Origin of the sequence: Cellulomonas edaphi (genome assembly GCF_030362815.1) — a bacterium.
Lineage (GTDB): Bacteria > Actinomycetota > Actinomycetes > Actinomycetales > Cellulomonadaceae > Cellulomonas > Cellulomonas edaphi.
Window position 1 is genome coordinate 739225 of the sequence record NZ_JAUCGR010000002.1, and the last position, 115343, is coordinate 854567.

Annotated in this window: 95 protein-coding genes, 1 tRNA gene and 4 riboswitches (1 of these 100 running past the window's edge); of the genes, 32 read left to right on the plus strand and 64 right to left on the minus strand. The window is 72.7% G+C overall.

The features are described 5' to 3' along the window. The first annotated feature begins 5 nt into the window (after positions 1–5). Together QRT05_RS09690 and QRT05_RS09695 are read left to right on the plus strand one after the other, a co-directional pair. A complete protein-coding gene (locus tag QRT05_RS09690; protein ID WP_289446975.1) occupies positions 6–1874 on the plus strand; it encodes a SpoIIE family protein phosphatase in 1869 nt (622 codons plus the stop codon). 119 nt (positions 1875–1993) lie between these two features. Continuing rightward, positions 1994–3220, plus strand: a complete 1227-nt coding sequence (locus QRT05_RS09695; protein WP_289446977.1) for a carbamoyltransferase N-terminal domain-containing protein — start codon at positions 1994–1996, stop codon at positions 3218–3220. On the opposite strand, the gene QRT05_RS09700 is transcribed toward QRT05_RS09695, so the two are convergent. After that, positions 3204–4190 (minus strand): UDP-glucuronic acid decarboxylase family protein, encoded by a 987-nt coding sequence (locus QRT05_RS09700; RefSeq protein ID WP_289446979.1) that lies wholly within the window; start codon positions 4188–4190, stop codon positions 3204–3206. The genes QRT05_RS09695 and QRT05_RS09700 overlap by 17 nt on opposite strands. A gap of 352 nt (positions 4191–4542) precedes the next feature. On the opposite strand from QRT05_RS09700, the gene QRT05_RS09705 reads away from it, so the two are divergent. The 3 genes from QRT05_RS09705 to QRT05_RS09715 are packed head-to-tail and all read left to right on the plus strand — an operon-like array spanning position 4543 to position 6397. Continuing rightward, positions 4543–5403 carry a hypothetical protein gene (locus QRT05_RS09705; RefSeq protein ID WP_289446981.1) on the plus strand — a complete coding sequence of 287 codons (861 nt, stop codon included), beginning with the start codon at positions 4543–4545 and terminating at the stop codon, positions 5401–5403. Beyond that, entirely contained in the window at positions 5400–5816 is a 417-nt protein-coding gene (locus tag QRT05_RS09710) for a phage holin family protein (protein ID WP_289446982.1), read from the plus strand. The genes QRT05_RS09705 and QRT05_RS09710 overlap by 4 nt, the downstream gene beginning before the upstream one ends. Beyond that, positions 5813–6397: a DUF3618 domain-containing protein gene (locus tag QRT05_RS09715; RefSeq protein WP_289446984.1), complete on the plus strand. Its 585-nt coding sequence runs from the start codon at positions 5813–5815 to the stop codon at positions 6395–6397. The genes QRT05_RS09710 and QRT05_RS09715 overlap by 4 nt, the downstream gene beginning before the upstream one ends. 133 nt (positions 6398–6530) lie before the next feature. On the opposite strand, the gene QRT05_RS09720 is transcribed toward QRT05_RS09715, so the two are convergent. Then, positions 6531–6896: a molybdopterin dinucleotide binding domain-containing protein gene (locus QRT05_RS09720; protein WP_326522648.1), complete on the minus strand. Its 366-nt coding sequence runs from the start codon at positions 6894–6896 to the stop codon at positions 6531–6533. Positions 6897–7047: 151 nt separating this feature from the next. Between QRT05_RS09720 and QRT05_RS09725 the strand changes: the two genes are divergently transcribed. After that, entirely contained in the window at positions 7048–8139 is a 1092-nt protein-coding gene (locus tag QRT05_RS09725; RefSeq protein ID WP_289446985.1) for a hypothetical protein, read from the plus strand. 65 nt (positions 8140–8204) lie between these two features. On the opposite strand, the gene QRT05_RS09730 is transcribed toward QRT05_RS09725, so the two are convergent. Beyond that, positions 8205–14141 (minus strand): GH92 family glycosyl hydrolase, encoded by a 5937-nt coding sequence (locus QRT05_RS09730; protein ID WP_289446987.1) that lies wholly within the window; start codon positions 14139–14141, stop codon positions 8205–8207. Between the two features lie 207 nt (positions 14142–14348). Next, positions 14349–15839, minus strand: coding sequence for a helix-turn-helix transcriptional regulator (locus QRT05_RS09735; RefSeq protein WP_289446990.1), 1491 nt, complete (start codon positions 15837–15839; stop codon positions 14349–14351). A gap of 123 nt (positions 15840–15962) precedes the next feature. Between QRT05_RS09735 and QRT05_RS09740 the strand changes: the two genes are divergently transcribed. Further along, complete coding sequence (locus QRT05_RS09740; RefSeq protein WP_289446991.1) at positions 15963–17852, plus strand: phosphoenolpyruvate carboxykinase (GTP); 1890 nt, start codon at positions 15963–15965, stop codon at positions 17850–17852. Between the two features lie 15 nt (positions 17853–17867). Here the strand turns inward: QRT05_RS09740 and QRT05_RS09745 are convergent, their stop codons facing one another. The 10 genes from QRT05_RS09745 to QRT05_RS09790 all read right to left on the minus strand — a co-directional run bounded on the left by QRT05_RS09745 (position 17868) and on the right by QRT05_RS09790 (position 28664). After that, the gene (locus QRT05_RS09745; protein WP_289446992.1) at positions 17868–18665 is read right to left on the minus strand and encodes an HpcH/HpaI aldolase family protein; all 798 of its coding nucleotides are present in this window, start codon (positions 18663–18665) and stop codon (positions 17868–17870) included. Continuing rightward, on the minus strand, positions 18650–19435 hold the full coding sequence (gene hpaH / locus QRT05_RS09750; RefSeq protein ID WP_289446993.1) for a 2-oxo-hept-4-ene-1,7-dioate hydratase: 786 nt from the start codon (positions 19433–19435) through the stop codon (positions 18650–18652). The genes QRT05_RS09745 and hpaH overlap by 16 nt, the downstream gene beginning before the upstream one ends. A 25-nt stretch (positions 19436–19460) precedes the next feature. Continuing rightward, the gene (locus tag QRT05_RS09755; protein WP_289446994.1) at positions 19461–20144 is read right to left on the minus strand and encodes a GntR family transcriptional regulator; all 684 of its coding nucleotides are present in this window, start codon (positions 20142–20144) and stop codon (positions 19461–19463) included. After that, positions 20141–21574 carry a fumarylacetoacetate hydrolase family protein gene (locus QRT05_RS09760; protein ID WP_289447395.1) on the minus strand — a complete coding sequence of 478 codons (1434 nt, stop codon included), beginning with the start codon at positions 21572–21574 and terminating at the stop codon, positions 20141–20143. Before QRT05_RS09760 ends, QRT05_RS09755 begins: the two co-directional genes overlap by 4 nt. A gap of 86 nt (positions 21575–21660) precedes the next feature. Further along, positions 21661–22797, minus strand: a complete 1137-nt coding sequence (gene hpaD, locus QRT05_RS09765) for a 3,4-dihydroxyphenylacetate 2,3-dioxygenase (RefSeq protein WP_289446995.1) — start codon at positions 22795–22797, stop codon at positions 21661–21663. Between the two features lie 49 nt (positions 22798–22846). Further along, on the minus strand, positions 22847–24388 hold the full coding sequence (gene hpaE, locus QRT05_RS09770) for a 5-carboxymethyl-2-hydroxymuconate semialdehyde dehydrogenase (RefSeq protein WP_407650327.1): 1542 nt from the start codon (positions 24386–24388) through the stop codon (positions 22847–22849). A gap of 113 nt (positions 24389–24501) precedes the next feature. Then, positions 24502–25491, minus strand: a complete 990-nt coding sequence (locus QRT05_RS09775; RefSeq protein ID WP_289446997.1) for a glycoside hydrolase family 43 protein — start codon at positions 25489–25491, stop codon at positions 24502–24504. Next, positions 25488–26378: a carbohydrate ABC transporter permease gene (locus QRT05_RS09780; protein WP_289446999.1), complete on the minus strand. Its 891-nt coding sequence runs from the start codon at positions 26376–26378 to the stop codon at positions 25488–25490. Before QRT05_RS09780 ends, QRT05_RS09775 begins: the two co-directional genes overlap by 4 nt. After that, positions 26375–27358, minus strand: a complete 984-nt coding sequence (locus QRT05_RS09785) for a carbohydrate ABC transporter permease (protein WP_289447000.1) — start codon at positions 27356–27358, stop codon at positions 26375–26377. The genes QRT05_RS09780 and QRT05_RS09785 overlap by 4 nt, the downstream gene beginning before the upstream one ends. Next, on the minus strand, positions 27351–28664 hold the full coding sequence (locus QRT05_RS09790) for an ABC transporter substrate-binding protein (RefSeq protein ID WP_289447001.1): 1314 nt from the start codon (positions 28662–28664) through the stop codon (positions 27351–27353). Before QRT05_RS09790 ends, QRT05_RS09785 begins: the two co-directional genes overlap by 8 nt. 207 nt (positions 28665–28871) lie before the next feature. Here QRT05_RS09790 and QRT05_RS09795 point away from each other — a divergent pair, with 207 nt between their 5' ends. Both QRT05_RS09795 and QRT05_RS09800 read left to right on the plus strand, forming a co-directional pair. Next, positions 28872–29894, plus strand: coding sequence for a LacI family DNA-binding transcriptional regulator (locus QRT05_RS09795; protein ID WP_289447003.1), 1023 nt, complete (start codon positions 28872–28874; stop codon positions 29892–29894). A 61-nt stretch (positions 29895–29955) separates the two neighbouring features. Continuing rightward, entirely contained in the window at positions 29956–31755 is a 1800-nt protein-coding gene (locus QRT05_RS09800) for a glycoside hydrolase family 2 protein (RefSeq protein WP_289447004.1), read from the plus strand. Between the two features lie 15 nt (positions 31756–31770). Here the strand turns inward: QRT05_RS09800 and QRT05_RS09805 are convergent, their stop codons facing one another. After that, entirely contained in the window at positions 31771–33351 is a 1581-nt protein-coding gene (locus tag QRT05_RS09805) for a phospholipase D family protein (protein ID WP_289447005.1), read from the minus strand. A gap of 121 nt (positions 33352–33472) precedes the next feature. Here QRT05_RS09805 and QRT05_RS09810 point away from each other — a divergent pair, with 121 nt between their 5' ends. Beyond that, complete coding sequence (locus QRT05_RS09810; RefSeq protein ID WP_289447006.1) at positions 33473–34648, plus strand: hypothetical protein; 1176 nt, start codon at positions 33473–33475, stop codon at positions 34646–34648. 6 nt (positions 34649–34654) lie between these two features. Here QRT05_RS09810 and QRT05_RS09815 read toward each other — a convergent pair whose 3' ends face one another. Genes QRT05_RS09815 through QRT05_RS09825 form a run of 3 tightly spaced genes read right to left on the minus strand, consistent with a single transcriptional unit; the run spans position 34655 to position 38258 of the window. Then, positions 34655–35836, minus strand: coding sequence for a bifunctional 2-methylcitrate synthase/citrate synthase (locus tag QRT05_RS09815; protein WP_289447007.1), 1182 nt, complete (start codon positions 35834–35836; stop codon positions 34655–34657). After that, positions 35833–36747 (minus strand): methylisocitrate lyase, encoded by a 915-nt coding sequence (gene prpB / locus QRT05_RS09820; RefSeq protein WP_289447009.1) that lies wholly within the window; start codon positions 36745–36747, stop codon positions 35833–35835. Before prpB ends, QRT05_RS09815 begins: the two co-directional genes overlap by 4 nt. Further along, positions 36747–38258: an MmgE/PrpD family protein gene (locus tag QRT05_RS09825; RefSeq protein ID WP_407650328.1), complete on the minus strand. Its 1512-nt coding sequence runs from the start codon at positions 38256–38258 to the stop codon at positions 36747–36749. The genes prpB and QRT05_RS09825 overlap by 1 nt, the downstream gene beginning before the upstream one ends. Before the next feature lie 250 nt (positions 38259–38508). Here QRT05_RS09825 and QRT05_RS09830 point away from each other — a divergent pair, with 250 nt between their 5' ends. Beyond that, positions 38509–38946, plus strand: coding sequence for a VOC family protein (locus tag QRT05_RS09830; protein ID WP_289447010.1), 438 nt, complete (start codon positions 38509–38511; stop codon positions 38944–38946). 15 nt (positions 38947–38961) lie between these two features. On the opposite strand, the gene QRT05_RS09835 is transcribed toward QRT05_RS09830, so the two are convergent. Together QRT05_RS09835 and QRT05_RS09840 are read right to left on the minus strand one after the other, a co-directional pair. Next, the gene (locus tag QRT05_RS09835; RefSeq protein ID WP_289447011.1) at positions 38962–39546 is read right to left on the minus strand and encodes a GNAT family N-acetyltransferase; all 585 of its coding nucleotides are present in this window, start codon (positions 39544–39546) and stop codon (positions 38962–38964) included. A 61-nt stretch (positions 39547–39607) separates the two neighbouring features. Further along, positions 39608–40360 (minus strand): MBL fold metallo-hydrolase, encoded by a 753-nt coding sequence (locus tag QRT05_RS09840; RefSeq protein ID WP_289447013.1) that lies wholly within the window; start codon positions 40358–40360, stop codon positions 39608–39610. A gap of 140 nt (positions 40361–40500) precedes the next feature. Here QRT05_RS09840 and QRT05_RS09845 point away from each other — a divergent pair, with 140 nt between their 5' ends. Then, positions 40501–41829 carry an APC family permease gene (locus QRT05_RS09845; RefSeq protein WP_289447015.1) on the plus strand — a complete coding sequence of 443 codons (1329 nt, stop codon included), beginning with the start codon at positions 40501–40503 and terminating at the stop codon, positions 41827–41829. Positions 41830–41844: 15 nt separating this feature from the next. On the opposite strand, the gene QRT05_RS09850 is transcribed toward QRT05_RS09845, so the two are convergent. Further along, a complete protein-coding gene (locus tag QRT05_RS09850) occupies positions 41845–43236 on the minus strand; it encodes a TrkH family potassium uptake protein (protein ID WP_289447017.1) in 1392 nt (463 codons plus the stop codon). A gap of 276 nt (positions 43237–43512) precedes the next feature. On the opposite strand from QRT05_RS09850, the gene QRT05_RS09855 reads away from it, so the two are divergent. The 6 genes from QRT05_RS09855 (at position 43513) to QRT05_RS09880 (ending at position 49207) form a co-directional block, all read left to right on the plus strand. After that, positions 43513–44508 carry an ANTAR domain-containing protein gene (locus QRT05_RS09855; protein WP_289447018.1) on the plus strand — a complete coding sequence of 332 codons (996 nt, stop codon included), beginning with the start codon at positions 43513–43515 and terminating at the stop codon, positions 44506–44508. Between the two features lie 5 nt (positions 44509–44513). After that, positions 44514–45077: a hypothetical protein gene (locus tag QRT05_RS09860; protein WP_289447020.1), complete on the plus strand. Its 564-nt coding sequence runs from the start codon at positions 44514–44516 to the stop codon at positions 45075–45077. A 775-nt stretch (positions 45078–45852) separates the two neighbouring features. Next, positions 45853–46140: a hypothetical protein gene (locus tag QRT05_RS09865; RefSeq protein ID WP_289447022.1), complete on the plus strand. Its 288-nt coding sequence runs from the start codon at positions 45853–45855 to the stop codon at positions 46138–46140. 346 nt (positions 46141–46486) lie between these two features. After that, on the plus strand, positions 46487–47401 hold the full coding sequence (locus QRT05_RS09870; protein WP_289447023.1) for a MetQ/NlpA family ABC transporter substrate-binding protein: 915 nt from the start codon (positions 46487–46489) through the stop codon (positions 47399–47401). Positions 47402–47432: 31 nt separating this feature from the next. Then, positions 47433–48533, plus strand: a complete 1101-nt coding sequence (locus QRT05_RS09875; RefSeq protein ID WP_289447025.1) for a methionine ABC transporter ATP-binding protein — start codon at positions 47433–47435, stop codon at positions 48531–48533. 5 nt (positions 48534–48538) lie between these two features. Then, positions 48539–49207, plus strand: coding sequence for a methionine ABC transporter permease (locus QRT05_RS09880; RefSeq protein WP_407650334.1), 669 nt, complete (start codon positions 48539–48541; stop codon positions 49205–49207). 29 nt (positions 49208–49236) lie between these two features. Here the strand turns inward: QRT05_RS09880 and QRT05_RS09885 are convergent, their stop codons facing one another. Further along, positions 49237–50154 carry an alpha/beta hydrolase gene (locus QRT05_RS09885; protein ID WP_289447027.1) on the minus strand — a complete coding sequence of 306 codons (918 nt, stop codon included), beginning with the start codon at positions 50152–50154 and terminating at the stop codon, positions 49237–49239. Positions 50155–50236: 82 nt separating this feature from the next. Between QRT05_RS09885 and QRT05_RS09890 the strand changes: the two genes are divergently transcribed. After that, positions 50237–50692 (plus strand): MarR family winged helix-turn-helix transcriptional regulator, encoded by a 456-nt coding sequence (locus QRT05_RS09890; protein WP_289447029.1) that lies wholly within the window; start codon positions 50237–50239, stop codon positions 50690–50692. Positions 50693–50740: 48 nt separating this feature from the next. Here the strand turns inward: QRT05_RS09890 and QRT05_RS09895 are convergent, their stop codons facing one another. The 13 genes from QRT05_RS09895 to QRT05_RS09950 form a co-directional block, all read right to left on the minus strand. Next, on the minus strand, positions 50741–52108 hold the full coding sequence (locus tag QRT05_RS09895) for an NtaA/DmoA family FMN-dependent monooxygenase (protein ID WP_289447030.1): 1368 nt from the start codon (positions 52106–52108) through the stop codon (positions 50741–50743). Between the two features lie 16 nt (positions 52109–52124). Continuing rightward, positions 52125–53336, minus strand: coding sequence for an LLM class flavin-dependent oxidoreductase (locus QRT05_RS09900; protein ID WP_289447032.1), 1212 nt, complete (start codon positions 53334–53336; stop codon positions 52125–52127). A 32-nt stretch (positions 53337–53368) separates the two neighbouring features. Beyond that, positions 53369–53479: riboswitch (SAM riboswitch) on the minus strand. 864 nt (positions 53480–54343) lie between these two features. Continuing rightward, positions 54344–54649 (minus strand): hypothetical protein, encoded by a 306-nt coding sequence (locus QRT05_RS09905; protein ID WP_289447035.1) that lies wholly within the window; start codon positions 54647–54649, stop codon positions 54344–54346. Positions 54650–55105: 456 nt separating this feature from the next. Then, positions 55106–57169, minus strand: coding sequence for an ATP-binding protein (locus tag QRT05_RS09910; protein WP_289447036.1), 2064 nt, complete (start codon positions 57167–57169; stop codon positions 55106–55108). After that, a complete protein-coding gene (locus QRT05_RS09915; protein ID WP_289447038.1) occupies positions 57166–58554 on the minus strand; it encodes an SIR2 family protein in 1389 nt (462 codons plus the stop codon). Before QRT05_RS09915 ends, QRT05_RS09910 begins: the two co-directional genes overlap by 4 nt. A gap of 2342 nt (positions 58555–60896) precedes the next feature. Continuing rightward, complete coding sequence (locus QRT05_RS09920) at positions 60897–62498, minus strand: TerD family protein (RefSeq protein WP_289447040.1); 1602 nt, start codon at positions 62496–62498, stop codon at positions 60897–60899. 155 nt (positions 62499–62653) lie between these two features. Beyond that, positions 62654–64513 carry a DUF4041 domain-containing protein gene (locus QRT05_RS09925; protein WP_289447042.1) on the minus strand — a complete coding sequence of 620 codons (1860 nt, stop codon included), beginning with the start codon at positions 64511–64513 and terminating at the stop codon, positions 62654–62656. Next, positions 64510–65781, minus strand: a complete 1272-nt coding sequence (locus QRT05_RS09930) for a tyrosine-type recombinase/integrase (protein ID WP_289447044.1) — start codon at positions 65779–65781, stop codon at positions 64510–64512. Before QRT05_RS09930 ends, QRT05_RS09925 begins: the two co-directional genes overlap by 4 nt. Next, positions 65778–66008 (minus strand): helix-turn-helix transcriptional regulator, encoded by a 231-nt coding sequence (locus QRT05_RS15550; protein WP_407650329.1) that lies wholly within the window; start codon positions 66006–66008, stop codon positions 65778–65780. Before QRT05_RS15550 ends, QRT05_RS09930 begins: the two co-directional genes overlap by 4 nt. 157 nt (positions 66009–66165) lie before the next feature. Then, a tRNA-Ala gene (locus tag QRT05_RS09935) sits at positions 66166–66241 on the minus strand. Between the two features lie 97 nt (positions 66242–66338). Then, positions 66339–67037, minus strand: a complete 699-nt coding sequence (locus QRT05_RS09940; RefSeq protein ID WP_289447045.1) for a histidine phosphatase family protein — start codon at positions 67035–67037, stop codon at positions 66339–66341. Beyond that, entirely contained in the window at positions 67034–67423 is a 390-nt protein-coding gene (gene rsfS / locus QRT05_RS09945) for a ribosome silencing factor (RefSeq protein WP_289447047.1), read from the minus strand. The genes QRT05_RS09940 and rsfS overlap by 4 nt, the downstream gene beginning before the upstream one ends. Positions 67424–67444: 21 nt before the next feature. Further along, positions 67445–67753, minus strand: a complete 309-nt coding sequence (locus QRT05_RS09950) for a hypothetical protein (RefSeq protein WP_289447049.1) — start codon at positions 67751–67753, stop codon at positions 67445–67447. 130 nt (positions 67754–67883) lie between these two features. Between QRT05_RS09950 and QRT05_RS09955 the strand changes: the two genes are divergently transcribed. After that, a complete protein-coding gene (locus QRT05_RS09955) occupies positions 67884–68267 on the plus strand; it encodes a hypothetical protein (protein WP_289447051.1) in 384 nt (127 codons plus the stop codon). A gap of 658 nt (positions 68268–68925) precedes the next feature. Here QRT05_RS09955 and nadD read toward each other — a convergent pair. The 9 genes from nadD to QRT05_RS10000 form a co-directional block, all read right to left on the minus strand. Beyond that, entirely contained in the window at positions 68926–69495 is a 570-nt protein-coding gene (nadD, locus tag QRT05_RS09960; protein ID WP_289447399.1) for a nicotinate-nucleotide adenylyltransferase, read from the minus strand. A 62-nt stretch (positions 69496–69557) separates the two neighbouring features. Next, complete coding sequence (locus QRT05_RS09965) at positions 69558–69710, minus strand: hypothetical protein (RefSeq protein ID WP_289447053.1); 153 nt, start codon at positions 69708–69710, stop codon at positions 69558–69560. Positions 69711–69768: 58 nt separating this feature from the next. Continuing rightward, positions 69769–71091 (minus strand): glutamate-5-semialdehyde dehydrogenase, encoded by a 1323-nt coding sequence (locus QRT05_RS09970; protein ID WP_289447055.1) that lies wholly within the window; start codon positions 71089–71091, stop codon positions 69769–69771. Continuing rightward, positions 71088–72242 carry an LLM class flavin-dependent oxidoreductase gene (locus QRT05_RS09975; protein WP_289447057.1) on the minus strand — a complete coding sequence of 385 codons (1155 nt, stop codon included), beginning with the start codon at positions 72240–72242 and terminating at the stop codon, positions 71088–71090. Before QRT05_RS09975 ends, QRT05_RS09970 begins: the two co-directional genes overlap by 4 nt. Beyond that, complete coding sequence (locus tag QRT05_RS09980) at positions 72242–73396, minus strand: LLM class flavin-dependent oxidoreductase (protein WP_289447058.1); 1155 nt, start codon at positions 73394–73396, stop codon at positions 72242–72244. The genes QRT05_RS09975 and QRT05_RS09980 overlap by 1 nt, the downstream gene beginning before the upstream one ends. Further along, complete coding sequence (locus QRT05_RS09985) at positions 73393–74445, minus strand: GNAT family N-acetyltransferase (protein ID WP_289447060.1); 1053 nt, start codon at positions 74443–74445, stop codon at positions 73393–73395. Before QRT05_RS09985 ends, QRT05_RS09980 begins: the two co-directional genes overlap by 4 nt. 10 nt (positions 74446–74455) lie before the next feature. Beyond that, positions 74456–75799 (minus strand): amidohydrolase, encoded by a 1344-nt coding sequence (locus tag QRT05_RS09990; RefSeq protein WP_289447062.1) that lies wholly within the window; start codon positions 75797–75799, stop codon positions 74456–74458. Next, positions 75796–76215: a rhodanese-like domain-containing protein gene (locus tag QRT05_RS09995; protein WP_289447063.1), complete on the minus strand. Its 420-nt coding sequence runs from the start codon at positions 76213–76215 to the stop codon at positions 75796–75798. Before QRT05_RS09995 ends, QRT05_RS09990 begins: the two co-directional genes overlap by 4 nt. After that, a complete protein-coding gene (locus QRT05_RS10000) occupies positions 76212–77717 on the minus strand; it encodes an MFS transporter (RefSeq protein ID WP_289447064.1) in 1506 nt (501 codons plus the stop codon). The genes QRT05_RS09995 and QRT05_RS10000 overlap by 4 nt, the downstream gene beginning before the upstream one ends. A gap of 63 nt (positions 77718–77780) precedes the next feature. Further along, a riboswitch (SAM riboswitch) is annotated at positions 77781–77889 on the minus strand. 156 nt (positions 77890–78045) lie between these two features. After that, a riboswitch (SAM riboswitch) is annotated at positions 78046–78156 on the plus strand. A 14-nt stretch (positions 78157–78170) separates the two neighbouring features. Between QRT05_RS10000 and QRT05_RS10005 the strand changes: the two genes are divergently transcribed. Further along, a complete protein-coding gene (locus QRT05_RS10005) occupies positions 78171–79310 on the plus strand; it encodes an LLM class flavin-dependent oxidoreductase (protein WP_289447065.1) in 1140 nt (379 codons plus the stop codon). A gap of 13 nt (positions 79311–79323) precedes the next feature. Beyond that, a complete protein-coding gene (locus QRT05_RS10010; protein WP_289447066.1) occupies positions 79324–80637 on the plus strand; it encodes an LLM class flavin-dependent oxidoreductase in 1314 nt (437 codons plus the stop codon). A 75-nt stretch (positions 80638–80712) separates the two neighbouring features. On the opposite strand, the gene QRT05_RS10015 is transcribed toward QRT05_RS10010, so the two are convergent. The 6 genes from QRT05_RS10015 to QRT05_RS10040 all read right to left on the minus strand — a co-directional run bounded on the left by QRT05_RS10015 (position 80713) and on the right by QRT05_RS10040 (position 86915). Further along, a complete protein-coding gene (locus QRT05_RS10015; protein ID WP_289447067.1) occupies positions 80713–81930 on the minus strand; it encodes an LLM class flavin-dependent oxidoreductase in 1218 nt (405 codons plus the stop codon). Beyond that, positions 81927–83075, minus strand: a complete 1149-nt coding sequence (gene solA / locus QRT05_RS10020) for an N-methyl-L-tryptophan oxidase (protein WP_289447070.1) — start codon at positions 83073–83075, stop codon at positions 81927–81929. Before solA ends, QRT05_RS10015 begins: the two co-directional genes overlap by 4 nt. Positions 83076–83180: 105 nt before the next feature. Further along, the gene (locus QRT05_RS10025) at positions 83181–84185 is read right to left on the minus strand and encodes an ABC transporter substrate-binding protein (protein ID WP_289447072.1); all 1005 of its coding nucleotides are present in this window, start codon (positions 84183–84185) and stop codon (positions 83181–83183) included. Positions 84186–84253: 68 nt separating this feature from the next. Beyond that, positions 84254–85036, minus strand: a complete 783-nt coding sequence (locus QRT05_RS10030) for an amino acid ABC transporter ATP-binding protein (RefSeq protein ID WP_289447074.1) — start codon at positions 85034–85036, stop codon at positions 84254–84256. After that, positions 85033–86100: an amino acid ABC transporter permease gene (locus tag QRT05_RS10035; protein ID WP_289447075.1), complete on the minus strand. Its 1068-nt coding sequence runs from the start codon at positions 86098–86100 to the stop codon at positions 85033–85035. Before QRT05_RS10035 ends, QRT05_RS10030 begins: the two co-directional genes overlap by 4 nt. Next, the gene (locus QRT05_RS10040) at positions 86097–86915 is read right to left on the minus strand and encodes a DUF1684 domain-containing protein (protein ID WP_289447076.1); all 819 of its coding nucleotides are present in this window, start codon (positions 86913–86915) and stop codon (positions 86097–86099) included. Before QRT05_RS10040 ends, QRT05_RS10035 begins: the two co-directional genes overlap by 4 nt. A 462-nt stretch (positions 86916–87377) precedes the next feature. Continuing rightward, positions 87378–87487: riboswitch (SAM riboswitch) on the plus strand. Between the two features lie 55 nt (positions 87488–87542). On the opposite strand from QRT05_RS10040, the gene QRT05_RS10045 reads away from it, so the two are divergent. The 4 genes from QRT05_RS10045 (at position 87543) to QRT05_RS10060 (ending at position 92969) form a co-directional block, all read left to right on the plus strand. After that, positions 87543–88586, plus strand: coding sequence for an ABC transporter permease (locus QRT05_RS10045; RefSeq protein ID WP_289447079.1), 1044 nt, complete (start codon positions 87543–87545; stop codon positions 88584–88586). Beyond that, positions 88583–89584, plus strand: a complete 1002-nt coding sequence (locus QRT05_RS10050; RefSeq protein WP_289447080.1) for an ABC transporter permease — start codon at positions 88583–88585, stop codon at positions 89582–89584. The genes QRT05_RS10045 and QRT05_RS10050 overlap by 4 nt, the downstream gene beginning before the upstream one ends. Then, complete coding sequence (locus QRT05_RS10055) at positions 89581–91248, plus strand: dipeptide ABC transporter ATP-binding protein (protein WP_289447081.1); 1668 nt, start codon at positions 89581–89583, stop codon at positions 91246–91248. Before QRT05_RS10050 ends, QRT05_RS10055 begins: the two co-directional genes overlap by 4 nt. Before the next feature lie 77 nt (positions 91249–91325). Then, positions 91326–92969, plus strand: coding sequence for an ABC transporter substrate-binding protein (locus QRT05_RS10060; RefSeq protein ID WP_289447083.1), 1644 nt, complete (start codon positions 91326–91328; stop codon positions 92967–92969). Positions 92970–93054: 85 nt separating this feature from the next. Here QRT05_RS10060 and proB read toward each other — a convergent pair whose 3' ends face one another. The 5 genes from proB to QRT05_RS10085 all read right to left on the minus strand — a co-directional run bounded on the left by proB (position 93055) and on the right by QRT05_RS10085 (position 100577). Next, entirely contained in the window at positions 93055–94194 is a 1140-nt protein-coding gene (proB, locus tag QRT05_RS10065) for a glutamate 5-kinase (protein ID WP_289447085.1), read from the minus strand. A 138-nt stretch (positions 94195–94332) separates the two neighbouring features. After that, positions 94333–95856 carry a GTPase ObgE gene (gene obgE, locus QRT05_RS10070; RefSeq protein ID WP_289447087.1) on the minus strand — a complete coding sequence of 508 codons (1524 nt, stop codon included), beginning with the start codon at positions 95854–95856 and terminating at the stop codon, positions 94333–94335. A gap of 105 nt (positions 95857–95961) precedes the next feature. Next, positions 95962–96219 carry a 50S ribosomal protein L27 gene (rpmA, locus tag QRT05_RS10075; protein WP_123370011.1) on the minus strand — a complete coding sequence of 86 codons (258 nt, stop codon included), beginning with the start codon at positions 96217–96219 and terminating at the stop codon, positions 95962–95964. A 60-nt stretch (positions 96220–96279) separates the two neighbouring features. Beyond that, entirely contained in the window at positions 96280–96588 is a 309-nt protein-coding gene (gene rplU, locus QRT05_RS10080; protein WP_289447400.1) for a 50S ribosomal protein L21, read from the minus strand. A 269-nt stretch (positions 96589–96857) separates the two neighbouring features. Further along, positions 96858–100577, minus strand: coding sequence for a ribonuclease E/G (locus QRT05_RS10085; protein WP_289447088.1), 3720 nt, complete (start codon positions 100575–100577; stop codon positions 96858–96860). Between the two features lie 483 nt (positions 100578–101060). On the opposite strand from QRT05_RS10085, the gene QRT05_RS10090 reads away from it, so the two are divergent. From QRT05_RS10090 to QRT05_RS10110, 5 genes are read left to right on the plus strand one after another with little or no spacing between them, the layout of a single operon-like run. Next, entirely contained in the window at positions 101061–102548 is a 1488-nt protein-coding gene (locus tag QRT05_RS10090) for a cytochrome ubiquinol oxidase subunit I (RefSeq protein WP_289447090.1), read from the plus strand. 12 nt (positions 102549–102560) lie between these two features. After that, positions 102561–103625, plus strand: coding sequence for a cytochrome d ubiquinol oxidase subunit II (gene cydB / locus QRT05_RS10095; protein WP_289447091.1), 1065 nt, complete (start codon positions 102561–102563; stop codon positions 103623–103625). A gap of 13 nt (positions 103626–103638) precedes the next feature. Next, on the plus strand, positions 103639–105288 hold the full coding sequence (cydD, locus tag QRT05_RS10100) for a thiol reductant ABC exporter subunit CydD (protein WP_289447092.1): 1650 nt from the start codon (positions 103639–103641) through the stop codon (positions 105286–105288). Beyond that, positions 105285–107060, plus strand: a complete 1776-nt coding sequence (cydC, locus tag QRT05_RS10105; RefSeq protein ID WP_289447093.1) for a thiol reductant ABC exporter subunit CydC — start codon at positions 105285–105287, stop codon at positions 107058–107060. The genes cydD and cydC overlap by 4 nt, the downstream gene beginning before the upstream one ends. Further along, positions 107057–108790, plus strand: coding sequence for a sensor histidine kinase (locus QRT05_RS10110; RefSeq protein WP_289447095.1), 1734 nt, complete (start codon positions 107057–107059; stop codon positions 108788–108790). Before cydC ends, QRT05_RS10110 begins: the two co-directional genes overlap by 4 nt. 29 nt (positions 108791–108819) lie before the next feature. Here QRT05_RS10110 and QRT05_RS10115 read toward each other — a convergent pair whose 3' ends face one another. Next, on the minus strand, positions 108820–109446 hold the full coding sequence (locus QRT05_RS10115; RefSeq protein WP_289447401.1) for a response regulator: 627 nt from the start codon (positions 109444–109446) through the stop codon (positions 108820–108822). A 73-nt stretch (positions 109447–109519) separates the two neighbouring features. Here QRT05_RS10115 and QRT05_RS10120 point away from each other — a divergent pair, with 73 nt between their 5' ends. After that, positions 109520–110446 carry an NAD(P)-dependent oxidoreductase gene (locus QRT05_RS10120; protein ID WP_289447096.1) on the plus strand — a complete coding sequence of 309 codons (927 nt, stop codon included), beginning with the start codon at positions 109520–109522 and terminating at the stop codon, positions 110444–110446. A 1-nt stretch (position 110447) separates the two neighbouring features. On the opposite strand, the gene mutM is transcribed toward QRT05_RS10120, so the two are convergent. From mutM to QRT05_RS10160, 8 genes are all read right to left on the minus strand, one after another. Then, the gene (gene mutM / locus QRT05_RS10125; protein ID WP_289447097.1) at positions 110448–111344 is read right to left on the minus strand and encodes a bifunctional DNA-formamidopyrimidine glycosylase/DNA-(apurinic or apyrimidinic site) lyase; all 897 of its coding nucleotides are present in this window, start codon (positions 111342–111344) and stop codon (positions 110448–110450) included. Continuing rightward, positions 111337–112047, minus strand: coding sequence for a ribonuclease III (rnc, locus tag QRT05_RS10130; RefSeq protein WP_289447099.1), 711 nt, complete (start codon positions 112045–112047; stop codon positions 111337–111339). Before rnc ends, mutM begins: the two co-directional genes overlap by 8 nt. 42 nt (positions 112048–112089) lie before the next feature. Beyond that, complete coding sequence (rpmF, locus tag QRT05_RS10135; protein WP_289447100.1) at positions 112090–112284, minus strand: 50S ribosomal protein L32; 195 nt, start codon at positions 112282–112284, stop codon at positions 112090–112092. Positions 112285–112286: 2 nt separating this feature from the next. Next, positions 112287–112865, minus strand: a complete 579-nt coding sequence (locus QRT05_RS10140) for a YceD family protein (RefSeq protein ID WP_289447402.1) — start codon at positions 112863–112865, stop codon at positions 112287–112289. 127 nt (positions 112866–112992) lie between these two features. Beyond that, on the minus strand, positions 112993–113481 hold the full coding sequence (locus QRT05_RS10145) for a hypothetical protein (protein WP_289447101.1): 489 nt from the start codon (positions 113479–113481) through the stop codon (positions 112993–112995). Further along, the gene (coaD, locus tag QRT05_RS10150; protein ID WP_289447103.1) at positions 113478–113963 is read right to left on the minus strand and encodes a pantetheine-phosphate adenylyltransferase; all 486 of its coding nucleotides are present in this window, start codon (positions 113961–113963) and stop codon (positions 113478–113480) included. The genes QRT05_RS10145 and coaD overlap by 4 nt, the downstream gene beginning before the upstream one ends. Before the next feature lie 51 nt (positions 113964–114014). Beyond that, the gene (rsmD, locus tag QRT05_RS10155; protein WP_289447105.1) at positions 114015–114578 is read right to left on the minus strand and encodes a 16S rRNA (guanine(966)-N(2))-methyltransferase RsmD; all 564 of its coding nucleotides are present in this window, start codon (positions 114576–114578) and stop codon (positions 114015–114017) included. Further along, positions 114575–115343: the final stretch of a DUF6297 family protein gene (locus tag QRT05_RS10160; protein WP_289447106.1), read on the minus strand. Its footprint extends 854 nt past the window's final position; 769 of the gene's 1623 nt are visible here — the last part of the coding sequence; its start codon lies off the right edge, out of view — the gene reads right to left on this strand; it ends in the stop codon at positions 114575–114577. Before QRT05_RS10160 ends, rsmD begins: the two co-directional genes overlap by 4 nt.

Sequence of the window (115343 nt, forward strand, 5' to 3'; positions counted from 1 at the left end):
CCGCGATGAGCGACGGCGAAGCAACGGAGATGACGCTCCGCGCCGCGTCCGCCGCTGACGGTGCATGGGTCGTGCTGCGAGGTGGGGACCTGCGCCTCGTGCACGCGAGCGCGCAGGCCCGTGCCCTGTTCGGGCCGGACCTCCAGCTCGACGCCCCGCTCCCGGAGCAGCGCCGCGGGCTCGGTGCGGCCCACGGGTGGTTGGCCGCGGCATTCGCCGGTTCTCACGAGCAACCCGACCCGCCGGTCGTGCCCGTGGGAGACGGCGCGAACGGTCGCTGGTTCCAGATCGAAGCCAGTCCCCAGCGCGACGACGCGGGCCAGGTGCACGGGCTCCTGGTGCGTGCCACCGACGTGACCGCGCTGGTCGGTGAAGCGCGCTCCGCCCGGCGCCAGGCGGAGGCCGCGGACGAGCGGGCCAGGCGGGCGACCGACACCGTCGAGAGCCTCAGCACGACGTTGCTCCCGGCGACCCTGCCACTGCTCGCGCGCGTCGACGTCGCCGCGCACTCGCTCGTGCTCGACCCCTCCGGCATCGCGGGTGGCGACTGGTACGACGCCGAGGTGCTCCCCGGAGGGCTGCTCGCGCTCACCGTCGGGGACGCCGTGGGCCACGGGATCGCTGCGGCGGCGGCGATGGCGCGGCTCCGGACGGTCGCGGCGGCAGCGCTGTCGAGCGGCGCGAGCCTGCTGTCCACGCTCAGCACGGTGGATTCCTACGCGAGGCGAGAGGCGTCCGCGTTCGCGGCGACCGCGTGCGTCGCGATCCTCGACCCGGCGACCGGCGATCTCAGGTACGTGACGCGCGGCCACCCGTCACCGGTGGTCGTCGGTGCCGACGGCGTCCGCCAGCTGGCGTCCACGTCCGGAGGCCCGCTGGGCACCGGAACGCCGGGCAGCGAGGGTCGCGACCGCGTGCAGGACGGCGAGCTGCTCCTGATGTTCACGGACGGGTTGGTGCAGGCGGGCTCCCGGGCGCTGGGGCCCGGTGTCGCCGCGCTCGAGCGGGCGGCGCTGGACGCCGTGCGCGAGGCGTTTGGGTCCGGGGACCTCGCCGAGGTCGGCGGCACGATCGTCGCGAGGATGGGCGAGGGCGGATTCGCGGACGACGTCACGCTCCTGGCCGTGCTGCGACGTCCCGCTCCCGCTCCCCTGGCCGTGTCCTTCCCGGCGCGGGCGGGCACGCTCGCGCAGGCGCGGGCCGCGGTGGACGCGTGGTGCCGCCGCCTCGGCCAGGACGACGACGGCCGACGCCGCGTGGTGCTGGGGGTGAGCGAGGCCGTCGCCAACTCCGTCGAGCACGGGTACCGCGCTCGCGAGGACGGCCACGTGGAGGTGACCGGGAGGGTGCGCGACGACGGCGCCGTCGAGATCTGCGTGGCGGACACCGGCGCCTGGCGCGAGCCCACGGCGGAGCCGGGCGGTCGAGGGCGCGGCTTCGCCATGATGGCGTCGGTGGGTCTGGAGGTCGACGTGCAGGCCACCGGTGAGGGTACGCGCGTCACGATCGCGCACCCGCTCCGTCGCGCCGTCGTGGCGTCCGCCGAGGTGCCGCCGCCCGGCACGCGCACCGGCGACGGCGTGGAGGTGACCTCCGACCCGCAGTCCGCCCACGTGGTGCGAGCCGACGGACCGATCGCCGACAGTGCGGCGGCCGCGCAGGTGGAGGCCGAGGTGCTCAGGATGTCGCGGAACGGCTGGGTACCGGTGACGATCGACCTGTCCGCGGTCACCCACCTGGGCAGCGCGGGCGTCCGGGTGCTCGAGATGCTGGTCCGCACGGTGGCCGGCCTCCGGGTGGTCGCGCCGTCCGGATCACCGGCCGACCAGACGCTCGTGGTCGCCGGGATGGCGCACGATCACGCGGTGGACTGAGGGCGCGACGGGGAGAAGCGGTTCGAGTCGCGGCTCTCGGAGAAGTGCTTCACAGTGGTCCTCGGAGCCGACCCGCTCCGAGCAGCGCACCGTGTGGAGCCGACGCACGAGGACCACCGGTGAGAGGCCTGCCACTCATGCGTGTCCTGGGCATCAACGCGATCTACCACGACCCTTCCGCGGCCCTGGTCGTCGACGGCCACGTCGTCGCCGCGGCCGAGGAGGAACGCTTCAGCCGGCGCAAGCACGGCAAGCGGCCGGTCCCCTTCTCCGCCTGGGAGCTGCCCGAGCAGGCGATGCGCTGGTGCCTCGACCACGCGGGCCTGAGCCCGCGCGACGTCGACGCGGTGGCCTACGGGTGGGACCCGGCGCTGGCCAAGAACGCCGAGGACCTGGGCCTCGACGACCCGTGGGACCACCTGCGGACCACGTACGCGGAGCAGGTGCCGGGCTTCCTCGCGACGGCCCTGCCCGGCATCGACCCGTCCGTCGTGCGCTACGTCCCCCACCACGTCGCGCACGCCGCGTCGGCCGCGCTCGCGTCGCCCTTCGACGAGAGCAGCGTCCTGGTCCTGGACGGGCGCGGCGAGCGCGCCTCCCACCTGGCCGGCCACTACTCCGGGGGCCGGCTCGACGTGCTCTCCACCCAGGAACTCCCCCACTCCCTGGGTCTGCTGTACGAGTCGCTGACCGCCCACCTGGGCTTCCTGCGGTCGAGCGACGAGTACAAGGTGATGGCGCTCGCGTCCTACGGCCGCCCGCGCTTCCTCGACGACCTGCGCGACCTGGTGTACGCGACCGACGACGGCGGGTTCGTCGCGGAGGTGCCCGACTGGGACCGCTGGGTCCCGGCTCGCGTAGACGACGGGACGTGGGGCGGGGAGCACGCCGACCTCGCGTGCTCCGTCCAAGCGCGGCTCGAGGAGGTCCTGGTGGACCTCGCGCGGTGGCTCCACGAGCGGACGGGCGACCGCGCCCTGACGATGGCCGGTGGCATCGCCCTGAACTGCGTCGCCAACTCGCGCATCTGGCGGGACAGCGGCTTCGAGACCATGTGGGTGCCGCCCGTCGCGCATCTCGCGACCGCGCTGGGCACACGCTCGGTCCCCCTCTTCGGCCCGGTCTCCCCAGCGCAGTGGGGGCCTGCCGTGGACCCCGAGCGCCACCACGTGCTCTGGAACGGCTCCCGCGCCGTCGGAGACCCGCACGGTGACGAGCTCGACCCCGCGCTGGCCTCGATCAGCGTCGACCAGGTGTGGTCGGCCGTGGCGGCGGCGCTGACCGCCGACGAGCCGGGCGAGGAGCCGGCCGGCGAGGAGCCGGCCGGTGTCAGGCGGGCACGCTGAGCTCGCGCGCGAACCACTCGATCGTCCGCGTCAGCCCCTCACGCCAGGCCACCTTCGGAGACCACCCCAGCACCGCCTGCGCCAACGCGGTGTCGGGCCGGCGCACCCGCGGGTCGTCGACCGGGCGCTCGATGTGGACGATCGGCACCCCGGACGCCGTCGCGTCGACCACGTCGCGCGCGATCTGCAGCACGCTGAGCTCCTCAGGGTTGCCGATGTTCATCGGGCCCGGGTGGCCGCTGTCCGCGAGCGCGAGTATGCCCCGTACCAGGTCGTCCACGTAGCAGACCGAGCGCGTCTGGCTCCCGTCGCCCGCCACGGTCACCGGCTCCCCCGCGAGCGCCTGCCGGATGAAGGTGGGGATCGCGCGACCGTCGTAGGGCCGCATGCGCGGGCCGTAGGTGTTGAAGATCCGGACGATGGCGGCGTCGACCCCGTGCGTGCTGCGGTACGCCGTGGTGAGCGCTTCGCCGTACCTCTTCGCCTCGTCGTAGACCCCTCGGGGGCCGACGGGGTTCACGTTGCCCCAGTAGTCCTCGCGCTGCGGGTGGACGAGCGGGTCGCCGTACACCTCGGAGGTCGACGCGAGCACGAACCGGGCCTCCTTCTCCCGCGCGAGGCCCAGCGCGTGGCCGGTGCCGATCGAGCCGACCTTGAGCGTCTCGATGGGCAGCTGCAGATAGTCGACCGGGGACGCCGGCGACGCGAAGTGCAGCACCAGGTCGACGGGCCCCGGGACGTGGACGAAGTCGGTCACGTCGCACCGCAGCACGCGGAAGCTGCGGTGGTCCATGAGATGCGCCACGTTGGCGGGGCTGCCCGTGAGGAAGCTGTCCAGGCACACCACCTCGGCGCCGCGGGCGAGCAGCTCGGTGCACAGGTGGCTGCCGAGGAACCCGGCGCCGCCCGTGACCACCACCCGTCCACCGGTCACAGCGGGTCCATCGACGGACGGAGAGATCGACGTCATGGCACGTCCTTCGGGCGACACCCGGACCGCGCGTGCTCGACGGCTCTCGCCAGCCTCACACCTTCGGGGCCGCGCGCAACCGGAACGGGCCCTCGCTCCTCTCCTCGCGGTGGGCCGCCGCTCAGGTGGCAGCCCCCGCGGGAGCGATCTACCGTGCCAGAAGAGGGCCTCACGAGGCCCGCGCCGGCAACGAAGGTCGGCGAGGAGGCCGGGACGAGTCCCGCGGCCCGGAGGCGTCGAGATGAGGCGCACGAAGCACCGCCCGTGCGGAACATGCGGGCCCATGCGGCCAGGAGGCCGACCCAGCACCCGTGACCACCGATGTGTGTCACGTGGGGAACAGGGGCATCAGATGACGCAGCAGGACAACGTGACGACGCCCGATCTGGGGGCGTCGACGATCGACCCGGTCGGGACGGGCACGAGCACTCCGCTCGGCGGTTCCACGACCTCGGGCACGGGGCAGACCGGCAGCGGGAGCCCGTCGGAGGGCAGCACCAAGGACCAGGCGAAGAACGAGGCGGCCGCCGTGGGCGGTACCGCTGCGGAGGCGGGGAAGAACGTGCTGGGCACCGCGCGCTCGGAGCTCGCGGGCGTCGCCGAGGAGGCCGGCTCGCAGCTGAGCGACCTGTGGTCCCAGGCGCGCACCGAGCTCACGGACCTCGCGAGCGGTCAGCAGAGCCGGCTCGCCGAGTCGCTGCAGGCCTTCGGGTCCGACCTGTCCGACATGGCGTCGGCCTCGGAGCAGCAGGGCGCAGCGGCGGGGGTCGTCCGAGCCCTGGCCGAGCGGACCCAGGGAGCCGGTTCCTGGCTCGCTGACCGCGACGGCGGCCAGGCGATCGACGAGCTCCGATCGTTCGCGCGGCGACGCCCGGGCACCTTCCTGCTCGTGGCGGCGGGCGCGGGCATCCTCGTCGGCCGCCTCACCCGCGGCCTGCGTGACGCACCGCCGCAGACGGGCGGCACCGCGCGGACGTCCAGCGGCTCGAGCACCGCGACGGCCGGCCTCGGAACCTCCGCGTACGAGACCGAGGGCGTCGCAGGCACGCGCTGGACGCCGACCACGGCCACCACCGGCAGCACCGGCACGAGCACGGGGACGAGCTCCGGCCTCGGCACCAGCGCGAGCGGTGCGACGGTCGGCACCGCGTCCGGGCTCGACGAGGCGGACGCCTGGTCGGCCTCGGGCGGCGACGAGCGGATCGCGCCATGAGCGCGGGCTACGAGGAGGGGCGCACCGCCGACTCCGCGTCGGTCGGTCAGCTCTTGGGCGAGGTGACCCGCGACCTGTCCACGCTGATGCGCCAGGAGGTGGCGCTCGCCAAGGCGGAGCTGCAGGAGTCCGTCAAGCAGGGCCAGAAGGGCGTCGGGATGTTCGCCGGCGCGGGCATCGCCGGTCACATGGTGCTGCTGTTCCTGTCGATCGCGCTGTGGTGGGCACTCGGGAACGTCACCGGCTGGTCCTGGTCGGCCGTCATCGTGGCGGTCGTCTGGGGCGTGATCGCCGCCGTCCTGGCGCTGCGCGGCCGCGCCGAGATGCGCCGCGTCCGCGGCCTGCCCGACACGGCCGACTCCGTGAAGAAGATCCCCAACGCACTGCAAGGCAACGAGGAGAAGAACCGATGAGCACAGACCCGGACCAGATCCGCTCCGACATCGAGTCCACGCGTGCCGAGCTCAGCGCCGACGTCGACGCCCTCACGGACAAGGTCAACCCCACGCACGTGGCGCAGCGTCAGGCCGAACGCCTCCGCTCGACCGCCACGCGCGCGAAGGACCGCGTGATGGGCGCCGTCTCGGACGCCGGCAGCTCCGTGGGCTCCGCAGCGGGATCCGTGGGCGAGAGCGCCGGATCCCTCCCGCAGACGGTCAAGTCACGCGCGGAGGGCAGCCCGCTCGCCGCCGGACTGATCGCGTTCGGCGCGGGCCTCCTGGTTGCCGCTCTGCTCCCGAGCACCCGGCCGGAGCAGCAGGCCGCCCAGGCCGTGAAGGAGCAGTCCGCACCGATGGTCGACGAGGTCAAGGGCGCGGCCCAGGAGGCCGCCCACAACCTCGCCGAGCCCGCGAAGGACGCCGCGAGCGCCGTCCAGGAGCGCACGACCCAGGCGGTCTCGGCCGTGAAGGACGAGGGTCAGTCGGGCGTCGAGGACGTGCGGTCGCGGGCCGCCGAAGCCAAGGACACCGTGCAGGAGAGCGCACAGTCCTGAGGCCGTCCGGCGGGTGCTGGCGGACGATCCGGCAGTCCCCCGGCACCCGCCGGCCGTTGTGCTCCGCACCGTGGGCGCAGCTCGGCGAGGGCGCGCTCGTCCGCCTGCAGCCGGGGAAGCAGCACCTCCAGCCTCATGACCGTTCACCGGCGAGCACCACGTCGTCCGACTCGGCGTCCGGACCCCCGGTCGTCACAGGACCTCCACCGTCCAGCGGCGCGGACGCCGCGGTGGTCGGTGCCCGCGAGACGCCACCCTCGTCCCCGGCGACGGCCGTGACCTGCGCGGCGGCGGTCTTGAACAGCGGCTGCTTGGACACCGGGTCCCATGCGGTCGGGGTCAGCTCGTTGGCTGCCCGAGCACGCGCCGGGTCGTCGGCGTCCCAGTACCCGTAGTGGAACGGCACGAAGACAACGCCCTCGCGGATCCCCGTGATCCGCACCCGGGCGCGGACGCGGCCACGCGCCGTCGTCACGTCGGCGAGATCACCTTCCTGCAGACCTCGACGACGTCGGTGAGAACCAGCCCAAGGACGGGCCGCCCGCGAGCCAGGACCCCGACGACCCGGAGGCGCACGGGCCGATCATCCACGCCTGATCCGAGCCGGCCACCGCCGTGTGGCGGTGCGCGGCTCGTGGCAAGGTCGACGGGTGGACAGCCGCGAGCTCGACGACTTCGTCGACGACCTCTACTCGGGACCGCCCGCGGAGTTCGTCGGCAGGCGCTCGGAAGCGGTCAAGGCCGCCCGGGCGAGCAAGGACCGCGAGCTCGCCGAGGCCGTGGGCGAGCTGCGCAAACCCACGGTCTCGGCCTGGCTCGTGAACCTGCTGGTCCGCGACGACCCGGCGCTGGCCGACCAGCTCGTCGCGCTGGGCGAAGGGCTGCGCGCCGCCGAGAGATCCCTGGACGGGCCGGCGCTGCGCGAGCTGTCGTCGCAGCGGCGCCAGCTCGTGCGCTCGCTCGTGGCGCGGGCTCGGGCGCTCGCCCGGCCGTCGGGCACCGCCGTGGGCGAGGCCGCCGTGCACGAGCTCGAGTCCACGCTCACGGCGGCGCTCGCCGACGCCGCCATCGCGCGCGAGGTCGTCTCCGGCCGCCTCACGGGGCCGCGCGAGCACGTCGGCTTCGGCGGCGCGGAGGTCGCGAGCGACTCCCCCGCTCCCGCACCCGCCCGTACCCGCGTCGCCTCCGCGCCCGCGAAGGCTCCGAGGTCACGAGGCGGCCTGCGGCTCGTGACCGACTCGGAGCGGTCCACGCCCGCAGCGGCGGACCCTGCCGCGACACAGGCCGCGACCAAAGCCGCAACGAAGGCTGCGAGGGCCGCGACGAAGGCCGCCGCGGAGCGCGAGCGCGACGCACGACGCGAGGCGCAGCGCCGGCGGGCCCAGGAGGAGGCGCGCGCGGCCTGGGAACAGGCCGAGCGGGACGCGTCCCGGGCCCGCGAGCGCCACGAGGCGGCGGTGCGCGTGCGCGACGAGAGCGCCGGCCAGGTCGACCGCGCGCTGGAGGCGGCCTCCCGGGCGCACGCGGACGAGGACGACCTCGTGAGCGAGCTCGCCGAGGTACGGCGCCGGCTCGCCGCCGCGGGCAAGGTCGCCACCGCCGCCGACAAGGCCCTGGCGACCGCCCAGCAGACGCTGCGCGCCGACGAGAAGGACGTGGCCGCAGCCGAGCGCGAGCTCCTGCGCCTGGAGAAGGCCGAGCAGGCCGCGGCGGCGGCGCGCGACGACGTGACGCCCGGCTGACCGGGCGCCACCCCGCCCTCGCCGATCCGGCGCACGTTGCACGTGCGCCGGACCGGCGGACGGACCTACTGTGCCTGCGGGGTGGCCGCGAGCAGGGCACTCAGTGCGCTGGCCTGAGTGCGCCAGTCGAACACGTTCGGGTGCGTCCGCGACGTGGCGCCCGCCCAGCGCACCCCGAGGCGATCACCGGCCGCGCGGTCCTTGCTCCAGATGGTCGCTGCCTGCTTGTCGACGAACTCCGCGTAGCGCCGAGCGCCGGTCGTGTCCGCGAGGTCACCGAAGTACCGCATGAACACGCCCTTGAACTGCTTGCCGTTGTCGTCGCACGTGACGTCCACGGCGTCGCAGCTCTCGGTGAGCACGCCGTCGGCGACGAGCGCCGACGAGCCGATCGCCGCGTCCGCCAGGCGCTTCGCCGTCTGGAGCGGCTCCGCGTCGCCCGTGGCCCGGTGGAGCTCCAGGCCTGCGCCGATCGCGAGGCCCTGGTTGTAGCTCCAGACCGTGCCGCCGTTGTTGGTGCAGTCGGCGGTCAGGCCGTCGTTGACCAGACCCTTGGCGTTGATCATGCCGCTCGCGGTGAGCCAGTCCCACCCGGTCTGCGAGCGAGCGAGCCAGGTCGTGTCGCCGGGCAGCCGGTTGTGCAGCTCGGCCGTGAGGCGCACGTAGAGCCCGTTGGTGACGGCGTTCTTGTACGTCCGCTCCGCGTCCCACCACACGCCGCCGCCGCAGGTGCTGTCGTCCCAGTACCCCTGCACGTACTCCGCGATGGTCACGGCCATGTCGAGGTACTTCTCGTCGTGCGTGAGGTCGTACGCCGAGACCCAGGCCAGGCCCCACCACTCGGAGTCGTCGATGGCGCGGCTCGTGAAGTTCCCCAGCAGCTCGTCGCCCGACAGCTCGCCGGCGGGGAACTTCCCCTTGTCCTTCTCGAACGTGCTGTCCACCTGCCCGAGGTAGCTGCGGTCCCCGGTGCGGGCCATGTAGTCGATCACCGTGTGGGTCGCGACGGCCGAGTTCCACCAGCTCGACGGCCACCACGCCTTCTGCGGGTCGTAGTCGCTCATGAGCGTGCGTGCGGCGCTCGCCGAGCGCTGCACGGCCGGCGGGGTCTCGATCAGCGCGTCGACCAGCGGGAGCAGTGCCGCCTTGGCGCCGGCGCTCACCCGCTTGGCGCTCGCCCCGGCGATCTCAACCCGCAGCTCGGTCAGGGTGGCCGCCACCTGCGCGGCGTGCGCGCCGTCGACGGCCTTCTGAGCCGTGGCGACGAGCTCCTGGAGCCGCGTGGCCGTGGCGCTCTTGATGTCTCCGCTGCGCTCGAGCGCGCCGACCGACGAACGGATCTCGTCCAGCCCGGTGCCGGGAGCGAGCCACTGCGAGATGAGCAGCCCGAGCGTCGCTCGCGTCCTGTCGTCGAGCCGCGAGGCGACCAACGTGTCCACCTGGGCCCGGAGCTCGCGGACGTGCTCGAGCACCCCGGCCACGTCCCCCTCGCCCTGCGCGTCCTGCGCGGCGTCCACGATCGCGCCCAGGCGCTTGGCCGTGGACCCGGAGATGCGGTGAGCGGACCGGGCAGCGTCGATCGCGTCGGCGAGCTCGCTCACCTGGGGTGTGCGCGACAGGAGCTCCACCTCGGCGATCGTCGACGTCCTGCCCGACGACGCCGTCACGTGCAGCCGGTAGTCGCGATACACCTCGGGCCGGGCGATGGAGAACGCGCGCGTCTGCTGACGCGACGCGAACGCCTGATTCGACCTCGTGTCGAGCGTCGTCCAGTGCGTGCCGTCCGTCGTCCCCTGGAGCGTCCAGGCCGTCGGGTCTGCTCCCTCCTTCGCGCCCGACGTGAGGGTGTACATCTGGGCCCGGCTGGTCGTGCCGCGGTGCGCGACGGTGATGGTCGGCGTGGCGGACCCGAAGGACACCTCCGTCGCCGACGTGTCGTCGGTCAGCGCGGCGACGTCGGTGCCCTGCTCGCTCGTCGTGACGACGGAACCGGCGGAGCCGGACGCGTCCGCGAGCGGGTCGGGGCGGTCGTCGCCCTGGGTGATCGAGGGCGGCGCGTCGTCGGCGCCCGTGCCCCACGCCGAGGGCTTGGCGCCCATCTCGAACGTGATGGTGCCCCCGCGCTCGAGCTGACGCTGGGTGAGGTACGTCGCCGACTGCCGCACGCCGTTGACCCGCACGCCCTGGACGTAGATGTTCGTCGCGCTGTTCTTCGGCGCGTCGATCACGAGGTCCTTGCCGTTCTCGAGGTGGATCGTCGCGTGCGTGAACAGCGGCGAGCCGATCGCATACGTCGGGCTGCCGACCTGGAGCGGGTAGAAGCCGAGCGAGCTGAACAGCCACCAGGCCGACATCTCGCCGTTGTCCTCGTCCCCCGGGTAGCCCTGACCGATGTCGTTGCCCGTGAAGGACCGGGCCAGCGCGGTGCGGACCGCCTCGGCGGCCTTGGCGGGCTGCCCGGCGAAGTCATACATGTACGGGATGTGGTGCGAGACCTGGTTGCTCAGGCCCCACTGCCCCTGGCGGACCGCCTTGGCCTCGCGCATCTCGTGGATCGGGCCGCCGTACGAGCCGGGCTTGCCCGCCGTCTCCGGGGTGGCGAAGAACTCGTCGAGCTTCGCACCCAGCGCCGCGCGCCCGCCGTACAGGTTCGCGAGCCCCTGGCCGTCCTGCACGGCGTGGAAGGCGAAGTTCCAGCCGTCGGTCTCGGTGAACTCGTTGCCCCACTCCTCCGGGTCGAAGTCCGCCGCCGAGCGGGCCCAGCCGCCGTCCTCGTCGCGCCCGCGCAGGAAGCCCGTGGTCGGGTCGAAGAGCGTCGCGTAGTTCTGCGCGCGGCTCAGGTAGTACGTGTAGTTGTCGGCGTACTCCTGGTGGCGGGGGTCCCGCGAGCTCGTGGTGTCGAGGAGCTTCTTCGACATCGTCGCGATGCCGTAGTCGTTCAGGTAGTCCTCGAGCGACCAGGACGCGCTCTCGTGCGTGGACGTCGGCGTGTAGCCCAGGAAGGTCGCTCGCTGCTGGCCCTTGCGCCCCACGTTCGCGCTGGTCGGTGCGGTCGAGGCGTTCTTCAGCGCCGCGTCGTACATCGCCTGCACGTCGATGCCCGGGACGCCCTTGAGGTAGGCGTCGGCGAACGCCACGTCCGAGCTGGTGCCCGTCATGCTGTCCGCGTAGCCCGGTGCCGACCACCGCGAGATCCAGCCGCCGTCGGCGGCCTGCTGGACGAAGCCGTTGACCATCTCACCGGCCGTGCTCGGGTAGAGCAGCGAGTAGGCCGGCCAGGCGGTGCGGTAGGTGTCCCAGAACCCGTTGTTCACGAACACCTTGCCGTCCACCACGCGTGCGCCGGTCGCCGTGGCCGTGGTGCCTGCCGGGGCCGGGTCGCCCGACGCGGAGGACTGCACGACGTGCCGGTACACCGGTCGCTGCGCGGTCCCCGTGTTCTCGTAGCCCGAGTTCGGGTAGAGGTTGAGCCGGTAGAGGTTCGAGTACAGCGACGTCAGCGTGTCCCGGCTCGCGCCGCGCACGTCGATCACGCCGAGCGCGTCGTCCCACAGCCGCTGCGCGCGCCGCTCGACGGCGGCGAACGTGTCGGCCGGGGCGATCTCGAGCGCCAGGTTGCGCTTGGCCTGGGCGACGCCGATGAGCGAGGTCGCGAGCCGCAGCGTGACCACCTTGCTCCTCGAGGTGTCGAGCTTGAGGTAGCCCGTGACGTCACCGCCACCGCCGCCGGTGAGCTTTCCGCCGCCCGTCACGTCGCCGTCCACGGTCCCGTAGACGAACATGCGGGTCATGCCGGCGGAGCTGCCCGGCGTGCTGACGTCGGTGTAGCCGGACACGACACCGGCGGCGGCGTCGAGGGTCAGCCCGCCCGCGTCGTCGACGTTGTCGAAGATCAGGTTCGACTCCTCGCCCGTGAAGGTGAAGCGGAACATCGCGGCGTGGTCGGTCGGAGCGATCTCCGTCTTCATGCCGTTGTCGAACGTGACGCCGTAGTAGTGGGCGCGAGCGACCTCGTTGGCGTGGCTGAACGTCAGCGCACGCGCCGACCGGCCCGCGTCGGGAGTGCCGGTCGCACCGGACGGCATCACCTGGAACGTCTGCCGGTCACCCATCCACGGGCTCGGCTCGTGGCTGAGGGAGAACGCCTGCAGGCTCGGGCGGTTCTGGTCGTCGTTGCCCTTCTGGTACTCGTAGAGCCACCGGTTGGTTCCCGCGTTGGTGACCGGGGTCCAGAAGTTGAACCCGTGCGGCACCGCGGTGGCGGGGATGGTGTTCCCGCGGGAGAAGTCGCTGGTCGCGTTGGTCCCGCGCGTCGTCACGACGTAGTCCGACGGGTGCGTCGCGGCGGGCTCCGCACCGGCGCTCTTGACCGCGACGTCGTCGACCCAGCCGCTGAAGTCGCCCGGGCCGTCCGGGTTGTCGTACCCGACGAGGATCCGGTCGATCGTCTTGCCCGCGGCCACCTTGCCGATGCGGGACGCGACCGAGTTCCACTGGTTGACGTACAGCGCCTGCGACGCGCCCTGGCCTCGCGGGCTCAGGCCCGCACCGCGCTCGTCGACGGCGCCGAGGTCGCTCAGGTACGTGCCGTCGGTGAACGCGAGGTCGACGGCGGCGTACGTGCTCGCGTACCCGAGGTCGTTCTCGGACGCCTCGGGGAAGATCGTGTACGACAGCTCGGTGTCGGTCCCGACCGGGACGTCCACGTCGAAGACCTTGTCGTAGGCGAACCCCCGCGCGTCGTTCGACTGGCTGCCGGCGTAGTGCAGCGCCGAGACGCCGGTCCACCCGACGTTGGTGCGCGCCGTGTAGGCCGACGTCGGTCCGGACCCGACCTCCGCGGTCATGCTCGTCGCCGGGAGCGGCTTGGTCGCCAGCTGCAGCTCGGCGAGCTGGGTGCCGTCGCTGCCGCCGTTCGAGGTGATGTCGAGGCGGTAGTACCGATAGTCGCCGGGCGTCGCGACCGTGTAGCCGCGCGTCTGGAGGCGCTCGGAGAACGTCTGGTTCTCCCGGGTGTCGAGCGTGGTCCAGCTCGTGCCGTCCGCCGAGCCGCGCAGCGTCCAGCCTCGCGGGTCGCGGTTCGCGGCGTCGTTGGCGGAGGTGAGCGCGTAGGCCGCGACGGTCGTCGCGGCGTCGAGCTCGTACGTGATCTGCGCGGTGCGCGCACCGGCGAGCCACTTGGTGTTCGCGTCGCCGTCCGCGAGGTTGCCCGCCACCTCGTTCGGGGCGTTCTCCTTGCTCGCCGTCACCTTCGTCACGTGCGACGTGACGTCGCCCGGCAGGTCGACCGCCCCCGGCACCAGACGGCGGACCGAGGTCCCGGAGATGACGGCGTCGATGGCGCCGGCGTCGTGCGTCCGGATCTGCAGCTGCGGGGTCCCGCCGCCAGACGTCGGTCGCGCGAAGTCGACCGTGACCGTCTGCGGCTGCGCGCTCAGGGTCAGGTACGTGCCGCCCACGTCCGAGGCGCCGCTGTAGGCGTTGAGGAAGACCCTGCCCGTCCCGGTCAGCGTGACCTGGGCGCGCAGCGTGACGCCGCGATCGAGGGCGGGCATCGGCACCTGCACCCACGTCTCGCCCTTGGACTGCATGGCCCAGTGCTCGGCAGGGTCACCCGCCGAGGTGGTGCTGTCCTCGAGGGTGCCGGGCACCGACCCCACGCCGTTCTGGAACGGCCCTTCCCACGCGAGCGCGTCGGTCGCTCCCCCGAGCAGGTCGTCGCCCGTCACGGTGCTCGGGCTGCGCTCCAGCACCGAGGTCCCGATGACGCCTTGGACGCGGGGCCCGGATGCCGACACCTCCGGCGTGCTGGTCCATCCGGGCTGGGGGTCCGCGGCCTCGAACGACGAGAAGAAGGTGCCGCCGGACCGCGGGGCGGCGGTGGCGGGCGTGCCGCCCGCGACGAGCGCGGTGCCGCTGATCAGCATCGTCAGCGCGACGGTCGCGGCGATGCCGCGACCGCCTGACGGGCACGAGGGTGGCAGGGAGGGGCGAGGTGACATCTGTGTCTCCGGTCATCGGGCGGGCATCGGCGCCCGCATCTTGACAACGTTGTCACCGCGCAATGTTCCAGAAGATGGACAAATCGTCAAACGGCATCCCGCGCATACCGGTCGTTCCGCACCACTCCTCGGACGAGAGCGATCGCCGAGCCCCGGGGGTGCCGGTGCTCTAGGCGGCCCACCGCGCGACGATGCGCGCGCGGCTCCTCAGGAGGGATCGCGGCGCGAGCGTGCACCGTCCGTCGGCGCGTGGCGGTCGAGAAACGCGTAGACCTCGCGCGCGTCCACGCCGGGGAACGCGCCGGTGGGCAGCGCGGTGAAGACCTGCTGGTGGATGCGCGCGCTGGGCCAGGACGCGTCCTGCCAGCGGGCCGCCGAGGCCGCCGAAGGACGCCGGCAGCAGCCTTCGTCGGGGCACGTCGACCGGTGGCGCTCCGTGGTGTCCCGACCGCGGAACCACGTGGCCGACGCGAAGGGGACGCCGATCGCGAGGGCCATCTGGCCCGTGGTGCTCGAGCCGGTCTGGGTCGAGCACCAGAAGGTGCCCGCGGGCGTGTCCGTGTACTGGTACGACTCCGAGGTGCGGTCGCGCCGGGCCAGCGCGCGCCGCACGCCCCAGCTGCGGCAGACCAGCTGGCCCTCGATCGCGCCGGTGACGTCGGTGGGGAGCGGGAGACCGTCGTTGGCGTACGCGCGGTAGATCGCGCCGTCGCCCCCGATGCGCAGGAAGTGCACGGGGATGTCGAGGTGGTGCGTGGCGAGGCTCGTGAAGCGCTGCGCGGCCGCCTCGTGGGTGACCCCGAAGGCGTCCCGCAGGTCCTCGATCGCGAGGTCCTTCTCCCGCTTGTGCAGCTGCAGGTGCTCCACGGTGGCCGACTCGGGCATCAGGGCGCTCGAAGCGAAGTAGGTGATCTCCATGCGCTGGCGCAGGAAGTCGTCGTACGACGTCGGGCGCTCGTGGCCGAGCACGCGGTGCGCGATGGCCTGCAGGGCCAGCGAGCGCAGGCCGTGCCCGCCGGGGATCGAGGCGGGTGGCAGGTAGATGCGCCCGTGCTCCAGGTCGGTGATGGTGCGGGTGGAGGCGGGCAGGTCGTCGACGTGGATGATCGCGAACCCGAGCTGCTCGGCCATGCGTGAGACGGTGCGGTGCGTGAGCGCCCCGGACGAGTAGCCCGCCGCGCGCACCATGTGCTCGGCGACCTTCTCGATCTCGGGCAGGTAGTTGTCGCGCGCCTGGCGCTCGAGCCGGATCTGGGTGTTGGCGCGACGCGCCTCCTCGGGCGTCGCGACCGCCTCCAGGTCGCGCCGCGTGAGCTCGTCGTGCAGCCCGACGAGCTGTTCGAGCACCGGCAGCGGGAGCGACCGGCTCGGGCGCACGCTCGGCAGCGCGAGGCGCCCGAACGCCGCCGAGCGCTGCGCGCGGTCGAGCGCGATCTCGAGCGCGGCACGGCGCGAGGGCGGCTCGGCGTCGAGCAGGTCGGCGGTCGTCACGTCGAGCGCCTCCGCCAGGGCGCGCAGCAGGGCCAGCCGCGGTTCGCGACGGCCGTTCTCCACGAGCGAGAGCAGGCTCGGCGTCACACCGACCCGGGTGCCGAGCGCGTCGAGGGTCAGGCCCTTGGCCTTGCGCAGGTGCCGCAGCCGTCGTCCGAGCGTCAGCGCGTCCGGTGCCGTGTCGTCGTCGTGCGTCGGTGTCGCCACATCGTGACCCTACGTCAACATCGCGCGAAATTGACAGCCGTGCTGACGAACACGGCGCACAAGAGCCCGGCAGGCTGTCAACAGAGCCCGGACCGTCCGCCGCTCACCCGAGGAGACCAGACCATGCCTCTGCTGGCCGACGCACCCACCGCCCCCACCCGCGGCACGCTCGACGCGGCCACCGCCGCCGCACGCAACGGCGACGTCCACGCGTGGGTCGAGGCCGTGGCCGCCCTCACGCAGCCCCGCGCGGTGGTGTGGTGCGACGGCTCCGACGTCGAGCGACGCGCCCTCGTGGCGCAGATGGTCCGGACCGGGACGCTTCTGCCGCTCGACCCGGACCTGCGCCCGGGCAGCTACCTGGCCCGCTCCGACCCGGCCGACGTGGCGCGCGTCGAGTCGCGCACGTTCATCTGCTCGCCGGACCAGCGCGACGCGGGGCCCACCAACAACTGGCGTGAGCCGGGTGCCATGCGGGACGAGCTCGACGGCGTCTTCACCGGTGCGATGCGCGGCCGGACCATGTACGTGGTGCCGTTCTCCATGGGTCCCGTCGGTGGACCGCTGTCCCAGCTCGGCGTGCAGGTCACCGACTCCCCCTACGTCGTGGTGAGCATGGGCGTCATGACACGGGTGGGCAGCGACGTGCTCGACCTGGTCGAGGCGGGTGCGCCCTTCGTCCCCGCCGTGCACTCGGTGGGCATGCCCCTGCGGGACGAGGCCGGCGACGAGATCGACGACGTGCCCTGGCCGTGCAGCAGCACGAAGTACATCGCCCACTTCCCCGAGAGCCGCGAGATCTGGTCGTTCGGCTCGGGGTACGGCGGCAATGCGCTCCTGGGCAAGAAGTGCTTCGCGCTGCGCATCGCGTCCGTCATGGGCCGCGACGAGGGCTGGCTGGCCGAGCACATGCTGCTGGTCCGCCTCACGTCGCCGCAGGGCCGCCGCTACCACGTCGCCGCCGCGTTCCCCTCGGCGTGCGGCAAGACGAACCTGGCGATGCTCCGGCCGACGCTGCCCGGGTGGACGGTCGAGACCATCGGCGACGACATCGCGTGGCTGCGCCCCGGCCCGGACGGGGAGCTGCGCGCGATCAACCCCGAGGCGGGGTTCTTCGGCGTCGCGCCGGGCACGGGCGAGGCGACCAACCCCGCGGCCGTCGAGATGCTGGCGCGCGACACCATCTTCACCAACGTCGCCCTCACGCCGGAGGGCGACGTCTGGTGGGAGGGCCTGACCGAGACTCCGCCTGCTCACCTGACCGACTGGCGCGGGCGCCCCTGGGTGCCCGGCTCCGAGGAGCCGGCCGCCCACCCCAACAGCCGGTTCACGGTGGCCGCGGAAAGGTGCCCGTCGATCGCGGCCGGCTGGGACGACCCCGAGGGCGTCGTGCTGGACGCGATCGTCTTCGGCGGTCGTCGCGCCACCAACGTGCCGCTCGTGGCGCAGGCAGAGAGCTGGGAGCACGGGGTGTTTATGGGGGCGACCATCTCCTCGGAGCGCACCGCCGCCGCCGAGGGGGTCGTCGGCGAGCTGCGCCGCGACCCGTTCGCGATGCTGCCCTTCTGCGGCTACGACATGGCGGACCACTGGGCGCACTGGCTGCGGGTCGGCGCGTCGCTCGACCGCGCCCGCCGGCCGCTCGTGTTCCAGGTGAACTGGTTCCGTCGCGACGACGAGGGCCGGTTCCTCTGGCCCGGGTTCGGCGAGAACTCCCGCGTGCTCGCCTGGATCGTGGACCAGGTCGACAGGGCGCGCGGTCTGCGCACCGACGTGGGCGCCGTAGCCAGCCCCGTCGGGCTGCTGCCCGCGCCGGGTGCGCTCGAGACGCGAGGCCTCGACCTCGACGACGCGACGCTGGCGCGCCTGTTCGCCGTCGACGCCGGCTCCTGGCAGCTCGAGACCGACCTGACCGAGGAGTTCTTCGCGACGTTCGGCGACCGCGTGCCGCAGGCGCTGCGCGACCGCCTCGCGCGGCTCCGCGAGGCCCTGGGGACGCCAGGCGCGGACTGAGCCGAGAGGCGCGCGTCAGGCCCCGCGTCCCGGCGGCGTGCGGTCGACGAACCGGGCGGCGAGCGCGTCGGACCCCCGGGCCAGGAGCGTGACGTCCGCCCCCACGATGACGAACGACGCCCCCGCGGCCAGGTAGGCATCGGCGACCGCCGGGTCGAAGGCGTTGACGCCGACCGGGACGCCGACGCCCGCCACGGCGTCGAGCACACGCCGGGCGGCGGCGGTCACGTCCGGGTGGGTCTGCTGGCCCAGCAGTCCCAGGGAGGCGGCCAGGTCGGACGGGCCGACGAGCACGCCGTCCACACCGTCGACCCTCGCGATCGCCGCCGCGGCGTCGACCCCGGCGGCGGTCTCCACCTGCACGACGAGCGACACGTGGTCGTCGGCGTCGGCGAGGTAGCCCTCGACGCGGTTCCAGCGCGCCGACCGCGCGAGGGCCGATCCCACGCCGCGCACGCCGCGGGGCGGGTACCGGACGGCCCGGACCACCCGCTCGGCGTCGGCGGCCGACGAGACCATGGGCACCAGCAGGTTCTGCGCACCGAGATCGAGCACCTGCTTGATCACCACGGCGTCGTCGCTCGGGACGCGCACCACCGGAGTGGCCGGGTAGGCCGCGACGGCCTGGAGCTGGGCGAGCACCGAGCCGAGGCCGTTGGGGCCGTGCTCCATGTCGACCAGGAGCCAGTCGAGGCCGGCTCCGGCGCAGATCTCGGCGACGACCGGGCTGCCGGAGCACACCCACATCCCGACCAGCGGTCGGTCCGCCGCGGCCAGCGCGGCGCGGAACGTCGGGCTCAGAGGAAGCGGCACGAGACCGTCCCCATCGACCCGTAGTCGCACACGATGCTGTCACCGCGCGACACCCAGACCGGCCGCGTGAACGAACCGGCCAGGATCACCTCGCCGGCCTCGAGGCGCGCCCCGTGCTGGTGCAGCTTGTTGGCGAGCCAGGCGACCCCCGTGGCCGGGTGGTTGAGCACGCCGGCGGCCACGCCCGTCTCCTCGATGGTCTCGTTGCGGTAGAGCAGCGCGCCGACCCAGCGCAGGTCCACCTGGTCGGGGGCCATGGGCCGACCGCCCAGCACCATGCCGCCGTAGGCGGCGTTGTCGGCGATGGTGTCGACGATCGTGCGGCCCTCGAGCTCGATGTGCGAGTTGAGGATCTCGAGCGCGGGCGTCACGAACTCGGTCGCCCGCAGCACGTGGAAGACGGTGCAGTGCGGGCCCTCGAGCGGCTGCGCGAGGACAAAGGCCAGCTCGACCTCGACGCGCACGTTCGTGAACGCGTCGTACGGGATCACCGCCCCGTTCTCCCACACCGTGTCGTCGAACATCACGCCGTAGTCCGGCTCCGTGATGCCGGTCGCCTGCTGCATGGCCCGCGACGTCAGCCCGATCTTGCGACCCACCAGCCGGCGCCCCGCAGCCAGGCTCTTCTCCCGCCACACGCCCTGCACGGCGTAGGCGTCCTCGACCGTGGCGTCGGGGTAGCGGGCGGTGATGCGCGGGAGCAGGGTGCGGTCGCGCTCGGCGTGGGCGAGCTCCTCGGCGATCGCGGCGATCGTCTCGGCGGGCAGCATCCTCACTCCTTCGCGGTCGGGCGGGTCACAGGGTGGACGGGCTGGGGTCCTCGCCCGGGTGCTCGTGCGCCATGTACGCCGCGAGCGTGCCGGCGCGGTGGCGCCGCACGGCCTGCTCGACGTCGCGCACCGGGGCGCCGCTCTCGATGAGCACCAGGAGCTGCTCGTGCTCGTGCACGGACTCCTGCGCGCGGCCGGGGACGAACGCGAAGATCGAGTCCCGCATGTGCGCCAGGCGGGCCCACTCGGCGTCGACGATCTCCAGCAGGCGCGGGTTGGTGCACCGCGCGTACAGGATGTGGTGGAACTCCTGGTTGAGGGCGGAGAACGCGCGGGGCTCGAACCGGCCGAGCGCCGCGCCCATGACCTCGTTGAGCGCGCGCGCCCGCCGGAGGTCGTCGGTCGTCAGGTGCGGCGCGGCGAGCGCGGTCGCGGCGCTCTCGACGATGGCGATGGCCTCCATGGCGAACCGGTACTGCGAGTCGTCGACCATCGCGACGCGGGCGCCCACGTTGCGCTCGAACGTGATGAGCCCCTCGGCCTCGAGCTGCCGCACCGCCTCCCGGACCGGCACCACGCTCATGTCGAGCTCGTTGGCGATGGTCCCGAGCACCAGCCGGAAACCCGGCGTGAACTCCTGCTGCGCGATCCGCTCCCGGATCCACTGGTAGGCGAGCTGCGACTTGCTCACGTTCGTCGTGGCACTCATCGCTGCGCCCGCCACGCGTCGTACCTCGCGCGCCACGCCGCGTTCATCGGGAAGAGCCCGTCGACGGGATGCCCCGCCGCCACCTGCTGGGCGATCCACGCGTCCTCGTCCTCCTGCGCGAGGGCCGCGTCGACCACCTCCTCGGCGAGGGCGGCGGGCAGGACGACCACCCCGTCGGCGTCACCCACCACGACGTCTCCCGGCTGCACGGTGGTGCCGCCGCACGCGACCGTGACGTCGGCCTCCCAGGGGACGTGCCGGCGGCCCAGCACGGCCGGATGGGCGCCCGCGCAGAACACGGGGATGCCGACCTCCGCGACGGCGTCCGCGTCCCGCACGCCGCCGTCGGTGACGATGCCTGCCGCGCCCCGGACGTGGGCACGCAGGGCCAGCACGTCGCCCAGGGTCGCCGCACCGGTCTCGCCGCGCGCGTCGATCACCAGCACCTCTCCGGACCCCAGGCCGTCGAAGGCGCGCTTCTGCGCGTTGTAGCCACCGCCGTGCCGCTCGACGAGGTCCTCCCGGTTCGGCACGAGCCGCAGCGTGCGGGCGACGCCGACCATGCGGGCACCGGGCCGCAGCGGCCGCACGCCGTCGATCGAGACGTTGTCCAGGCCGCGCCGGCGCAGCTGCGCGGAGAGACCGGCCACGGGCGCCCGCAGCAGCTTCTCGTGCAGCTCGGGCGCCAGGGACGGACCCAGGCCCGCCGCGTCGCGCGAGCCCCAGGCCTCGCTCCGCTGCTGGTCGTCGGTCGACGGCAGGGAACCGAGCGCGGCGTCGAGCTCGACGGAGCCCTGGACGACGGTCGTCACGAGGCGACCGGTGCTCGGGCCGCCCGGCACGTCGACCTCCACCTCGACCACGTCGCCGGGCTGCACGACGCTCGAGCCGGCCGGGGTGCCCGTGAGGATGAGGTCGCCGGTCTCCAGCGTGAGGTGCTGGGAGAGGTCGGCGACCAGCTGCGCGGGCGAGAAGAGCATGCCCGCGGTCGTGTCGTCCTGGGCCAGGGCGCCGTTCACCCACGTCCGCACGCGCAGCCCGGTCGGGTCCACGGTGCGGGCGTCGAGCAGCCCGGGTCCGACCGGCGTGAAGCCGTCGCCGCCCTTGGACCGCAGGTTGGAGCCCCGGTCGTTCGCGCGCAGGTCGTACAGGCCGAGGTCGTTGGCTGCGGTCACCCAGCCCACGTGGTCCCACGCCTGCTCGATGGCCACGCGGCGCGCGGGGGTGCCGATGACGAGCGCGATCTCCCCCTCGAACGCGAGCAGCTCGGTGCCGGCCGGCCGCTCGACCACCCCGCCGGAGGCCGCCACCGAGCTCGACGGCTTGAGGAAGTACGACGGGTGCGCGGGGCGCCGCCCGCGCTGGTCGGCGCGGGACACGTAGCTGAGGTGGACGGCGATGACCTTGCCGGGGCGGACCGGCAGCGCCATGAACCGCCCGTCGCGCGTCGCCCTCGACTCGTCGCTGGTCACCCGCGGATCGTATATTATTTGCGACAGCCGCAACAAGGGCGGCCCTACAGCTGGTGACCGAGCTTGTACTCCCCCGCCTCCGTCTCCGCCTCCTGCGGGGGCCGGGTGTACGAGAAGCCGTCGGCCCCGATCGTCACCGCCATCTCGGAGTCCTCCTCGCGCGCCGCGAGCGGCTGGGGGTTGCCGTCGAGGTCGAGCACCAGCGACGCGTCCGTGTACCAGGACGGCACCACGGGGTTGCCCCACCAGTCCCGGCGCTGGTTGTCGTGCACGTCCCACGTGACCACGGGGTTGTCGGGGTCGCCCGTGTAGTAGTCCTGCGTGTAGATCTCGACCCGGTGGCCGTCGGGGTCGCGGAGGTAGAGGTAGAACGCGTTCGACACCCCGTGCCGGCCCGGACCGCGCTCGATCCGGTCGGACAGCCGCAGCGCACCGAGCTTGTCGCAGATGGCGATGATGTTGTGCTTCTCGTGCGTGGCGAACGCGACGTGGTGCATCCGCGGGCCGTCCCCGCCCGTCATCGCCGTGTCGTGCACGGTCGGCTTGCGACGCATCCACGCCGCGTAGACCGTGCCCTGCTCGTCCTGGATGTCCTCGGTGACGCGGAACCCGAGGTCCTCCATGTACCCGACCGCCCGGGGGACATCGGGCGTCACCTGGTTGAAGTGGTCCAGCCGCACGAGAGCCCCCGGGGTGTGCAGCTCGTACCGCCACGCGAGCCGCTCGACGTGCTCGACCTCGTGGAAGAACTCGTACGGGAAGCCCAGGGGGTCCTCGACGCGCACGGAGTCCCCGACGCCCCGGGTGTACCCCTCGCGGTTCCGCTCCACGCGGCAGCCGAGCTCGGAGTAGAAGGCGACGGCCCGGTCGAGGTCCTCGGGCGCGCGCACCCGGTAGGAGAACGCCGCGACGGCCGCGACCGGGCCTTGCCGCAGCACCAGGTTGTGGTGGATGAACTCCTCGAGCGTGCGCAGGTAGACGACGTCCTCGTCCTCCTCGGTCACGACGAGCCCCAGCACGTCGACGTAGAAGTCCCGTGAGCGCCGCAGGTCGGTGACGACGATCTCCATGTACGCGCAGCGCAGGACGTCCGGCGGCGCGGCGGTCGGCGTCGGGATCACCGCGCGGCTGGGCGGCAGGGCGTGGGTGGCGCCGTTGCCACCCGTCGAGCTGGTGCTCATGTGCGGTCCTCGCTGTCGTCTGCCGTCGTCTGCCGTCGTCTGATGCGCGTCAGTGCGCTCCGGTACCACCCTTGCCGAACGTCGGGTTGTGCGCGCCGCCGAGCGTGACGTGCACGGCCTGCTGGTGCGTGTAGAAGTCGATGGAGCGGTAGCCGCCCTCGTGGCCGAGGCCCGATGCCTTGACGCCTCCGAACGGGGTGCGCAGGTCGCGCACGTTGTTCGAGTTGAGCCACACCATCCCGGCCTCCACCGCCTGGGAGAAGGTGTGCGCCCGCACCAGGTCGTTGGTCCAGACGTACGCCGCGAGCCCGTACCGGGTCCCGTTGGCCAGCGCGAGGGCCTCCGCGTCGGTGTCGAACGGGGTGATCGCGACCACCGGGCCGAAGATCTCCTCCTGGAAGATCCGCGCGCTCGGCGGCACGTCCGCGAACACGGTCGGCGCGACGAAGTTCCCGGTGTCGAACCCGTCGGGACGCCCGCCCCCGGCGACGAGGCGGGCCTCGGCCTTGCCGATCTCGACGTAACGCATCACCTTGTCGTAGTGCTCGGGGTGCACGAGCGCACCGACCTCGGTGCGGGGGTCGTGCGGGTACCCGACCACCACGCGCGCCGCCTGCTCCGCGTACCGGCGGACGAACTCGTCGTACACCGGGCGCTCGACGAGGATGCGGCTGCCCGCCGTGCACCGCTCCCCGTTGAGCGAGAACACCCCGAAGATCGTCGCGTCGATGGCGGCCTCGAGGTCCGCGTCGGCGAAGACGACCGCCGGGGACTTCCCGCCCAGCTCCATCGACAGACCCTTGAGGTGCGGCGCGGCGTTGCCGAAGATGAGCTGCCCCGTGCTGCTCTCGCCGGTGAACGAGATGAGCGGGACGTCGGGATGCTTCACGAGCGCGTCGCCGGCCTCCTCGCCGAGTCCGTTCACGAGGTTGAAGACGCCCGCGGGGAGCCCGGCCTCCTCGAAGATCCCGGCCCACAGCGACGCCGACAGCGGCGTGAACTCGGCGGGCTTGAGCACCACCGTGTTGCCCGTGGCCAGCGCCGGACCGAGCTTCCACGACTCGAGCATGAACGGCGTGTTCCACGGCGTGATGAGCCCGGCGACGCCGATGGGCTTGCGGTTGACGTAGTTGAGCTGCCGCCCGGGCACCTTGAACGTGTCGTCGGCCTGCGCCACCACGAGGTCGGCGAAGAACCTGAAGTTCTCTGCGGCCCGCCGGGCCTGGCCGAGCGCCTGCGTGATGGGCAGGCCCGAGTCGAACGACTCGAGCTCGGCGAGCCGCGCGTCCCGCGACTCGACGAGGTCAGCGATGCGGTGCAGCACGCGTGAGCGCTCGCGCGCCACCATCCGGGGCCACGGACCCTCCTCGAACGCCCGCCGTGCGGCGGAGACGGCGGCGTCGACGTCGGCCCGCTTGCCCGCCGCAGCGCGCAGGTAGGTGGCGTTGGTGACGGGGTCGAGAACGTCGAAGGTGTCCCCGTCGGCGGAGTCCACGAGGCGGCCGTCGATGTAGTGCTGGATGCGCGCCGGCAGGTCGGCGGGGACGTGGTGCCCCGCGGGCACGGCCGCACGGCCCGCGTCCATCGTCATCGATGCCTCCTTCGGCAGGTGGCAGGCGTGGCGAACGGCCGCCTCATCCCGCCCATGGCGTCGATCGTCATCCTCGCAGCCCAGGTGCGCATCTCGGCCGTGGGCACGCCGCCTCAGGGCACGACGGACAGCGAGCCGTCCTGCCCCCACCGCAGGGGCAGGCTGTGCATGCTGCGGTAGGTGTAGAGCTCGTCCCACGCGTGGAACACGAGCACGTCGCCGTCGGCGGTGCTGACCACGTCCTGGCCGCCCGGGCCGCGAAGGTCCCCTCCCGCGATCGCCGTCGAGAGCAGCGGGTCGGGCTGCTTGGTGTAGGGGCCGAGCAGCGCCGACGAGCGGGCGACTCCCGTCGCGTACGCGTCGCCGCCGTAGTCGTTCGCCGAGTACAGCAGCGCGTACTCGTCGTCGTGCCGCACCAGCACGGGCGCCTCGACGAGGTTCCCCTCCCACGGCTGATCCTGCGAGATCAGCCGGGTGGGCGTGCCGACGAGTGCGAGCCCGTCATCGCGCAGCCGGGCGATCTCGATCCAGGTGTCCTTCCCGCAGCAGTTCCCGTCCGTCTTCCACAGCAGGTAGCGCGAGCCGTCGTCGTCCGTGAACGTGCTCGGGTCGATGGCACCGCCGTCGTCGACCGGGCAGACGAGCGGCGCGTCGGACGCCGGTGCGTAGGTGCCGTCGGCCCGCGCGCTGGTCGCCACGCCGATGCACTGGCGCCCGGACGCGGTGTCCTGCGCGGTGACGTACATGACCCAGGTGCCGTCCGCCCGCTGAGCGACGTCCGGCGCCCAGGTGCGACCCGTGCTCGCCCACGCCGGCAGCGCGGGGAGCGCGTCGCGGCGCTCCACGGTCCAGGTCGCCAGGTCCGCGCTCCGCGCCACCTGCACGTTCAGGCCGTTGCTCCCCGTCGCGAACGCCAGCCAGCCGTCCTCGGTGCGCACCACGTCGGGGTCGGGGAAGTTCTCGTCGATGAGCGCCGCCGCCGCGGAGTCACCGGTGGGGCTCGGCGGCGGCGACGCGTCGCCGGCCGCTCCGCACGCCGCCAGGGTGCCGGCGGTCAGCGCGGCCACGACGGCCACGACGGCTGCGCGCCAGGCGCGCGTCACCCCTTGACCGCCGCGCCGGTCACCGAGTCGACGATCTGCCGCTGCGCCACGGCGAACACCGCGAGCACCGGCACGGACGCGACCACGGCCGCGGCCATGACGATCGCGAAGTGCGTGCGGTACGCGCCCTGCAGCATCGACAGGCCGGGCTGCAGCGTCATGTTCTCGGGCGAGAGAAGGACGTAGACCGGCCACAGGAAGTCGTTCCAGTTGTTGAGGAACGACAGCACCGCGAGGGTGGCCAGCGCGGGCCGCGCGAGCGGCAGCACGATCTGCAGGAAGATCCGCACGTCGCCCGCACCGTCGATGCGCGCGGCCTCCTCGATCTCGACCGGCAGGCCCACGAAGAACTGGCGCAGGAAGAAGATCCCGAACGCGCCGGCCGCACCGGGGACCGTGATGGCCAGGATGGTGTCGAGCCAGCCGAGGTTCTGCACGATGAGGTAGTTGGGGATCAGGAAGACGACCGGGGGCACCAGCAGCGTCGAGATGATGAGCCCGAACACCAGCCGCTTGCCGGCGAACTCCATCCGGGCGAGGGCGTACGCGCCCATCGACGCGGTCACGAGGATGAGCAGCGTCTGCAGCGTGGCAGCGGCGAACGAGTTCCACAGCCAGCGCAAGATCGGCTGCTGACCGCCCGCCAGCGTGCGGTACGCGTCGAGGGAGAACGGGCTCGGCAGCGAGTACGGGTGGCGGATGGCGTCGGCGTCCGTCTTGAACGACGTGACCAGCATCCACAGCAGGGGCAGCACGACGACGAGCGCGAGCGCGATCAGCATCGCGTACAGCACCCCGCGCGCGGTCAGGCGCCGCACGGACGGCCGGCGGCGGACGTCGGCGGTGGTGGTGGTGCCGGACGTGGTGGGCGTGGCGGTGGTGGTCATCGGACGCCGCCCTTCTGGACGCGCTCGCGCTGCAGGCGGAAGTTGACGACGCTGACGACGGCGAGGAAGGCGAAGAGCAGGTAGCTCATCGCGGCCGCGGGCGCCATGTTGTTCTGCGACAGGCCCTGGTCGGCGATGTACATGATCGCGGTGCGGGTCTCGTTGCCCGGACCCCCGGCGGTCAGCAGGTAGGACTGGCCGAACATGTTGGCCGAGGCCAGCACCGTGGTGGTGGTGATGAACAGCATCACCGGGCGCAGGCCGGGCAGCGTCACGTTGAAGAACGAACGCACGGCACCCGCGCCGTCGAGGGCTGCCGCCTCGTAGAGCTCGCTGTTGATGCCCTTGAGCCCGGCCAGGAAGATCACGGTGTTGAGGCCGGACGTCCACCACACCGTGACGCCCACCAGGGACACCCACACCCAGGGGACGTCGACGGTCCAGGGCACGTCGGAACTGATACCGATCGTGTGCAGCAGGTGGTTCAGGACGCCGGACTGCGTGTCGAGCACGTAGCCCCAGATGAGCCCGACCACCGCGACACCCAGCACGTACGGCGCGAAGAAGACGGTGCGAAACGTGCTGGCGGCACGGATCTTCTGGTTGAGCAGCACCGCCACGAGGAGCGGCACCACCACGAGGAACGGCACGCTCGCGACGACGAAGATCGCCGTGGCGCGCATCGAGCTCCAGAAGTCGCCCGACGTGGTGGAGTCCGACGAGAACAGGTCCGTGTAGTTGCGCAGGCCGACGAAGTGCTGGACGTCCCGGAACGGGCTCCAGTCGGTGAAGCTGATCCACAGCCCGTACACCGCCGGCGCGAGCACGAACCCCACGAACAGGACGAGGAACGGCGCGAGGAACAGGTAGGCGACCAGGGTCCGCCGTCGGCGCCTGACCCGGTCCCCGGAGCGGCGGCCGCTCCCCCCGGCGCTCGCGCGCCGGGGGGAGGCGGCCACCGCGGTGGCGAACTCAGTCACCGTACTTGGCCCGGTTCTGCTCGAGGATCCGGTCCGCCTTCGCCTTGGCGTCGTCCAGCGCCGCCTTCGGGGACTTCTTGCCCGTGAGCGCCTCGTTGATCGCCGTCGTCACCAGGGCGTTCGCCTCGTTGATGCCGGGCGAGACCGTCTCGTAGTGCGCGTACGGCAGCTCCTCGATGAACGGCTTGAGGTTCGGGTACTTCTGCACGAGCGCCGGGTCGTCGCGGACGGTGTTGGCACCCGGCAGCTCCCCCGTCTCGGCCCAGCCGGCCGAGTTGTCGTTCATCCACTTGACGAAGGTCGCCGCGGCGGCGGTCTTGTTCTTGTCCTGACCCTTGTTGGCGGGGAAGACCCAGTGCGTCGAGCTGGACCACACGGCCTTCTCGTCGCCGATCTGCGGCACGGGCGCGGCCGCCCACTCCAGCCCGTCGAACGCCGTGTTGGTGGTCTGCCACACGCCGTTCCAGTTGAACGCCGTGTCGCTGGCCAGCAGTGCCTTGATGTTCCCGTCCTGCGCGACGTTGGCGGGGCTGTAGCCCTGGTCGATCAGCCCGCGCATCCAGCTCAGGGCCTTGACGCCGGCCTCGGAGTTGAAGGTGGCCTCGGTGACGTCCTTGTTGTACAGGTCGCCGCCGAACTGCCAGAGCAGGCTCTGGAACTCGAACGTGCCGGTGAAGACGTAGCCGTCCACCCACTCCCCCTTGACGCCCGCGTCCTTGAGCGCCTCGAGGGCCGCCTCGTAGGAGGCCTTGTCCGTGGGGATGTCGGAGAGGGACGCCTTGGCGAGCACCTCCTTGTTCACGTACAGGCCGAGGGGCGTGACGCTCCACGGGACCGCGTACTGAGCGCCCTTGTAGTTGCCCTTGTCGAAGACCCCGGGCGGGAAGTCCTCGGCCGTGTAGCCGAGGGACTTGACGATGGCGTCGGACTTCAGCAGCAGGTTCTGCGCGGCGTAGGTGGCCAGGTCGTCGCCGTGAAGCACCGCGACGTCCGGACCCTTGCCGGCCTTGATGGCCAGCGGGAGCTTGGCCGCGATGTCCGCCCACTCCTGGGGGACGGCCTTGACGGCGATGTTCTTGTGCTCGGCGTTGAACTTGTCGATGAGCTGGGGCACCAGGGTCGGCGCGGCGCCTCCGGTCCAGCCGTGCCAGAAGGTGATGTCGACCTTGGGCCCGTCGTAGGTGCCGTTGCCGGACACCCCGCTGTCGTTGCCCGAGGTGGAACCGGAGCCGGAACATGCCGCGAGGCTGAGCGCCAGGACGGCGGCCAGGCCCGCACCGAGCCCTCTGGCCATTGACTTCCTCATGCGAACTCTCCTTTGAGTCTCGAGACGGCCGAAGGGCACGACCGCGGCCGCGTCAACGCGACCCTGATCCAGAATTTACAGCGCTAGAATCGGACGGTCAAGCGATCGCCTCGCGCCCGGCCGCCGCCGGGCCGCGCCTTCCGGCGGGACGCCGCTGACGGTCGATAGGGTGTGCGCGGCGCAGCGGGCGCTCGAGAAGGGGGTCCCATGGCACGGGTCCGGCTCCAGGACGTCGCCGAGCGCGCGGGCGTGTCGATGAAGACCGTCTCCAACGTGGTGCGCGACGCCCCGCACGTGTCCGAGACGATGCGGGCGCGCGTGCAGCGCGCGATCGACGAGCTCGGCTACCGCCCCAACATGATGGGCAGGCGGCTGGCGACCGGCCGCACCGGGCTCCTCGCCCTGGCCTTCAGCGACGTGGCGATCCCGTACTTCGCCGAGCTGTCCCGGGTGGTGTCCCGGCTCGCCCTGCCGCACGGCTACCAGGTGCTGATCAAGGAGACCGAGGGCACGCTCGAGGGCGAGCGCGCCCTGGTGGCCAACTCCGAGTCCGGGATGGTCGACGGCGTGCTCTTCCAGCCGAGCGTGATGAGCTCGACGGAGGTTGCCCGCCATCGGACTGAACTGCCGATCGTCCTGCTCGGGGAGACGGCAGCGCCGCTGACCATGGACCGCGTGATGATCGACAACGTCACGGCCGCCCGGGAGGTCACCGAGCACGTGCTCGCGGCCGGTCGCCGGCGCGTCGGCTTCGTCGGCCACGAGCGTGCCGGGCTCACGGAGACGTCCCGGCAGCGCATCGCCGGCTACCAGCAGGCGCTCGAGCACCACCGCCTGACACCGGACCCGGCACTCCTGATCGCGACCGACGAGATCTCCGCGGCGGGCGCGGTGCGAGCGGTCGGCGCCGCGCTCGACGCCGGCCTGGACGTCGACGCCCTCGTGTGCCGCGACGACCTCGCCGCGATCGGCACCCTGCGCGCCCTGCAGGAGCGGGGCGTGCGCGTCCCCGACGACGTGGCGGTCACCGGGTGGGACGACATCCGGCTGAGCGCCGTGACCTTCCCGAGCCTGACCACCGTCTCGCCCGACCTGGAGGCGCTCGCCGAGCGTGCGCTCACCCTGCTGCTCGAGCGGGTGGACGGCTTCGAGGGCATAGGCCGGCACGAGACCGTGTCGCACCGGCTCGTGGTGCGGGAGAGCGCACCCGTCCCCGCACGCGTGCTCTGACGGAAGCCGCGTCGCGCCCCTGCCCGTTTACAGCGCTGGAATCTTCCGCCATGCTGAGGGCATGATCGACGACGACCACTTGCGCCCCGTTGCCAGCACCCAGGACGGGACGCACCCGCGGCCCCAGCTGCTCCGGGCGCGCTGGGTCGACCTCTCGGGTCCGTGGCGGTTCGCGTTCGACGACGAGGACGCCGGCCTGCGGGAGCGCTGGTGGCTCGACTGGCCCGGCACCGACACCGAGATCGCCGTGCCCTACCCACCCGAGTCGCCGGCGTCCGGCGTCAACGACACGACGTACCACCACGTGGCCTGGTACCGGCGCACGCTCACGGAGCAGGACCTGGCCGCGACCGGCACGACGCCCGGCGACCGCCTGATGCTGCGCTTCGGCGCGGTCGACTTCCGGTGCCACGTGTGGGTGGACGGGCACCTCGTCGGCACGCACGAGGGCGGGCACACGCCGTTCTCCTTCGACATCACCGACGTGCTCGACCCCGGTGAGGCGCACGTCCTGGTGGTCCGGGCCGAGGACGACCCGCACGACGTCTCCCAGCCGCGCGGCAAGCAGGACTGGCGCGAGCAGCCGCACGTCATCTGGTACCACCGCACCAGCGGCATCTGGCAGCCGGTCTGGCTCGAGTCGGTCCCGGCCGTCGGCATCGACTCGGTGCACTGGACCGCGACGCCGGGATCGGCGACCGTCACCGCCGAGCTGCGCCTGACCGCGGCGCCGTCCGAGCCTGTCCCCGTGCGCATCACCCTGACCCACGGTGGCACCGAGCTCGCGGCGACCGCCACGATGGCGACCCGCGCCGACGTGACGGTCGTCCTGAGCGTCCCCGCGCTGAGCAACGGCCAGGCGTACGAGGAGCTGCTCTGGTCGCCCGAGCACCCCCACCTCGTCGACGCGCTCCTCGACGTGGGCGAGGACCGTGCCTCGTCGTACGTGGGCATCCGGACGGCGGAGGTCGCGCGGGGGCACTTCCTGCTCAACGACCGCCCGTACTACGTGCGCTCCGTGCTCAACCAGGGCTACTGGCCGCAGTCGCACCTCGCCGCGCCGTCCGCGGACGCGCTGCGCGCCGAGGCGCAGCTCATCAAGGACCTCGGGTTCAACGCCACGCGCGTGCACCAGAAGTTCGAGGATCCTCGGTTCCTCTACTGGACCGACCGGCTGGGACTGCTCGTCTGGGGCGAGGCGCCCGCCAGCTTCACCTACTCGACGCTCTCGGTCGAGCGCACCGTCGACGAGTGGCTCGCGATCGTGCACCGCGACTTCTCGCACCCCAGCATCGTGACCTGGGTGCCGCTGAACGAGAGCTGGGGGGTGCAGCACATCGCGCGCGAGCCGCGGATGCAGCGGTACGCGCGGTCTCTCGTGGACCTGACGAAGGCGCTGGACCCGACGCGGCCCGTGGTGTCGAACGACGGCTGGGAGCAGGTGGAGACCGACATCGTCGCGATCCACGACTACGCCGCCGATCCGGACGTCGTGGCCGCGCGCTACCGGGATCGTGCCGCGATCGACGCGATGGTGGCGGGCATCGGGCCCGCGGGGCGGCGCCTGGTGCTCTCGGGCGACATCGCCGACGCGCCGGTGATGCTCACCGAGTTCGGCGGCATCTCCTACGACCTGGACGCGGTGGACGACGCCTGGGGCTACTCGGCCGCCACCTCTCCCGGCGACTTCGCGAAGCGGCTGCAGGGGCTCCTGGGAGCGGTGCACGCCAGCGGCGTCCTGGCCGGCTTCTGCTACACCCAGCTCGCCGACACGCTGCAGGAGACGAACGGGCTGGTGACCGCCGACCGCGTGCCCAAGCTGCCGGTCGAGGAGCTGCGCGCGATCATGACCGGCGACTGAGGCGCCCGCCTCCGCTCAGTAGCCGCCCGACGCGCGCAGCTCCGGCGGTCTGCCGTCGGGGTCGTGGATGACGTCGAGCGGCACCGCGGCCCACCGCCGTTGCGCGGGTGTCAGGTGCGGCAGCGGGAGCCGGCGCAGCCGACCGGGAGGGCGCTGCCCCTGCCGGCCACCCGCGTGCCACGCGTCGAGGCGGGCGGCCGAGGCCGCGTACACGTCGAACATCGCGCGGGGGTCGAGGCAGTCGGCCATCGCGGTCTCGAGGCCGCGCTCCCCCGCCTCGTCCAGTCGGTCGAGGTGCTCGGCGGCGAGGGTCAGCCGCAGGTCGCGCGCGTACACCTCGTCCAGCACGGCCGCGGTGAGCTCGGAGTCGTGGGTCCAGGACCGGCGGCTGAAGTTGTCCGAGCCCGTGCTGGCCCACGTGTCGTCGACGATGCAGACCTTGGCGTGGACGTACACCGGCACGCCCGCGTGGTTCTCCAACCCGTACGCCGCGAAGCGGTGGGGCGCGGCGCGCAGCGCCTGGCCGAGCGCGCGGTGGCGGCCGAGCAGCTGCGGCACCCGGTTGAGGCCGTCGATGTCGGGCACGAGCGGGATCACGACGACCATGCGCAGCTCGGGTCGCGACCGCAGCTGCTCGGCGTAGACCCGAGCCACGTCGTGCCCCCAGAAGTACTGGTCCTCGACGTAGACGAGGCGCTCGGCGCGGCGCGCGACCTTCTGGTGGCCGCGCGCGACGCTGCGCTCTCCCCCGCGCGCGAACGGGTAGTCGCGCCCGGCGCGCAGGTCGGGGTACGTGCGCAGCAGCTGCACGGTGTGGGATCCCGCCCGCGGCGGTGGCGGCTGCTGCTCCGGGAGCCGGCTCGGGGTGCTGTCGAGGCCGCGGAGCTTGTCCGCCGCCCGCCGCCACGGCGCACGGGAGAGCGGCGCGGGGTCCTCCCACCGCTCCCGGAACACGGTCTCCACGTCGTAGACCGCCGGGCCGCGCAGTGCGACCTGGACGTCGTGCCACGGAGGGTGCGGGCCGTACTCCGCGGTGAGCGGCTGGGGCTGCGGATCACCGCGGTGCTCGGCGTCGTCCCTGCGGTTGTGCGCCAGGTCGATGCCGCCGACGAAGGCCACGTCGCGCGCCGGGTCCGCGCCGTGCCGGATGACCACGAACTTCTGGTGGTGCGAGCCGCCGGCCCGGACGCGCATGTCGAGCAGCACCTCGGCTCCCCGCTTGTGCAGCTGCTCGCCCAGGTGCCGGTTCTCGGTGGCGAAGAAGCCCGTCTGGTCCAGGTGCGAGCGCCACACCAGCCCGTGCACCGCCGCACCCCGCCGCTCAGCCCGGCTGAAGACCTCGACGACGTCGCTGTCCTCCGCGTCGGTCAGGCGCTCGTCCCCGTCCCCCTGCCAGTCGGTGAAGAGCACGATGTCCCCGGGGCCGGTCGCCTCGAGGGCGTCGTGCAGCGCCCGGAAGTACGTCGCGCCGTGGACGAGAGGCTCGACGAGGTTGCCGTCCGACCACGCCCGGTCGCCCCCGTGGCGGTCGTCCAGCCTGGTCGAGGGGTTGGCGCGCTCCCGCCGGGTGAGCAACCACTCGGCCGGGTCCGCCATGCTCCGAGGATGCCAGACGGTCGGTCAGGGTGCCCAGTTCATCCTGTTCGTCCCGTTTTCCCCGTGCCAGGCTGCCGCCATGACGTCACCGGGCCACCCGCGCGGACCGACGATCCACCACGTGGCGGGGACACGGAAGCCGACCCGCAACCGGCGCACGCCTGCGGACGCCGGTCACCCGCTCGCGCAGGCATGGCGGTGGCGCGTCTTCGGCCTCCTGCTGCCTGCCCAGCTGGTGGGGGTCGCGCTGTGGCGGCAGCCCGTGCTGGACCCGCTGACCGTGACCGCGTCGATCCTCGACAAGGCGCTGCTCGTCGCCAGCACCGTCGGCGCGCTCGCCGCCGTCGCGATGCTTCTCGTGCACAAGCAGAAGTGGGCCTTCCGGCTGGGCCAGCTGGCCGCGCTGGCCGCCGCGGCGACGAGCGTCTCGGTGCTGGCCGCCGGCGTGCGGCCGCCGCGCGACGCGCCGGTGCTCGTCCTGGCGGCTGCGGGCGCGGTCGGCGCGGGGGTCGGCGGCTACTGGCTGTGGACCCGCCAGCCCACCGGCGCCCGCGTCACGCCGTCCGCGCTCGTGGCCTCCACCGTCGCGGGCGCCCTGCTGCCGCTGCTGCAGCTGTGGTCGGCGACCTCCTTCGTCGTCGGGGCGCAGCACGTCGCCCTGTCCGCCACGAGCGACGTCTCCGTCCTCGCCGCCGACCCCGCCGGGCCCGGTGCCCTGGACCACGTTCGGGTCGCCACGACCTTCAGCAACGCGTCCGGTGTGCGCGCCCGCGTCATCGTCACCCAGACCCTCGTGTGCTGGTGGGCGCCGGGCGAGCTGGTCGAGTACGACCCGACCACCCTGCGCGACGAGCACCCCGACCGCTGCACGACGTGGCGGCCGCTGGAGAAGCTGAGCTGGGTGGACGGCGACGCGGACCTGTCCGACGTCCGCGTCGTCGACATCCCCGCCGACCACCCGCACGTGGTCCTGCAGGTGCGGACGGCCTACGCGCGCGGCGACCGGTTCACCGTGGACCCTGAGCCGACGCACCTGGACGCGCTGGACGCCTGCAGGGACGTCGAGCTCTACCGGATCCGGGAGGAGTCGCGGTTCCGGTCCGTCGCGCAGCAGGACAAGTTCCTGATGTACGCCGACGACGACGGCGACGGCGGGCTCAACTTCCACCTCACGTCCGCCGGCGAGATGTCCTGCCCCACCACCCAGCTCGGCCTGCAGGACTACTACGCCATCACCACGTCGCGCGTCATCACCGAGACCTGGCTCACCGCGCCGCCGACGCCCGGTTCCCCGTAGCGGTGGTCACTCGGCCTCCTCCGGCCGCTCCGCGATCGCCAGCTCGTCCGCGAGCGGGACGTAGCCGTCCACGTGGCGCTCCGCGGCACCGTCGTACTGCGACATCGGGCGGATGAGCGCGTTCGAGGCCGCCTGCTCCAGGATGTGGGCCGTCCATCCTGTGACGCGCGCCGCGACGAAGAGCGGCGTGAACGTCGCCGTGTCGAAACCGATGAGGTTGTACGCGGGCCCGGAGGGGTAGTCGAGGTTGGGGTAGATGCCTTTGCGGGCCACGAACTCGCTCTCGAGGGCCGAGTACAGCTCGAGCACGTCCGGCCGGTCGTAGTGCGCCACCAGGCTGTCGAGCGCCGTCTTCATGGTGGGCACCCGGGAGTCGCCGCGCTTGTACACGCGGTGACCGAAGCCCATGATCTTGCGCTTCTGAGCCAGTGCCGTGTCGAGCCAGGCCGGCACCTGCGACGCGTCGCCGATCTCGTCGAACACGCGCATGACGGCCTCGTTCGCGCCGCCGTGCAGCGGGCCCTTGAGCGCTCCGATCGCGGCGACGACCGCGGAGTAGAGGTCGCTCAGCGTCGAGGTGACCACGCGCGCCGTGAAGGTCGAGGCGTTGAACGAGTGCTCGGCGTACAGGATCATCGACCGGTTGAACGCGTCGACGACCACCGGGTCGGACTCCTCGCCGAACGTCATCCACAGGAAGTTGGCCGCGTAGTCCAGGTCGTCGCGCGCGGGAACCGGCTCCAGCCCGCGACGACGACGCTGGCCGTACGCGACGATCGCCGGCAGCGCCGCGAACAGCGTGAGGCTGCGTCGCAGGTTGTCCTCGACGCTGCCGCTCGCGTCCAGGACCGAGCCCGTCCCGGCCAGTTCCCGGGCACCGAGCAGGCTCACCGCCGTGCGCACGTCGTCCATCGGGTGCGCGTCGAGCGGGAGCATGTCCAGGAGCGTCCTGACGTCCGGGTCGAGTGCGCGCTGCGCGCGCTCCGCCGCGCGCTGCTCGTCGAGCTGCCCCGCGGCGGGAAGCTCGCCGTGCCACAGCAGGTACGCGACCGACTCGAACGGCTGCGTCGCGGCGAGCTCCTGCACCGGGTAGCCCCGGTACAGGAGCGTGTTCGTCTCCGGGTCCACCTTCGAGACGGCCGTGACGTCGGCGACCACGCCGGCGAGGCCCTTCTTGACGTCGCTCATGCCCCGCCCCTGTTGTTCGTCAGGTCGAACGTGTAGATGCCCGAGTCGAAGGCGGAGTAGCCCTCGTAGTCCAGGAGCTCGTAGAGCCGTGCACGCGTCTGCATCTCCGGGACCCGCGACGCCAGCGACCCCTCCGTCTGGATGGTCTCGAGCGCACGCTCGGCCGCGCCCATGGCGATCCGCAGCAGGGACACCGGGAAGATCACGATGTTCACGCCGACGTCCGCCAGCTGCCGGGTGGTGAACAGCTCGCTCCTGCCGAACTCGGTCATGTTGGCCAGGATCGGCACCTCGACGGCCGCTCGGATCGCCGCGAACTCCTCCAGCGAGGCCATGGCCTCGGGGAAGATCGCGTCGGCGCCCGCGTCCTGCAGCGCCTTGGCGCGGTCCACCGCGGCGGCCATGCCCTCGACGCCCCGGATGTCGGTGCGGGCCATGATGAGGAAGTTCGGGTCGCGGCGGCCCTGCACCGCGGCGCGGATGCGCTTGAGCGCGGTGGCCTCGTCGACCACCTCCTTGCCGTCGAGGTGCCCGCAGCGCTTGGGGTTCACCTGGTCCTCGAGGTGCATGCCCGAGATCCCGGCGTCCTCGAGCACCTGGACCGTGCGCGCGACGTTCATGGGCTCCCCGAACCCGGTGTCGGCGTCGATCAGGGTGGGCAGGTCCGTGACCCGCGCGATCTGCCCGCCGCGCTGCGCGACCTCGGTCAGCGTCGTGAGGCCGATGTCGGGCAGCCCGAGGTCCGCGGAGAGCACGGCGCCCGAGATGTAGACCCCCTCGAAGCCCTTCTCCTGGATGAGCGCCGCGCTGAGGGGGTTGAAGGCCCCGGGCATCCGGACGAGGTCGCCCGCGGCGAGACGCGCGCGGAAGTCGGCGCGCTTCGTGGCGGCCGGGACGGTCGAGTGCAGCATCACAGCAGTCCCTTCGGTGCGGCGGGCAGGCCGGACGCGACCACGTTGAGGTCGGCGACCTCGGCGGCGGACAACGACGGCAGCCGCTCCGCGAGCGCGAGGAACTCCTCGACGACGTCGCCCGGCAGCACGGGCGTGGCCAGCGTGCGGAACTTGCGGACGTAGTCGGGCCGCGTGAACGGCCGCGCGCCGAGCGGGTGGGCGTCGGCGACCGCGATCTCGTCCACGATGCGGGTGCCGTCCGTGAGCTCGATCTCGACGCGACCGCCGAAGGCCTTCTCGCTCAGGTCGTTCGAGTGGTAGCGCCGCGTCCACTCGGCGTCCTCGACCGTCGTCACCTTCTGCCAGAGCGCCACGGTGTCCGGCCGAGCGGCGCGTTCCGGCGTGTAGGACGCGACGTGGTCCCAGCTGCCGTCCTGGAGGGCCACCGCGAAGATGTACGGGATCGAGTGGTCGAGCGTCTCGCGGCTCGCGCCGGGGTCGTACTTCTGCGGGTCGTTCGCCCCCGAGCCGATGACGTGGTGCGTGTGGTGGCTGGTGACGAGCACGATGCTCGCCACCCGGGCCGGGTCGCGGACCTCGGGATGCCGCGTGCCGAGCGCCCTCGCCAGGTCGATCCAGGCCTGCGCCTGGTACTCGGCGGAGTGCTCCTTGGTGTAGGTGTCCAGGATCGCCCGCTTCGGCTCGCCCGCCTCGGGGAGGGGGACCTCGTAGCGGCCCTCGGGCCCGTCCAGCAGCCAGGCGATCACGCCGTCCTCGCCCTCCCAGATGGGAGACGGGCTGGTCTGCCCGCGCATGGCCCGGTCCACGGCCTCGATCGCCATCTTGCCGGCGAAGCCCGGCGCGGACGCCTTCCACGTGGAGATCTCGCCCTTGCGCGACTGCCGCGTGGCGGTGGTGGTGTGCAGCGCCTGGCCGATCGCCTGGTAGATCGTCTCGGGGTCGAGCCCGAGGAGGGTGCCGATGCCGGCCGCGGCGCTCGGGCCGAGGTGGGCGACGTGGTCGATCTTGTGCGCGTGCAAGGAGACGGCCTTGACCAGGTCGACCTGGATCTCGTAGCCGGTGGCGATCCCGCGCACCAGGGCCGCACCGTCGGCGCCCACGTGCTGCGCCACCGCGAGGATCGGCGGGATGTTGTCGCCCGGGTGGGAGTACTCGGCCGCGAGGAACGTGTCGTGGTAGTCCAGCTCGCGCACCGCCACGCCGTTCGCGTACGCCGCCCACTCCGGGCCGTACCGACCGGCGATCCCGAAGACGGTCGCGCCCGCTCCGCCCGACGCCGGCCCCACGGGATGAGCCTGCGCCTGCCCGCGGGCCGCGACGATCGGGGCGCGCCCGAGCGAGGCCACCGCCACCGCCGCGTTGTCGATGAACCGGTTCACGATCATGTCCGCGACGTCGGCGTCGACGGCCACGGGGTCGACCGCGACCTCGGCGATCTTCCAGGCGAGCTGCTGCTCGCGCGGGAGCGGCTCCGAGCTCTTGTACGTGCGCAGCGGATGGAGCTTCATCAGGCGGTGCCTTTCTGGGCCGGGGCGTGCGGAAGGCGGTCGACCCGGCCGAGACCCGGTGCCGAGCGACCTCCGCGTCGAGCGCGCTCACGTAGGCAGCCACGGCCTACCGCCTTATTGTGCACAGCCTCCCGGCGCGCGCGGCGCACCACGCGATCGCGCGACCTGGGCGTGGAGAGACGGGACGGGCTGCCCGGCGGCCGTCCTCGCGGCCGCCCGCACTCGAGTTCGGGTCGCTAGCATCGCGGGCATGCCCATCACGTTCGAGAACGTCGGCATCGCCGTGCGCGACCTCGACGCCGCGATCGCCTTCTTCACCGATCTCGGGCTCGCGGTCGTCGGCCGCGACACCGTGAGCGGCGAGTGGGCCGACACGGCCGTGGGGCTCGACGGCAACCACGCCCGCATCGCGGTCCTGCGCACGCCCGACGGACACGGTGAGCTCGAGCTGTTCGAGTACCTCCACCCGAAGGCGATCGAGACCGAGCCCACGCAGCCTCACGAGATCGGCATGCACCGCGTCGCCTTCTCGGTCGACGACCTCGACGAGGCGCTTGCGGTCGCTGCGCGGCACGGGTGCCATCCGCTGCGCGGGGTGGCGACGTACCGGGACGTCTACCGGCTGACGTACGTGCGCGGGCCGAGCGGCATCCTCGTCATGCTGGCCCAGGACCTGACGAAGGGCTGACGCGCCGGTCCGCGACTATCGCGCGAACGCCGCCCGCCGCAGCTCCCACTGCTCCCTGGTGATCTCGTACTTGTACCCGCCGAGCTCTGCCCCCTCGACGGCCAGCATGTCGTCGGGCGTCGGCAGCTCCTCGGTGACGGTCATACCCACCTTCTCCATCACGCGCTGCGAGCCGCGGTTGAGCGCCATCGTCGCGCCCCACACGACGCGCACGTCGAGCTCGTCGAACGCCTTCTCGAGCAGGGCGGACGCGACCTCGGTCGCGTAACCGCTGCCCCAGGCCGCCCGGCGCAGCCGGTAGCCGAGCTCGACCTCGTCCAGGGGCCCGTCCCGTTCCGGTCGCAGGCAGAACCAGCCCACGAAGGTCCCGGTCGCCGTCTCGTACGCCGCGAACAGCCCGAAGGAGCCGCCCCAGCGCTCGTAGGCGGCCAGCAGGCTCGGCAGGACGAGGTCGCGCACCACCTCGGGCGGCGTCGCCTCGCCCCCGGACAGGTAGCGCATCACCTCGGGGTCGCTGTCCAGCTCGATCAGAAGGTCGGCGTCGTCGGCCCCGAACGGGCGCAGCGTCACGCGTGCGGTCTGCAGGTACGTCGTCGTCACGGCGGCAGCATGCCAGACGCCGAACGGCGGACGTGACCTGATTACGCCTCCACGGCTCCTGTCAGTGCGCACCCCGCTCGCGGGCAGCCGCGACGGCCTGCACCACCCCGGCGGACCACGGCTCGCCGTGCCCGGGCAGCAGCGTCGTCGCCCCGGTGTCCGTCAGAGCGTCGAGGGAGGCGAGCGCCTGCGCGCTGTCGGCGGTCGCCGCACCGGCGACGATCTGCGGCCCTCGCAGGCCGGTGTACGGGTCGAGCGTCACGAGCGCGTCGCCGCTGAGCACGACGTCGCGCTCGGGCAGGTGCAGCGCGCAGTGGCCGAAGGTGTGGCCCGGCGTGAAGACGACCCGCGGCGAGCCGGCGACGGCCACGGTCTCCCCCGTGGGCAGGTCCAGGAGGCCCCGCACGCCCGGGACGCGCCACGCCCCGGCGCGGGCCATCGCCGCGAGGATGGGCAGCGCCCGAGGGTGCCGCACGGGGTAGGCCGCGCGCGGTCGCTCGTGCGCGTAGCGGTACGGGTGCGCCGCCAGGTAGTGCTCGCGGGGGTGGGCCCACACCGGCACGCCGAGCTGCCGCTGCGCCCGGGCTGCGAAGCCGGTGTGGTCGAAATGGGCATGCGTGAGGACGAGCCCCTGGACCGAGCCAGGACGCATCCCGATCTCGCGCAGCGACCGACCGACCACGTCCCACGTCTCCGGATGGCCCGCGTCGACGATCAGGACGTCCGAGCCCTCCACCACCAGGTACAGGTTGACGTGGGCGTGCTCGATGCGGAACACCCGATCGGCGACCTCGCTGACTGCGCTCCGTCCCATGGACGGCACCTCTTCTCCTGCCGGGCTCCCCGCGCGGCTCGAGGTACGTCCCACGGTAGGTCGCGGGGCGCCCGCTGCAAGTCGACGGCGGCCGCCAGCCTCGGCGTGCGCGGCTCGAGACCCCGGCTGATACTCGGCCGATGACTTCTGCCACCGCGACCGACGAGCAGCCCACGCGGCTGGCGCGCACCGTCACCGGCCCGCTCCTGTTCCTCTTCATCCTCGGCGACGTCCTGGGTGCCGGCGTCTATGCGCTCGTCGGCGAGCTGTCGGCAGAAGCCGGCGGCATGATCTGGGTCCCGCTGGTGGTCGCGCTCGGCATGGCCCTGCTCACCGCGGCCTCCTACGCCGAGCTGGTGACGAAGTACCCGCGAGCCGGCGGGTCGGCCGTCTACGCGCAGCGCGCGTTCGGCAGGCCGGTGGTCTCCTTCCTCGTCGGGTTCTGCATGCTCGCTGCGGGCGTGACGTCGGCCGCCGGGCTCGCGCTGGCCTTCTCGGGCGACTACCTCGGCGAGTTCCTGGACGTCCCGGCCGTCCCGACGGCGCTGGTGTTCCTGCTCCTGGTCGCGGCCCTCAACGCGCGCGGGATCAAGGAGTCGCTGCGCGCCAACGTCGGCATGACGGCCATCGAGCTGAGCGGGCTGCTGCTGGTCGTCGTGCTGGGTGCGGTGGTGCTGGGCCGCGGCGACGGCGACCTCACCCGGCTGACGCAGCTCCCGGAGGGCACCGCGCTCGCGACGGCGACGCTCGGCGGCGCGCTGATCGCGTTCTACTCGTTCGTCGGGTTCGAGACCTCGGCCAACCTCGCGGAGGAGGTCCGCGACGTGCGCCGCGTCTACCCGCGCGCCCTGTTCGGGGCGCTGCTGACCGCGGGCGTCGTCTACCTGCTGATTGGCCTGGTGGCACCGGCCGTCGTCGCGCTCCCGGAGCTGCAGTCGTCGAGCGGGCCGCTGCTGGAGGTCGTCGACGCGGCCGGCGGCGTCCCGCTGAAGCTGTTCGCGTTCGTCGCCCTCGTCGCCGTCGCCAACGGCGCGCTGCTGACCATGATCATGGCCAGCCGGCTCGCGTACGGCATGGCTGAGGAGGGCCTGCTCCCCGGCGTCTTCGCGCGCGTGCTGCCCAACCGGCGTACGCCCGTCGTCGCCATCGTGGTCACGACGGTCGTCGCGATGGTCCTGACCACCACCGGCTCGCTCGTCGACCTCGCGTCCACGGTGGTGCTCCTGCTCCTGTTCGTGTTCCTCAGCACCAACGTGGCGGTCCTCGTGCTGCGCCGCGACCGCGTGGAGCACTCGCACTTCAAGGCGTGGACCTGGGTGCCCGTGCTCGCTGCGGCGACGTGCGTGGGCCTGCTGACCCAGCAGGAGCTCAAGCACTGGCTGCTCGCGGGCGCCCTGCTGGCGGTCGGCCTGCTGCTCTACCTGCTGGCCCGCCGATCCACCCGCACCGCCCACCCTGTCGACGCCTGAGCGGCAGCCGCGGCGTCAGCCGATCAGCGGGCGCCCCTCCGGGCGCCGGTAGAGCCGCTGCCTCTGCCGCAGCACCAGCGCCGAGGCGAAGGTCACCGGTCCGAGGCGACCGGCGAACATGAGCACCACGAGGACGAGCTGCTGCCAGGGCTCCAGATCGGCGGTGATGCCCGTGGTCAGGCCGACCGTCGCGAACGCGGAGACGTTCTCGTACAGGATCTGGTCGAGCGAGAACGGGCTCGTCATCGCGATGACCAGCGTCGAGGCGACGACGGCCGCGACGCTGAGCAGCGCGACCGAGAGCGCCTGGCGGATCGTCGCCGGCGACAGCCGGCGGTCGAACAGCTCGGCGTCCGGGTCGCCGCGCAGCTCCGCGACGATGACCAGCAGCAGCACGGCGAAGGTGCCGACCTTGATGCCGCCGGCGGTGCCGGCGCTCCCGCCGCCGATAAACATGAGCATGTCCACGCCCAGCAGCGTGCCCGTGTTCATCTCGCCCGGGTTGACGCTGTTGAAGCCTGCGGTGCGCGGCATGACGGCTTGGAAGAAGCCGGCCAGCGTCCGCCCGGCCGGGTCCAGCGCGCCGAGGGTGCCCGGGTTGCTCCACTCGGCGACCGTCACGAACACGGTCCCGCCGACGATCAGCACGGCCGTCATGAGCAGCGTGAGGCGCGTGTGGATGCTCCAGCGCGAGGGCCGGCGGTGCTGCTTGACGAGCTCGAGGATGACCGGGAACCCGATGCCGCCGAGGATCACCGCGAGCGCGATCGGCAGGCAGATCCACGGGTCGGTGGCGAAGCTGATCAGGTTGTCGCTGAACAGCGCGAACCCGGCGTTGTTGAACGCCGAGACCGCGTGGAAGACCCCCAGCCACAGGCTGTGGGACCAGCTGTTGTCGTAGCCGATCGCGAATCGCAGGGTGAGGATCGCGGCGGTGACCGCCTCGACCGTGAGGCTGACGACGGCGACGCCGCGCAGCACGGCACGCACGTCCCCCAGTGCCCCGCTCCGCGTCTCCCGGGCCGCCAGCACGCGCGAGCCGAGCCTGAGCCGGCGCGAGATCAGCAGACCGAGCAGCGACGCCAGGGTCATGACCCCGAAGCCCCCCACCTGGACGAGCAGGAGGATGACGACCTGACCGAACGGCGACCAGTACGTGGGCGTGTCCACGATGGTCAGGCCCGTCACGCACAGGGCCGAGGTCGCCGTGAACAGGGCGTCGAGAGCGGACGCACCGCCCGGACCCGAGCGGGACGCCGGCAGCATGAGCAGGAGCGTGCCGACGCCCACCCCGGCGGCGAAGCCCGCCACGATGACCTGCAGCGGTCGCACCGCGCCGCGCCGGAACCCACGGACGCCCCGCTGCGCCGCGCGGCGCGGCAGAGTCCTCAAGGTGCGACTGGCCATGGCGGTCCACCTCAGGCGTAGGACGCGGGCCGGTGACCCGCGGAGCCGACACCAGCGCCAGCACCAGGTCAGAGCGTACGAAACGGATGCCTCGGACGCCCGCACCGGCCCGCCGGTGCGGGCGACCCGCGGTGCGATCGTGGACGAGGCGTCCTGGTCCCGCCAGGGGCGGGCGCAGCCGCACGGGCGTAGTGTCGTGAGGGCGGCGCGGCGCGGCGAACGGGTTGAGCTCCAGCCGGAACTTCCGCCGGTGGCCGTGCGCGGCGAGGAGGACCCGTGCCCCTGCAGGACGTATCTGTTGTCGGCCACTACCTCTACCGCTACGGCGATGACTCCTGGTGGTGGTCCGACGGCATGCGAGCGGCATATGGCGGCGAGCTCTCCGAGGACGCCGAACTGGACCAGATGATGCGCCACGTCCACGAGGACGAGCGCACTGGCCTGCTCGAGGCGATGGCGCGCTGCACCCGTGACGGGACCCCGTTCGGCCTGACGCACCGCGCCGTCGATGTGAACGGGAACGACCGCTCCCTCATGCTCACCGGCGACCGGGGGCGCAACAGCGCAGGTCGAGAGATCCGCGGAATGGCCCTCGACCTGGAGCCGGCGGTCGACGCTGCCGTGCGGTACGCCGCGTCGCTGGAGCTCAGCACGGCGCTCGCGTCCCACGCGGTCATCGACCAGGCGAAGGGCGTCTTCATGCTGCTCTACGGCGTGGACGAGGATGGTGCGTTCGACCTGCTGCGCTGGAGCTCGATGCGCGTCAACGTCAAGCTCCTCACGATCGCCCACCGGATCCTGGTGCTCGCCCGGAACCTGCCCGGCATGGCGGCACGCGACCGGGACCACTTCGCCTCGCTGATCGGGTCCCCGCCGGACGCGCTCCCTGCCCCGCGCCGTACGTCCGGCCGCGCCCGCGTCAGCATCAGCGTGCTCGACGGATATGTCCCCGCCGTCGCCGTGCGCGGCAGGGCGGACCTTCGAGCCGCCAAGGAGGTGTCGGATGCCGCCCGTGAGGTGTGGCCGCACGCCGCCGCGAGCCGCGCGTTGCGCATCGACCTCGAGCACGCGACCCGGATCGGGCCGACCATGGTCGAGATCCTGGGCGCGCTGGGCCGTCACGCCGCACGGGACGGGGTCGCCGTGAGCGTGCAGCAGCCCGCCGACCGTGCTGGCGAGCCGCGCCGTGCGCCTGGCACGACGGAGGCGGACGGCATCTCAACGAGGAGCGCGGGGGCCCGGGAGCAGCTTCGACATCGACGGCCGAGGTGACCGCGATGGAGTCGCGCCCGGACGACTCGGCTGCGGTACGGACGTTGCGCTTCGACGGCGGCTGGTTCACGGTGGTGGGACGGCGCCTCGCCGGCGAGGTGACGACGGATCCCTGGCACGCCATCGCGCGCGGGCGTCGTACGGCCCAGCGGCTCGGCAGGCCGCACGTCATCGACCTCCCGGGCGAGACCGTCGTCGAGGACCCGGACCAGCTCGAGGCCGGTCCGGAGCCGCCGTGGGGCACTCCCGCGGGCGATCCCCACGCAGGCGAACGCGTGCGTTCCGCGGGCGAGCGGGCCGCACGAGCGCGGGCGCGACTGGCCGAGCTGCGGTCCGCGTCACCCACGGACCTCTCGACGGTCGACGCCGCGCTCGCCTCGGCGCGCGAGGCCCAGCGCCAGGCTGCCGCGGCGGGCGCCCGCTCCGCGGCGACGTACGAGCACTCCGCGCTCGCTCACGAGGCGGCCGCCGATGTGCACGAGCGGCTCGCCGCGTTCGGTGCCGAGCCCGCCCGGCACCGCGCGCGGGCGGACGAGCACGGCGAGCCGCCGAGGCGGACTGGCGGTTGAGCCGGTCGCGCCTCGACGGCAAGCGCCACGAGCGACCGGGAGGCGGACGACGAACGGCGAGGAGCTGACCAGTCCCTCGCAGCGGGCCGCGGGAGGCGACCCAGTGCGGGACGAGCGGTCGACGGAGTACAGGAGACCGAGCACCGCGATGGACTGCTCGAGTGGCGCACGGCCGTCGAGCATCCCGGGCAGCTGGCTGTTGACCGTCTGCGCGGCGCGCTGGGCCACCTCGGCGGACAGGTCGACGACCACCCCGTCCACGTCGTGCGCGTCGTCCCCCGTCGGTGCCACGGGTAGCCCGGCGATCATGACGACGCGGTTCGCCCCGACCAGATTCCTGACCGAGTGGACCTGCGCGAACGGCCGCCCCTGCGACGAGCACGCCTCCACGGCCGTCGTCAGGGCGTCCCGCTCGTCCGCCCGCACGTGCCTCATCAGGGCGTCGAGGGTGGGAGGCACGTCCCCCGGGGACATGCCCATGACGTGGTAGAGCTCGTCCGACCACCACGGGCGTGCCGCTCCCGCGGGCAGGTAGAACTGGGCTGTTGCCGTCGACTCCATAGGCGCCCCGACGTCGGTGGCGGCAGTCGCCCGCTGCTGGAGCGACGCATCGATACCCACCGATCGTAGGCACGCGCGCCCCTGTGGGCACCCCGGACGGCAGCCCCCGCGACGGCGACGGGTCAGGCGGGTCCCTGGTCCGGGCGCTCGCCCGCGACTATCGTGAGAACGGGTCGAGCTCGGGCCGACTCACCGTCCGCATAGGTGGTGTGCCATGACCGACCGCCCTCAGGTGCTCGTCCGCATCTCGCCGGCGGGCACCGGCGAGATCCACATCGTCGGCGCGCTGGAGCCCGACTGCCTGCCGGACTTCATGGCCGTCGTCCGGCGCGCGCAGGAGCTCGTCGGCACGCTGATCGTCGACGTGACGGACGCGGAGGTCTCCCCCATCGCGCTCGTGCTGCTGCGCGAGCTGGCGCACGGCGACGTCCGCGATTGCGGGCCGTTCGCGGTGCGGGCCGGGTCGAGCGACCGTCGGCAGGGGCTCGCGCTGTCGTCGTGAGAGCACGGCGAATCCGCCCTCCGTCGGTTCTCGGATACTGGACGGATTTGGTCCGCGATTGGACATTCCCGCCGTCGTCTCACAGGCTGAACGCGTGATCAGTCGCGAGGCCCGCATGGTGGGACGCCAGGGCCGAATGCCCGGCGCCGGCCAGGCCTGCGCCGCACCGCGCCGCTCCTGTCGCCGCGAGGCCTGAACCCGGCCTCCTGCCACGCGCGACTCACCGCGCCCAGCAGATCTCGCCCATGCCGCGCGACCGCGGCATCCCCCTCGGCACCGATGCCGCCCCGATGTGTCCCGCGGGCTCGGCGTCGCCGTCTCGCATGTCCACCTGAAGGAGTACGCCATGTTCCGCACCCGTAGGACGACCCGACGCCTGACTGGCGCCCTCGTCGCCGGCACGCTCGCGCTCGCGCTCGCCGCGTGCTCGTCGAGCGACGGCGATGCCGCGAAGGGGTCGGAGGCCAACCCGGTCCAGATCGGCGTCGTCGGCGCGAGCGGCGACCAGTGGAAGGTCTTCACGCAGCTCGCGGAGAAGCAGGACATCCACGTCAAGCTCGTCGACTTCACCGACTACCAGCAGCCGAACCCGGCGACCACGTCCGGCGAGCTGGACCTCAACCAGTTCCAGCACATCCTGTTCCTCGCGGACTACGACAAGAACGCGGGCGCCGACTTGGTGCCGATCGGCTCGACCGCGATCTACCCGCTCGCCCTGTACTCCAAGAAGTACACGTCGCTCGACGAGATCCCGGCCGGGGCCCAGATCGCCATCCCCAACGACGGGACCAACCAGGCCCGCGCCCTCGGGGTCCTCGCCAGCGCGAAGCTCATCACGCTCAAGGCGGGCACGCCGTCGCTCTCGGCCGCGCCCGCGGACGTCGACACGAGCGCGTCGAAGGTCAAGGTCGTCCCGGTCGCAGCTGACCAGACCGGCCGGTCGCTCGACGACTCGTCGGTCGCCGGCGCGGTCATCAACAACGACTACGTCGCCGACATCGGCCTCGACCCGACCAAGACGCTGGCCCAGGACGACCCGTCGAGCGACGCCGCGCGCCCGTACATCAACATCTGGGCGACGCGGGCGAAGGACAAGGACAACGCGACCTACGTCAAGCTCGTCAAGATCGCGCAGGAGGCCGAGGTCGAGGACGCGCTCAAGAAGAACTCCGGGGGCACCGCCGTCATCGTCCACGAGACCCCGGCGAAGCTGCAGACGTACCTCACGGACGTCCAGGACCAGCTCGCGGCGAACGGCTGACGCGGGTGAGGCGGACGAGGGAGCGGGCAGCGTGACGGTCGAGCCGATCATCACGTTCCGTGGCGTGACGAAGATCTTCGCCACCGGCAAGGACCAGCTGCGCGCCGTGGACGACGTCGACCTCGACGTCCGGCGCGGCGAGATCTTCGGGGTCGTCGGGTACTCGGGCGCCGGCAAGTCCACCCTCGTCCGCCTCATCAACATGCTCGAGCGCGTCGACGCCGGCACGATCGACGTCGACGGGCGCCGGGTCACCGATCTCGACGAACGTGGCCTGCGGGCCCTCCGCGCCGACATCGGCATGATCTTCCAGCAGTTCAACCTGTTCGGCGGCCGGACGGTCGCGCGCAACGTCGAGTACCCGCTGCGCCTGGCCAAGGTCCCCAAGGCGCAGCGGCGCGCGCGCGTCGCCGAGCTGCTCGAGTTCGTCGGGCTGTCCGACAAGGCCCGCCGCTACCCCGCTCAGCTGTCCGGCGGCCAGAAGCAGCGCGTGGGGATCGCCCGCGCGCTGGCGACCTCGCCGAACATCCTCCTGGCCGACGAGGCGACGAGCGCACTCGACCCCGAGACCACGCGCGACGTGCTCAACCTGCTGCGCCGGATCAACCGCGAGCTCGGCGTGACCATCGTGCTCATCACGCACGAGATGAGCGTCGTGCAGTACGTCTGCCACCGGGTGGCGGTCATGGAGCGCGGCAAGGTCGTCGAGCACGGCGACGTGTACACGGTCTTCGCGAACCCGCGCGAGACCGCCACGCGACGCTTCATCCAGACCGCACTCAACTACCGCCCCTCCCCCGAGATCGTCGCCCGCGTGCGCGAGCGCCACCCCGGCCGGCTCGTCGTCGCCTCGCTCGCCGACACCGGCGCGGGGCTCGACGTCAGCGCCCTGACCTCGGGCCTGGATGCGTCGGCATCGGTGGTGTTCGGCGGCGTGACCCAGGTGGCCGACCGCCCGTTCGGCAGCCTGACCCTCGAGGTCGCCGGGGCACCAGCCGACGTCGACGAGGTCGTGGCGCGCCTGGGGCGGGTCGCCGGAGCCGTCGTCGACCTGGGCACGGCCGCGAACCCGCTGCCCGACGTGCGCTGGGTGGAACCGCGCGACTCCGAGGACGAGGTGGCGACGCGGTGAGACCCCTGACGAACGACTGGGACTGGGCGTACCACGGTCCCCTCCTCTGGACCGCCATCGGGCAGACGCTGCAGATGGTGCTCGTTACGCTGGTGATCGGCGGGCTCCTGGGCCTGGGCTACGGGCTCGCGCTGTATGCGACGCGACGCGGCGGGCTGTACGCCGCGGGCGGCGTCTACGCCGTGCTCAGCTTCGTGGTGAACCTCATCCGCCCGATCCCGTTCATCATCTTCATCACGGCCGCGCGCCCGCTGACGATCGCGGTGACGGGGACGTCGCTGGGTGTCCGCGCCGCGATCTTCCCGATGGTCATCGTGACGATCATGGCGACCGCACGGCTCGTCGAGCAGAACCTCGTCGCGGCGGACCCGGGCGTCATCGAGGCGGCGCGCGCCATGGGCGCGTCACGGTTCAACGCCCTCATCCACGTTCTCGTCCCCGAGGCGCTGGGGCCGCTGATCCTCGGCTACGCGTTCCTGTTCGTCGGCGTGCTCGACATGTCGGCGATGGCCGGCGCGATCGGCGCCGGCGGCCTCGGCTACTTCGCGATCTCCTACGGCTACGACCGCTACAACGACGTCGTCACCTGGGTTGCCGTGGGCGTCATCATCGTCATGGTCCAGATCGCCCAGCACCTGGGCAACACCCTCGCGCGTCGCGTCCTGCACCGCTGACGCCCGGGGTGCCGGGACTTCGGGGCGGCTCACGACTGCGCTGTGTGCGCCGTGACGGCGTCCGCGAGGCGAGCCCGCAGGAAGGCGGCCGCCCGCGCCAGGGCCGCGTCCGCGTCGTCGAGCACGCCGAACGCGTTGTGGAACACGTGCGGGACGCCGGCCACCACCTCGAGCGTCACGTCGACGTCGGCCTCGGCAGCGGCCGCGGCCAGGCGCAGGGCGTCGCCCACGAGCAGCTCGCGCGAGCCCACCTGGACGAGCAGCGGCGGGAGGCCCGCGAGGTCGGCGAGCGCCGGGCTGGCCCACGGCTGCGCCGGGTCTGCGCCCGCGAGGTACCGCTCGGTGTACCACTCCAGCGCGCGACGGTCGAAGAGCGGGTCACGCCCGGCCTTGCTCTCGATGGTGCCGCTGGTGAGCGTGAGGTCCACCCAGGGCGAGAAGACGGCGGCTCCCGCCGGGACCGGCAGCCCGGCGTCGCGCGCGGCGAGCAGGAGCGCCGCCACGACCCCGCCCCCGGCCGAGTCGCCCGCGAGCACGACCGCCGACGGCGGGGTGCCGTCGTCGAGGAGGCCGCGGTACGCGGCCAGCGCGTCCTGCACCGGTGCGGGGAAAGGGTGCTCGGGCGCGAGCCGGTAGTCCACCGACGCGGCACTCACGCCGATTCGGCGGGCGAGCTCGGCGGCGAGGTGCGCGTGCGTGCGGGCCGAGCCGACCACGTACCCGCCGCCGTGGAAGTAGAGCAGCACGCCGTCCCCGGTCGCGCCGGCCTGCTCGAGACGGAGCGTCGCCACCCCTCCGAGGATGCCTTGCCTCGTGATGACGCCGGGCGCGTACGGGACGGTGAATGCCTGCGCGAAGTCCCGACGGTGCTCCGCCGCGGTCTGCGAGGTGTCGAACGGGTTCGCGCGGAGGGCGGCGTCGAGCGCGTCGCGCTGCTGCTGGGTCATGGTGGCTCCTCGGCTGTGTGACGATGGATCGTTACATCACCGTGAACTAGATTCCTATCAATCTAATTCCCAGGAAGGCGCCATGGCCGACCGCACCGCACTCTTCATCGACCTCGTCCGGGTCGAGACGCGCCTGTACAACCTCGTCGAGGCGCGGGTCCGCGACCGGCACCCGGGAGTGAGCCTCGGCCAGCTCCAGATCCTCCGGCTCATCGCCGACGTGCCCGGGTGCAGGGTCTCCGACATCGTGGCCGACATCGACATCACGGTCGGTGCCGCGAGCAAGGCGGTCGACCGGCTGGAGGCCGCGGGCTACTGCCGGCGTGAGGCGCACCCGAGCGACCGGCGCTCGTCGGTGCTGGTGCTCACGGAGCAGGGCGAGCGTGAGCTCGCGGACGCGTGGCCGGCGGTGGGGGCGGCCGTCGGCGGGCTCCTGGCGGGTGCGGTGCCGCCTGCCGACCTCGACCATGCAGCCCGCACGCTCGCGCAGCTGCGCGGCGCGCTGGAGCGGGCGGCGGCCCAAGGGTCGAGAGCCTGAGGCCCCATGGCAGTCGCTCCTGGACCGGATCGCGCCGGACCCGATCGGTCAGACCGATGCGGGCTCGCGCACGCGCCGGCGCTCGGGCACCGGCAGCCCGAGGTTGTCCCGCAGCGTGCTGCCCTCGTAGTCGGCGCGCAGCGAGCCGCGCTCCTGCAGCAGGGGCACCACCTTGTCGACGAACTCGTCGAGCCCCGTCGGCACGAGGTGCGAGCCGATGATGAAGCCGTCCGACCCACCGCCCTGCACGAAGTCGTCGAGCTGGCCCGCCACGCGCTCGGGCGTGCCGACGAACTCGGTGCGCGTGAACTGGTCGACGACCACCTCGCGCGCCGTCAGCTTCTTCTCGGCCTGCACGGCACGCAGGCGGCCGGCCCACGCCTGCAGGTCGGACTCGAGCCGCGCGCGGCCCTCGATGAACGGCGGCGCGTCGACCGCGGGCTCGAACGTCGGCAGCGGACCGTCAGGGTCGAAGTCCGACAGGTCGACGTTCCACACCGTCTCCAGCAGCACGCGCGCGCTCTGCGGCGAGACCTGCTGGTCGCGCACCCAGCGCGCCTTGTCCTGGGCCTCCTGGTCGGTGTCGCCCAGCACGAAGGCGCCCCCGGGGAGCAGCTTCACGTCGTCCGGCTGCCGACCGGCGGCCACCGCGCGTCGCCGGATGTCGGTGTAGTACGCCTGCGCCTCGGGCAGGTGGGTGAACGGCGAGAAGATCGCGTCCGAGCTCGCGGCCGCGAAGTCCCGCCCCTGCTCGGAGACGCCCGCCTGCAGGATCACGGGCTGACCCTGCGGCGAGCGCGGCACCGTGAACCGCCCGCGCACGTCGAACTGCGGACCGGTGTGCTCGAACGCGCCGACGTCCCCGGAGCGCACGAACTGCCCGCTGGCCTTGTCCGCGAGGACCTCGCCCTCGGCCCACGAGTCCCACAGCTCACGGACCAGGGCCAGCGACTCGGCCGCACGCTCGTAGCGCTGCGAGCGCGGCAGGAAGCCGCCGCGACGGAAGTTCTGCCCCGTGAAGGCGTCGAAGGACGTGACGATGTTCCACGCCGCCCGCCCGCCGGAGAGGTGGTCGAGCGAGGCGAACTGGCGGGCCAGCTCGTAGGGCTCGTTGAAGGTGGCGTTGATGGTGCCGGCCAGGCCGAGGTGCTCCGTCACGGCGGCCAGCGACGCGAGCACCGTGAACGTGTCGGGGCGGCCGATGATGTCCTGGTCGAAGATCTTGCCGCCGCGCTCGCGCAGCGCGAGCCCCTCGGCCAGGAAGAAGAAGTCGAACTTGCCGCGCTCGGCCGTCTTCGCGGTGTGCTCGAAGCTCGAGAACTCGATCTGGCTGCCCGACTCCGGCAGGCCCCAGAGCGTCTGGTTGTTGACGCCGCCCAGGTAGGCGCCGAGGATGATCTGCTTCTTGCGTGTCATGTCGTCTGTCCTCGTCTCAGCGTGCGGTGGCGTAGCGGTTGGGGACGTCGGTCGGCAGGCCCAGCGAGCCACGCAGCGAGTCGGCGTCGTAGGCGGTGCGCGTCAGACCGCGCCGCTGGAGCTCGGGCGCGAGGCCCTGGGCGATGAGCGCCAGGTCGTCGGGCAGGACCGCGGGCCGCAGCCGCACGCCCGCGTAGCCCAGCTCGTGCCACGCGGCGATCTGGTCGGCGATCACGCCTGCACTCCCCGCGACGATCGCGGCGTCGGTGAACCACGGCTCCCCCGCCACCGCGTCCAGCCGTGCCTTCCGGTCCGCGCCGGACTCGTGCGGCGTGTCGAGCACGACCGCGAGGTCGGCCCAGACCTGCAGGGGCAGCCCGGTCCGCCCGACGCGGTCCTCCGCGTCGCGCACCTCGCGCAAGATCCCCTCCGCGCTCGCGTCGTCGTGGGGCGTCACGAACACGACATCCGCGGACCGGGCGGCCAGCTCGTACGGCACGCGCGCGTGCGCCAGCACCGTGACGACCGGCTGCCCCTGGGGCGGGCGGGGCGTGATCGAGGGACCGCGCACGGAGAAGTGCTTGCCCTCGAAGTCGATGTAGTGCAGCTTGTCCCGGTCGATGAACCGGTCGGTCGCGACGTCGCGGATCTCGGCGTCGTCCTCCCAGCTGTCCCACAGCCGCCGCACGACCTCCACCGCGTCCGCGGCCTCGTCGAACGCCTCCTCGATGATCGGGGCGATCGCCGGGTCCTCGATGTCGAAGGGCGGCACGAGCTCGGGGAGCTCGCGCCGGCCGAACAGCTCGGCCTGCGACTTTCCGGCCGAGACGCGCACCTGCCAGCCCGCCCGGCCGTGGCTCGTGTAGTCCAGCGTCGCGAGCGCCTTCGACACGTGGAACGGCTCGGTGTGCGTGACGGTGACGACCGGGACGAGGCCGATGCCCTCGGTCACCGGCGCTAGCCGTGCCGCGACCAGCTCGGCGTCGAGGCGGCCGCGGACCTGGTCGGTCCGCTCGTCGGGCCCCTCGAACCGGCTCGACTGCAGAGCGAGCGTGTCCTCGATGGTCACCAGGTCGGCGACGGCCTCCTGCGCCGAGACCACGAGGTCGCGCCAGTAGCCGGCCGTGAACAGCGCGTCCGGGCGCGCGTTCGGCTCGCGCCATGCGGCGGGGTGCCAACCCGCGCCGTCCAGGGCGATGCCGAGGTGAAGCTGGGGAATGCCGGGCATGGAACATCCTTTCGGGGGCACGACAGAGCCCCGCCTCGCACTTGCCGAACGCGGTCCGCCCGGCCAGGTCTGCACCTGGAGGCACCCACCGTGCGGAGGGTTGCCGACCGGCGAGCCAGGGCCCTCGCGCCGGTCTCGTGACCTTGGCCGTGAAGGTAGCGGCAGGCTTCTCGTGCGCAAGGGCCCGCTCCGGTCGTCTCGATCTGCGGGACGGTCGGGAGACCTGACGGTGCGGCCGGGCGCCGGACGGGCGCGATGGCGTCGAGCCGAACCACCACGGGTCGCGGGGTCGCGCGCGGCCGCGCTGCCGTTCGACACCTTCGGGCCTGTGCGGCAAGCGGCCGGGACGCGACGTGCGCCCTCTGGGACGCGACGAGGCGGACGTGATGAAGGGCTGGTCCCTGGCCATGAAAGACTCGAGGCCACGTCCGGCTCCTGCTTCCAGGATCCCGACGTGGCCTCTGACCTGCGAAAATGGTGGAGCTGAGGGGACTCGAACCCCTGACCCCCTGAATCACGCTTCCCGAATTGCTGTCTCGAAGAGCCTGGATCGGGCTCGTGCATTTTCCACAAGTCTCGAGTGAACGCCGAGATCAGCGCCCTGCTCAGCATCGATCGTATCGCTCAAACTCGACGGTGCTCGACGCACCGAGATCTCGCTCGCGACGACTTTATGGCCACTTCTTGGCCATCAGCAGCGATCCTGGAGCGGACCTGCCGCGAGGACATCGTGAACGAGCCCGACGTCAGCACAGCGGGCACAGACGCCGGTGAGGCTGAGCACCCGGCGCCCAGCGGAGTGCGAGTCGTACCCGACGCGGTGCGAGCCAGGTCGCAACGGCCGTACGTAGTTCCTCCCGGTTCTCCCATGCCGGGCTTGCGGTAGGCGGCGAATAGATGGTTCTCGACCGTGCGGAGCCACCGCCGTCCAGGGCGCGCCGCTGTCGGACTACAGATCGGGTTGTGCGGCCATTCGCGACACCCTCGCCGGCGGAACCGTGCGGCGGCTACACGACGACGAAGAGGAGATTGAAGAAGGCGGCGGTCATCAGCAAGGCCCATGACCAGAGTCGCCTCTCGACGGAGCGCCACGCGGCATATTCAGCTGCACTCTCATTGAGTAGGCCTTTGAGGTCGGAACGCCGGGCGTATCGCGCCCTCAGGTGCCACCAAGCAATTTCGTGACGAAGTTGCTCGACAGCTTGGTGGGCTCTGAAGCTCTCCGTCTCCTGCCGCGCCAAATCACCGCTCGCCGCGACCGCCTGCATCGCAGTGCCGATGAGTGCCATCGCAGCGATCAAGAAACTCCACATCACCGGGCATCGTCATGGACCTGTTGGGCCGTTAGTACTCTCGCAGTGACGTCGCACACAGGCTTTCGGCCATGGCGTGCCCGCTCGTCCCGTCGACCCTGCACGTACGAGGCGGGGTCCACGACGCGAGCAGCTTCGAGGGTGTCTCGCCCCGGTTCAGTGGAGGCTGGCAACAAACGTTCCGGCGTTTGCCGCAGCGGTGTTCTGACGGTGCTTTGTGGCCACATTCTGGCCAGCCGAACGCACCCAAGTCCGGCTCGGCAGGTCCGGCTCACGGACGCGTTTCCGGCCCTGGCAAGCAGGCTGGTCGACGCGACCCACACGAGTAGCGTCGTCGGTTCGCTGGCGCACAGCCGTCTGCGGCACAGCCCCGGTCAAACTGGGGCTTCACTCGGGTTCCTCGACTGCTGGCCTCTCGTCGCCGTATACCGCGACGTCAAGCGCGATCCGTGGGATTCAGCTCGCACCTTGCCAAGTGGTGACTACAGAGTCGATGTGAGCGGGCAGGTTGTCGAGCCGCGCTTCGTCGCTCCAGGTCTGGATGAACTTGGGGTCGTTGCTCTTCGGAGGATCGGCGATGTCGCGGATGCGGACCGCGACGGGCACGCCCGTGCTTACGCCGGTGACGAGTGCGTGTTGCTGTGCCAGGCCGGGGAGTTGGTCCAGGAGAGCTCGGGAGCTGAGGGCTGTCGCGTGTCGCAGCAGGTTCTGATCCGCTTCGTGAGTCAGCCGGTGAGCGATCACGGTTCCGCATTGCGCGACGACTGTTTCACTCAGTTCGCTCGGGCGTTGGCTCGCCAGCAGCAGAGACAGCCCAAACTTGCGGCCCTCCTTGGCGACGCGTTCGAACACGGCAGTTGACCGGCTGCCCGTGGTGCTCGGATCGCGGCGGGAGGGAATGAACCGGTGTGCTTCCTCTAGCACGAGCAGCATCGGGTGCTCGGCGCGAGGATCGCTGCGTACCGCGAACTCAAAAATTATCCGTCCCAGCAGTGACGTGACGTTCTCCAAGACGTCGCTGGCAACCAGGCTCAGGTCGAAGATCGTCACGGACGGGCCGTCCCCGTGCAGCATCGTCTGCATTGAGTACGTCTCGGCGGCGGGCCAGTCGGAGTCCCCCTCGCCCCTGGTCGGGTCGACGCCCATCAGGAGTCGCAGGTAGCTGCCGAGAGGGTCCGCGTGCTCCTCGACTCGAGTCATGAAGTCGTAGCGGCCATCTGCCAGCAGCCGGCTCAGGCGCATCTGCAGCGTCGCGACGTAGCTAGCCACCTTGTAGTCGTGTGCCTGCTCGATCTTCACGCGGTTCGGCAGGAAGAAGTCGCACAGCTGCTGCAGGTCGTAGAACACAGGTGCATCGAAGTCGGGAGCAATCTCGGCGCTGCCGATCCCGAGAGCGCCGAACGCTTGGGAGATCAGCGACCGCATCTGCACGAAGAGCTCGCTGATGACGGTCTTCTGTGCGGCAGTTAGCAGTGACCAAGCCGTGCCTGTGCTCAGGGCTGCGTCGGTGCGAGCTTGGTCGATCAGCGTGAGCATGGCGGCCCACTGGTCCTGGCAAGGGCCGACGAGACGCGCCCGGTCGGATGCGACCTCGCGCATCGCGCCGAGCTGCCTGTCGGTCGGGCTTTCCGAGTTCTTGCCGTCGCCGTAGAGCTGCTCGACGACGGACATCGCGGACTGGATCGCCTGGAGCCTGGTCACGTCGGGCTGCGTGGATGCGGAGACCGCGCGGGCATCAGCGATGGAGCGCTGAAGGACGGGCGCCTGGACGCCTTCGCTCGCGCGGAACAGCGCGAGGCTCTCCTCGTTGTTCATGAACCAGTGCGGCAGGAACAGTCCCTCGCGCGCTCCCAGGTGCGGGCCGAGGACGACCGTGCGGGTCGCTTCGCCGCGCGCGGTGCCGGGCGCGAATGCCTGGGCGTACTCGCCGTTGATGTCGAAGATGACGATGTGCCCGTTGGGGATGGGCCGGTCGAGGAGTCCGTCGAGGATCCCGATGACGGTGCACGACTTGCCTGAACCGGTCGACCCCACGACGGCGCAGTGGTGCCCCAGCAGGAGGTTCGCGTCCAGGTAGACGTCCTGCTCGGCGGCAACCGCGGACGTGCCGATCCGAAGGGACGGCACGTCCCGGGGCAAGAAGATGCTCTTGACCTCACGGGGTGTTGCCGAGCGCACGGGTGCGTGCAGCGGCGGGTACCCGGTCAGGCCCGACCTGAACGTCTCGCCTTCGAACCGGCCGACGACCGCGGCTTCCAGCTCGTATGCGGACTGATCATCCTCACTGACGAAAGCGCCCCGGCCAGGACGCTCGACCTGCCGGCTGATGTACACCCCGGTCACGATCGCGACCACACGATGGGCACCGGCGGGCACGGTCACATAGGAATTCACGACGCCGACGGTGTGCAGGCCGTCAGGTCCGACCTTGGTGAAGCCCTTCGCCCCCACGTCCAGCGCGACCCGCAGCGTCGTGCTCTGCACCGAGGTGACGCGACCGATCACACCGACGTCGCTCATCGCGCCTCGACCGAGGGTGTCACCGGCGATGTCGGTTTGATCACGGCCTCGAGTGACTGGATCAGATCCGTGATCACCGACGGTCGTGTCATCCCGCTGCTGGCCGCCGGGTCGGGCAGCAGCTCGGCGAAGTTCGTGAACGTGCCGACCGGCCCAGTCAGCACAGCGATGCGCGAGTCGGCGGCCAGCGCGAGCGCGCTGATCGCCGTGCTCTTGGTTGCGACACCTGCGTCGCGCAGCTGCTTGCCGACGAGGTCCTGCGGCTCTGGCAGGGCCTCCGCTCGCTCATCGTCGATCACGGCCCGTGGGTCAACGACCAGGATGTTCAACGCCGGGTTGAGCGCCAGGCTCCGCAGCAGGATCCGGTTGATGTGCGGATCGGCGAAGCCGTACCCGATCGAGATGACGGCCGTGTCGTCCTGCTGGACAGCGTCGCCCAGAAGCCGCATCAGGTCCGAGTAGGGGTAGGCCAGAGTGTCGCCTTCCTTGGCCGTGGTCGGGTAGATGAGGACCCGGTCGGCGTCCTCTGGTGTCTCGTCCGTGACCTGACGCACTTCCAGCGACTCGACACCCGTGACAGCGTCCCTCGCGTTCGTCGCCCGCCAGTTCAAGCTTCCGTGGATTTTGTGCAGGTACAGGGCGCTGTCCGCCCGGGCGAGGACCTGCTGCGATGTCGTACCGACGCGGTGGTAGTCCAACCCGTAGTAGGCGAGATTGAGCCTGCGCTCAACGGTCCCGCTGAAGCCGTCGATGTACGGAGTGCCTATCTGGTCGAGTGCTCGTTCGATCACCAGGTCGTAATTCGTGGTGAAGAAGCGCGGACGCGGCAGGTTCGCTCTGCGACTGCCGACGATCCGCGACAGGAACGTCCGGTGAGCACGCAACGGATCGTCCCGGAATCCCTCGCTGATCCGGTCCGGGTCACCGGGCAGGCGGCACGCGTTCGCAAACGCGGTCCCGATCTTCGCTCGGAGCTGTTCGAGCTCCTCGACCGAGAACGAGACCAGGCCTCCCAGGCTCACCTCGGTCTGCCCGGTGTGCGCGGCAAGCGCGGTCGCAGCCTGGAGCCCGTCCAGGAGACGTTCCAGATCACCGCTCTCGCCAGGATTTAAGGCTCTCAGAACCTCAAGATCAGTTGAGGTGAGCGTCGCCCCCGACGTCTCGATGAGCTGCTGGAGTGCCGACGTGGTCAGTTCACGGGACTTCGGTGACCCCAGATGGAACGACGCACCCGACCCCACCAGGATTACCAAGTTGTGGACCTGGAGCACCGACGAGAGATGGTCGATCACGAGCTGGCGATCGCTTGTCCTGAGGCAGGACTTGATCACCCCTCCAACGACGAACATGCCCCACGAATCGTCGTCCCCAACCTCGGTGGCCATGGCGCCCACCTTGGCACAACACGCGCCACGCCCACCGCGAACGGCGGGGCTCGCCGTCGATCAGGAAACGAATCGACCCGCGCGGCCACGCGCGCGCAGGTCGCCGAAGGGGCTTGCGGCACTCGGCACTCCCCCGCGCCGTAGCCGGCGCGGTCGACGAGTCATTCCTGTCGGCGCGCCCTCGCGCGGTGCTGGTGTCGACTGCGGTCACTCGGCACACGCGGCCGTCGAGAGCGCGGTATCGTCCGCCGAGATCGACGAGAAGGACGTCGCCGAACGTTCGGATGGGTGTGCGGGGCCGGCCGCGGGTCACGTTCTCTCGCACGTGGTGTCGCTCGCCGTCGGCGGCCTCCACGTCGGCGATCAAGGCCTCGACCTCGCTCATCCGGAACAGGATTTGGCGACGACGGGCGAAGGGGTCGTCAGGATCGGTCCGACATCCACCGTCGGAGTTTCGAGAAGCACCTCGCGCTCTGCGGCTTAAGCACGGCGCGCGTCATGCTGAGTTGGCCAACACTACGGGCGTGACATGGCCCAACTCACCAACGACCAATGGCACAAACACGTCGCGCTACGTCGGGGCTCCTGGAAGAGGCGCGCGCGGTGAATAGAGGAACGGCCACCGAATACCGCTTCGCGCCTATTGACGAATTATGTCATTACGCGCCTTGCTGGCCCCGCGTGCCCGATCGCTCAGCCGCGTTTCGCGCACGAGCGTGACGGCTCGGAGACTCGATCGATTGACCGCGTGGCCGCCTAGGCGGATATCGCCCCGCGGCGTAGCGGTTCGGCATTCTATTTGTCGCGTCCCCATCCTGATAATGCGCCCTTTGCAAAAAGACGCAGGTTTGTCACGAGTGATCTCTGCAAGACTTGGTCGCCAAACCTGGTCTGCAATGCGAGTACGGGAGAGAACCGCCCGACCGGCTTAGGGCGTTGTTCAAGGTATGCGCGCACGATCTCCACGCAGAGATCGACCGCCTCGGTCAACTCAGGCTGGGGAGCAGCGTCGGTGACGTGGACAAACGCAAAGTCATTCGGCACGCGGACTCGAACCCACATATTTCCAGGGGTGGATATCTCGGCCCATTCGTTCGGATTGTCCCGCCGGGCGACCCGAACGAAACCGTATCCGCTCCGCTCCCCTTCTGTTCGGTCGACGCCAACCAGATCGGCGACCGCCCTACGCATGTAGTCAAGTACGACGGAAGGGCCGGTACTATCTGTTCCAGAGATACTTCTTACCTCCCGTCATATGATTCGTGATCACACCAGCATTTCGATCAAAATGAGACAGAGTCATCGTTGGGCCTCGACGACCAATACGAGAACCAGTCTCTGCGTTCCATCTCCAGCAGTTCGCGATCCGTCACAGCCACCACTGCCAAAGTGACGAGGGACGTAAGGATACTTGTCGCCCACTTCATCTCCGGAACGTTCGGGGATGCGGGCTGCTGTACTGGTTTGCGCGACATTATCTCCAGCCCCACTTGTAGTGGCCATAGGTCTGCCCCCCGTAGCCGCCGGCTTCGGAGGCGGGCCCGCCCCACTCGGCCTTGCGCTTCCAGGTGTGCGCGCGGTTCTGCCATCTGACAGCGGAGCGATGGTACGCCCGTCCGGCCGTGTAGTTGCCGGCACGCCTCAACTTCATCGCCTTCGCCAACCGGAGCGCGCGAAGGGCCTTTGCTCCCGCGCCTACCCCGCCCGGGATGAAGCCCGTGGCGGCGAGTGCGACACCCTTGGCGCTGTGGCGATTTTTGTACATGCCGTATCCAGCCCAGACCGCACTGGCCACTCCACACGCCGCACATCCGAACATTGCGCCGACGGACAGACCCAGCTTCACCCCGCCGATCACTGTGGAACCGTGCTTCTTCCACCCTTTCTTGATGCCGCATAGGGCCATGAGGTCGTGGAAGAACGGCGCTCTGGATCGCGACTACCTGTCCGAACACCCCGAACAAGCCGCGGCCAGGCTGAACCCCAGAGCCCCACGACTCACCCCGGCGCCGGTGGCCGATACCGAAACGACGCTCGACCACTACCGCGACGTCATTTCCACCATGACGCGACCGGCCCCCACAACTCCGTTGGTCCCCAGTCGGCAAGCCTCATCGTCATTCGCAGATGCACACGTGATTGCTCGCGAGTAGGGGTTCGCATCTGGGCAGTCGTACATCGCAGACGTGCGACGTTGACGGAGCGCGTTCAGCCGAGAGAGCCCGACGAGCGACCTCATGGCGAGCTGCGGTGCCCGAGCACGACGAGGGCGACGTCTAGCGGGTAGTTCCTGGTGACCAGAAGGACTTGGCAAATGCGGCGCACGAGCGCGCACGCCTGCGTTAGCTGACGTCGACCCCGAAGTCGCGGGCCAAGCCCGCGAGGCCGTCCGCCCAGCCTTGTCCGATCGCTCGGAGTCGCCAGCTGCCGTTGCGGAGATACAGCTCGCCCCAGACGAGCGCGCTCATGCGCGCGGAGTCGTCGGGACGGAACCGGAAGTCGATCGCCGCTCCGGGCTGATGCAACACCGCGGTCGCATCCGCTACGGAATCGCGACCGTCGTCGGCGCTCACCACCAGAACGACGCGTTCGCAGCGCCGCGGCAGAAGGGCGATGTCGATCGTTGCGATATTGCCGGCGAGAGCCACTGCGCCCTCTGCACTGCGCGGGTTGTTGTAGAAGACGAAGTCTGCATCGCGGTCGACACGGCCATCCGCCCCGACCAGGAGCGCGGACAGGTCTGCCTGGCTTGTTTTCAGGTCCACCTGTAGACGCGGCTCCGTGAGTGGCACGTTCTGGCCCGCCACCAGGTCCTGCTGCTCTGTGGCGCGCGCTGGGGCGACCTCGACGGGAACGTCTCGACCCGATGGCACGGCGCCGACGACGAGTTCCGGTGTGATGTCGGCGTCGGCGTGGGTGTCGAGCGTGTAGTCCGCGTCTAGCGAGCCGGCCAGCACGATCGGCTCGACGGCCTGAAGCTTCGTGGGGTCCTTGCTCACCCGTGCCTCGAGGTGCGCAAGACATGCCACCGTCTCGACTCGGGCAAGGTCCACTTCGAGGAACCGCTCCCTGGACGTTGCGAAGGCCACGAGACATACCCGTACCTGGCGACCGGTTCCCGGGTGAGTGTCATTCACGTACCCGTTTAGCACCACGGTCCGAACGACGCGTCCTCGGTCCGCCTCCAATACTTCGTGCACGACACGCAGAGCGGTCTGTCGCAGCACTTCGGCGTAGACGCTGCGGATGTGCGCTGCCGTGCGGGCAGTTGGGGCGATCGTGTCGGAGCTCTTGACGTACCTGTATGCCTTGTCGACGGGCACGACGTCCGCTCGCGGAAGGTCGTACTCGATGGCGAGGTGCCCCGACCCTGCTGTGTAGCCGAGCCGCCACGAGTGCGGGAAGCCGTCGGGGTAGGTGGCGGCCTCCAGCACGAGGTCGAGATAGCGGGTCACCGCCTCTGGTTGACCTGCCGCCAGGCCCCGTTGCAGCGCACTGATCTCTTCAACCTGCTGCTGATGCTCTTGCGCACGACGGGCCGCGTCGGCGTCGTACCGGCGGCGCGCACCTTCGATACGGCTCGCGTGCTGTTCGGCTGCGACACGATGGTCACTCACGGCTGCTTGGTACTCGGCCTTGAGCTGCTCGGCCCGTGCCGCGTGCTTGGAGGCGGCGAAGACGCGCCCCAGGGTCGACGGTGCTTCCACCGCGAAGTCCTCTGCACGAGGAGGTGGTGGCGGCGCTCCAACTACGAGTGGGTCGAACGCCGGGTGAGGCAAAGGTTGTTTGAGGGTCTCAAGGTCTAGGTGGTCATCCACGTCGAGCGTTGCAGCGAGCACACTTTGCAGGGTTTCCACCTGCCGCTCGACTTGCGCGGTCTGCTCCGCGGCCTCCCGCGTTCTGTCCTCCGCGTATAGCCGTTCCCTGAGCTTCTGGTCCTGCATGCTTGCGCGTGTGCGTGCAGCTGCTTCGCGCTCGGCGGCTCGCTTGGCGCTCACCGCAAGTCGGGCTTGCCGCTGCCTCTCCCGTTCAGCCTCTCGCTGCATCTTTACGAGTGTCGCGAGGACTCCGCGTCGACGAGCCATTGATTCAGATCCTCCTACCGGGTCAAGCTCACGCTGGGACGGTCTCCTGCGACTTGCTGGGCTTCGCTTTGGCGCCATTCGGGGGCCTCGGCGAGCTCCTGGAACTCGACCACATGGTTGGTCCCGAACTTCTCCAGCGCCGTGCGCACCTCGGCGAGGCTCACCCGGAAGAACTCGCGACGCCGGTTGACGTGATTGACTCGCCGCTGGTCGAACTCCCGATGCAGGGCCGATTCAAGTGAGACGGCGTCGTGGCTGAAGACGAGCGCATGCACGTCGAACCTGAACGGCACAGACGCGCTGCCTAGCTCGAAGACCCGTTGCATCGGGTCCTCGCGGCGGGTCAGCCCAATCTTGACGACTTGATCACCGAAAGCACCAATGTTGGAGATGACGTAGACGTACCCAACGCGGGTGTTCGCCGCCATCTCCTCCACTTCCTCGATGCTCTCCGTGATCTCCGCAAGCCGCTCGCGAGCCTCAAGAAGTCCGGCCTCATCACCGTTGACCCGGGACCGTTCGAGCAGGCTCTGATAGTGCGCCTGCTCTTTAAGCAGGTCCCTCTTCCGCCGCTTGAACTCCTCCTGCGCCTTGACCTCCTCCCGCTGCCGCTGTCGCTCCTCGCGCGCTTCCTCCTTCTCCTGCTCGACCCGAAGGTGATGGTCGGCGGTCAGCTGAAGTTCTTCAAGGCGCAGGGCATGGAAGGCTTCGTCGATCGCAACACCCATGGTGCTGCCGTTCTGGACGATGGCCTCTCGCGTGCGCTCCAGACGTTTCTTCGCGGTGTCGACCGTGTGTGCTCGCACGGTTCGGACGCAGTTGTCGGCCTCGATGTTGTACGTGCGCAGCATCAAGTCAGAGAACTGGCGAACGAGAGCAGCCCCCTCTTTCAACGATCCGTTCACCATCCAGCCGGTCTTGCCCTGCACCGCCGTCCGCTTGCTGATCGCTGCCTTGATCTGCGACCGCAGGTCATCTAGACGCTTCTTCGAGGACAGGACGTCGTCGAGAGGATGCCGGAACTGGTAGTAGCCAACCTGCTGCAGAAGCCTGAGCTCGTCCGTCTCGACGAGCCCTCTACGCGCCTCACGCAGCCGCTGCTCGAGCGTCGCTACCTCTCGGGCGAGCGCGTCCCGACTCTGGGTCAGCCGCTCCAGTTCCGCATGAACAACCGCAATGCCCGGTGCTTGCGTCGCCGAGCCGGCCGGCTGGCCAGGTTCAGCATCAACATTGACTCCGTATTCGCGCGCCAAGCCGGCCAGACCGGCGGCCCAGCCCTGACCCAATGCCCGTACCCGCCAACCGTTGTCGCGCCGATAGACCTCCAGAAGCACGGCGGCCGGGAGATCGGTCAGATCCGACGGTGCGAACGCATGGTTCTCGTCGCCGTCTAGCAGTACGGCCAACCCGTCGAGTTGACCCCGACCGTCGCTGTTCACTGCGACGACTACGCGCTGCACATCCGCCGGCAGGAGATTGAGATCCAGACTCAGTTCCTGTCCGACGAGGGTGACGCCTCCGCTCGGATGGCGAGGAGCGTTGTAGAAGACGAAGTCGCTGTCGCTGCCCACCCGGCCTCTGTCATCGAGCAGCAGGGCGACAAGATCAAACTCCCCGTTGCCCACCTGGTGCAGGCGCACCTGCAGTGCGGTGGCGTGGAGCGGAACGTTCTGCCCGGCTTTCAGTTCCACCCGAGTTGCCATCTCCTTCGATGAGTACACGAACTGACCGGCCTCGCTGCCCGTATCGAAACACCAACGTATCGGTATCCCTGCAGGTAGGTGGCCATATGGCAGGTGGAACGCTCCGAGCACGGACGGCATCGCGCGGCTCGGCATCTTCGGTGCTCCCCGCGATTGCGACAGACCGGTCACCCGCCAGCACCGTCCGTCCCGTCCATCGCGTCGAGCGCTTCGACTTCGTCATCACCAGGACTACCCGCGAGCAGCGTGTCGTCTGGGTCGATCGGGCGAAGTGTGCGCTCGAGAACGCCCGCAGGCGACATGTCGACGTCGAGCTCCGGAGCAACGTAATGACCCTCGGTGACCGCGGTGCTCGTGTGCCCGAGGAACGCGGCCGCCGTCTCGATGCCCAGTCCCCGAGCAAGCACGGTGGCACCGGTGCGCCGGTACCAGCGGGGGGTGATGCCCGAGTCCGCGAGGTTCGCGTCGCGCAGGAACTCGCGGAACGTTCGGCGAAGGTTGTGCAGGGTGATCACTCCGCCGTTGCGGTTGTGGAAGATCGTTGTCTGCTGGTCGGCCGGTCCCATCGAGCCAATCCGCCGACGGAGCACCTGTGCGGCGAACTCCGGAACGGCGATGCTGCGATTCGACGCGTCGGTCTTGGGCTGGTCCTGCCGGAAGTCGGCCATCCCCTGCCGGCGGACGACAGTCCCTCGGACATGGATGACCATTCCCTGCCGAGTCTCGACTACGTCGCACGGCCGAAGCGCGAGGACCTCACCCGGGCGCATTGAGGTGCCCAACAGGACCTCGCAAATGTCGCGGACCTTGCCGTCTGGCTTCGGCCCGGAGACTGCGGCGCCAGCGCGCCAGTTCGCTGCGGCGACGCGGATCGCCTGGACCTGTTCGAGCGTCATCGCCTGAATCTCGCGCTTTGGTCTGCTGAGCTGCGACCTTCCCTCGACGGGATTGCGGGCGATTGCGTCGTGACGCAGCGCGAAGGCGAACATCTGGTTGAGCAGAGTCCGTGTGTGCTTGGCCCGCGAGTACGACAGGGCGGCCCGCCTTCGCAAGAACCACTCGACGCGCCCGGTCGTGATCTCGCCCAGCATGTAGGCGTCAAATGCAGGGCGCACGTGCAGGCGGAGGTCGTCGCGGTAGTACTGCTTGGTCCCCTCGGATATGTCCCGCAGCTCGAGATCACTCAGCCACAGCTCGCACAGGTCGCCGAAGGGGCTTGCGGCGCTCAGCACTCCCCCGCTGCCGTAGCCGGCGCGGTCGACGAGCCGTTCCTGCAGGCGCGCCCTCGCGCGGCGCTGGCTGGTGTCGACTGCGGTCACTCGGCGCAGGCGGCCGTCGAGGTCGCGGTACCGCGCCGAGGCTCGGTACCGCCCGCCCAGATCGACGAGGAGGACGTCGCCGAACGTCCCGATGGGTGTGCGCGGCCGGCCGCGCGTCACGTTCGATCTCGCACGTGGTGTCGCTCGCCGTCGGCAGCCTCCATGTCGGCGATCCAGGCCTCGACCTCGCTCATCCGGAACCGGATCTGGCGACCGACTCGGAACCCGCGCGGGCCGCGACCCTTGGAGCGCAGGTCGTACAAGGCCTGGTTGCTCCCCGACAAGAACGCGGCAAGCTCTGACATGGTCATCGACGGCTCTGTGGCCGACCTCACGAAAGTGTCCATGCCAGCAGGTGTGCAGCGGACGTCCAAGACGCGACGAGGCGGCCCGAGACTCGACCCTGCGGACTCGATCCCAGGATCAAATCTGGCTATTAAATGGCTAGTGGCCACGTCAGTCTCCTGTGTTCAGGATCCCGACGTGGCCTCTGACCTGCGAAAATGGTGGAGCTGAGGGGACTCGAACCCCTGACCCCCTGCATGCCATGCAGGTGCGCTACCAGCTGCGCCACAGCCCCGCGGCCCACCGGAGCGGGCCACCACACCCTTGCGGGCGCTCGGAGAGTTTAAGACGATCCGCGCCCGGAAAGCCAATCGGGCATCGATCCGGTGCCGTCAGCCCGGGTCGCGGGTCTGCGCGTCCGCCTCCGAGCCGTGCACCGTGTCGGGTCCCGCGTTCCAGTCCGAGGAGGCGTCGGTGGGGCCCAGGTTGTAGCCAGTGAGCCGCCAGCCGGGCTCGACCGAGCCGGTGGACGACACCAGCTCGGCCCAGTGCGCGTTCAGCATGCCCGCGATGCCCCGCCACTGCGGCGGCATGCCGAGCAGCTCGCCCACGGCGGAGCTGATGGCGGCGCCGTGCGAGACCACGACGAGCGTGTCGTGCCGGTCGAGCGCGGCGGAGTGCTCGGCGATCGACTCCGCGATGCGCGCGGCGACCTCGGCCCGCGTCTCGGCACCCACGCGTGACGGCTCGCCGCCTGAGCGCCACAGGGCGAAGTCGTCGGGCCAGGTCGCCTGGATCTCGTCGCCCGTGAGCCCCTCCCACTCGCCGAACCCGCGCTCGCGGACGCGGGGGTCCACGACGGCCTCGATGCCCGTCGCGCGAGCCAGGAAGCCCGCCGTCTCGACGGCGCGATCCAGGTCGGAGACGACGATCGCGGTCGGGTCGTGCCGCTCCAGCAGCCGAGCGGCCGCGGTGCGCGCCTGCCAGCGACCGATGTCGTCGAGCGGGATGTCGACCTGGCCCTGCAGGCGGGCCTCGGCGTTGAAGGCGGTGCGACCGTGCCGCCACAGCAGCAGGCGGCCCGCCGTCACGCGACGTCGCTCGGCTCGGTGCCCCTCGCGTCCTCGGGCAGCTCGATCACCGGGCAGTCCTTCCAGAGCCGCTCGAGGGCGTAGTACACGCGGTCCTCGGAGTGCTGGACGTGCACGACGACGTCGCCGAAGTCGATCAGCACCCAGCGGCCGGCGGACTTACCCTCGCGACGCACCGGCTTGGCGCCCAGCTTGAACAGGGCCTCCTCGACGGCGTCGACGATCGCGCCCACCTGACGCTCGTTGGTGCCCGACGCGATGAGGAACACGTCCGTGAGGACGAGCTGCTCGCTCACGTCGAGGGCGATGATCTCCTCGGCCTTGATGTCGGATGCTGCGCGGGCTGCCGCGACGGCAAGCTCCACGGCGCGTTCGGTGGCAGGCACAGGACTCCTTGGTTCAGGGGATCAGGCAGGTTGCGGTGACGCGTGCGTCGCAGCGGCGACGTGGAGGCCCGACGAGTCGCCCGCGGCGCTGCCGTCGGGACGGTTGTTGACCACGAGCAGCATGATGAGGAAGCCGAGCACGAAGGCGACCAGGGCGAGCACGATCAGGTGCAGCCACGTGTACGGGTGGCGCGGCTTGCGCTCGTCGTCGTCCTCGTCGAGGTCGTCGACCTCGGCCGCGCGGTCGGGCAGCCCGGCCGCGGCGGGGGCCTCGGCGGCGATCGGTGCCCACGCCGGGGCGACATCGAGACCGCCGGCGGAGGCGGGCACGGGTGCCTGGTCCGGCTGCGCGCCCCATCCGACGCGCGGTGACGCGGCCGGTGCCGCGCCGGCGGTGGGAGACGGCCACGACTGACCCACGGGAGCCGCGGGCTGCTCCGGCACGGGTCGCGCCGGCGCGGTGGAAGCGGGAGCCGGCTCGGCGGGAGCGGGCGTCGCCGTGGTCCCCGCGGCAGGCACCGACGGCGGGACCGACGGAGCAGGCGACGGCGACCAGGAGATCGGCGCGGTGACGTCCGCACCGCCGGGTGTCCATCCGCCGCCCCGCGTGGGTGCGGGCGTGGGAGTGGGCACGGGCGCGGGCTGCGGCGCCGGCGACGCGGCCGCCGCCGGAGCCGGGGTGCGCGGCGTGGGTGCGGACCACGACGGCGTGCCCGTCGCCGTGCGCCGCACCGGGGGCGACGACGGTGCCGCCGTGCCCTGCGCGGCTTGCGGGCGGCCCGCAGCGGTGGGGTCGAGCACGGTGTCGCGCGACGACCGGCGTGACCGGGCCGCCTCACCGTAGCCGGCCGTCGGGACGGCGGGGCTCGCTACAGGCTGGCCTCCCTGGACCGGACCGGCCGACGGGCCGTAGGGCTGGGCGGGCCGCGCGCTGCCCGGCACGGGGGGCTTGGAGCCCGCGGCGGCGTCGGCGACTGAGCGGCGCGGGGCAGGGCTGGAGGCGGCGGGCGCTGCGGGCGCCGAGGCAGTGGCGGGCGCGCTCCAGGCCGCGCGCGCCGGCGCGGCACCGGGCGCCTGCGCGCTCGTGCCAGGACCGGATGCGTGCGGCCACGACGTCTGCGGCGCGGGCGCTGGGGCCGACGCGGGACGGGCCGGCTGCGCGCCGCTCGGCGCGGGGCTGCCGCTCGGGCTGGTGCTGCTCGGGCCGATGCCGCCCGGGCGGGTGCCGCTCGGCGCTGGCGCCGCGGCTCGAGGTGAGGCTGCGGCGGATGAGCCGGTCGCGGGCGACGCCGCGGCGGGTGAGACGGCCGCAGGCGACTCGTCGGCCACGCGCCGCGCGCGCCGCGAGCCCGGTGCCGGGACGCTGCCGGTGGACCCGGTCACCGGACCGGTCGGTGCCGCCTGTGCGGGGGTGGGGTCAGCGGCAGGGGTCGTCGACTCGACAGCACCGGTCTCGGCGCTGCGATGGAGGTCGCGACGACGCCGCCGCTCTCCGGGTTCACTCATGACAGACCTCGATACAACCTGTGCTTGGCGATGTACTGAACGACCCCGTCGGGGACGAGGTACCAGACGGGCTGGCCCGCCTGTGCACGCGCGCGGACGTCGGTCGAGGAGATGGCCAACGCCGGGATCTCGAGGACGTGCACCCGGTCCCCCGGGAGTCCGTCGACCGACAACGCGTGCCCGGGGCGGGTGACCGCCACGAACTGCGCCATCGAGAAGAGCTCCTCCGCATCCTTCCACGTCAGGATCTGCTCGATGGCGTCCGCGCCCGTGATGAAGAAGAAGTCGGCGTCCGGACGGGCCGCCTTGAGGTCACGCAGCGTGTCCACGGTGAACGTCACACCGGCGCGGTCGATGTCCACCCTGCTGACCGTGAACCGGGGGTTCGACGCGGTCGCCACGACGGTCATCAGGTAGCGGTGCTCCGAGAACGTGACCTCTTGGTCGAGCTTGAAGGTCGGCCGCCCGGTCGGGACGAAGACGACCTCGTCGAGGTCGAACGTGGCAGCGGCCTCGGACGCGGCGACGAGGTGCCCGTGGTGGATGGGGTCGAAGGTTCCGCCCATCACGCCCAGACGGGGTCGCCGTGGTGTCGTCACTGCTGGCCCACGCTCGGCCTGCGCGCCGCTCAGTGGCGCGTACCCACGCTGCGGAAGGCGTACGTGATGAGAAGCATCGCAACGAGGCCCCCGAAGGCGCCGAGCCCGAAGACGATCGGCGGGAAGGGGAGGTCATTGGTCTGCTCGGCGGCCTCGGCCGCGACGATCAGGGCAACGTGCACGGTACGTCCTCCAGGGTGGTTCGGGGTGGCGACCAGTGTCGCACGGGGTCCTGTGCGATCAGGGTCTGACGTGCCCGTCGCCGTGCACGATCCACTTGGTGGTGGTCAGCTCGGCGAGGCCCATCGGGCCACGGGCGTGCAGCTTCTGGGTGGAGATCCCGATCTCGGCGCCCAGCCCCAGCTGACCGCCGTCGGTGAAGCGCGTCGAGGCGTTCACCATCACCGCGGCGGAGTCCACCTCGGCGACGAAGCGCTCGGACGACGCGAGGTCGCGCGTGATGATCGCCTCGGTGTGGCCCGAGCTCCACGTGCGGATGTGCTCGAGCGCCTCGTCGAGGTCCTCGACGACCCGCACCGCGAGGTCCAGCGAGAGGTACTCGGTGGCCCAGTCCTCGTCGGTGGCGGCGACCACGTCGGCCTCGTCGGGCGCGAGCGCGAGCGTCTCGGCGTCGCCGTGCACGGTCACGCCGGCGTCGGCGAGCATCGCGATGGCCACGGGCAGGAACTCGTCGGCCACGGCCTGGTGCACCAGCAGCGTCTCGGCCGCGTTGCACACGCCGACGCGCTGGGTCTTGGCGTTCAGCAGGATCGGCAGCGCGACCGAGAGGTCGGCGCTCTCGTCGACGTACACGTGCACGTTCCCCACGCCGGTCTCGATGACCGGCACCGTGGACTCACGCACCACGGTGCGGATGAGCTCCGCTCCCCCGCGCGGGACCAGCACGTCCACGAGTCCGCGGGCCCGCATGAGCGCCACGGCACCCTCCCGGCCCCAGGCATCGATCGACTGCACCAGGGCGCCCGGGAGGTGCTGGTGCTCGAGCGCCTCGGACAGCACATCCACGATGACGGCGTTCGACGACGCCGCCGCGGAGCCGCCGCGCAGGATCACGGCGTTGCCGCTCTTGAGCGCGAGGCCCGCTGCGTCGACGGTCACGTTGGGGCGGGCCTCGTAGATCATCCCGACGACGCCCATGGGCACGCGCACCTGCCGCAGCCGCAGCCCGTTCGGGAGCGTCGAACCGCGCACGACCTCCCCGACCGGGTCGGGCAGCGTCGCGAGCTCGCGCAGCGCGTCGGCGATGGCGACGATGCGCTGCGGGTCCAGCGCCAGCCGGTCGAGCAGCCCGGCGGCCATGCCCGAAGCGCGCCCGCGCGCCAGGTCCTCCGCGTTCGCCGCGACGATCCTGTCCGTGGCCGCCACGAGCGCGTCAGCGAGCGCGTGCAGCGCTGCGTCCTTGGTGGCGCGGTTGGCCGTCGCGAGGCGGCGCGCGGCCCGCTTCGCCCGGGTCGCGACCGCCTCGACCTGCGCCGCCACGTCCACCGGAGCGGGCTCGGCCGCGGCGGTCGTGGGGAGGTCGGGTGCGTCCAGCGTGGTCATCCCGCCAGGGTAGTCCGGGCGCCACCAGGTTGGGCGGCGCGTCCGGAATCGTGCGCGGCACGTGCCGCAACCCCGGCGCGGACGAGGGGGGTGACGTGGTCGCCGAACTCGACCGCGTCCTCGAGCAGGTCGTACCCGCGCAGGCCGAAGATCTCGAAGCCGAGGTCGACGTAGTCGAGCAGCGCGTCGGCCACGGTCCGGTAGGAGCCCACCAGGGCGGTCGCGCTGGTCGGCAGCCCGCCCGCGCCGGCCACCGTCGGGGTCCACAACGCGCGGTCGTGCCGCTCCCCCGCCGCGGCGAGCTCCGCCAGCCGCAGGTTCGCGGTGTTCTCGGGCAGCCGACCCGGCACCGCGGGCGCCGAGGCGAGGGACGCGACGGGCCCCGCGGCGGCGGCCCGCTCGTCGATCCGCGCCTTGATCGCGTGCGCCTTGGCCCAGGCCTCGTCGTCCGTGGCAGCGACGATCGGGCGGAACGCGATCTGCAGCCGTGGCGTCGGCCGACCGAGGGCCGCCGCGAGTCCACGCAGCAGGTCGACCTGGGCGGCGGTCGCGGCGAGGGGCTCGCCGAACAGGGCGAACACGTCCGCGACCGCGGCGCCCACCTCGAGCGCGCGGCGCGAGGCGCCGCCCGCGGACAGCCCGGGCCGATGGCCCGACGCGCGCGCCCGCAGCACGAAGTCGTCGACCCGGTAGTAGCGGCCCGCGTGCGAGAAGGGTCGCTCCTCCGTCCAGGCACGCAGCAGCAGCCGCGCGTACTCCTCGAGCCGGTCGTAGCGCGCGTCCTTGTCGAGGTCGTCGCCCTCGGCCCGCTGGTCGGCAGCCACCCCGCCCGCGATGAGGTGCGCGGTGACCCGGCCTCCGGACGTCTCGTGCAGGGTCGCAAACGTCTTCGCGGCGAAGGTGGGCGCCGAGACGTTGGGACGGTGCGCCACCCGCAGCGCGATGCGCTCCGAGCCGGCCGCCGCCCACGCGGCCGCCTGTGCCGGGTCCGGTCCGTCGGACGCGTACGGGAACAGGACGTGGTCCCAGCCGTGCTGCTCGTGGGCGCGGACGATCTCCCGCGTGTACCCCGGGTCGAAGACCGGACCGGTGAGCGGCACGGTCTCCGTCGAGGGGTTGCCGTAGCCGGCACCCAGGAACTCGACGGGCATCAGGCGCCCACGACCGGGGTCGCGGCCAGGTCGTCGTCGGGCAGCCCCGCGGCGACGCGCGCCGCGCCGAGGCCGCGTGCTCGACCGGGGTCGCTCGGCCCCCACAGCGTGGTCGAGACCTCGCGGCGCACCAGGGGCACGACCTCCTCCGCGAACCGGCGCAGCACGTCGTGCTGCTGCTCGTACGGCAGCACGGGGTTCAGGGAGACGGACTGCAGGTCGTGACGGTAGGAGCGGTGGTAGTCCACGATCTTCTCGGCCACGCGCTCCGAGGAGCCCACCAGCGCCGGTCCGCGCTCCACGGCGTCCTCGATGCTCGCGAACGACGACGCCTTGCCGGGGCGCGCGTCGCCCGCGTGGTTCGCGATGTTGCGCGCGGCGAACGCCTCGTAAACCGCGCGGTACTCGCGGGTCGCCTGCTCCGTGCTGTCCGCGAGGAACAGGCCGCCCGAGCCGGAGCCGACGAAGCCGACCGACGGGTCGTGGCCGTGCGCCACGAGCTGCTCGCGGTAGTGGTCGATGAGCACCTGGTAGTTCTCCCGCGGCTGCAGCGCGTTGGCCGACACGATGGGGTCGCCGTACCGGGCCGCCAGCTCGACCGCGAACCTGCTGGTGGCCGAGCCGTGCCAGATGCGGAACCGCCCGTCGAACGGGCGCGGGAGCGTGGTGGCGTCGGCCAGCGGCGCGTGGAACGTGCCCTGCCAGTCCACGTGCTCCTGCTCGAGAAGCAGCCGCAGCAGGCCGTAGTTCTCCTCGAGGTAGTCGTACTGGTGCGCGATGTCGAGGCCGAACAGGGGGAAGTGCTTGTCCTCGTTGCCCTTGCCGATGACGATCTCGAGCCGCCCGCGCGAGAGCTGGTCGACCGTCGCGTAGTCCTCCGCGACCCGCACGGGGTCGAGCAGTGACAGCACCGTGACGCCCGTGCTGAGCAGGATGCGGTCGGTGGCCTGGGCCAGGGCACCGAGCAGAACCGTGGGTGACGACGACAGGAAGTCGCCCGCGTGCCGCTCCCCGACGGCGAACGAGTCGAGCCCCAGCTCCTCGGCGAGCACGGCGGTCTCGACCACGCGCTCCAACCGGGTGGAGGGGTCGAGCTGCACGCCCGTCACGGGATGCGCGGCGTGCGGGACGATGTCGAGAACCTGGAACCTCATGCGGATGCTCCTTGCTGGAGGGCGGTCGGTGGGCGGTGGGCGGTGGGGTCGCCGGAAGGGGCGAGGTCGTAGCCGAAGGCGAGCAGCACGCCGCCGGCGACCCGCTCGGTCTCGCGCTCGTGCAGGCGCACGAACCCGAGCCGGTGGTAGAGCCGGTGCGCCGCGACCATGCGGGGCCCGGAGTTCATCACCACCCGCTCGGCGCCACGCTGGCGGGCCAGCTCGATGACGTGGCGGGTGAGCAGCTCCCCCACGCCCCGTCCGCGCGCGCTGGGCGCGACGGCCAGCAGCCGGAAGTCGAGCTCCCCGTCGCGCCCGAGCGGCGAGAGGTGACCGCCCGGACGCGGCGTGGCGACCGTGCCCAGGAGCAATCGGTCCGCGAGGTCCTCGGCCACCCACACCTCGTGCTCGCGAGCCCGGCCGGCGACGTCGGCGATCGACGCGACGTAGTCGTCGGGCAGCTCGTAGTCGTGCGTGTACGCGTCCACGGAGAGGCGGGAGACGGCGTCGTACTCGTGCGGGGCCACCAGGCGCACCCGCACGCCCGCGCGGGTCAGGTCGTAGCGGAACACCGCGAGCCTGCCGATGCCGCGCCCGACGACGGTGGTCTCGCGCTCGACCACGCGCTCGAACCCGAGCCGGTGGTACAGGCGCTGCGAGACCACGTTGCGCGGGCCCGTGTCCAGCACCACCGCCGCCGCGCCGGCGCGGCGCGCACGGGCCAGGGCGTCCGCCACCAGCGTGGCTCCCACGCCCTGCCCGCGCGAGGCGGGTGCCGTGGCGAGGAGCCGGAGCTCGCGCTCGTCGTCGCGCGCCTGCCGCGTGTACCGGGTGCCGGGCCGCAGCAGGCTCACCGTCCCGACGAGGCGCCCGTCGGCAACGGCGACGATCAGGTCGCCGTCCGCCGCGCGACCCGCGGCGTCGGCGAGCTGGCGCAGGCGCTCGGCATCCTGCGTGGGCCCGTAGGCGCCCGCGTCGAACGCGCTGCGCGTCAGCGCGGCGACCTCGTCGTACTCGTGGGGCTCGGCGATCCGGATGTCGAGCGTCATCGTGTCCTCCTCATGCGAAGTACCCCGCGACGTCCAGCGCACCGCCCGCGGCCTCGAAGTCGGCCCGCACCGCGTCGCGCAGGTCGGCGTCCGCGAGCCAGTCCAGTGCCGTGAGCGCCAGCCCGACCGAACCGTCGACCACGGCGGCGTCGCCGCGCGGCCCGGCGGCCACGTCGGCGAACTCGCGCGTGTGCAGGGCCACGTCCGGGTCGCCGACCGCGATCATCGGGTGGATCCCCGGGAGGCGGACGCTGATGTTCCCGAAGTCGGTCGACGCCGCGAGGATCTCCGGGACCACGCCACCCGCCAGCGCGGTGCGGCCCTGGACCGCCTGGTGACCCGCCCACCGCGCGGCGAGCGGGCCGTTGGTCCGCACGGGGAGCGTGAACGGCGCGGCGTCCCACGCGAGCTCGACCGTGGTGCCCGTGGCACGCGCGATCCCGTGCGCCACGTCCTCCAGCCGGCCGGACAGGTCCTTGAGGGTCTGCGGGCTCGCCGAGCGGACGTAGTACTCGACCGACGCCCGCTCGGGCACCACGCTGGGGCGATCGCCACCCTCACGGATCACCCCGTGCACGCGGTCGCTCGGCGGGATGTGCTGCCTCAGCAGGCCCACCGCCTGGTAGTTCAGCGCGACCGCGTCGAGCGCGTTGCGTCCCATGAAGGGGCTGGCCGACGCGTGCGCGGCCACTCCCCGGTACGTCACGCGCAGCTGGCGGCGACCCAGGAAGGGATGGTCGACGACGTCGTACCCGAACGGGTGCACCATGATCGCCGCGTCCACGCCGTCGAAGAACCCCGCCTGCGCCAGGATCTCCTTGCCGGACGCGCCCTCCTCCGCGGGGGTGCCGAGCAGCAGGACGCGCCCGTCGAACCGCAGGCCCGCCTGGACCGCACGGTGCAGGGCGAGGAACGCGCCGGCCGCGGCGGCGGCGATGAGATGGTGCCCGCACGCGTGCCCCACGCCCGGCAGGGCGTCGTACTCCGCCAGGATCGCGATGGTCGGACCACCGGCCGGGCCCCCGTCGTCCGCGCCGCGCGCGGTGAGCCCGGCCCGCAACGACGTCGCGAGCCCGTGCGTGCCGACCTGCGCGGGGATGTCCTCGGCGCGCAGCAGCTCGGCGACGGCAGCGACGGACTGCACCTCCCGGAACGCCTCCTCGGCGAAGCCGTGCACCTGCGCCGCGAGAGCGAGCGACGGGTCCTGCACGGCCTTCGCCGCGGTGCGGACGAGCGCGACCTGCTCGGGTGCCGCACCGGCGAACGGCGACGTGAGCGGGACGAACGCCGCCCGTCTGCGCTCGGTCGCGGCGTGCAGCTCGTCGAGGAACGCGGTGCTCACACCCGCCGTCATGCGCTCGCCTCCGCGCCCGGCTCGAACGGCAGGCCCGCGTCGCGCCAGGCGGGTGCGCCGCCCTCGACGTGCACCACGTTGGTGAAGCCCTTCTCGCGCAGCGCCGCCGCCACCGGGCCCGAGCCGCGCACCGATCCGCAGACCACGACGATCGGCGTGTCGAGCGACACGACGGGCGCCAGCCGGGTGGCCGCGGCCAGGTCGAACGCCTGGTCGACCTCGTAGCGGTCCACGACGGTCGCACCGGGGATCGATCCCGTCGCCGCGCGGCCCTGGTCGCTGCGGACGTCGATGAGCAGCGCCCCGTGCGCGACCTGAGCGGCGGCGTGCACCGCGTCGACGGCGGGGGCGAGAGCGGCGGCCTCGTCCAGGGAGAGGTCCACGGCGGGTGCGGTGCTGGGTGCGGTGCCGGTCATGGTCGTGCTCCTGTCGGTTCGAGCGTCTTGGCTGGACGGGGATCGGGTGCTGCGGGTGAGAGGACGAGGGTGCTGTGCGGGCACCGGTCCGCGAGGGAGGCGGCGACCGCGGCGCCGACGAGGGCTGCCGTGACGGCGAGCGCGATGGCGGAGGCGCGGCGGTAGCCGGTCACGTCGCCCGGCTCCACCGAGGCGAGCACCACGCCGCCCAGCACCGCGAGGCTCAGCACGGCCGAGATCCGCTGCGCCACCTGCAGGAACCCGGCGGCCAGCCCCGCGGTGCCGGGCGGGACGCCCTGCAGGGTCAGGGACTGGTTGGGCGCGTGGACCAACCCACTGCCGGCCCCGCTCAGGACCTGCGCCGCGACGAGCCCCGCGACGACCGTCTGCGCGGGCGCCCACGCGACGAGCGCGGCGCTGCCCACCAGGGAGACAGCGACCAGGCCGAGCGCCGCCGTCACCGCGGGCCGCCCGTGCCGCGCGGCCACCCGCCAGGCGAGCAGCGAGGAGCCCGCACCGACCACGGCGCCGGGGGTGCCGACGAGCCCGGCGTGCCAGGCGCTCAGGCCCAGGCCCTCCTGCAGGAACAGCACGAGCACGAGCGACGTGCCGAGCATCGCGCCGAACGCGAAGGTCGCGACCAGCGTCCCGAGCGCGAAGCTCCTGTCGGTGAGCAGGGCGGGCAGGACGATCGGGGTGCCTCCCCGGCGGGCGAACCGCCGCTCCCACGCGACGAGCGTGGTGACGACGACAGCCAGCACCGGCAGGCTCCACCAGCTGGCAGAGCCACCGCCGCTCAGCGCGACGGCCGGCAGCAGGACCGCGAGGGTCGCCGCGCCGAGCAGCACCGCGCCGGGCACGTCGAGGCTCGCGCGCCCGGGCCGCCGTGCCACGCGCGGCAGCCAGAGGACGCCGAGCACCGCCGCGGCGATCCCGAACGGCACGTTGACGGCCGCCACCCAGCGCCAGGCCCCGGCGCCGCCGACCAGCGCGACCACCGCCCCGCCCAGCAGCGGCGCGAGGATGCCCGCGAACGTGGCGACCGTGGCGTAGGCACCGAGCGCGCGGGTGCGCCGCCAGCCGGCGAAGTGGTCCTGGATGAGCCCGATGACCTGGGGATTCGCGGTGCCGGCGGCGAAGCCCTGCAGCAGCCGGCAGACAACGACCACGTCGGCGCTGCGTGCCGTCGCGGCCACCACGCTGAGCAGCGAGAAGGACGCCACACCGCCCACGAGCAACCGGCGCCTGCCGCGCGCGTCCCCCAGCCGTCCGGCGGGGACGAGGGTGATCGCGAAGCCCAGCGAGTACGCGGCTACGATCCACTGGACCTGGCTCGTGCTCGCGCCGAGCGACTCGCGGACGGCGGGCAGCGCGACGGTGAGGATCGACTGGTCCACGAGCGTCGCGAAGCCCACCACCAGGCAGACCGCGAGCACGCGGTTGCCCGTCCGCGCCGCGGCCTCCTCCTCGGGGGCGAGCACGCTGTCGCCGTGCGCCGTCATGCGGCCACCGTCGCCGAGGCTCGGGTCGACGACGCGACGGCAGGCATGTGGGACGTCCTCTCGTGACACTGCTTGCCCGCCGTGGTGACGGGCCGGGTCTAGCCCGGGAGCACCCCGCATGTGCCGGGGGTTGCTGCCTCGCCTGCCGGGCCAGACGGCGAGGCTCGTGACCTGGGCCGGAGAGTCCGCCCGGACCGCGCGCAAGTCAACGGGCGGTCAGCGCCGTCTCACATCGCGGGAAGCGCTGCTCCGGGGGCCGGGCCCGCGTTCGTGAGACGAACGGCCGCCGTCGTTGACGACCCCCCGGGCCCCACCTACGGTGCGCGGCGGTCCCGAGCTCCGCCGTCTGGCTCGGCAGGCGGAGCGGCAACCCCCAGACACCGGCGGGGTGCCCCCGAGCACGACCTGGCGGCCGCACCCGCGGTCGCAAGCGATGTCCCCCTGGAAGGAACCATGACCGACATCCTGCACATCGCCCTCGAGGTGGACGGCGCGGGCCAGCACCCCGCCGCGCACCTGCTCGCGCCGCACACCACGCCCGCGACGCCGCCGGGCCGGCCCGGAGTCACCCCCGACGCGCACCGCGTCCGGACGGTCACCGCGGCGGCGGAGAACGCGGGCGTCACGTTCGTGACGTTCGACGACTCCCTGACCCCCGCCCCCGGGCGCGCGGCGCACCGGATCGACGCCGTGACCCGCGCCGCGTTCGTCGCGCCGCTCACCTCGCGGCTCGGACTCGTGCCGCTGGTCCACCCGGCGGTGACCGAGCCGTTCCACGTCGCGAGCCAGCTCGCGGCGCTGGACCACGCGAGCCGCGGCCGCGCCGGCTGGCTGGTCGGCACGGGACCGGTGCCGGGCGCCCGGCGCGCGCTCGACCGGCCCGTCGCGGACGGCGAGGACCTCGTGGCCGAGACCGTCGACGTCGTGACGGTCGTGCGGGATCTGTGGGACTCGTGGGACGACGACGCCACCATCCGCGACACCGCGACCGGCCGGTACATCGACCGCGAGCGCCTGCACTACGTCGACTTCGCGAGCGGTGGTGACGGCCCGTTCGCCTCTCCTGCGCTGCGCTCCGCTCCCGACGGCGCCCGGGCTCCCTTCACCGTCAAGGGACCGCTGATCGTGCCCCGAGGGCCCCAGGGCCAAGCCGTGGTCGTCGGGCGGGTGGGCACCGTCCCGGGCGCGCTGCTCGACGTGGCGCTCGTGCCGGACCTGGCGGACGTCGACGCCGCCCGCGGGGACGGCGTCGCTCGCGTCCTCGTCGACCTGACCGTCACGCTGGACGCGGCGGGCACGCCCGGTACGGCTCGACGCGACCAGCTCGACGCGCTCGTGCCCGGCACGACCACGGGGCTCGCCTATACCGGCGACGCGGCCGGCCTGGTCGCGCTGCTGCTCGATCTGCGCGGCGTCGTGGACGGCGTGCGCATCCTGCCGTCGGTGCTGGACGACGACCTGCCCGTGCTCGTGCGCGACGTCCTCCCGGCCCTGCGCGTCGCCCGCGCCGTGCCCGTCCCCCGGCCCGGTGCGACCCTGCGCGACACCCTCGGCCTGCCCCGACCCGCGTCCCGCTTCGCCGCGACGGCCTGAGAAGGAGACCGCCATGACCGACCGCTTCCCGCACGCCCACGTGCACCTCGGAGTCTTCTTCCAGGGCGTCAACCACTCGACCATCTGGTCCGACCCCGCCAGCGGCTCGCAGCTCGACTTCGAGACGTTCCGCCAGGTGGTGCAGACCGCCGAGCGCGGCCTGTTCGACGCCTTCTTCCTGGGCGAGGGGCTGCGCCTGCGCGAGCAGAACGGGCTCCTGCACGACCTCGACGTGGTGGGCCGCCCCGACGCCATCACGCAGCTGGCGGCGCTCGCCGCGGTCACCACGCACATCGGGCTGGCCGCCACGCAGAACGTCACCTACAACGACCCGGCCGACCTGGCGCGTCGCCTCGCGAGCCTGCACGCGCTCTCGGGCGGCCGCGCCGCGTGGAACATCGTCACCACGGACAACGCCTGGACCGGGGAGAACTTCCGGCGCGGCGGCTGGCTGCACCACTCGCAGCGCTATGAGCGGGCCGCGGAGTTCGTCCAGGCGGCCCAGGCCATCTGGGACGGCTTCGGCTCGACCGTGAGGTACGCCGCGTCGACCGTCGAGCTCGAGGTGCAGCCCACCGTCGAGCTCGCCGACCACCCGGTGCTCTTCCAGGCCGGCGACTCGCCCGACGGACGCGACTTCGCGGCGCGGCACGCCGAGGTCATCTTCTCGGCCCACGGCACGGACTTCGACGACGCACTCGGGTTCGCCGACGACATCCGCGCGCGGCTGCGGGCGGCGGGGCGGCCGGAGGACGACATCAAGGTCCTGCCGAGCACCCAGTTCATCCTCGCGGCGACGGACGAGGAGGCACGGGAGAAGGCCCGGTGGGTCAAGGAGCAGCAGGTCACGCCCGCGACCGCCCTCTCGCTGCTGGGCCAGGTGTGGGGCGAGGACCTGTCGTCGTACGACCCGGACGGCCCGCTGCCGGCGCACGACCCCGCGATCACGCAGGTCAGCGAGACGCGCGGCTCGCCGCGGCCGGGTGCCGACCCGCGCGCCGTGGCCCGCGCCTGGCGCGAGCGGGCCGAGGCCGAGCACCTCACGATCCGCCAGCTCGTGCTCGCCCAGGACCGGCAGCGTGGCTTCGTCGGCAGCGTCGAGTCGGTCGCCGACGAGCTCGTCCGCTGGGTGCGCTCGGGGGCCACCGACGGCTTCAACATCACGCCGTGGCTGGTGCCGACCGGGCTCGACGACGTGGTGGACCTGCTCGTCCCGGCCTTGCAGGAGCGCGGGGCGTACCGCACCGAGTACACGAGCACGTCGCTGCGCGACCACCTCGGCCTGCGTGCACCCGTGCCGCACCGGGCGGTGCTCGTCGGCGCCTAGCACGCAGGCACCTGTCGCAGAGCACGATGAAGCCCGCCCCCGGTCCGTCGACCGGGGGCGGGCTTCTTCCTCGTGTCAGGCAGTCGCAGCGCGTGCGGATGCCGACGTCGCCGAGGCCAACCCCCAGGCCTCGGCGAGGAGCTCGAACGAGCGGACGGTGTCCGCCTTGTCGTGCGTGCTCGTGGTGACCAGGAGCTCGTCGGCTCCGGTCGCGCGCTGGAGCGCCTCGAGCCGCTCGACCACCGTGGCCGGGCTGCCCACCACGCGCGACGAGATGCGGTCCAGCAGCAGCTCGCGCTCGTCGTCCGGCCGCTCCTCCCACGGTGTCGTCGTGCCGGGGCGTGGGTACGCGATCGCACCCGTGCCCTTGCGGATCGACCACACCCAGGCGGCATGCGGGTCGGCGAGGCGCTCGGCCTCCGCGTCGGTCGCGGCGGCGAGGACGTCCACCGACACGACGACGTAGGGAGCGGCGAGCACGCCTGGCCGGAACGCCTCGCGGTACGACGCGACCGTCTCGAGCACCGTGGACGGGCTCACGTGGAAGTTCGCCGCGAGCGGCAGGCCGAGGGCACCCGCGACGCGCGCACTGTCGCCCCCGCTGCTGGCGAGGACCCACAGGTCGAACGCGGCGTCGTGCACGGGCGGGCTCACGAACGAGGTCCCGGCCGTGTCGACGTGCTCGGACGCCTGCAGCCGGAGCACCAGCTCGAGCTCGGCACGGAAGTCGCCGGGCGTGCGGTTCGCCCCGAGCGCCTGGGCGTGGGCGGCGAACCGCTCGCGCAGGTTCGCCGAGCGGAAGTCGAACGGCGGCGTCGCGGGCACGTGCAGGCCGTCGACGACGCGTGCGGGCGTCGCCGGCACCGGTGCGGGCGCGGCGGCGGGCGTCGCGCCTGCGGGCGGCGGCACGAACGCACGGCCGAGCCCGAGGTCGACCCGTCCGGGGTGCAGCGCGGCGATCGTGCCGAACTGCTCCGCGGCGATCACGGGGCTCGTGGTGCTGAGCAGCACGGCGCCCGAGCCGACGCGGATGCGCGACGTGCGCGACGCGGCGAGCGCGGCGAGCACGGCCGGCGACGCCGAGGCGACCCCGGGCGACAGGTGGTGCTCCGCGTACCAGACCCGCCGGTAGCCCCACCCGTCAGCCTGCACGGCGAGGTCGACGGAGGCGCGGATCGCGTCGGCGCCGGTGCTGCCCTCGCTCACGGTCGCCAGGTCGAGGATGGACAGCGGGACGCGCGTCCCGCCGACCTGGTCCTGGGCGGCTGGGCGGCTCTCGGTGGCGGTCGTCATCGGGTCCTCGTCTCTCCGGTGGTTCGGTCTGTCGAGTGGCGGCCGAGCGCGAAGCGGGGTGCCGCGCGGGCCTCGTCGTCGGTCGCGAGGTCGGCCAGCAGGCGGCCGATCGCGGGGGCGAACTTGAACCCGTGCCCCGAGAAGCCCGCCGCGACGACGACGCGGCCCCGGCGATCGAGCACGAAGTCGTGGTCCGGCGTGGTGGTGTACGTGCACGAGATGGGCTCGAGCAGGTCGGGGTCCGCGCCCGGGATCCACGCGCGGACGTAGTCGCGCAACGTCGCGAGCTGCCCTGGTTCGGGCGTGAACGTGCGGTGGTCGGGATCGGTGACGGGTCCCACCCCGTGGAAGCCGACCTTGACCCCCTCCCCCGGCACCGCGAGCCCGTACGTGCCGCTCGGGTAGTCGTGCGGCTCGCGAGGCTGGTGGGTGAAGACGGGCCAGTCGTCGGCCGGCGCCGACGCCGGGCGGAGGCGGAAGTGGGCCGGCTGCTCCTGGGTCACCACGAGCGGGGGCAGGCCGTTGCCCGCGCCCAGCAGGCCGGCCGTCCACGCACCCGCCGCGACCACGACCGACCGGGCGGTGAGGGGTCCGTCGTCGGTGTCGACCACCACGGCGTCGGCGCGCTCGTGCAGTGCCCGGGCCGGCGAGTCGTACCGGACGGACGCACCGTGCGCGGCCGCAGCACGCTGGAACGCGGCGACCGCGCGGTCGGCGTGCAGCCGTCCCGCCGTCGCGCTCTCGTGCAGCACGGGCCCGTCGAACCGCAGCCCGGGCCACCGCTCGTGCGCTTCTTGCGGCGACAGCCACGCGAACGGCACGCCGCGCGCGGTGAACGCCTCCGCGATCTCGGCGAGGTCGGCGCGGCCCGTCCCATGGCTCACGCCACCGGTGAGGGTGAGCAGCTGCGAGCCAGACGCGGCCTCGAGCTCGCGCCAGAGCCCCAGGGCCTCCTGGGTCAGGTCCAGGTAGTCGTCGGACGCGTACGTGGTGCGGTAGATCCGCGACGAGCCGTGCGACGCCCCCTGGAGGTGCCCGGGACCGAACCGCTCGAGCAGGACGACCTCCCGGCCGCGCCTGGCCAGCTGCCAGGCTGCCGCGGCACCCATGACCCCGCCGCCGACGACCACGTGGTCGACCGTCATCGTTCTCCTCACGGCGTGGGCTGCTGGAAACACGTGCTGGACAAGGTTGCTGCGCCGCGCCGGGTCAGCGTCCCCCGACTCCTCCCGGCGCGGCGCAGCGGCTCGTCAGGACTCCTTGGGGAGCCCAGGGGGGTTGGTCTCGGACTTCGTGATCGCCTCGGCGGTCAGGCCCCAGCGCTCGAGCACCTTGGCGTAGGAGCCGTCCTCGAACGCGTGGTTGAGCGCCGCCGTGATGGCGGGGGCCAGGTCGTTGCCCTTCTTGGTGCCCACCGCGATCTGCGCGGTCGCGGGCCAGCCGCCGTTGAGCGTGCCGACCACCGTGAAGTCCTTCGGCGAGACGGCGGCCTTGTACGCGGCCGTCGCGTTGGGACCGAAAGAGGTGTCGATGCGGCCGGACTGGAGCGCCAGGATCGTGTCGCCGTCGTTCTCGAAGTACTCGATCTTGACGGGCTTGAGCCCGGCGGCCTTGTTCTCCTTGTCCCACTCGAGCAGGATCTTCTCCTGGTTGGTGCCCGAGCCGACGGCGACCGTGAGCCCCTCGATGTCCGCGGGCTTCTCGATCTTGGCGGGCACCTTCGTGTTGCCCGTCTTCACGAGCCAGCCGAGCTCGTCGTTGCGGTACGAGGAGAAGTCGATCGTCTCCTTGCGCTCCTCGGTCACGGTCACGTTCGAGACGATCGCGTCGACCTTGCCCGACGACAGCGCCAGCGGCCAGTCCGCCCACGCGGTGACCTCCCACTCGACCTTCTTGCCGAGCGCGTCACCCACGAGCTGCGCGATGTCCGTCTCGTTCCCGATCGGCGTCTTCTCGTCGTCCGCGAGGAACGCGAGCGGCGCGACGTACGCGCTGACGGCCACCTTGAGGGTGTCCTTGTCCTTGTAGGCCGCCGGGAGCAGCGCGATCGCCGCGTCGTCCTTGGTGGTGTGGATGCGGTCCTGGTCCGGCGAGGTGTTGACCGTCAGGCCGGCCTTCTGGGCCGCCGCCTGCTGGTCGCTGTCGGTGTCGCTGTCGGCCGAGGCCGAGGAGCAGGCCGCGAGCCCCGCGACGAGCGGGAGGACGACGGCAGCGGCGAGCAGCCTGCTGCGACGGGGGTCGGTCGTGCGGGTCATCGTGGTGCCTCTCAGGATGCGTTGACGGGTGGTGCGGGATACCGGCCCGGCGGTCGCCGGGCAGGGGGTCAGAGGACCTTGTCGAGGAAGGCCTTGGTGCGCTCGTGCGCGGGGTGGTCGAGGACCTGGGCCGGCGGCCCCTGCTCGACGATCCGGCCGGCGTCGATGAACACGACGGTGTCGGCCAGCTCGCGGGCGAAGCCGATCTCGTGGGTGACGACGATCATCGTGGTGCCGCCGCGCGCGAGGTCCTTGATGACGTCGAGCACCTCACCGACCAGCTCGGGGTCGAGCGCCGAGGTGGGCTCGTCGAACAGCAGCACCTTGGGGCGCGTGGCCAGCGCGCGGGCGATCGCCACACGCTGCTGCTGGCCACCGGACAGCTGGCGCGGCCGCGCGTCGGCCTTGTCGCCGAGCCCCACGCGCTCGAGCAGCGCCCTGGCCTCCGGCTCGACCTCCGAGCGCGGACGTCCCTGCGCCGAGACGGGCGCCTCGACGACGTTCTCGAGCGCGGTCAGGTGCGGGAAGAGGTTGAAGCTCTGGAAGACGAACCCGATGCGCGTGCGCTGGCGCAGGATGTCCTTCTCCTTGAGCTCGCGCAGCGTGTCGCCCTTGCGGGCGTAGCCGATGAGGTCGCCGTCGATCGCGACGAACCCGCGGTCCACCTTCTCCAGGTGGTTGATCACGCGCAGCAGGGTGGACTTCCCCGAGCCGGACGGCCCGATCACGACCGTCACCTCGCCGGGTCGGACCACGAGGTCGACGCCCGAGAGCACCTCGAGGGTCCCGTAGCTCTTGTGCACGCCGTGGACCTCGACGAGGCCCTCGCGCTGCTCGGTGGTGGCGGTCATACGAGTCCTCCGACGTCGCGGCTGGACGGGGTGCTCCCGCGTCGCAGCAGGTGTCCGGTGGTGCGGTTGGCGCTCGCCCAGCCCGCGGGGACGCTGGCCGGGACGGGCGCGCCGCGCAGCCGCGCCCACGCCACCAGCAGCGACCACCGCGCCTTCTGCACGGGGGTGGGCGGCAGCGTCCGCAGCGCACCGCGGGCGTAGTAGCGCTCCAGGTAGAACTGGGCGATGGTCAGCACGGTGGTCAGGACCAGGTACCAGATGGCGGCCACGAGCAGCAGGGGGACCACGCGCAGGTTGCGCCCGTAGATGACGCCGACGGTGTAGAACAGCTCGCCGTACGCGAGCACGTACACCACCGAGGTGCCCTTGAGCAGGCCGATGATCTCGTTGACCGACGTGGGCACGATGGTGCGCATGGCCTGCGGGAGCACGATGCGGACCTGCTGCCGGGCACGCGGGATCCCGAGCGCGGCGGCGGCCTCGTGCTGGCCCTGGTCGACGCCGATGATCCCCGCCCGGACGATCTCCGCGGAGTAGGCGGCCTGGGACAGGCCCAGGCCCAGGATGGCCGCGCCGAACTTCCCGACGAGGTTCCCGGTCTCGAACTCGTGGAAGCCCGGCCCGAAGGGGATGCCCGCCGTGAGGGTCGGGTAGAGGTAGGCGAGGTTGTACCAGAGCAGCAGCTGCAGGATCAGCGGCACGGAGCGGAACACCCAGATGTACAGCCAGGCGACCGACTGCAGGAGCGGCGAGCGCGACAGCCGCATGAGCGCGAGCACGGTGCCGAGCCCGAAGCCGATCACCGCCGCGGCGACCGTGAGGCGGATGGTGCCCCACACGCCCGACAGGATCGAGGGCCACGTGAGGTACTGCCGCACGATGTCCCAGCCCCACTGCGCGTTGGTGACCAGCGAGCTGATCACCATCGCGAGCAGCACCGCGACCACGGCGGTCGCGATCCACCGGCCGGGGTGGCGAGCAGGCAGGACGCGGAGCCTCTCGAGCTCCTCGCGACCCGCGGCGGGCACGGGCGCGGAGGGACGGGCCAGCGTGGGTGCGCTCATCGGACCGGCCGCCGCTCGCCCGCGGTGACGGCGAACGGCACGTGGTTGCCCTCGACGGGTGCCGGGCACGTGCCGAAGTCGCTGAACGCGTACGGCAGGTTCACCGCGCGGTTGAGGTCGAGCCGGACCGTCGCGTCACCCGGGACGGCCGACGCGAAGGCGACCCGCCACTCGGCGACGTCCGCCGACTCGTCCGAGAACAGCAGCCCCACCTCGCCGTCGCGGTGCCCGGCGGTCAGCCGCAGCGTCGCGACGTCGTCGCCGTGCACCAGGTCGACCTCGCCGACGAGCTGCACGTGGTGCACGAGGCCGAGCTGAGCGGCACCCACGACGGCCGGGCGCGGCTCCGCGTACCAGCGGGCCGGCGCGTCGATCACCCACCGGGAGTCGTACGCGGCGATCGGGACACCGGTGAACCCGGCGCGGCTCGCAGCGCGCGGGTCGCGTACCCGCACCGCCGTGCGGCCCGTGCGGCGGATGGCCTCGACCACGACGTCGGCCGGCTCTCCGTCGGCGTCGCGGAAGGCCAGCACCGAGGACGACTTGCCCTCGGCGACGGCCACGGCGGCCTCGCCGTCGAGTGCCGCGCCGTCGTACCTGACGCCGTCCGCGAGCGCGGCACGGACGTGTGCCGTCCCGTCGCGGTCGGACCACCACAGGCCGGGCACGCCGGGGAGCTCCGACGGGCCCGCGGGCAGCCAGTGCAGCGCCACGAGCGACAGCCAGCCGTGCGGTTCGAGCAGCGCTCGCTCGCGCTCGGCGTGCCAGTCGGCCCGCTCGGTGGCGGGGTCGGTGTCGATCACGGTGCTGGTCATGACGGTTCCTCTCGGAGGCAGCCTGCGAGTGCGGGGTACGGCGGCGGGGCTCGGGAGGCATCGAGCCGCCCGCGGGTGGCGTCGACGACCCGTGAGGGACGGGCGCACGCCCTGACGGCGGACGGTCAGCGGTGCCGGCTCGGCGTGGGGGGGCCACGCGGAGGGGGTCAGCGACCCGGACAGCCCTGGGGGCTGGCGACGCCCGGACACGAGGCGGCGGAGACGACGGCGGCGCGTGCAGGCAGGGACGAGGGAACGCGCTGCGCGTCCCGCCCGTCGACCCGTGCCTGCCGGCTCATCTGCGTCCCTCTCGAATATCCGACCGGTTCAGTCGGCTTATCTGACGGACGGGACATTAGGCAGCGGAGGCAGTCTCGTCAACCACCGAGATGCGCCGTCCGAATCCTGAGACGGCTCTGACCGCCCCTTGACCAGGCCGCCCGGCCTTCCTACCTTCGCCGCGGTCTCGAGCCCCGACGACAAGCCCTGGCTGGTCGGGCAGCAACCCTCCGGACGTGGCGGGGTGCTCCAGGTGACGACCGGGCACGGCAACCGCCGTGCAAGCACGCAAGTCCCCACGCGAGGAGCTCGCATGCCCGATGCTGTCCGCCCGTCGGCGGTGACCCCATGACCCGCTACCTGCTGCGCCGGCTCGCCCTCGCCGCCGGCGTCCTGCTGGCCGCCTACACGGTGACGTTCCTCGTCCTCTACGCGCTGCCCGGCGATCCCGTCTCGATCATGTACGGCGGCGAGTCCAGCGACGTGACACCCGACCAGCTCGACGCGCTCCGCGCGGAGCACGGCCTCGACCAGCCCCTCGTCGTCCAGTACCTGACCCAGCTCGGCCACGCGCTGCGCGGCGATCTGGGCGACTCCGTGGTCAGCGGCCAGCCCGTCACGCAGCTCCTCGGGTCCGCCCTTCCGCCCACCGCGCAGATCGCCGGACTGGCGCTGCTCGTCGCGGTGCTGGCCGGGGGCTCGCTCGCCGTCGTCGCGACCGCCACCCGCAGCAGGCGGCTGTCCGGCTTCCTGCTCTCGCTGCCGCCTCTCGGCGTGGCGATCCCCTCCTTCTGGTTCGGCCTGACCCTCGTGCAGTGGTTCTCGTTCCAGATCCCGCTCTTCCCCGCGCTGGGCAACCAGGGCTTCGCGTCGGCCGTCCTTCCCGCCGTCACGCTGGCACTGCCGACCTCCGCGCTCATCGCGCAGATGCTGTCGCGGAGCCTGCTGCACACCCTCCGCGAGCCGTACGTCGACACGGCGCTGGCCAAGGGGGCCGGTCGAGCGCGGGTGCACCTGCGGCACGCGCTGCGCAACGCGGCCCTCCCCGCCCTGACGGTGACCGGGCTCGTCGTGGGCGGGCTGCTCTCGGGTGCCGTCGTCACGGAGACGGTGTTCTCCCGCGCGGGCATCGGCCGGCTCACCGCGACGTCCGTCTCCGCCCAGGACATCCCGGTCGTGCAGGGCGTCGTCCTCGTGGCGGCGACCGTGTACGTCCTGGTGAACCTGCTGATCGACGTCATCTACCCGCTCCTCGACCCCCGCATCGTGACGGGCGCGCGCCGCCGCGTCGCACCGCCCACCGCGCCGTCGCCCTCACCCACGCAGGCGCACGGGTCCGACGCCGACCAGGCGGCTGCACGCGTCGCCGTCCCCGCGGGAGGTACCCGATGAGCAGCCTCGACGCCCTGCGCGCGGCCGAGCGCGGCCCGCAGCAGCCCACCGAGGAGTTCGTGCCGACCGCGCTGGACCCGGACGCCCGCGCCGACGCGTTCGCCGCCACGGCCACGGACCGGTTCGCCGACGCCGTGCTCGAGCGCGAGGACGACCTCGTGCACCGCGGGCCGTGGCGCACCCGCCTCGAGGAGCTCGTGCGCAAGCCCGGCCTCCTGCTGGCGCTCGCCTGGTCCCTCGCGGTCCTGGTCGCCGCGTTCGCCCCGTCGCTGCTCGCCCCGGGGGACCCGCTGTCCGGCGTGCCCGCCGACAAGCTGCAGCCGCCCTCGGCGGAGCACTGGTTCGGGACGGACCAGCTGGGTCGGGACCTGTACACGCGCGTCGTGCACGGCACCCAGCTGACGCTCGAGGCCGCGCTCACGGCGGTCCTCGTCGGCCTCGTGGTCGGTGCCGTGATCGGGCTCGTCGCCGGGTTCGTCGGCGGGGTCGTCGACGACGTCGCGATGCGCGTGGTCGACGTGCTGCTGTCCATCCCCGCGCTGCTGCTCTCGCTCGCACTCATCACGGTGCTCGGGTTCGGCACCATCAACGTGGCGATCGCCGTCGGGCTCGCGAACGTCGCCTCGGTCTCGCGCATCATGCGTTCCGAGGTGCTGCGCGTGCGGACGTCGACCTTCGTCGAGGCCTCCCACGCGGGCGGGAGCCGCTGGTGGACCACGCTGGGCCAGCACGTGCTGCCCAACGCCGCGGGCCCGGTGGTCGTCCTGGCCGCACTCGAGCTGGGCGGAGCGGTCCTCGCCGTCTCGTCCCTGTCCTTCCTGGGCTACGGCGAGCCGCCGCCGGCACCCGAGTGGGGCGCGCTCGTGGCCGGCGGGCGCGACTACCTGAGCACCTCCTGGTGGCTGACCACGCTGCCCGGACTGACCATCGTCGCCACCGTGCTGGCCGCCGGCCGCATCTCCCGCGCGCTCGACGGAGACCCGGGGAGCAACCGATGACCGCCGCATCCGACCGCCTCCTCACGGTCGCCGACCTCGCCGTCACCTATCGCACGCGCCACGGCGACGTGCGCGCGGTGCGAGACGTCTCGCTGCACGTCGACTCCGGCGAGACGGTCGCCGTGGTGGGCGAGTCCGGCTCGGGCAAGTCGACCACGGCCGCGGCCGTCGTGCGCCTGCTGGCGCCGGCAGCGCGCATCGAGCGCGGCACGATCGACCTGCTCGGGCGCGACGTCGCGAGCGCCTCGCAGCGCGAGCTGCAGGCCGTGCGCGGCCTGCTCGTCGGGCTCGTCCCCCAGGACCCGACCGTGTCGCTCAACCCGGTGAAGCGGATCGGCGAGCAGGTCGCCGAGGTGCTGCGGATCCACGGGCTCGCGGACCGGCGGGTCGCGGCCGTCGAGGCCGTCGAGGCGTTGCGCCGCGCGGGCCTCTCCGACCCGGAGATCCGTGCGCGCCAGTACCCGCACGAGCTGTCGGGTGGCATGCGGCAGCGCGTGCTCATCGCGATCGCCCTGGTGGCGAAGCCCCGCCTGCTCGTCGCGGACGAGCCCACGAGCGCGCTCGACGTGACCGTGCAGCGCCAGATCCTCGACCACCTCGACGAGCTCACGAGCCAGACGAGCACGGGCGTCCTGCTCATCACGCACGACCTCGGCGTGGCGGCCGACCGCGCGGACCGCATCGTGGTCATGTCCCGGGGCCGCGTGGTCGAGACCGGCACGCCCGACGAGGTGCTCGGCGCGCCCCGCGAGGCCTACACCAAGGCGCTCCTCGCGGCGGCACCCTCGCTGCGGGGTGCGCGGCGCACGCCGGTGGCGAGCGCACCCGCGGCCGACGCGCCCGCCGCCCTCGAGGTGCGCGGCCTGGTCAAGGACTTCCCGCTGCCCCGCTCCGGTGGCGGCGGGACCCTGCGCGCGGTCGACGACGTCTCCTTCCGCGTGGCGCGCGGGCGCACGCTCGCGCTGGTCGGCGAGTCGGGCTCCGGCAAGTCGACGACGGCGCGCCTCGCGCTGCGGCTGGCCGAGCCGACGGCCGGCCAGGTGCTGGTGGGCGGCGACGACGTGAGCCACACGCGCGGCTCCGCCCTGCGGGCGCTGCGCAGGCAGATGCAGGTGGTCTACCAGAACCCGTACTCGTCGCTCGACCCGCGCTGGACAGTCGAGCGGATCGTCGCCGAGCCGCTGCGCGCGTTCGGCGTCGGCGACCGGCGCGAGCGCGCGGCCCGAGCGGCCGAGCTCGCGGAGCTCGTCGCGCTCCCCGCCTCCGTGCTGCGCCGCAGGCCGGCCGAGCTCTCCGGTGGGCAGCGTCAGCGCGTCGCCATCGCGCGCGCCCTGTCGGTGAGGCCGGACCTCGTGGTGCTCGACGAGCCGGTCTCGGCGCTGGACGTGTCCGTCCAGGCGCAGATCCTCGACCTGCTCGGCGAGCTCCAGCGCGAGCTCGGCGTGACGTACCTGTTCATCTCGCACGACCTCGCGGTGGTGCGCCAGGTCGCGCACGAGGTCGTCGTGCTCCAGCACGGGCGCGTCGTCGAGTCCGGCGACGTGGAGCACGTGTTCGCGAGCCCGCAGCACGCATACACGGCCGAGCTGCTCGCCGCGATCCCCGGCACCCACCGGCCCCTGGCGGGCACCGCCGCGGGCCCGGCGCGAGGAGGTGAGCGATGACCGCCTGTTGTCCCGGCCGTCGCTGCACCCGGCGCTGACGCGCCCCTCCCCTCCCACCCCTTCCTCTGGAGACCGCCATGTCCTTGCGTCCCCGTCCCTCCCGCACCCTGCGCGTGGCCCTCGCCGCCGCCGTGCTCGCCCTCGCCCTGACGGCGTGCAGCGGCGAGGAGTCGCCCTCCGCCGACCCGTCCGGCTCGGCCTCGGCGTCCTCGGCCACGCCCGTCGACGGCGGCGACCTCACGTTCGCCATCGGCAACGACCCGATCTCGCTCAACCCGTCCGGCATCGGCTCGGGCAACGACACGCTCTACGTGACGCGTCAGCTCGTCGACTCCCTCGTGTGGCAGGACCCGGCCGACGGCTCCCTCAAGCCCTGGCTCGCCACGGCGTGGAAGGCCAACGCCGAGCAGACCGAGTTCACGTTCACGCTGCGCGACGGCGTGACGTTCTCGGACGGCACGCCGTTCACGGCCGCGTCGGTCAAGGCCAACTTCGACGACACGGCGGCCGCCGGCGCCAAGAGCTCTGCCGTCGGCAACTTCATCGGCTACAAGGGCACGACCGTGGTCGACGACCACACCGTGACCGTCGCGTTCGAGTCGCCCAACGCCGCCTTCCCGCAGGCGACCAGCACCGTCGCGCTCGGCTTCGTCGCCGACTCCACGCTCGCCATCCCGTACGACGACCGCGCGTCGGGCACCGGCGTCATCGGCACCGGCCCGTTCGTGCTGGACCACTACACCAAGGACACCGAGACCGTCCTCACCGCGCGCGACGGCTACGCCTGGAGCCCGCAGGACCGCGACGGCGCCGGGGCACCGCACCTCGCGAAGGTCACGTTCCAGGTGGCCCCCGAGGCCAGCGTCCGGACGGGCTCCCTGACCTCGGGCCAGGTCCAGGTGATCGGCGGCGTGCAGCCCACCGACATCGCGACGCTCGAGCAGGCCGGCCTGACGCTCGTGCACCGCGCCAACCCCGGCATCACGTTCGGCCTGACCTTCAACGGGGCGTCCCCGTTCGGCAAGGACCCCGCGGTGCGCGAGGCGATCTCGCTCGCCGTGAACCCCACCGAGATCCGCGACACGGCGCTCACCGAGGGCTTCGCCGTGGCCGTGAGCCCGCTCGCGAGCACGACGCCCGACGTCGCCGACGAGAGCGCGCACCTCGTGACCGACCCGGCGAAGGCCGCCTCGGTGCTGGAGGCCGACGGCTGGGCCAAGGGCAGCGACGGCATCTACGCCAAGGCCGGCACCAAGCTCGCCCCCACGCTGGTCTGGATCACCAACTTCGGGCCCAACCAGACGTCGGTCGAGCTGATCCAGTCCGAGCTCAAGGCGGTCGGCATCGACGCGAAGCTCTGGTCGGGCACCGTGCCGGACTTCCAGGCCAAGCTCGCCGCGGGTGACTTCGACCTGGTGTGGGGCAACCTCTCCCGCGCCGACGGAGACGTGCTGCGCACGCAGTACACGACCCAGGGCACCAACTTCTACAAGATCGACGACCCGGAGCTCGAGAAGCTGCTGCAGGACCAGCTCGCGGCCGGCGACCCGGCGGAGCGCAGCAGCCTGCTCGCGCAGGCGCAGGAGCGGCTCGTCACGCAGCACCACGTGGTCCCCGTGCACGAGCTGACCACCTACCTGGGGCTCTCGGACAAGGCCCACGGCATCGAGCTGGGAGCGGACTCGCGCCTCGACCAGCTGACGACGGCCTGGGTGGGCTGACACCCCCGGCACAGCGAGAGGGGGCGGGCCCGCAGCACGCGGGTCCGCCCTCGTCGTCGTGCCCGCGCGGTGCACGGGCGAGGAGTCAGCGCCGCCGGCGCACCAGCACCAGGTCGTCCCGGTGCACCAGCTCCCGGTCGTAGCCGGGGCCGAGCTCGACCCGCAGGTCCGAGGTGGCGCGACCGAGCAGCCGTGGGACCTCGTCGGACCCGTACTGCACCAGGCCACGGGCCACGACAACCCCCGCGGAGGTCACGAGCTCGACGGGGTCGCCCGCCTCGAACTCCCCCTCGAAGCCGGTCACGCCCGCGGGCAGCAGGGACGTCCGGCGCTCGACGACCGCGCGCACGGCACCCTCGTCGAGGACCAGGCGCCCGTGGGCCTTGGCCGCGTGCGCGAGCCACAGCAGGCGGATCGACGAGCGCCGCCCGGTCGCGGCGAACCAGGTGCCGACATCGTCGCCGGCCAGCGCGCCCGCGGCCTGCGCGGCCGACGTGAGCACCACGGGGATGCCCGACTGCGTGGCGATGGCGACCGAGTCGAGCTTGGTCACCATGCCCCCCGTGCCGACCGCGCTCCCCCGGGAGCTGACGTCGATCCCGTCGAGGTCTGCCGGGCCCTCGACCCGCTCGATCCGGCGCGAGCCCGGCCGCGACGGCGGGCCGGTGTACAGCGCGTCGACGTCGGTGAGCAGCACCAGGGCGTCGGCGTGCACGAGGTGCGAGACCAGCGCGGCGAGCCGGTCGTTGTCACCGAACCGGATCTCCTCGGTCGCGACCGCGTCGTTCTCGTTGATCACCGGGACCACACCGAGGTCGAGCAGGCGCGTCAGGGCCCGGTGCGCGTTGCGGTAGTGCCCGCGGCGCACGGTGTCGTCGGCCGTGAGCAGCACCTGCCCGACGCGCAGGCCGTGCTCCCCGAAGGCGCGCGCGTAGTGCGCGACCAGCAGCCCCTGGCCCACCGACGCCGCGGCCTGCTGCGTGGCGAGGTCGCGCGGGCGAGCGGGCAGACCGAGCGGGCCGATGGCGGCCGCGATCGCACCCGAGGAGACGAGCACCACCTGCCCGCCGGCGGCCCGACGCGCGGCCAGGACGTCGACCAGCGCGCGGAGCCGCGCGGGGTCGAGGCGACCGTCCGGGCTGGTCAACGACGACGAGCCCACCTTGACCACCACGCGCGCCGCCGCGGGCAGCTGCTGACGCTCGATCAGGGCGGGGGCGGTCACCCCCGCATTGTGCCCCGGCCCGCGCGCGCCGTCCGGCACCATCCGACGCGCGGACGGCACGGCTCCCGGCAGACCACCGGCCCGACGCGAGGTCGCGCCGGGCCGGTCAGGTCCGTGCTCTGCTGCCGGTGCGCGCCGTCAGGCGTCGTCCGCGGGGTCGGCCCAGTGGCCCTGCTCGCGCTCGGTCCACAGCTCCTCGCGGGCGAGGGCCTTGGCGTCCATGCGCTCCTTGTACTCGATGCGCTTCTCGCCGCGGGTCGGACGCGTGCGCTCCTCGATCCGCACGTCGGTGCCGCGGGGGCCGCCCAGCAGCTCCGAGCCGGTGAGCATGGTGGGCTCCCAGTCGAAGACGACGGAGTTGTGGTCGGGACCGATCCGCACCTCGTCGCCCGCCACCGCGCCGGTCGCGAACAGCCGCTCCTCGATGCCGAGCCGCGCCAACCGGTCGGCCAGGTACCCGACCGCCTCGTCGTTGGAGAAGTCCGTCTGACGCACCCAGCGCTCGGGCTTCTCCCCGCGCACGGCGAACCAGACCGCACCGCCGCTCTCGCGCCGCGTGACCGTGAAGCCCGCGTCGTCGACCGCCTTGGGCCGCAGCACCACGCGCGTCGCCTCCGGCACGGGCGCGTCGCGACGCGCCTTCTCCACCAGCTCGGCCAGCGCGAACGTCAGCGGGCGCAGGCCCTCGTGCGACGCCGTCGAGATCTCGAAGACCTTCATGCCGCGCGCCTCGAGCTCGGGCTTGACCAGCTCGGCCAGGTCCCGCGCCTCGGGCACGTCGATCTTGTTGAGCACGACGATGCGGGGCCGCTGGTCGAGCGGGACGCGACCGCCCTCGATGCCGAGGTCGCCCGCGTAGTGCGCGAGCTCCGCCTCGATCACGTCCAGGTCGGAGATCGGGTCGCGGTCCGGCTCGAGCGTCGCGCAGTCGAGCACGTGCACCAGCACGGCGCAGCGCTCGATGTGGCGCAGGAACTCGAGGCCGAGACCCTTGCCCTGCGACGCCCCGGGGATCAGGCCGGGGACGTCCGCCACCGTGTAGCGGGCCGATCCGGCCTGCACCACCCCGAGGTTGGGGATGAGCGTCGTGAAGGGGTAGTCCGCGATCTTGGGCCGGGCCGCGGAGATCGCCGCGACGAGGCTCGACTTGCCGGCGCTCGGATAGCCGACGAGCGCCACGTCGGCGATCGTCTTGAGCTCGAGCACCACGTCGAGCTGCTCCCCGGGCTCCCCCAGGAGCGCGAACCCGGGCGCCTTGCGGCGCGGGGAGGCCAGCGCGGCGTTCCCGAGCCCGCCGCGGCCGCCGGCGGCCACGACGAACTGCGCGCCCGTGCCCACGAGGTCGGCGAGCACCTCGCCGTCGGTCGACTTCACCACGGTGCCGTCCGGCACGCCGAGCACCAGGTCCGCCCCCGTGCTGCCCGCGCGGTGGTCGCCCATGCCCTGCGTGCCGCTGGGGGCGTGCCGGTGCGGCAGGTGGTGAAACTCGAGCAGCGTGGTGACCTGCGGGTCGACCTGCAGGATCACGGAGCCGCCGTTGCCGCCGTTCCCGCCGTCGGGCCCCGCCAGGGGCTTGAACTTCTCGCGGTGGATGGACGCACAGCCGTGCCCACCGTCACCGCCGGCCGCGTACAGCACGACCCGGTCGACGAATGTCGCCACAGCTGTTCCTCCTTCGCTCTACGTTCGGTCTACACGACGAAGGGGCGCACCGCACCGGTGCGCCCCTTCGTACGAGAATTCGTGGTGCTGCTCAGACCTCTGGGGTCACGCCTCGACGGCCACGATGTCGATGACCTTGCGGCCACGACGCGTGCCGAAGGTGACCGCACCGGGGGTCAGCGCGAACAGCGTGTCGTCGCCGCCACGGCCGACGTTGACGCCGGGGTGGAAGTGGGTGCCGCGCTGGCGGACGATGATCTCGCCGGCCTTGACGACCTGGCCACCGAAGCGCTTGACGCCCAGGCGCTGGGCGTTCGAGTCCCGGCCGTTGCGCGAGGAGCTCGCGCCCTTCTTGTGTGCCATGACGAACCTGCTTTCGTGCTCAGAAGATGGGGGCCGCGGCCCGACGGCCGCGGTGCGAGATCAGGAGATGCCGGTGACCTTGAGGCGGGTCAGCTGCTGGCGGTGACCCTTGCGCACGCGGTAGCCCGTCTTGTTCTTGTACTTGAGGATGTCGATCTTGGGACCCTTCTCGTCCCGCACGACCTCCGCCGTCACCGTCACCTTGGCCAGGGCCTTGGCGTCGGTGGTGATCTTGTCACCGTCGACCAGCAGCAGCGCCGGCAGCTCGACCGAGGCGCCCGCCGCGGCGGCGAGACGGTCGACAACAACGATGTCGCCGACGGCGACCTTCTCCTGGCGGCCGCCAGCCTTCACGATCGCGTACACCACGTTGCTGCTCATCTCTGCTCGTCGAACTGCTTGCTGTCTGCGGGTGCCGCGCCGGCACCCGCGCACGACCCGTCCGACCGGCCGGAACCGGTGGGGTGCGGGGTTCGCATAGGCGCCGCAGCGGCGGCACGGTGATCGGCGCGCACCAGACGCGCCGACAGTCCAGGGTACGGACCCAGCACCCCAGGGTCAAACCTGGACGGCGGCACTCGGGCCCGTCCGGTCCCCGACGTGACGAAGGCCACGCCGGCGACCGGTGCCGTGCGCGATCAGTGGGTCCCCGGGTGGGCCTCGTCGGCATCGTGCGCCGAAGCGGCCTCGTCGGACGCGTCCGGTGCGGGCTCTGAGGTCGGCTCGGCCGGCTCGTCGGCGTCGGCCGGCTCGTCGGCGTCGTCCGCCTCGTCGGCGTCGTCCGCCTCGTCCGCGTCGAACAGATCGGGCGCCACGGGCGTCAGCGCGAGCGGCGCGTCAGCCGGCGCACCAGGCTCGAAGTCCGGAAACGCGGCGAGCACGTCCAGCACGGCACGCTGCGGCTCGGCCGGTGCCTGCCCGTCCCCCGCCACCTCCTTCGCCGGCTCGTCGGTGCTCGCCTCGGTCTCGACGACCCAGGCGACCGGCTCGTCCGTGCTCACTGCCGTGTCGGACCCAGCCTCGACGGTCGGGAGGTCGGCCGGTGCCGCGTCGGCCGCGGGCGCCTGCGACGGGTCGCTGCCGTGGTCGTGATCGTGGTCGTGATCGTGGTCGTGCTCGTGCGCGTGGGCCGCCGCGGCGGCGATCGTGGCGAGCGTGGCCTTCACCGCCTCGCGCGCCTCGGGCAGCACCGGCACGGCCGTGTGCGGACCGGTGCCCACGGGCTCCTTGACCGCCGCGCCGCCGCGCTTGCGGCGCGCACGCTTGACCTCGCCCGCGGGTGCGACGCTCTCGCCGACCGCCTGCGCGGCGCCCGCCTCGGGCCGCCCGTTCTTCTCGATCGGCTCGTCGTGCACGATGAAGCCGCGCCCGTGGCAGTGCTCGCACGTCTCCGAGAACGCCTCGACGAGCCCCTGGCCCACCCGCTTGCGGGTCATCTGCACCAGGCCGAGCGAGGTGACCTCGGCGACCTGGTGCTTGGTGCGGTCACGCCCCAGGCACTCGACGAGGCGGCGCAGCACGAGGTCGCGGTTCGACTCGAGCACCATGTCGATGAAGTCGACGACGATCATGCCGCCGATGTCGCGCAGGCGGAGCTGCCGCACGATCTCCTCGGCCGCCTCCAGGTTGTTGCGCGTGACGGTCTCCTCGAGCGTGCCGCCCGAGCCGGTGAACTTGCCCGTGTTGACGTCGACGACCGTCATGGCCTCGGTGCGGTCGATGACGAGCGACCCGCCCGAGGGCAGCCACACCTTGCGGTCCATGCCCTTGGCCAGCTGCTCGTCGATGCGGTGCGCGGCGAACACGTCGCCCGTGCCCGCGTACTTCGACACCTTCTGCGCCAGGTCGGGCGCCAGCTCGTCGATGTACGACGAGATCGTCGACCACGCCTCGTCGCCCTGGACGATGAGCGAGCCGAAGTCGTCGTTGAAGATGTCGCGGACCACGCGGATCGCCATGTCCGGCTCGCCCTGGAGCAGCGCCGGCGCGGAAGCCGACTTCGACTTCTTCTCGATCGCCTCCCACTGCGACTGCAGCCGCGCGATGTCGGCGCGGAGCTCGTCCTCCGAGGCGCCCTCGGCGGCCGTGCGCACGATCACGCCCGCGGACTCGGGCACCACCTCGCGCAGGATCTTCTTGAGCCGGTTGCGCTCGACGTCCGGCAGCTTGCGGCTGATGCCGGTCATGCCGCCGCCCGGCACGTACACCAGGTAGCGGCCGGCCAGCGTGACCTGCGACGTGAGGCGCGCGCCCTTGTGGCCGATCGGGTCCTTGGTGACCTGCACGAGCACCGAGTCGCCCGACTTGAGCGCCTGCTCGATGCGCCGGGCGGAGCCGCCCTCGACGTTCGCGGCGTCCCAGTTGACCTCGCCGGCGTAGAGCACGGCGTTGCGGCCCTTGCCCACGTCGACGAAGGCGGCCTCCATGCTCGGCAGCACGTTCTGCACGCGGCCGAGGTAGACGTTGCCCACCATCGAGGCCGACGCCTGGTTGGAGACGTAGTGCTCGACGAGCACGCCGTCCTCGAGCACGGCGATCTGCGTGCGGCCGCCCTTCTCCCGCACGATCATCGAGCGGTCGACGGACTCCCGGCGGGCCAGGAACTCGGCCTCGGTGATGATCTGGCGCCGACGACCCGCGTCGCGCCCCTCGCGGCGGCGCTGGCGCTTGGCCTCGAGACGCGTGGAGCCGCGCAGCGCGGTCACCTCGTCGCTCGCGGACCGCGTGCGGGCCGCGCGCGGCTCACCGGGCTCGGCGTCCCCGGCCCGGGCGGACCCACGACGACGACGGCGACGACGGCTCGACGAGCGCGGCTCGCCACCCTCGGCGTCGCTCTCGTCGGACTCCTCGTCGTCGGTCTCCGCGTCACCGGCCTCGGCGTCGGAGGCGACGGCCTCGGACTCGTCCGCGTCGGAGGACTCGGGACGACGGCGGCCACGGCCACCCCGACGGCGACGACGGCGCGGCGCGCTCCCCGCGCCCTCCTGCTCGTCCTCGTCGGCCTCGTTCTCGGTCTCGTCCGCCTCGTTCTCGTCCGTCTCGACCTCGTCGGCCTCGACGTCGTCGACCTTCTCCGTGCCGAGCTCGTCGACGACGCCCGTCGGGACCTCGTCCTCGACGACCTCGTCCTGGCCCACGCCGGACTCGTCGTCCTGCGTCGCCGCACGGGGCGGCTCGCCGCCGCGGCCACGACGCCCTCGACGACGCGAGCCGCGACCGCCCGACGCGGCGGGCTGCTCGTCGGCACCCTCGAACGCGATCTCGGCGTCGGCCGCCTCGTGCTCGCGGGCCGCCTCGGAGATGGCCTCGGGAGAGCCGGCGCTGGAGGTGGCACGGCGACGGCGCTGCCGCGTGGCGGTCGGGTCGGGCGCCTGGAAAAGCAGCGCGGTGGTGGCCAGACGGGGCGACGACGGCGCCTGCTGCCCGGCGGCCGCGGAGGCGTCGGGCTGCGTGGCACTCGTGCTCGGTGCGTCCTTGGCGGCGCGCGTCGCGCGTGACCTGGCCGGCGCCTTCTCGGTGCCGGCGAACGCGGCCAGGACGTCGAGCGCCGGGGCGGTCGGCGCCTGCGCCTCGTCCTCGGCGGGCTCCTCGGCAGGCTCCTCGGTGGCGACGGGCTCGTCCGTGGTCGACGGCTGCGCGACGGGCGCCTGCTCGACGAGCGCGCCGGGCGCGGCAGCGGGCCGCGAGCTGGCGCGACGGCGACGGGCCGGAGCGGCGGCCTGCTCCGCGGCCGCCTCGGCTAGGGGCGCCTGCGCTGCGGAGGCGGTCTCGGTGGGCGCTGCCGCGGCGGTCTCGGTCTGCGCTGCGGCGTCGGCCGGTGCCGCCTCGGCGGCCGCGACCGGGCGCGTGGCGCGCTTGCGGGTCTTCGCCGCCTTGGGCGCCGCCGTCGGGGCCTCAGCGGAGGCGGCGGGACCCGCGGCCTCCGTGGCGGCGTGTGCGGCGGCGGAGACGTCGACGCCGGTCGTCGTCGCGCTCGGGGCGTCCGTGGCGAGCGGCGCGGGCGCGCCGGCCTTGCGACCGGCACGGGCACGGCCGGCGCGCGGGGCAGACGACGCGGTCGCATCGGCAGCCTCGGCTGCGGCCTCTGCCGGGACGGTTCCGTCTGGCTCACTGGCGGCCTTGCTGCGCTTGCGCGCGGGCTTCTTCGCCGCGGCCTCGTCGGGCTGGGACGGCTCGGCCACGGTCGCGGGCTCCGCGGCGGCGGGTGCCGCAACGGATGCGGTGGTGGCGGCGGGCGCTGCGACGACGGCGTCCGGAGCGGCCACGCTCCTGGTGGCGCGGCGGCGGCGGGCCGGGGCCGGCGCCGCCTCACCCCCGGCCGGCGTGGTTGCTGCGGACTCGGAAGTGTTGTCGGACATCACGCGAGGTGCTCCTGGGTACCGCGAACCACCGTCCACACAAGTGGCGGCCCGTGGCGGGTCGGTCGTCGCTCGCGTGTCAGCGCGGCGACGGAAGTCGTCGGTCGTGGCTGCTGCACCTGGCCGGGGCCATCGCCTGCCGGACGAGTTCCCGGGCCCCGATCGGGGACCTGACGGACTGCCTGGCGGCGGCTGGCGCACGCGACGTGGTCGATGCTGCGAGCTCACGGGTCCGCGCGGCGGTGTGGACGCCTCGAGAACCGTGAGCAGTATCGCACAGGCCGTCCCCGCAGGCCCGCCGACGCCGCTGCGCGACCCGCAAAGAATTTGACAGCACGTCAGTACCCGGGACCTTGGTCCCGGGGGCAGACTGGTCCTCGTTCTAGCGTTCCCCCAGGTCCCCAGCCCCGATTCACCCGAGCGCCGGCTCGGGCGCACAGGCGGACCTACGACCACCGGCTCGCACTCCCGCTCGGAGAACTCGTGGACGCTCTCGACCTCGCCCGCTGGCAGTTCGGTGTCACCACCGTCTACCACTTCATCTTCGTGCAGCTCACGATCGGCCTGGCGCCGCTCGTCGCGATCATGCAGACCGCGTGGGTGCGCACCGGCAACGAGCGCTGGCTGCGGCTGACCAAGTTCTTCGGCAAGCTTCTGCTGATCAACTTCGCCATCGGCGTCGCGACCGGCATCGTCCAGGAGTTCCAGTTCGGCATGGCGTGGAGCGAGTACTCCCGCTTCGTCGGCGACGTGTTCGGCGCACCGCTGGCCATGGAGGCGCTCGCCGCGTTCTTCGTCGAGTCGACCTTCCTCGGCCTGTGGATCTTCGGGTGGGACAAGCTGCCCAAGAAGATCCACCTCGCGTGCATCTGGGCCGTGGCGATCGCCACCAACCTCTCCGCCTTCTTCATCCTCGCGGCCAACTCCTGGATGCAGCACCCCGTCGGCGCGGTGTTCAACGAGGAGACCGGCCGCGCCGAGATGAAGGACATCGGCGCCGTGCTGACCAACCCGACCGTGCTGGCCGCGTTCCCGCACACCATCTCGGCGGCGTTCCTCACGGCAGGCACGTTCGTCGCCGGCATCGCCGCCTGGTGGATGGTCAGGCTCGTGCGGCGAGGTGACGTGGCGACCGCGAGGAACGTCTACCGGCCCGCCGTGATCGTCGGCCTGGTCGCCATCATCGTCAGCGGCGCGGGCGTCGCGATCACCGGTGACCAGCAGGCCAAGCTGATGTTCGAGCAGCAGCCCATGAAGATGGCGTCGGCCGAGGCCTTGTGCACGACGTCGTCGCACGTCTCCTTCTCGATCCTGGCGATCGGCAACCTGTCGAACGACTGCGACAACGTCAAGCACGTCATCGAGATCCCCGGGATGCTGTCCTTCCTCGCGACCGGCCACTTCGACTCCACCCTCCAGGGCGTGGACGACCTGCAGGCGCAGTACGAGCAGAAGTTCGGGTACACCGACGAGAACGGCAACCCGATCTCCTACCAGCCCGATCTCACGGTCACGTACTGGGGCTTCCGCCTCATGATCGGCTTCGGCCTCGGGTCCGCGGCGCTCGCCGTCGCCGCGCTGTGGCTCACGCGCAAGGGCCGGGTGACCGACAAGAAGTGGTTCGGGACGCTCGGCATCGCCGCGATCGCCACGCCGTTCCTCGCCTCGTCCGCGGGCTGGGTCTTCACCGAGATGGGTCGCCAGCCCTGGGTGGTCGCTCCCAACCCGAACCCGTCGGGGGTGGACGGCGTGTGGCTCATCACCGCGCGAGGGGTGTCGACCGTGCCCGGGGTCTCGAGCATCGCGATCTCGCTGGCCGCCTTCACGCTGCTGTACGGGGTGCTCGCCGTGGCCTGGTACCGGCTCATGCACCGGTACACCGTCGAGGGGGTCGCGGCCTCCGAGAAGGACCCCAGCCCCGAGGCGCGCACCGACGACGACGCCGACGCCCCGCTGTCCTTCGCGTACTGACAGGAGACGACCATGGAGCTGACCACCGTCTGGTTCATCCTCATCGCCGTCCTGTGGACCGGCTACCTCGTGCTGGAGGGCTTCGACTTCGGCGTCGGCATGCTGCTGGGCGTCCTGCCGCACAAGCAGGACCGCGAGCGCGAACGCCGCGTGATGATCAACACGATCGGCCCGGTCTGGGACGGCAACGAGGTGTGGCTGCTCACCGCGGGCGGCGCCACGTTCGCCGCCTTCCCGGAGTGGTACGCCACCTTGTTCTCGGGTTTCTACCTCCCGCTGCTGCTCATCCTGCTCGCGCTGATCGTGCGCGTCGTCGCCTTCGAGTGGCGCGGCAAGATCGACGACGACCGGTGGCGTGCGTGGGCGGACCGCGCGCTCGTCGTCGGCTCGTGGGTCCCGGCCGTGCTGTGGGGCGTGGCGTTCGCCAACATCGTGCGCGGGGTCGAGCTGGACGCGGACCACCAGTACGTGGGCGGCTTCTGGGCGCTGCTCAACCCGTTCGCGCTGCTGGGCGGTGCCACCACCGCGCTCATCTTCCTCACGCACGGTGCCTCGTTCCTGGCGCTGAAGTCGGACGGCGAGATCCGCACGCGGGCGGCAGCGCTCGCCGCGCGGCTGGCGCCCGTGACGCTGGCGGTCGCCGCGGTCTGGGCGATCTGGGCGCAGGTCTCCTACTCCGACGCGGCCTGGACGTGGGCGGCCGTCGCGGTCGCAGCCGTCGCGCTCGTGGTGCTCGTCGTGTCCACCCGCGCGCGCCGGGAGGGCCGGGCGTTCGTCGCGTCGGCCGTCACCATCGTCGCGGCGGTCGTGCTCATCTTCGGCTCGCTGTTCCCCGACGTGATGCCGGCCCTCGACCCCGCCAACTCCCTGACCGTCACCAACGCGTCCTCCACGCACTACACGCTCGTGGTGATGACCTGGGTGGCCGTCATCCTCACTCCGCTGGTGCTGCTGTACCAGGGCTGGACGTACTGGGTGTTCCGCAAGCGGGTCTCGACGGCGCACATCCCCGCGTCGATCGGCCTGACCTTCGATCGCAAGCCCGTCACCACGGGCCCGGCGGCCGAGGACCGGTGAGGGTCACCACGGCATGAGGCCCCTCGATCCGCGGCTGCTGCGCCACGCCCGGGCAGCGCGCGGCTACGTCGCCCTCACCGCCTCGCTGGGCATCGTCACGGCGGGGCTGGTCGTGGCCCAAGCCCTGCTGCTGGCGCACGCGCTGGGGCGCGCGGTGCACGACGGTGCCGACCTGAGCGCCATCGCGCCGTGGGTCGCGTGGCTCGCGGCCGTCGTCGGCGCACGCACGCTGGTGACGGCGCTGCAGGAGCGCTTCGCCCACCGGGCCGCCACGCGCGCCGTGGCCGAGCTGCGCGAGGGCGTGGTCGCGCACGCCGCGAGCCTCGGGCCACGCTGGCTCGCCACCGGGCAGGGGCCCGGGGTCGCCACCCTCGCGACCCGAGGTCTGGACGCGCTGGAGCCCTACTTCGTGCGCTACCTGCCCCAGCTGGTGCTCGCGGCCACCGTGACCCCCGCGACGCTGCTGGTGATCCTCGGCCTGGACTGGGTCTCGGCGGCCGTCCTCGTCGTGGTGCTGCCCCTGGTGCCCCTCTTCATGTGGCTCGTCGGTCGGCTCACGCAGGGCCGCTCGGAGCGCGGCCTGGACGCCATGCGCCGGCTCGGCGCGCAGACGCTGGACCTGCTGGCCGGGCTGCCGACGCTGCGCGCGTTCGGCCGCGAGCGCGGCCCCGCCGCACGCGTGCAGGCCCTGGGTGACGCGCACCGACGCGCCACGATGGGCACGTTGCGGATCGCGTTCCTGTCGGGACTCGTGCTGGAGCTGCTCACCACGCTGTCGGTCGCGCTCGTCGCGGTGGGCATCGGGCTGCGGCTGGTGCACGGGGGGCTCGACCTGGTGACCGGCCTGGCCGTGCTGGTGCTCGCTCCCGAGGTGTTCAACTCGCTGCGGCAGGTGGGCGCGCAGTTCCATGCGGCGAGCGACGGTGTGGCGGCGGCCGCGGCCGCGTTCGCGGTGCTCGAGACCCCCCTGCCGGCCGACGGCACACGCCCGTGCCCCGACCTGGCACGCACGACGGTGCGGCTGCGCGGCGTGAGTGTCACGTCGGCGACCGGGCGCACGCCCGACGACCTCGACCTCGACGTCCGCCCCGGCGAGGTGGTCGCTCTCGCCGGCCCGACCGGGAGCGGCAAGTCCACCGCGGTCGAGGTGGCGCTCGGACTCCTCGCGCCCGACGAGGGCACGGTCGAGCTCGTCGGCCCGGCGGGCACGACCCCGCTCGCCGACGTCGTGCGCGCGGACTACTGGTCGCAGGTGGCGTGGCTCCCGCAGCGTCCCGTGCTCGAGCCCGGCGCCGTGCGCGACGTCGTGGGTGGGGCCGACGACGCCGCTCGCTCCGCCGCCGCGGCCCTCACAGGGCTCGGCGAGGTGCTCGACGCCGCCCCGGCCGGGTGGGACACGGCCGTGGAACAGCTGTCCGTCGGCCAACGCCAGCGCGTCGCCCTGACGCGCGCGCTGCTCTCCGCCGCACCGTGGGTGGTGCTCGACGAGCCGACCGCGCACCTGGACGCCGCGGGCGAGCGCGTGGTGCTCGACACCGTGCGCGCGCTGCGGACCGGGGGACGCACGGTGCTGCTCGTCGCGCACCGGGCCTCCCTGCTGGCGTGCGCCGACCGGGTGGTGGCGCTCGAGCCCTCCGAGCAGCCCGTGGGGATCGCTCCATGACGCGCGGCACGCTGCGCCGTGCGGTCGCGCTGCTCGAGGTGGATCGGCGCCGGGCGGCGCAGGCCGTCGCGCTGGGCACGCTGGCTCTCGGCTGCGCCGTGGCCCTGGCGGCCGTCGCCGCGTGGCTGATCGCCCGCGCGTCCCAGATGCCCCCCGTGCTGACCCTGAGCGTCGCGACCGTCGCCGTCCGCGCGTTCGGCATCGGCCGCGGCGTGCTGCGCTACTGCGAGCGGCTGGTCTCGCACGACGTCGCGCTGCGCGGCATGACGACGCTGCGGACCACGCTCTACACGCGGATGTCGCAGGGCCAGCCCGCCGCCTTGCTCACGGTCCGTCGTGGAGACTTGCTGACGCGCATCGGGGCGGACGTGGACACCGTCGGCGACGTGGTCGTGCGCGGCGTGCTGCCCGCCGCGGTGGCGGCCGTGCTGGGGGTCCTCACGGTCGGCGCGATGGCGCTGATCTTCCCGCCGGCCGGCATCGCTCTGGCGCTCTGCCTGCTGCTGGCCGGGGTGCTCGCGCCGGTGCTCGCCGCCGCGGGCGCCGGCCGTACGCAGGAACGGGCGGCCGAGGGTCGCGCACGGGCGACGGCCAGCGCGCTGGGCATCCTCGACGACGCCGGCCCGCTCGCCGTCGCGGGCCGCACCCACGCGGAGCTCGCCGCGCTGGCGGCCGCCGACCGCGACGTCGCTGCCGCGACCGACGCGGGCGCCCCGGCGTCGGCGCTCGCCGCCGGCGTCGGCCAGCTCGCGACGGGTCTCGCCGTGCTGGCCGCCCTGGTCACGGGCGTGCCCGCCGTGACCTCCGGGCGGCTGTCCGCCGTCGCGCTCGCCGTGGTGGTGCTCACGCCGCTCGCGGCCTTCGAGGCCACCTCGGTGCTGCCGGCGGCCGCGGTGCAGGTGCAGCGCTCGCGCGCGGCGGCCGCGCGCATCCTGGCGCTGCTGGACGCCGCCGGCCCGGCGCTCGAGCCGGCCGCCGGGCCGACGCACGGCTCCCCGAGCACAGCACCGGACGCCCCAGACGCGAGCCCCGCGCGGCCCCAGGATGCCGCCCTCGTGGCCCGTGACCTGCAGTGCGGGTGGCCCGGCCGGCCGCCCGTCGTGCGCGGGCTCGACCTGCACGTCGAGCCGGGCCGCAGCATCGCCGTCGTGGGGCCGAGCGGCTCCGGGAAGACCACGCTGCTGGTCACGCTGGCGGGCCTGCTCCCGCGCCAGGGCGGCAGCCTCTCGATCGACAGCACCGACCTCGACCTGGTGGACCGCGCGGGCGGCGCCGTCCTGCACGTGGCGGAGGACGGCCACGTGTTCGGCACGAGCATCCTGGAGAACCTCCGCGTGGCCCGCGGTGACGTCACTCCCGACCAGGCCCGCGCCGCGCTGGGCGACGTCGCGCTGACCGGCTGGCTCGCCGCCCAGCCCGACGGCCTCGACACGCTGCTCGGTCCGGACGGGCGGACTCTCTCGGGCGGCGAGCGCCGGCGCCTGCTGCTCGCCCGGGGGCTGCTCAGCCCCGCACCCGTGCTGCTCGTGGACGAGCCCGCCGAGCACCTGGACCCTGGCACGGCGGACGCCGTCGTGCGCGCGCTGCTGACCCGCCACCGTGATCGCGGCGTCGTCGTCGTCACCCATCGCCTGACCGCGCTGGACGCGGCCGACGAGGTGATCCGGCTCGAGGGCGGCCGGGTCGCCGCGCGCGGGACGCACGCGGCGCTGCTGGCGTCCGACCGCCGCTACCGTGAGGATCTTGCCGAGGAGTCCAGGGAGGACGCGTGAGTGCGCACGACGAGGGGCCCGGCGTCCCGTTCCGGGGCGGCGTCATCTCCGAGGTCGAGCCGTCCCCGGTGCCCTTCACCGGCGACCCCCTGAACGACCTGCTCGAGGCCGTGCTGTCGGTCGCGAGCGAGCTGGACCTGCCCGAGGTGCTCAACCGGTTCGTTCAGGTCAGTGCCGACCTCACGGGCGCGCGGTACGGCGCCATCAACGTCGTCGACGCGCACCGCGCCTCGACCACCTTCGTGTACACCGGCGTCCCCACGGCCCTCGCCCGGATGATGGGGCACGCCCCGCACGCGGCGGGCGTGCTGGGCCAGATCCCGGCGGACCGCGCGCTGCGGCTCGACGACCTGCGCGACCATCCCGCCTTCATCGGCTTCCCCGAGGGGCACCCGCCCATGGGCTCGTTCCTCGGCGCGTCCGTGCGCGTCGGCGACCGCGTGTTCGGCCAGCTGTACCTGTCGGAGAAGGAGGGCGGCTTCACCGCCGCGGACGAGAGCACGGCCCTCGTGCTGGCCGCCGCGGCGGGCGTCGCGGTCGCCAACGCGCAGCTGTTCGCCAAGGCGGCCCACCGGGAGCACTGGCTGCGCGCGGGCCAGGACATCGCCACGATGCTGCTCGAGGGCGTCGACGAGGAGGAGGCGCTCGAACGCATCGCCGCGACCGCGCGCGAGGTCGCGGGCGCGGACGTCGCCGCGCTCGCGCTGCCCGGGATGGGCGGCGAGCTGTACATCGAGCTCGCCGAGGGTCACCTCGCCGGTCGGCTCATCGGTGCGCAGATGCCCACCGGCGGGCGGGCCTGGACCGTGATGACCGAAGGACGTGGCCTGCTGTCGCCGTCGATGTCCGGCTCGCCGAACGTCCGGCTCGAGGTGATGCGGTCCTTCGGGCCCGCGCTGTACGCGCCGTTGCAGACCTCGGGCCACGGCGTGGGCGTGCTGATCCTCATGCGCCGCATCGGCGCGGCTCCGTTCGACGAGAACGACCTGGCCACCGCCGAGTCGTTCGCCGCCCAGGCGGCCCTGGCCTACGTGCTGGCCGAGGCGCGGCACGCACAGGACGTCGCCGCCCTGCTGGACGAGCGGTCGCGCATCGCCAGGGACCTGCACGACCTCGCCATCCAGCAGCTGTTCGCCACGGGGATGCAGCTCGAGACCGTGCGACGCCGCGCCGCGCGCGGCGTCGACCCGGCTGAGCTGACCTCGATCGTCGAGGAGGCGCTCGACAACGTCGACTCCTCCGTGCGGCAGATCCGGCAGATCGTCTACGCCCTGCGGGACCCGGACGCCGCGGCCGGGGTCGTCGAGCGCCTGCGGCGTGAGGCCTCGCTCGCTCGCACCGGCCTCGGCTTCGCGCCGTCGGTGGTGCTGACCCTCGACGGCCACGGTCTGTCCGACGACGGCGTCGACGAGGACCTGATCGACGAGCGCGTCGGGCAGGACCTCACCGACGACGTCGTCGCCGTGGTGCGCGAGGGCCTCGCCAACGCCGCCCGGCACGCCCACGCCGCCTCCGTGAGCGTGCGCGTCGACGTGCGCGGGAAGGGACCGCTCGGCGTCGTGCTCGTCGAGGTCGAGGACGACGGCGTCGGCATGCCGCAGACGCGGGACCGGTTCTCCGGCACCGGCAACCTCGCCGCGCGCGCGCGGCAGCACGGCGGGACCTTCACCATCGGCGCCGCGCCCACGGGCCGGGGCACGCTGCTCACCTGGCAGTCCCCGCTGCCCTGACGGGCGGCCGCCGAGTGCGGCGGCCGGGACTAGTGGCCGGGCTCCGCCCGCCAGCTCGAGTGCTTGCGGGACGCCACCCACGCGGCCACCTGCGTGCGCCGCTGCAGGCCCATCTTCGCCAGGAGGGCCGTGATGTGGTTCTTGACGGTCTTCTCGGCGACGCCCAGCCGCTCCGCGATCTCGCGGTTCGACATGCCCTCGCCGATCAGGTCCAGCACGCGCAGCTCGCTGGGCGTGAGGTTCTCCGTCGGGTCCTCGTGGCCCGCCTTGCGCCGGGTGATGGTCCGCTCGTCGAGGAGCGTGCGGCCCGCCGCGACGGCCCGGATCACGTCGGCGATCTCCGCGCCGCGCACCGACTTGAGCAGGTAGGCGGAGGCGCCGGCCTCGAGCGCCGCCGCGAACGCGTCGTCGTCGTCGAACGACGTCAGGATGATGGCGCGCGCGCCCGGGAGCGTCTGACGCACCTGCGAGATGAGGTCGATGCCGGTGCCGTCGGGCAGCTGGAGGTCGACGAGCAGCACCTGCGGCTGCACGAGGCCCGCGCGCCGCACCCCGTCGGCGACCGAGCCCGCCTCGGCGCTGACCGTCATGCCCTCGGCCCGCTCGACCACCTCGGCGATGCCTCGACGCACCACCTCGTGGTCGTCCACGATCATGACCGTGATGGGCCCGGGCTGCGTTGCGGTGGCGGGATTCGACACGGTGGCATCGTATCGGGGTGTGACCACCATGGCTGTCCCCACCACGCTGCACGAGCACCTCGACCTGCCCGAGGGCGTGCGCGAGGTCCGCTACGCGCCCGACCAGCCCGTGCCGGACTGCGACGCGGAGATCCTCGTGGTGTGGGGCAGCGGTCGACGCGTGCTGCGCGACGCCGCGACCCGGCTCCCCCGGTTGCGCTGGGTCGCGGGGCTCGCCGCCGGCGTCGACACGCTGCTGGACGCGGGCTTCGCGCCCGACGTGACCCTCACCTCCGGTCGCGGGCTGCACGACGGCCCGGTGGCCGAGCACACGCTCGCGCTGCTGCTCGCCTGCGCGCGCCGCATCCCCGAGCTGGTGCGCGCGCAGGACCAGCACCGCTGGGCTGCCGAGCTGGGCGGCATCCAGGAGGTGCGAGCCGACGAGTTCCGCTCGCTCGCCGGCGCCCGCGTGGTGGTGTGGGGTTTCGGCTCGATCGCCGCGCGGCTGGCGCCCCTGCTCGTCGCCCTGGGCGCCTCCGTGACGGGCGTCGCGACCACGCCGGGCACCCGGCACGGCTTCCACGTGGTCACCCCCGACGAGCTGCCGGGCATCCTGCCGGCCGCGGACGCGCTCGTCTCGCTGCTGCCCGACACCCCCGCCACCCGGCACGCCGTGGACGCCGAGGTGCTGAGCCTGCTCCCGCGCCACGCCTTCGTGGTCAACGTGGGCCGGGGCGCGACGCTGGACCAGGACGCGCTGCTGAGCGCCGTGCGCGACGGCGCCCTGGCGGGCGCGGCGCTCGACGTGTTCGACCGCGAGCCGCTCCCGGCGGACTCACCGATCTGGGACGAGCCGCGCATCCTCGTCAGCCCGCACAGCGCCGGCGGACGGCCGCTCGGCGCCGCGGCGTTCCTCCAGGAGAACCTCGCGGCCTATCTCGCGGGCGAGCCGCTGCGCAACACCGTGCCGCGCTGAGTCACCAGCGCCCGTGGCGCGGACGCGGCTGGCAGCGCGGGCACGTGAACGCCGAGCGGTTCATGAACTCGTCGCGACGCACTGGCGTCCCGCACCTCGGGCAGGGCCGGCCCTCCTGCCCGTAGACCGCGAGCGAACGATCGAAGTAGCCCGACGCGCCGTTCACGTTGACGTAGAGCGCGTCGAAGCTGGTGCCGCCCTGCGCGAGCGCCTGCGACATCACGTCGCGCGCGCCCGCGAGCACGCGCTCCGCCTCGGGTCGACGCATCGTGTCCGTGGCGCGTGCGTAGTGCAGGCGCGCGCGCCACAGGCCCTCGTCGGCGTAGATGTTGCCCACGCCCGAGACGAGGGTCTGGTCGAGCAGCGCCCGCTTGATGCCCGTGCGACGCGCCCGCATCGCGGTCAGCACGGCGCTCTCGTCGAGGTGCGGGTCCAGCAGGTCCCGCGCGATGTGGCTCACGGGCTCGGGCACGGCCGCGAGCTCGGAACCGGCCCCTCCGGGGGCACCGTCGGACGTCCCGACCAGCTCCTGGACGCTCAGGTGCCCGAAGGTGCGCTGGTCGACGAAGTCGAGCACGCCGTCGTCGAGCACGAGCCGGACCCGCAGGTGGGGGTGGTCGCTGCCCTCGTCCGCCGACGAGCGCACCAGGAGCTGACCGCTCATCCCCAGATGCGCCAGCAGCGCCTCGTCGTCCCCCAGCAGCAGCCAGCAGAACTTGCCGCGCCGCACCGCTGCCTCCAGCGTCCGGCCCGTGAGCCGGCCCGCGAAGTCGAGGGGTCCCGCGCCGTGCCGGCGCACGCTGTAGTCGCGCCGCACCTCGACCGCGAGGACCGTGCGGCCGAGCACGTGCCGGGCCAGCCCGTCCCGGACGGTCTCGACCTCGGGGAGCTCAGGCACCCGTGAGACGCGCCGCGCTGCGCAGGGGCTCGAGCGCCAGGTACGCCGCCTCGGCGGCCTGCTGCTCGGCGACCTTCTTGGCGGGACCCACGCCGGTGCCGCGCGCCTCTCCGCCGACGACGGCGTGCGCGGTGAACGTGCGCGCGTGGTCCGGTCCCTCGCCCGTCACCTCGTAGTGCGGGGCGCCCAGGTCCAGCTCGGCGGACAGCTCCTGCAGGGACGTCTTCCAGTCCAGCCCCGCACCGAGCTCGGCGGCGACCACGAGCGACGGTCCCACCAGGCGCTCGACCACGGCGCGCGCGGTCTCGAGCCCGTGCGTGAGGTAGATGGCTCCGAAGATGGCCTCGAGGGTGTCGGACAGGATCGAGTCCTTGTCCGCGCCGCCCGTCCCGAGCTCGCCCTTGCCGAGCAGCACGTAGGCGCCGAGGTCCAGCTCCCGGGCCACCGCGGCGAGCGCGCGCTGCGACACGGTCGCGGCGCGCATCTTGGCGAGCGCACCCTCGGGCTCGTTCTCGTGCGCGCGGTACAGGTACTCGGTCACCACGAGCCCCAGCACCGTGTCGCCCAGGAACTCGAGGCGCTCGTTGGTGGGGATCCCGCCGGCCTCGTGCGCGAACGAGCGGTGCGTCAGGGCAAGCACGAGAAGCTCGGGGTCCAGGTGGACCCAGAGCTTCTCGAGAAGGTCAGTAGCCGCGGCGCTCACGCCGTCTCCGGCTGCACGCGTCACGACTCGAGCGCGCTGGCGTCAGCCGGCGAGCTCGGTGCGCTGCGCCTCGGCGTACGTGCGGCCGTTGTAGGCACCGCACGACGGGCACGCCGTGTGGGGCTTCTTGTCGGCCTTGCACTGCGGGCACGAGGTGAGCGTCGTGGCAGTGGTCTTCCACTGCGACCGACGCGCACGGGTGTTGCTGCGCGACATCTTGCGCTTCGGAACCGCCACGGCTAGCTCTCTTTCGTCTCGTCATCCAGGCTCGCGAGGCCGCTCAGTGCGGACCAGCGCGGGTCAAGGATCTCATGCGAATGGTCAGGGTCGTCCGCCAGGCGGGCTCCGCACTCGGAGCACAGTCCCGGGCAGTCGGGTTGGCACAGCGGCTGGAACGGCAGAGCCGGCACGACCGCGTCACGCAGCGCGGGCTCGAGGTCGATCAGGTCGCCCTCCAGCTCACGCAGGTCTTCGTCCTCGTCGCCGTCCTCCGCCGCGACCTGCGCGCGCTCGGGGTAGACGTACAGCTCGGTGAGGGACAGGTCGACATCCTCGACCGCCTCACCCAGGCAACGCACGCACTCCCCGATCGCCCGACCGCGGACGGTTCCGGAGACCAGGACCCCCTCCATGACCGCCTCGAGCCGCAGATCCAGCTCGACGTCGGCCCCGGCGGGGATGCCGATCACGTCCGTCCCGAGATCCTCAGGAGCACCGACGGTCCGCTGCACGGTCCGCGTCGATCCCGGACGTCGGCCGAGCTCGTGGGTGTCGAGCACGAACGGCGAACGGGGATCGAGGTGGGCAGGGCGCTGCACGGCCGGTTCCCCTCGTTGATCTCGGTCCGCACACTGATCGGCAGGACCAACCGACAACCTTACGGCACCGGCGGACGGCGCCCAAATCCTCCCGTGTGACCTTCGCCCTGCTCAGCGGGGCCTGGTGTCAGGCGGTCTGGTCGTCCGACAGCCGTCCCGCCAGCTTGGCGCGGCCGGCCTGGACCTGGGCCAGCACCTTGCCGAGGTCGATCTCGAAGTCGGCGAGCCGGCGGTCGCAGTAGTCGTCCGCGTCCCGGCGCAGCCCGTCGGCGGTCTCCTGCGCGTCCGCGACCACCTGCGCCGCGCGGGCGTGCGCCGCGACCACCACCGCCTCGGCCTCGACGAGCCGCGCGGCCTCCTGCCGGGCGGCCTCGAGCACCGCGTCGGCCTCCGCCTGGGCGCCCGCACGAGCCGCGTCCGCGTCGGCCAGCACCTCGTCCGCCTGGCTGAGCTGCGTGGGCAGCACGTCCCGCGCCTGGGAGACCAGGTCGAGCAGCTCGGCGCGGTTCACCAGCACCGAGGAGGACATGGGCATGGCGCGCGCCACGTTCACCGCTCCCTCGATGGCGTCCAGCACGCCCGTCAGGCCCTCCGGCCTCGTCGTCGGCTCGCTCATCGACCACTCCCTCCCAGCGCCTCGCGCACCGCGGCGGCGACGCCGTCCGGGACGAGGTCCTCGATCGGCCCACCGAAGCGGGCCACGTCCTTGACCAGCGACGACGCGATGTGCGCCAGGCCGGGCTCTCCCACCACGAACACGGTCTCCACGTCCGTCAGGTGCCGGTTCATCAGGGCCATCGGCAGCTCGGCGTCGAAGTCCGCACCGCCGCGCAGCCCCTTGACCAGCGCACCGGCACCGACGTCACGCACGAAGTCCGCCAGCAGCCCCTCGACCACCTCGACGCGGATGCCCGCGTCCCCGGCGAACGCCGCCCGGGCCAGCTCGAGGCGCGTGGCCACCGGCAGCAGGGGCGACTTCGAGGAGTTGCGCGCCACGGCCACGACCACCTCGTCGAACAGCGAGCGGGCGCGCCGCACCACGTCGACGTGGCCCAGGGTGAGCGGGTCGAAGGAGCCGGGGCACACCGCGATGGTCACCTCGCCAGGGTAGGCCAGCGAGGCGAGTTCGCTCGCGAGGGCCTGCGCGCGTCAGGTCTCGTCGGCGCCCGACGGCTCGGCGAACCACACGACCGTCTCGCCGTAGGCCCGGCGGTCGAACCTCCTGACGCCGTGCGGCCAGACCGGCTCCGGAGCACGCGACGAGCGCTCGACGGCCAGCACCGCGCCGCGCGCCAGGGCACCACCGACGCCGGCCAGGACGAGCGCGAGGTCGCCCTCCGGCAGGTCGTAGGGCGGGTCGACGAGCACGAGGTCCCACGGCTCGTGCACGGGCCGCTCGACGAACCTCTCGGCCCGCTCGGCGACCACCACGACGCCCGGCAGCGCGAGCGCGTCCGCGTTGCGCCGGCACACCTGTGCCGCCTCCTTCGCCGCCTCGACCAGGGTCACCGCCGCCGCGCCCCGGCTCGCCGCCTCCAGGCCCAGCGCGCCCGACCCCGCGAACAGGTCCAGCACGCGAGCGCCGTCGACGACGTCGAGGTGCTCGAGGCGGGAGAACAGCGCCTCGCGCACGCGCTCGCTCGTGGGCCGCGTGCCCTTGCGCGGCACGCCGAGCGTTCGGCCGCCCGCCGCGCCCGCGACGATGCGGGTCACCGGTTGGCCTTCTTGGCCTTGTCGAGCTCCTCCTGGCTCGCCAGCATGCGCTCCATCATGGTCCCGGTCGCGATGGAGGACGCCACGGCGACCGCGATGGACGCGAGCCCCGCCTGGATCACCACCATGGTCGGGCCCACGTGGCGCAGCAGGACGGCGATCCACACCGGCAGCAGGCCGAGCACGACGACGTCCGGGCCGCGCGCCAGCACAGCGCCGACGCCCGTGGGCAGCGCACCCATGGGCGTCGAGACGAGCGGGCCGCCCCAGTCCGGCGCCGGCCGGTACGACGACCGCACCGCGGCCGCGGCCCACACGGGCGTGGCCGCGACCCCGAGCACCACCCATCCGGCGACGTCGCCCGTCCACCGGCCCACGGACGCGAACGCCACGACCGACCAGGGCAGCATCGCGAGACCCGGGACGACCATCCGCAGCCGGCGGACCGTCTTCGCGTCGAGGGGCAGCAGGCGGTCCAGGACCGGCGCCATCTGCGCGCGCCGCGCCCCCTCGCCGGTCGCGCTCATGGCGACGTAGCCCGAGACGAGCAGCGCCAGCAGCACGCCACCCGAGCTCGCCAGCTCCGGGACGGAGGTCACGAGCACCGGGACGAGTGCCGCGACCACCAGCTGCACGACGTGTCGCACCGAGCGCCGCAGCACCACGAGGTCCGCGGTGACGACGGCCGTGGCCGGTCCGCGGGCCGTGCGCAGGCGCGACAGCCGCCGCCGCGTGCTGCTGGCCGCACCGTCGGTGAGCGCCCGG

Coding starts and splice junctions, on each gene's coding strand:
- QRT05_RS09690 (WP_289446975.1), top strand. CDS start 6: ATGAGCGACGGCGAAGCAACGGAGATGACGCTCCGCGCCGCGTCCGCC.
- QRT05_RS09700 (WP_289446979.1), bottom strand. CDS start 4,190: ATGACGTCGATCTCTCCGTCCGTCGATGGACCCGCTGTGACCGGTGGA.
- QRT05_RS09705 (WP_289446981.1), top strand. CDS start 4,543: ATGACGCAGCAGGACAACGTGACGACGCCCGATCTGGGGGCGTCGACG.
- QRT05_RS09710 (WP_289446982.1), top strand. CDS start 5,400: ATGAGCGCGGGCTACGAGGAGGGGCGCACCGCCGACTCCGCGTCGGTC.
- QRT05_RS09715 (WP_289446984.1), top strand. CDS start 5,813: ATGAGCACAGACCCGGACCAGATCCGCTCCGACATCGAGTCCACGCGT.
- QRT05_RS09730 (WP_289446987.1), bottom strand. CDS start 14,141: ATGTCACCTCGCCCCTCCCTGCCACCCTCGTGCCCGTCAGGCGGTCGC.
- QRT05_RS09740 (WP_289446991.1), top strand. CDS start 15,963: ATGCCTCTGCTGGCCGACGCACCCACCGCCCCCACCCGCGGCACGCTC.
- hpaH (WP_289446993.1), bottom strand. CDS start 19,435: ATGCTGCCCGCCGAGACGATCGCCGCGATCGCCGAGGAGCTCGCCCAC.
- QRT05_RS09755 (WP_289446994.1), bottom strand. CDS start 20,144: ATGAGTGCCACGACGAACGTGAGCAAGTCGCAGCTCGCCTACCAGTGG.
- QRT05_RS09760 (WP_289447395.1), bottom strand. CDS start 21,574: ATGGCGCTGCCGGTCCGCCCCGGCAAGGTCATCGCCGTCCACCTCAGC.
- hpaD (WP_289446995.1), bottom strand. CDS start 22,797: ATGAGCACCAGCTCGACGGGTGGCAACGGCGCCACCCACGCCCTGCCG.
- hpaE (WP_407650327.1), bottom strand. CDS start 24,388: ATGACGATGGACGCGGGCCGTGCGGCCGTGCCCGCGGGGCACCACGTC.
- QRT05_RS09780 (WP_289446999.1), bottom strand. CDS start 26,378: ATGACCACCACCGCCACGCCCACCACGTCCGGCACCACCACCACCGCC.
- QRT05_RS09790 (WP_289447001.1), bottom strand. CDS start 28,664: ATGAGGAAGTCAATGGCCAGAGGGCTCGGTGCGGGCCTGGCCGCCGTC.
- QRT05_RS09795 (WP_289447003.1), top strand. CDS start 28,872: ATGGCACGGGTCCGGCTCCAGGACGTCGCCGAGCGCGCGGGCGTGTCG.
- QRT05_RS09800 (WP_289447004.1), top strand. CDS start 29,956: ATGATCGACGACGACCACTTGCGCCCCGTTGCCAGCACCCAGGACGGG.
- QRT05_RS09805 (WP_289447005.1), bottom strand. CDS start 33,351: ATGGCGGACCCGGCCGAGTGGTTGCTCACCCGGCGGGAGCGCGCCAAC.
- QRT05_RS09815 (WP_289447007.1), bottom strand. CDS start 35,836: ATGAGCGACGTCAAGAAGGGCCTCGCCGGCGTGGTCGCCGACGTCACG.
- prpB (WP_289447009.1), bottom strand. CDS start 36,747: ATGCTGCACTCGACCGTCCCGGCCGCCACGAAGCGCGCCGACTTCCGC.
- QRT05_RS09825 (WP_407650328.1), bottom strand. CDS start 38,258: ATGAAGCTCCATCCGCTGCGCACGTACAAGAGCTCGGAGCCGCTCCCG.
- QRT05_RS09830 (WP_289447010.1), top strand. CDS start 38,509: ATGCCCATCACGTTCGAGAACGTCGGCATCGCCGTGCGCGACCTCGAC.
- QRT05_RS09840 (WP_289447013.1), bottom strand. CDS start 40,360: ATGGGACGGAGCGCAGTCAGCGAGGTCGCCGATCGGGTGTTCCGCATC.
- QRT05_RS09845 (WP_289447015.1), top strand. CDS start 40,501: ATGACTTCTGCCACCGCGACCGACGAGCAGCCCACGCGGCTGGCGCGC.
- QRT05_RS09850 (WP_289447017.1), bottom strand. CDS start 43,236: ATGGCCAGTCGCACCTTGAGGACTCTGCCGCGCCGCGCGGCGCAGCGG.
- QRT05_RS09860 (WP_289447020.1), top strand. CDS start 44,514: ATGGAGTCGCGCCCGGACGACTCGGCTGCGGTACGGACGTTGCGCTTC.
- QRT05_RS09865 (WP_289447022.1), top strand. CDS start 45,853: ATGACCGACCGCCCTCAGGTGCTCGTCCGCATCTCGCCGGCGGGCACC.
- QRT05_RS09870 (WP_289447023.1), top strand. CDS start 46,487: ATGTTCCGCACCCGTAGGACGACCCGACGCCTGACTGGCGCCCTCGTC.
- QRT05_RS09885 (WP_289447027.1), bottom strand. CDS start 50,154: ATGACCCAGCAGCAGCGCGACGCGCTCGACGCCGCCCTCCGCGCGAAC.
- QRT05_RS09890 (WP_289447029.1), top strand. CDS start 50,237: ATGGCCGACCGCACCGCACTCTTCATCGACCTCGTCCGGGTCGAGACG.
- QRT05_RS09895 (WP_289447030.1), bottom strand. CDS start 52,108: ATGACACGCAAGAAGCAGATCATCCTCGGCGCCTACCTGGGCGGCGTC.
- QRT05_RS09900 (WP_289447032.1), bottom strand. CDS start 53,336: ATGCCCGGCATTCCCCAGCTTCACCTCGGCATCGCCCTGGACGGCGCG.
- QRT05_RS09905 (WP_289447035.1), bottom strand. CDS start 54,649: ATGTGGAGTTTCTTGATCGCTGCGATGGCACTCATCGGCACTGCGATG.
- QRT05_RS09910 (WP_289447036.1), bottom strand. CDS start 57,169: ATGAGCGACGTCGGTGTGATCGGTCGCGTCACCTCGGTGCAGAGCACG.
- QRT05_RS09915 (WP_289447038.1), bottom strand. CDS start 58,554: ATGGCCACCGAGGTTGGGGACGACGATTCGTGGGGCATGTTCGTCGTT.
- QRT05_RS09920 (WP_289447040.1), bottom strand. CDS start 62,498: ATGCAGGACCAGAAGCTCAGGGAACGGCTATACGCGGAGGACAGAACG.
- QRT05_RS15550 (WP_407650329.1), bottom strand. CDS start 66,008: ATGGACACTTTCGTGAGGTCGGCCACAGAGCCGTCGATGACCATGTCA.
- nadD (WP_289447399.1), bottom strand. CDS start 69,495: ATGGGCGGAACCTTCGACCCCATCCACCACGGGCACCTCGTCGCCGCG.
- QRT05_RS09970 (WP_289447055.1), bottom strand. CDS start 71,091: ATGACCACGCTGGACGCACCCGACCTCCCCACGACCGCCGCGGCCGAG.
- QRT05_RS09975 (WP_289447057.1), bottom strand. CDS start 72,242: ATGCCCGTCGAGTTCCTGGGTGCCGGCTACGGCAACCCCTCGACGGAG.
- QRT05_RS09980 (WP_289447058.1), bottom strand. CDS start 73,396: ATGAGGTTCCAGGTTCTCGACATCGTCCCGCACGCCGCGCATCCCGTG.
- QRT05_RS09985 (WP_289447060.1), bottom strand. CDS start 74,445: ATGACGCTCGACATCCGGATCGCCGAGCCCCACGAGTACGACGAGGTC.
- QRT05_RS09990 (WP_289447062.1), bottom strand. CDS start 75,799: ATGACGGCGGGTGTGAGCACCGCGTTCCTCGACGAGCTGCACGCCGCG.
- QRT05_RS09995 (WP_289447063.1), bottom strand. CDS start 76,215: ATGACCGGCACCGCACCCAGCACCGCACCCGCCGTGGACCTCTCCCTG.
- QRT05_RS10000 (WP_289447064.1), bottom strand. CDS start 77,717: ATGACGGCGCACGGCGACAGCGTGCTCGCCCCCGAGGAGGAGGCCGCG.
- QRT05_RS10005 (WP_289447065.1), top strand. CDS start 78,171: ATGACCGACATCCTGCACATCGCCCTCGAGGTGGACGGCGCGGGCCAG.
- QRT05_RS10010 (WP_289447066.1), top strand. CDS start 79,324: ATGACCGACCGCTTCCCGCACGCCCACGTGCACCTCGGAGTCTTCTTC.
- QRT05_RS10015 (WP_289447067.1), bottom strand. CDS start 81,930: ATGACGACCGCCACCGAGAGCCGCCCAGCCGCCCAGGACCAGGTCGGC.
- solA (WP_289447070.1), bottom strand. CDS start 83,075: ATGACGGTCGACCACGTGGTCGTCGGCGGCGGGGTCATGGGTGCCGCG.
- QRT05_RS10025 (WP_289447072.1), bottom strand. CDS start 84,185: ATGACCCGCACGACCGACCCCCGTCGCAGCAGGCTGCTCGCCGCTGCC.
- QRT05_RS10030 (WP_289447074.1), bottom strand. CDS start 85,036: ATGACCGCCACCACCGAGCAGCGCGAGGGCCTCGTCGAGGTCCACGGC.
- QRT05_RS10035 (WP_289447075.1), bottom strand. CDS start 86,100: ATGAGCGCACCCACGCTGGCCCGTCCCTCCGCGCCCGTGCCCGCCGCG.
- QRT05_RS10040 (WP_289447076.1), bottom strand. CDS start 86,915: ATGACCAGCACCGTGATCGACACCGACCCCGCCACCGAGCGGGCCGAC.
- QRT05_RS10045 (WP_289447079.1), top strand. CDS start 87,543: ATGACCCGCTACCTGCTGCGCCGGCTCGCCCTCGCCGCCGGCGTCCTG.
- QRT05_RS10050 (WP_289447080.1), top strand. CDS start 88,583: ATGAGCAGCCTCGACGCCCTGCGCGCGGCCGAGCGCGGCCCGCAGCAG.
- QRT05_RS10055 (WP_289447081.1), top strand. CDS start 89,581: ATGACCGCCGCATCCGACCGCCTCCTCACGGTCGCCGACCTCGCCGTC.
- QRT05_RS10060 (WP_289447083.1), top strand. CDS start 91,326: ATGTCCTTGCGTCCCCGTCCCTCCCGCACCCTGCGCGTGGCCCTCGCC.
- rpmA (WP_123370011.1), bottom strand. CDS start 96,219: ATGGCACACAAGAAGGGCGCGAGCTCCTCGCGCAACGGCCGGGACTCG.
- QRT05_RS10085 (WP_289447088.1), bottom strand. CDS start 100,577: ATGTCCGACAACACTTCCGAGTCCGCAGCAACCACGCCGGCCGGGGGT.
- cydB (WP_289447091.1), top strand. CDS start 102,561: ATGGAGCTGACCACCGTCTGGTTCATCCTCATCGCCGTCCTGTGGACC.
- cydD (WP_289447092.1), top strand. CDS start 103,639: ATGAGGCCCCTCGATCCGCGGCTGCTGCGCCACGCCCGGGCAGCGCGC.
- cydC (WP_289447093.1), top strand. CDS start 105,285: ATGACGCGCGGCACGCTGCGCCGTGCGGTCGCGCTGCTCGAGGTGGAT.
- QRT05_RS10115 (WP_289447401.1), bottom strand. CDS start 109,446: ATGATCGTGGACGACCACGAGGTGGTGCGTCGAGGCATCGCCGAGGTG.
- QRT05_RS10120 (WP_289447096.1), top strand. CDS start 109,520: ATGGCTGTCCCCACCACGCTGCACGAGCACCTCGACCTGCCCGAGGGC.
- QRT05_RS10145 (WP_289447101.1), bottom strand. CDS start 113,481: ATGAGCGAGCCGACGACGAGGCCGGAGGGCCTGACGGGCGTGCTGGAC.